Source organism: Pseudomonas serboccidentalis (genome assembly GCF_028830055.1).
Classification (GTDB): domain Bacteria; phylum Pseudomonadota; class Gammaproteobacteria; order Pseudomonadales; family Pseudomonadaceae; genus Aquipseudomonas; species Aquipseudomonas serboccidentalis.
The window spans coordinates 5,193,753-5,279,482 of the sequence record NZ_CP101655.1; the positions used below are offsets into that span (position 1 = coordinate 5,193,753).

An 85,730-nucleotide genomic window follows, 5' to 3' on the forward strand; every position below is an offset into this window, starting at 1 on the left:
GAACCCCGCCATGTCCAAGGCATTCAGCCAACTCGACAGCGTGCGCAAGTACCACGGCATCGGCTGCCAGTGGCCCTTGAACCCGGCGAAGGATTCTTCACGCCAGCCGTCCTGATAATCACCCGCCGCAGCCGCCCACGGGTGCAGGGTCTGGATGATCAATGTGCCGCTGGGGACGAGCAATGCATGCATCGCCGCAAGCAGCGGAATGATGTCCTGATGCAACAGCGAGAAATTCGCGCAGATCAGATCGTAATCGCGGCCGATATCGACCTGGGCGTCAACCAGCGCCTCGTAACTGGCGACGTGCACGTTGGCTGAACCGGCCGCGCGTGCCGCCTCGACCAGCGTCGCATCGCCATCCACGCCCGTCGCCTCGATACCGCGATCGGCCAGTGCCCGCAACAACCAGCCTTCGCCGCAACCCAGGTCGAGCACGCGCTCCGGCTGACGGCCCATGATGGCCAGCAGGATCGCCTGGTCGGTGACCTGCCGGCGGCTTTCGATGGCGCCGCTGCGGATCACCTCGATCCAGGCATCAGCGTTGGTGTGCCAGCTCTGCAGAAGGGTGGATTCGGGGGAGGGCATGTCGGCGTCCGAAACGATGGGTTGGTGCATGCAGTATGGACCCCGCAAAGCAGTGAGGGGCAGCCCCCTCACTGATCGGCCTGGCAGCTACTGCGGCACGCGCAGCTTGTCCAGCAAGCGATTGACCAGCAGTTCGTTCAACATGATCAACTGTTGCAACGCCAGCAGCGGTTTGCGCTCCGGGCCGCCCACCGAGTTGGCGATATTGCCGGCCATGGCATGGGCCGACGACAGCGATTCACAGGCTTCGACGAGCAGGGTTTCGTCATCCAGCGTCGGGTCTACGAAGTAGATGGGGCGGGTTTTGGGCGAGAAGGTGCAAGCCTTCGATGTTTCGGGGTTGAGGTAGAAGTCGAGGGCGCGATCAGTCGCTTCTTTGACCTTTTGTGGGTCAAGGCTTGGGTCGTGGGGGACTGGGGCGGTGGCGGGAGGGTTGGGTGTGATTTTGAACATAGATGAGACTCTGTCTTGAAAGAATGAAGAGCCATCACTCTCGCTACCAAACGAGGGGTGGCGGCCATTTGTGGGTTGGTAGACCGGTCAAGACAGGAAAACCCGGCGCTCACAAAGGAGCCCCACGCATGGCCACCATAAAAGCTGAGTCCCCCAAAGGAGACTTTATAAGGTGGCACCATACGACTGTCATGAAACGGGCTACCAAACCCGATCACTGTTTTTCAGTGACCGGCAAACGATATAGCCCGCCCCATAGCCGTGTAAGCCGGCGGATTCTGGTGTACGCGTAGGTAACGACGCAAGGCGTTGTAGCCTTTATGACGTAACGATTCGTGTAATTTAAACGGGTGTGCGGCATTGCGTTTAGACACTGAAGGCATGAGCAGACAGAGGAGGTACGACATGGATCCATTCACCGGCGGCTGCCTGTGCGGCGACGTGCGTTTCGAGGCTTCAGGCCAGCCTTACCGCGTCGGCCTCTGCCACTGCCTCGATTGCCGCAAACACCACGGCGCGCTGTTTCATGCGTCGGCGATATTCCCCGAGCATGCGCTGAAGGTCACCGGCAAAACCGGCGACTACAACGGCCGGTTTTTCTGTCCGCGCTGCGGCTCTCCGGTCTTCACGCGGTCGGGAGACGAGGTCGAAATCAACGTGGGTTCGCTGGATGAGCCGAACCAGTTCACACCCACTTATGAACTCTGGACTATCCGCCGCGAGACTTGGCTGCCGGCGTTGCCGCTGGCTCACCACTACGAACGTGACCGTGAGAGCACTGGCCGAACAGAAGAGTAATGGCAGCCACAACCCTTTGTGGGATTGATATTCGCTTGTACGCCGCAAACAAATGTGGGAGCGAGCTTGCTCGCGAAAGCGGTGGTTCAGTTGGCCCAATATTGACTGCCTGCTCGCGATTATGGTTTGACATGTAACGTCGATGTGACTGACCGACGTTATCGCGAGCAAGCTTGTTCCATACTTGAATAGTGTGCATATCTACACAAATAAAACCGCTCCCCATAATCTCTTTTCTCGAAAGTAAGTTCATCTCCTTTATGGGGATAGGAGAGTTACCTATTCGGATGGCTTATTGAGCATCGTTTTTTTATCAATTTTTTATATAGCACACACTGGCCCTCCGGTTGTCCAGAGGCCAATAGGCGTTGATCCAATATTGGTACGAGGGGTTGTCGTATCTCATGTAACCACTGACAAATCTTCCTTGGCCGCCCTCTTTAATACGTCCTATGAAAAATAAATAATCCTCACCTGCAAGGGGCGAGAATCTGAACTTTTCCATGTGCGGATAAGGAGGCTCGGGCAGACGTGTGCCGCGAGCTAAGATGTAGCTGTCCGCTTGGCTGTCTAAAACCGGTGTCGTGTCGTGGATGAGTTCCGCTACTCCTGAACATATGACGTTGTACCCGCCAGTACGCCCCAGATGGTCTGTTACGGTTATGCGCGCCGACCCGTTACCGGTGCTTCTAACCCTACCGGTGGAATCGACCGAGGCTATAGTGTCATCGGATGATGAGTATGTGAACGGAGCTATACCACTCTGGGCGGGTCGATCAGCGTATGTATCTCTCGCATCTGTTCCGCTTAATATGAAGTAGGGGGATTCAGTGAACAGGTTAAGCCCGGTTATGGCCAGAGGAGACGGATCGACAATAACCAGCTCGATCACGGTCAATCTATGTGCGGCCGAAACCGGATTCGAGCCATACAGTGCCTCGGCGGTGAAACTGTGGGCACCCACGCTCAGGCCGGTTATGGTAACGGTCCAAATGCCGCTCGTTGGGTCGGCAGTGGCTTCCCCTTTGGGCGTGTCGCCGTCCAGGATCTGGACTTTCTGGCCTTTACTGGCCGCCCCCGTGAGTGTCACGGTGGTGTCGACGGTGAAACCTGCTTCAGGAATCTCAACCCCCTTGGAGTCTTCGGCCAGGGTGATGGTCGGCCTCACGACTTCAAGGGCCCGAATGGTGTAAACCTGATCCGCAAACGCCACCGCATTGGCCAGCTGGTTACTCCGATCCAGCGCCACCCAGAATTTGATCCTCAAGCTGCTGCCATCGCCCAGCGCCGAGAGGTAGCTGTTGGCGACACTGCGCAACCAAAAGCCCTGGCTGAACCAGGTGGTGTTGACGGAGTGGCTGCCCCCTGTCCAAAGCGGCAGGTTATGTGCCATACCATCGGCTTTATGGCCCTCCAGGGTCATCCACACCTGCTGGCCCACCGCGATCAGTGCCCAAATCAGCGCACGAATATTGGCGTCTTTGCCGTCCAGGGCCGCGACATCCAGCACGTGGTTGGCGTCGGCGTCGTCAAACTTCGGTGAATTCAGTGCCGAGTCTGGCAAGGTGCCGACGTTAAGGGTCAATGGCGGCGAAATGATGGGCTTGCCATCCCGGGTCAAGGTGAAAGTCACCGTCACCGTTTTGCCCAGGTTGAACGCCAGCACCGAAACCAAAAGCTCAATGCTCAAACCGCTTTCACTCACCGGCTTCGGATCAGTGGTGTGCGAGCCGCCCGCCGCCGTGCCCGCTGCACCGGTCCAGGTCACGCTCAGCAGGTCATTCGGCCGCACCCCTTCCGATGGAATGACAGCGGTCAACGCATCCACGGCTTTGATCGGCTGCAGGGTGGTGCCGTCGGCCTCGGCCTGCAGGATGGTCGGTGCCACCAGCTCCAGTGCCGCCCCCACGCTAAACACCAACGGATTCGAATAACTGATCCGCTCCGGCGTGGTCTCCGTTGCCGCTCTGAGGATTTCGTACCACGACGTGATCGTCCCGTTCCGATTGGGCTCGATGTGCGCTTTGACAAACGCCTCGTTCAGGGGAAACACAATATCCTTGTCGGCATTGAACGAGGTGATTTCAATCGAGTCCGAGGTTGTGCCCGTCACCGAGCCTACCCAGAAGTAGAACAGTTCATCGCCGCGCTTGGTCGGGTTGCTGGCCCGGGGGGCCGTGAGGCGGCTGATGCCGTTGGGCAGATCCTCGGGTTCCAGCGTGCCGTCCTGCTCGCCGAGGACAATGGGCGCCACCATTTCCAGCAGTGGCTCCCCCACCCGCAGGAGGGCGTGGTGGATGGATTCACGTCGCAGAATGCTGTCGCCGACCTCGGCCAGCAACACGTAAAACAGATCCAGCGTCCCGCCCTTGATGGCGTTGAGGTGGTTGCCTTCGACGATGATGGGGATCGGCTCTTTGGCAGCGATATCGCTGGCTTTGAGGAAGTGCCAGGCGAGTTCGGGGTCGTAGGTGGTCAAGTCCAGCTTGGTGCCGACCCAGCGCAGGACGATGGCCATGCCTTCTTTCATCACCTCGTCAAACGGAATCATGATCGCGGTGAAGGCCAGCTCGGGATCGAGCGTGCCCTGTTCAGCGTCGGTGGCAATCGGCGCCAGCAGGCGCTTGGCTTCGCCAATGATATGGACGAAGCGTCCTTTGGCCTGCAGGTCTGGCGAACCGCTGCGTTCCACACGGTAGCTGAACACCGCCTGGGTCTTGGCCAGCAGCCGCGCGGCGGCGTTGGGCAGTTTCAGTTCGAGGACGCTCGGCAGGTTGGTCAGTTTCTCGCCACGTACTTCGATGGCGACCGGGTCGCCCTCCAGCGTGGTGCCTCTGATGATAGCGACGGGCACGTCGCCGAGTTTGAAATCGACCTCCGTGGCGTAAATCTGCAGGGTCACCGAGTCATCGCCCAGGGTGTCCAGGTTCAGCACATTGTTAATGGCCTCCTTGACGATGGCAGCCCCCAGCCGTGTGTTACCGGTGTCGACCCGGATGAGTATCTCGGCACTCCAGTCTGCGGAGCGGTTGTCGACGATGTCATGCACTTCAAAGACCACGGCCAACCCCTCGGGGCCGGTATCGCCTGCGTTGAGGATGGTGTCCTTGTCGACATGAATGTTGAGGGGGTGTCCTTCCGGGTCATCGATATGTTGCTGGGTGACGGGCTCGGAAAATACAAACCAGCCGCCCCAGCTCAATTTGCAATGGTCCCCCACGGCGATATTGGGGTACAGCGGTTTACTGGGGGTGCCCGGCTTGGCTATGACGATGGTGTCGATGCCGGCCTCGGCAATGTCCTTGTCCACGCCGTCCTGAATGATCGGCGGATCGATGTACAGGTGCAGCTCGGAATGCCCCGGCACGCTGCCGTTTTCATCCGTGCCGGCGGGGAGTTCCAGTTTGACGTAGATTTTGACTGGCGGGTTAGAGAGTTCCGGGGCCTGATTGAGTCGCTTGACGCGGTATTGCAGCTCATAAGAGCCGGTCAGCAGTCGGCCGGGTGCCACATACAAGGTGATGCGCTGGCCGACATCATTGATATCGATGGTGCGTTGATCAACTTGGTTTCCGTTGAGCAGCAGGAAGACCTCATCGCCTTGCCCCATGTTTGCCCATGGCACCAAGTAGACCTTCAAGCCCAGGTCCGGCGTCAGACCCCGCGCGGCGGCAAAGTTGATCCCCCACTCCCCGGAATCGAGGATCGGTTGGGTGCGGTCGGGGATTTCCAGTGGCAGCAAGGCCTTGGGGCTGGGGTCTCGGTGGGGTTGGGTGAGCATGGCGGGCACTCCGGTCCAGAAGCTGAGGAACGACGGAGTGATTGAAGGCTAGAAGCAGATGCACTGGCTACTGTCAGATCTGACAGGTGAAGGGGTGTTTCCGATGAACGGCAGAGTGTCTGCGTAAGAGCGAGCGGTGCGGCGAAGGCGGTGAGTGAGGTCGCTCAATATCGATTGCCAGAGTGCATTCGTCAGCGGGCTCGCTCCCACAGGGGGAGGTGGTTGACGTCAGTGATCTCAACCGCGAATGAAAGCCAACAAATCCGCATTGATCGTCGCCGCCTCTGTCGTCGGCATTCCGTGCGGGAACCCCGGGTACGACTTCAGTGTGCCATTTGGCAGCAGTTTCGCCGACAGAGGCCCCGAGTTCGCGTACGGCACAATCTGATCATCCTCGCCATGCATCACCAGCACCGGTACGGTGACGTTCTTCAGGTCTTCGGTGAAGTCGGTCTGCGAGAAGGCGACGATCCCGTCGTAATGCGCCTTGGCTCCGCCGATCATGCCCTGGCGCCACCAGTTGCCGATGATCCCTTCCGAAGGTTTGGCCCCCGACCGGTTGTAGCCATAGAAAGGACCGCTGGGTAGATCGCGATAGAACTGTGCGCGGTTGGCGGCCAGTTGCGCCTGCAAGTCATCGAACACCGATTTCGGCAAACCTTGAGGATTGCTCTCGGTCTTGACCATCAACGGCGGCACGGCGCTGATCAGCACGCCTTTGGCGACGTTGTCCTGACCGTGGCGGGCGATGTAATGGATGACCTCACCGCCACCGGTGGAGTGGCCGACATGCACGACATTCTTCAAACCCAGATGTTTGACCACCGCCAGCACATCGTCGGCGTAGTGATCCATGTCGTGCCCGTCCCAGACCTGACTCGACCGGCCGTGGCCCCGGCGATCATGGGCGACCACCCGAAAGCCTTGCCCGAGAAAGAACAGCATCTGCGCATCCCAGTCATCCGAGCTCAGCGGCCAGCCGTGGTGAAAGTGGATCACCGGCGCGTTTTTCGGGCCCCAGTCCTTGTAGAAAATCTCGACGCCGTCGTTGGTGGTGACAAATCCCATGTTCGCGACTCCTGACCAATATTAGGGTGACCGCGCTCGTCGCAGGCCGGTCGTGATGGCTCGGGTGAGCGCCGTTATCAGCCAGAGGATTAAAGTCGACATTTTTGCGTTGAGGCATGACCGGTGGTCGCCACGTCTGGCTTGCGGCGCAAATTAGGCTTTGCTGAAAGGGATAAGCCGAGGCGCGCACAGGCTTTGCCGGCCGTAGCGACGCCCCTTCAGAACACCGTGAGTCTGAGGAAAATCCCCGATGCTGACCTTGAATATCAATGGCAAGGATCAGGACCTCGACGTACCGGCAGACATGCCGTTGCTCTGGGTCCTGCGTGATATGGCGCACCTGACCGGTACCAAATTCGGCTGTGGCATGGCCCAGTGCGGCGCCTGCACGGTGCACGTTGACGGCGCGCCACTGCGCGCCTGCATCACGCCTGCCACCGCCGTGGCCAACGGCCAGAAAATCCTCACCATCGAAGGCCTGTCCACCGACGGTTCGCACCCGGTGCAGCGGGCCTGGGCCGAACTCGATGTGGTGCAGTGCGGTTACTGCCAGTCGGGGCAGATCATGTCCGCCGCTGCGCTGCTGGCGAAAATCCCCAAGCCCACCGACAGCGATATCGATCAGGCGCTCTCCGGCAATATCTGTCGCTGCGGCACTTATCCGCGAATCCGTGCGGCTGTGAAGCGTGCGTCCGAAATCGGCTGATTGGGAGATAGACGATGAACAGTCCTGTATCGCGTCGCGGTTTTCTCAAGGGCAGCGCCGTGCTCGGTGGCGGCCTGGTGGTGGCGTTTGTCGTGCCCGGTGCCCATCGGTTTGCGCGGGCGGCGGAGAATGAAGGCAAGGTCTTTGCGCCGAATGCGTTTTTACGGATAGCCGCGGACAACAGCGTGACGGTGTTGCTCGGGCATTCGGAAATGGGCCAGGGCATCTGGACTGGCCTGACCATGCTGATTGCCGAGGAGCTGGACGCCGACTGGTCGACAATCCGCGTCGAACACTCGCCGGCCTCGGCAGCCAATTACGGCATGCCGGCGTTTGGCGGGATGCAGATTACTGGCGGCTCGACCTCGACCTGGATGGAGTTCGACCGTTATCGGCTCGCGGGGGCCACGGCGCGGCAGATGCTGGTGGAAGCGGCAGCCAAGCGCTTCAACGTCGCTGCGTCGACGATTCGCACCGAGTCGGGCGTGGTGATTGCCGGCGATAAACGCGCGACTTACGGTGAGCTGGCGGACGCCGCCGGGCAACTGCCGGTACCGGATCCGAAGTCGATCACCTTCAAGGAGGCCAAGGACTGGAAAGTCATCGGCAAGCCGACCAAGCGTCTCGACACCCCGGAAAAAATCACCGGCCGCGCCAAGTTCGGCATGGACGTGCAGTTCGAGGGCTTGATGACCGCGATGGTTGCGCGGGCGCCGGTGTTCGGCGCCACGGTCAAATCCTTCGAAGGCGCCGAGGCGCTGGCGGTGCCCGGCGTGCACAAAGTGGTGCAGGTGCCAACCGGAGTGGCGGTGATCGCCGAGCATTATTGGGCGGCGAAACTGGGTCGCGATGCGTTGAAAGTCGATTGGGACATGGGGCCGCACGCGGACCTGAGCAGCCAGGGCCTGCTCGACAGTTTCCGCAAACTGGCGGCAACGCCGGGCACGTCGGCCGCTCAGACCGGGGACCCCAAGGCCAACTTCGACAAGGCAGCGAAGAAAATCGACGTCGAGTACAGCGTGCCGTATCTGGCCCACGCGCCGATGGAACCCCTCAACTGCACGGTGAAGATCAGCACCGAGAAGTGCGAGATCTGGACCGGCACGCAATTCCAGACCCTCGACCAGATGATCGCCGGCAAGATCACCGGGCTCAAACCCGAGCAGGTGGAGATTCACACCGAGTTTCTCGGCGGTGGTTTCGGGCGTCGGGCCAATCCGACCTCGGACTTCGTGGCCGAAGCGGTGCAAGTGGCGAAAGCCGCCGGCGCGCCAGTGAAAACCGTATGGTCCCGTGAGGATGATATTCGTGGCGGTTATTACCGCTCGATGTTCCTGCATCAGGCGCGTATTGGCCTGGACGGGCAGGGCATGCCGCTGAGCTGGCAGCATGTGCTGGTCGGCCAATCGATCATGGCCGGCACCCTGCTTGAACAGACCATGGTCAAGAACGGCATCGACGCGACTTCGGTCGAAGGCGTGGCCGACAGCCCGTATCTCAAGGGCCTGGCTCATCAGCAGGTGGCGCTGCATTCACCGCAGACCGGAATCAATGTGTTGTGGCTGCGTTCGGTGGGGCATAGCCACACCGCGTTCGTCATGGAGTCGCTGATCGATGAAATGGCCACGGCGGCGGGCAAGGACCCGGTGGAGTACCGACGCACGCTGCTCAAGGAGCATCCACGGCATCTGGGCGTGCTGAATCTGGCGGTGGAGAAGGCTGACTGGACCGCGCCGCTGCCGGACGGGCATGCCTTGGGCGTGGCGGTGCACGAATCGTTCGGCAGTTATGTGGCGCAGGTGGCGGAAGTCTCGCAGGACAATCTGGCGATCCGCGTGCACCGCGTGGTGTGTGCGGTGGACTGCGGGATTGCGGTCAACCCGCAGAGCATCGCGGCGCAGATGGAATCGTGCATCACCTTTGGCCTGGGCATGGCGCTGCACAGCAAACTGACCGTGAAGAACGGCATGGTCGTGCAATCCAACTATCACGATTATCAGGTGCTGCGGCTCAACGAGATGCCGCGGGTGGAAGTGCACATCGTGCCCAGCAGCGACAAACCCGGGGGCATCGGCGAGGCCGGCGTCCCGCCCACCGCGCCGGCGGTGGCCAATGCGGTGTATGCACTGACCGGGCAACGCCTGCGTGAACTGCCACTGCAACTGTCGGGGGTGTGAGATGAAACGACATCTGCTGTTGGGCACGGTGATTTTGCTGGGGCTGGGTGGCTACGCCTCGGATCTGTTCGCCGATGATCAGGAAGCGCTCAAGGCGTTCGGCACGGTGCAGAAAGTGTTCCAGAGCCCGCGTTGCCAGAACTGTCACATTCCCGGTGATTCGCCGCTGCAATTCGACGCCGGAACCCCGCACGCGATGAACGTGGTGCGCGGCATGGACGGCAAGGGCGCCGCCGGTTTGCCCTGCGCCACCTGCCACGCCGAGAGCAACCCGCCGGCCAGTTACGGCCCGCACGCGCCACCGGGGGCGCCGCACTGGAGCCTGCCGCCAGCGGCGCACAAGATGGCCTGGATCGGCCTGCCGCCCGACAAGTTGTGCGCAATGATCAAGGACCGCTCCAGCAACGGTGACCGTGATTTCGCCGCGCTGATCAAGCACGTCAGCGACGACAAACTGGTGCTGTGGGGCTGGAATCCCGGGGCAGGGCGCACGCCGGTGCCGGTACCGCACGACATCTTTGTGAGCCAGTTCAAGCTCTGGGCGGATGCCGGTGGGCCGTGCCCGGTGGCCGGGAGTTGACGGTGTGAGCCTGCTCGCGATGGCTTCATGTCAGTCAGCATTGATGTCTATGAACCACCGCTATCGCGAGCAGCCTCACTCTTACAGGGAAGGATATGGAGCCAGGACAATCTACTTGGCAAACAACTGCCCAATGTCCTTGAACGCCTTGAACTCCAGCGCATTGCCGCACGGGTCAAACAGAAACATCGTCGCCTGTTCGCCCACCAATCCCTGAAAGCGAATCCCCGGCTCGATCACGAACTGCGTGCCCAGCGATGTCAGGCGTTCGGCCAGTGCCTGCCATTGCGCCATCCCCAGCACCACACCGAAATGCGGCACCGGCACGTCATGCCCGTCCACGGCATTGGTGTGCGCGGCTTCCTGAGAGGCATTTTTCGGTGCCAGATGAATCACCAGTTGGTGGCCGAAGAAGTTGAAGTCGACCCAGTGCGCGCTGGAGCGACCTTCCTCCAGCCCGAAGACTTCGCGGTAAAAGTGGCGTGCGGCGGCCAGGTCATAGACGGGGATGGCCAGATGGAAAGGGCTTAACGGCATGGCGCAATGCTCGATCAGGGAAAGTGGATTGAGTTTAGTGCTGTGAAATGTGATTGAAAGACGATAGTTTTTGCGCCGAGCTCAAATTATTTCGATCAATCGAGGTGCCGCATGCTGCGTGAACTCAAGACCTTTCTCGCCGTCGCACGCCACGGCACGTTTGCCGCCGCGGGGTTGCACATTGGCCTGACGCAGTCGGCGGTCAGTGCGCAGATCCGCAATCTCGAACAGGCCTTGGGCATTCGTCTGTTCGACCGCACCGGCCGCCAGGCAACGCTCAATCCGGCGGGGCAGCGCGCCTTGCCGATGGCCCAGGAAATGCTCGCGATCTTCAGCCGCATGGCGGTGAGCGAGGACGTCAGTGAGTTTCGTGGCGAGCTGAAAATCGGTGCGGTAGCCACCGCGCAAACCGGGCTGCTGCCACAGGCGCTGTTGCGCTTGCGTCAACAGGCACCGGGGCTGGAGCCGAAACTGGTGCCGGGGGTGTCGCTGAACCTGCTGAGTCAGGTCGATGCCGGTGAGGTGGATCTGGCGATCATGATCAAGCCGCCGTTCGAGCTGCCCAAGGAACTGTCGGCGCAGGTGATTCGTCGCGAGCCGTTCGTGCTGATCGTGCCGCTGCAGGTCGAGGGCGACGATCCATTGCGCCTGCTCGCCGAACAGCCGCAGGTGCGCTATGACCGCAATTCATTTGGCGGTCGGCTGGTGACGCGGTTTCTGCGCGAACAGCGGATCGAGGTCAACGTAGCGCTGGAGTTGGATGAACTGGAAGCGATCGTGAAAATGGTCGAGTCGGGGCTGGGTGTTTCGTTGTTGCCCAAGGCCGGGTTGTGGCTGGAGCATCCGCTGCAGGTCAGGGTGATTGAATTGGGTGAGCTGACGTTTTACCGCGAGATGGTCTTGTTGCAGCGGTACAGCCAGCGCAGTCAGCCGATTCAAAAACTGTTTGCCGATTGTTTGCTCTGAAGATCAGAGGATCGCAGCCTTCGGCAGCTCCTACAGGGGAGGTGCATGCGGACTTAATCATGTAGGAGCTGCCGAAGGCTGCGATCTTTTGATGTTGAACCCAATAAAAAACCCGCCATAAGAGACGGGTTTTTTATTGGCTAACCGAAGATTACTCTTCGATGTTGCCCATGGCAGTGGTGTTGAAGCCGCCGTCCACGTACATGATTTCACCGCTGATGCCCGACGCCAGGTCGGAGCACAGGAAGGCGCCGGCGTTGCCGACTTCTTCGATGGTGACGTTGCGGCGCAACGGGGTTTGCGCTTCGTTGGCGGCCAGCATCTTGCGGAAGTTCTTGATGCCCGAGGCGGCCAGGGTGCGGATCGGGCCAGCCGATACGCAGTTGACGCGGGTGCCGTCCGGGCCCAGGGAACCGGCCAGGTAACGCACGCCAGCTTCCAGCGAAGCCTTGGCCATGCCCATTACGTTGTAGTTCGGCATGGTGCGCTCGGCGCCCAGGTACGACAGGGTCAGCAGGCTGCCGTTGCGGCCTTTCATCATTTCGCGGCCAGCCTTGGCCAGGGCCACGAAGCTGTAGGCGCTGATGTCGTGAGCGATGCGGAAACCTTCACGGGTGGTGGCTTCGGTGAAGTCGCCGTCCAGTTGGTCGCCCGGGGCGAAGCCGACGGAGTGCACGATGCAGTCCAGGCCGTCCCACTTCTTGCTCAGTTCTTCGAAGACCTTGGCGATTTCTTCATCGCTGGCCACGTCGCACGGGAAGCACAGCTCAGGGCTCGAACCCCAGCCCTGTGCGAACTCTTCAACGCGACCCTTGAGTTTGTCGTTCTGATAAGTGAAGGCAAGCTCAGCGCCCTCGCGATGCATGGCGGCAGCGATGCCGGATGCGATGGACAGCTTGCTGGCGACACCGACGATCAGTACGCGCTTACCGGCGAGAAAACCCATGTGTTGCTCCTCTTTCAGGTTATTGCGCAGTGGCTGGTGCCAAAAAAGCGGCTTCCAGCAACTGCTGTGTATACGGATGTTTGGGGGCGGCAAAGATCTCTTGCGCCGCTCCCTGTTCGACCACTTGGCCATGCTTGACCACCATCAACTGGTGGCTCAGCGCTTTGACGACAGCCAGGTCATGGCTGATGAACAAATACGTCAGGTTGTACTTGGCTTGCAGTGAACGCAACAGCTCCACCACTTGCCGCTGCACCGTCCGGTCGAGCGCCGACGTCGGCTCGTCCAGCAGGATCAGCGCCGGTTTGAGCACCAAGGCCCGGGCAATGGCGATACGTTGCCGTTGCCCACCGGAAAATTCGTGGGGGTAGCGGTGCCGGGTTTCCGGATCCAGACCTACCTCCTTCAATGCCGCAATAATCGCCGCTTCCTGCTCGGCGGCGGTGCCCATCCTGTGAATCCGCAGGCCTTCGCCAACGATGTCGCTGACGCACATGCGCGGGCTCAGGCTGCCGAACGGGTCCTGAAACACCACCTGCATCTCCCGACGTAACGGGCGAACCTCGTTCTGCGTCAGGCAGTCTAGCTGCTTGCCTTCAAAGCGAATGGCGCCTTTGCTGCCGATCAGCCGCAAAATCGCCAGACCCAGCGTGGATTTGCCGGAACCGCTTTCCCCCACGATCCCCAGGGTCTGACCCTGAGGCAGGCTGAAATTGATGCCGTCCACTGCCTTGACGTAATCCACCGTGCGTTTGAGCAGGCCTTTCTTGATCGGGAACCAGACTTTCAGGTTCTCGACTTCGAGCAGCGGCGCCCCGATTTTATTGGTCGCCGGGCCTCCACTGGGCTCCGCGCCGAGCAACTCCCGAGTGTACGGATGCTGCGGCGAACGGAACAGCTCTTCACACGATGCCTGTTCGACGATGCAACCGCGCTGCATGACACATACGCGATGCGCAATTCTTCGCACCAGGTTCAAATCGTGACTGATCAGTAGCAGCGACATGCCCAATCGAGCCTGAAGTTCCTTGAGCAAATCGAGGATTTTCAGCTGAACGGTCACGTCCAGTGCAGTGGTCGGCTCGTCGGCGATCAGCAGTTCAGGTTCGTTGGCCAGGGCCATGGCGATCATCACGCGCTGGCGCTGGCCGCCGGACAATTCGTGGGGCAGGGCCTTGAGGCGCTTGTGCGGCTCGGGGATGCCGACCATCTCCAGCAGCTCCAGGGTGCGTCGGGTCGCGACTTTGCCGCTCAGGCCCTTGTGGATGCCGAGGATCTCGTTGATCTGCTTCTCGATCGAGTGCAGTGGATTGAGCGAGGTCATCGGCTCCTGAAAGATCATCGCGATGCGGTTGCCGCGAATGTGCCGGATGGTTTTTTCGCTCAGGCCCAGCAGGTTCTGCCCGGCATAGTTGATGCTGCCGGCCGGATGCCGGGCCAGCGGGTAGGGCAGCAGACGCAGGATCGAGTGCGCGGTCACCGACTTGCCCGAGCCGGACTCGCCGACCAGCGCCAGGGTTTCGCCGCGTTTGATGTCGAAGCTCACGCCCTCGACCACCCGGAGCCGCCGCTCGTTGAGGCCGAATTCGACGGCCAGGTCGCGCACTTCGATCAGATTGTCCTGATTCATTTCACTTCCTCGGGTCGAAGGCATCGCGAGCGGACTCGCCGATAAACACCAGCAGGCTCAACATCAATGCCAGCACGGCAAACGCGCTCATGCCCAGCCACGGCGCTTGCAGGTTGGATTTGCCCTGGGCCACCAGTTCACCCAGTGACGGACTGCCGGCCGGCAAGCCGAAGCCGAGGAAATCCAGCGCGGTGAGGGTGCCGATGGCGCCGGTAAGAATGAACGGCATGAAGGTCATGGTCGAGACCATGGCGTTGGGCAGGATGTGGCGGAACATGATCGCGCCGTTCTGCATGCCCAGCGCCCGTGCCGCGCGCACGTATTCGAGGTTACGCCCGCGCAGGAATTCGGCGCGCACCACGTCCACCAGGCTCATCCACGAGAACAGCAGCATGATCCCCAGCAACCACCAGAAATTCGGCTGGACGAAACTGGCGAGAATGATCAGCAGGTACAGCACCGGCAACCCCGACCAGATCTCCAGAAAGCGCTGCCCGGCGAGATCGACCCAGCCGCCATAGAAGCCCTGCAGGGCGCCGGCAATCACACCGATGATCGAGCTGAGCACGGTCAGCGTCAGCGCGAACAGTACGGAAATGCGGAAGCCGTAGATCACCCGCGCCAGCACATCGCGACCCTGATCGTCGGTGCCCAGCAGGTTGTCCGCCGAGGGCGGGGCCGGGGCCGGGACTTTCAGGTCGTAGTTGATGCTCTGGTAGTTGTAGGGGATCGGCGCCCACAACACCCACGCATCCTTGGCCTTGAGCAGTTCGCGGATGTACGGGCTCTTGTAGTTGGCTTCCAGCGGGAATTCGCCGCCGAAGGTGGTCTCCGGGTAGCGCTTGATCGCCGGGAAGTACCAATGGTTGTCGTAATGCACCACCAGCGGCTTATCGTTGGCGATCAGCTCGGCACCCAGGCTCAGCCCGAACAGGATCAGGAACAGCCACAGCGACCACCAGCCACGCTTGTTGGCTTTGAACAGTTCGAACCGGCGGCGGTTGAGAGGGGACAGGTTCATCTCAATGCTCCCGGCTGGCGAAGTCGATGCGCGGATCGACCAGGGTGTAGGTGAGGTCGCCGATCAGTTTCACTACCAGCCCCAGCAGGGTGAAGATGAACAGGGTGCCGAAAACCACCGGGTAATCGCGGTTGATCGCCGCTTCGAAACTCATCAGGCCGAGGCCGTCGAGGGAGAAGATCACTTCCACCAGCAACGAGCCGGTGAAGAAAATGCCGATAAACGCCGACGGGAAACCGGCAATCACCAGCAGCATGGCGTTGCGGAACACGTGGCCGTAGAGCACGCGATTGCGCGTCAGGCCCTTGGCCTTGGCGGTGACCACGTATTGCTTGTTGATCTCGTCGAGGAAGCTGTTTTTGGTCAGCAGGGTCATGGTCGCGAAGTTGCCGATCACCAGCGCCGTCACCGGCAGCGCCAGGTGCCAGAAGTAATCGAGAATCTTGCCGCCCAGGCTCAGCTGATCGAAGTTGTTCGAGGTCAGGCCGCGCAACGGGAACCAGTCCAGATAACTGCCACCGGCAAACACCACGATCAGCAGGATCGCAAACAGGAATGCCGGAATCGCGTAGCCGATGATGATCGCCGAACTGGTCCAGACGTCGAAATGGCTGCCGTGTCGCGTCGCCTTGGCGATCCCCAGCGGGATCGACACCAGGTACATGATCAGCGTGCTCCACAGCCCCAGCGAAATCGACACCGGCATCTTTTCCTTGATCAGATCGATGACCTTGGCATCGCGGAAGAAGCTGTCGCCGAAATCCAGCTGCGCGTAGTTCTTGACCATGATCCACAGGCGTTCCGGGGCCGATTTGTCGAACCCGTACATGTGCTCGATTTCCTTGATCAGCGCCGGGTCCAGGCCTTGCGCGCCGCGATACGACGAACCTGCCACCGAGACCTCGGCACCGCCACCTGCGATGCGGCTGGTGGCGCCCTCGAAGCCTTCGAGCTTGGCGATCATCTGTTCCACCGGGCCGCCGGGCGCGGCCTGGATGATCACGAAATTGATCAGCAGGATGCCGAACAGGGTCGGGATGATCAGCAGCAGTCGCCGAAAAATATACGCCAGCATCTGATTACTCCGTGCCCACAGGGTCGGCTTGCAGTTTGGTTTCGACTTCTATGGCGGGTTTCGCGTCGGGCTTGACCCACCAGGTGTTAATCCCGATGTCGTATTTGGGGGAGACTTTCGGGTGGCCGATGTGGTTCCAGTAGGCCACGCGCCAGGTCTTGATGTGCCAGTTGGGGATCACGTAGTAACCCCATTGCAGCACCCGATCCAGCGCCCGGGCGTGGGCCACCAGGCTGTTGCGCGAATCGGCGTTGATCAGGCTTTCCACCAAGTGATCGACGATCGGATCCTTCAGGCCCATGGTGTTGCGGCTGCTCGGTTTGTCGGCGGCGGCGCTCATCCAGAATTCGCGTTGCTCGTTACCCGGCGAGTTGGATTGCGGGAAGCTGCCGACGATCATGTCGAAGTCCCGCGAACGCACGCGGTTGATGTACTGCGAAACGTCGACGCGGCGGATCACCAGGTCGATGCCGAGGTCGGCGAGGTTACGCTTGAACGGCAACAGCACGCGTTCGAATTCGGTCTGCGCCAGCAGGAACTCGATGACCACCGGTTTGCCGTTGGCGTCGACCATTTTGTCGTCGACGATCTTCCAGCCGGCCTCTTGCAGCAACTGATAGGCCTCGCGTTGCTGGGCGCGGATCATGCCGCTGGCGTCGGTCTTCGGGTTCTCGAAAGCTTCGCTGAACACCTGCGCCGGGAGCTGGCTGCGAAACGGCTCGAGGATCGCCCGTTGCTCGGCGTCCGGCAGGCCGGTGGCGGCCATTTCCGAGTTTTCGAAGTAACTGCGGGTGCGGATGTAGGCGCCGTTGAACAGTTGCTTGTTGGTCCATTCGAAGTCGAGCAGCAGGCTCAGCGCCTGACGCACCCGCACGTCCTGGAACACCGGGCGGCGCAGGTTGTAGACGAAACCCTGCATGCCGGTCGGGTTGCCGTTGGTGATCTGTTCCTTGATCAGCCGGCCTTCGGTGACCGCCGGAATGTTGTAGGCGTTGGCCCAGTTTTTCGCGGTCATTTCCAGCCAGTAATCGAACTGGCCGGCCTTCAGCGCTTCAAGGGCGACGGTGTTGTCGCGGTAGTAATCGGTGGTCATCACGTCGAAGTTGTAGAAGCCGCGATTGACCGGCAGGTCCTTGCCCCAGTAGTCCTTGACCCGCTCATAGCGCACCGAGCGCCCGGCCTTCACTTCGGCGACCTTGTACGGGCCGCTGCCCAACGGAATTTCCAGGTTGCCCTTGGTGAAATCGCGATTGGCCCACCAGTGTTTCGGCAACACCGGCAACTGGCCGAGGATCAGCGGCAACTCGCGATTGTTGGTGTGCTTGAATTTGAACAGCACCTTGAGCGGGTCTTCGGCGATGACTTCGTCGACGTCGCTGTAGTAACCGCGAAACAGCGGCGAGCCGTCCTTGGTCAGGGTCTGGAAGCTGAACACCACGTCTTCTGCGCGCACCGGGTGGCCGTCATGAAAGCGCGCTTCCGGGCGCAGGTAGAAACGCACCCAACTGTTGTCCGGAGCCTTTTCGATCTTGCTGGCGATCAGGCCGTATTCGGTGAACGGCTCGTCGAGGCTGTGCTTGGTCAGGGTGTCGTAGATCTGCCCGACGTCATCGGCCGGCACGCCTTTGCTGATGAACGGGTTGAGGCTGTCGAAACCGCCGAACCCGGCCTGGCGGAAGATTCCGCCCTTGGGCGCGTCGGGGTTCACATAGTCGAACTGCTTGAAATCGGCCGGGTATTTCGGCGGTTCGTTGTACAGGGTCACGGCGTGTTGCGGGGCGGCGCAGGCCAGCCCGGCGAACAGCAGACCGCTGGCCTGCACGAGCAGGGCGCGGATCGGTGTCATTGATCTTTCTCCGAAGATTTCAGCCACCACGCGCTCAGGCCCAGGGTGTAGGGCGGCGTGGTGACGAAGGCCAGCCGGTTGCGGTAGGCCAGTCGGTGATAATTGAGGTACCAGTTGGGAATGCTGTAGTGCTGCCACAGCAGCACGCGGTCGAGCGCCTTGCCGGCGGCGACTTGTTCATCGCGGGTTTGCGCGGCGAGCAATTGTTCGAGCAGGTGATCGACCACCGGGTTGGCGATGCCGGCGTAGTTCTTGCTGCCCTTGACGTTCACCTGGCTGGAGTGGAAGTACTGCCACTGCTCAAGCCCTGGGCTGAGGGTCTGGTTGAGCGTCATCGAGATCATGTCAAAATCAAATTGATCAAGGCGCTGTTTGTACTGCGCCCGATCCACGGTGCGCAGGCGCGCGTCGATGCCGATGCTGTTGAGGTTCTCGATGTACGGCTGGTAAAGGCGCTCCAGGTTCGGATTGACCAATAGCAGCTCAAACCGCAGCGGTTGGCCGTCAGCGTTTTGCAGGCGCTGACCGTTGAGCTTCCAGCCTGCTTCGGCGAGCAATGCCAATGCCTTGCGCATGGTTTCCCGGGGAATGCCGCGCCCGTCGGTTTTCGGCAGGGTGAACGGCTCGGTGAACAGCTTGGCCGGCAGTTGCTCCTTGTACGGCTTGAGCATCAGCCATTCATGCCCGACCGGCAGGCCGGAGGTGGTGAATTCACTGTTGGGGTAGTAACTGGTCGTGCGTTTGTAGGCATCGCTGAACAGCGCGCGATTGGTCCATTCGAAGTCGAACATCAGGCCCAGCGCTTCGCGGACCTTGACGTCGCTGAAGGTCGCGCGCCGGGTGTTCATGAACAGGCCCTGGCTCTGTGTCGGGATCTGGTGCGGGATCTGCGCCTTGATCACCTCGCCACGGCGTACGGCCGGGAAGTTGTAGCCGTTGGCCCAGTTCTTCGCCTGATGTTCGATGTAAATGTCGAATTCACCCGCTTTGAACGCTTCGAAGGCGACGTCGCTGTCGCGGTAGAACTCGACTTCCATGCGATCGAAGTTGTACTTGCCGCGATTGACCGGCAGGTCCTTGCCCCAGTAATCCTTGACCCGCTCGAAGATCAGTTGCCGCCCCGGCGTCACCGAGGTGATGCGGTACGGCCCGCTGCCCAGCGGGGGTTCGAAGGTGGTGGCCTTGAAGTCGCGACCTTTCCAGTAATGCTGCGGCAGCACCGGCAACTCGCCCAGACGCAGGATCAGCAGCGGATTGCCCGAGCGCTTCATCACGAAGCGAATGCGCTGCGGGTTGAGGATGTCGACCCGCGAGACTTCCTGCAGGGCGGTGCGGTACAGCGGATGGCCTTCCTTGAGCAGCAACCGATAGGAGAACGCCACGTCGTAGGCAGTGATCGGCGTGCCATCGTGAAACCGCGCCTCCGGGTGCAGATTGAACACCACCCAGCTGCGATCTTCGCTGTACTCCACCGATTGTGCGATCAGGCCATAGCTCGATGCCGGTTCATCACCGGACGGCGAATACTGACCGGTGCCGACCATCAGCGGCTCGTTCAGCTCGTTGATGCCGTACTGCAGGAAATTCGCTGTAGTGACCGGGCTGGTGCCCTTGAACGTGTACGGATTGACCGTATCGAAGGTGCCGAACGCCATCACCCGCAACGTACCGCCCTTGGGCGCTTGCGGGTTGACCCAGTCGAAGTGGGTAAATCTGGCCGGGTACTTGAGCGTGCCGAACTGCGCATAACCGTGACTTTCGGTAATCGTCGCGCTTGCGGGTGAGCTCAAGGCCAGGCTGATCAGGAGCAGGAGGAGGGGACGCTTCAAGTCAGATCCGATCCAGGCGGCTTGGGCTTTGTGGGCCGTACAGTAACAGCTTGTCTGGACAGGAAAAAGATAGCGGGTTAATGCGCTGTTAATGCGCAAAAAAGATCGCAGCCTCCGGCAGCTCCTACAGGGATCAATGTAGGCGCTGCCGGAGGCTGCGATCTTTTGATTTCAAATCAGTGCGGCGAATAAACCGTGAGCATCTGCCCAGGCTTGAGGGCCTTGCCGGCACCCGGATTCCAGCGCTTGAGATGCTGCATCTCGACGTTGAAACGCTTGGCCACCACGTACAGAGTGTCGCCACGCTTGACCTTGTACTGGGTCTGCTGCTGGCTGTCGGCCTTGCCTTTGCTCTTGCTGTTGGCGGCGATCACCGTGTTGACCCGGCCGGACTTGCGTGCCGGGCTGCGCTTGGTGGTGTCCTGCATGACCAGGGTCTGGCCGACCTTGAGGTTTTTGCCGGTCAGCTTGTTCCAGCGCTGCAGATCCTTCACTTCGACCTTGTTGGCCTTGGCGATGGAGCCGAGGTTGTCACCGCGTTTGACCCGGTAGGCGCGCTTGAGCTGCGCCACTTCGGTCGGGTCGGCGCCGTCGAACACTGGCTTCAGCGAACGCGGGCTGATCAGCTCTTCAGGCCGCATGGTCTGCAGGCTGGCGGTCAGCAGTTGTGCCTTGGACGTCGGCACCAGCAGATGCTGCGGGCCGTCGACGGTGGTGCGCTGCTTGAACGCCGGGTTGAGCTGGAACAACTCGTCTTCGTCGATGTTGGCCACCGCCGCGACCTTGGACAGGTCCATGCGCTGGTTGATTTCGACGACCTGGAAATACGGTTCGTTGGCGATCGGGTTGAGGTTAACCCCGTAGGCTTCCGGGGCCAGCACCACTTGTGACAACGCCAGCAGTTTTGGCACGTACGCCTGGGTTTCCGCCGGCAACGACGACAGGTTCCAGTAGTCGGTCGGCAGGCCGAGCTTTTCGTTGCGCTCGATGGCGCGGCTGACGGTGCCTTCACCGGCGTTGTAGGCCGCCAGGGCCAGCAGCCAGTCCCCGTTGAACATGTCGTGCAGACGGGTCAGGTAATCCATCGCGGCGGTGGTCGAAGCGGTGATGTCGCGACGGCCATCATAAAAGCGGGTCTGGCGCAGGTTGTAGTAGCGGCCGGTGGACGGGATGAACTGCCACAGGCCCGACGCGTCGGACCGGGAATAGGCCATCGGGTTGTAGGCGCTCTCGATCACTGGCAGCAGGGCCAGCTCCAGCGGCATGTTGCGCTCTTCAAGACGCTCGACGATGTAATGAATGTAGAGACTGCCGCGTTCGCCGGCGTTCTCGAGAAAGGACGGGTTGCTGGCAAACCACAGGCGCTGTTGTTCGATGCGCGGGTTCACGCCCAGACCGTCCTGCAACTGGAAACCACCGCGCATGCGCTCCCAGATGTCCTGAGGCACCTGCGGGCTCGGCTTTTCGCTCAGCCAGATCGGCTTCTGCTTGGCTCGCGCAGCAATGTTCGGCGTATGGCTCGCTTCAGACTGCGGAGCATGGCTGGAGCAGCCCGCCAACGTGGCGGACACAGCCACCGCGATGGCTTGGGCCAGGCGGGTCAACGTGTCTGAATTGACGGACTTACGTATGGATGACGACATTGGCTGGAAGTAAGTTCCGGGCAAAAATGTCGGGGGATTCTAGAAAGCGCACCCCTTGCGGTCAACCATTCAGAATTTTTGTACCAAGGGGTGAGTCACTTAGAACGTATCTTTCCAGGCCCGCAGAGCCGCAAAAACCTCACTCGGCGCCCGGTTTTGAGCGCCTGCCCGTTCGTCCACTTTTTGTGTAACTAATGTTTCAGAGGTGCGTAAAAACGGATTTGTGAGCTTTTCCAGGGCCAGGGTCGAGGGCAGGGTCATCACGCCTTTCTCGCGTTTTTCGCTGACCTCTTTCAGACGGGCGGCGATGTCCAGGTTGGACGGCTCGACGGCGGCGGCAAACTTCAGGTTGCTCAGGGTGTATTCATGGGTGCAATACACCAGCGTATCCTCGGGCAGGGCGGCGAGTCGGCTGAGCGAGTGGTGCATCTGCTCCGGGGTGCCTTCGAACAGACGTCCGCACCCGGCGGCGAACAGCGTGTCACCACAAAACAGCAGGCCGTGGTGGTAATAGGCGATGTGGCCCAAGGTGTGACCGGGCACCGCATAGACAGCGAAATCCCAACCGAGGACGCTGACCGTGTCGTTGTCTTTGAGCGCCACGTCGCGCCCCGGAATGTTCTCGTTGGCCGGGCCGTAGACCTTGGCGCCGGTCGCGGCTTTGAGGCGTTCGACGCCGCCGACGTGATCGTGGTGGTGATGGGTGATCAGAATGTCACTCAGCACCCAGTCCGGATGGGCGTCGAGCCACGCTTGCACGGGCGCCGCATCGCCCGGGTCGACCACGGCGCAGCGATGGCTGCGGTGATCCTGTAACAACCAGATGTAGTTGTCGGTGAACGCGGGCAGGGCACTGATCTGTATCATCGGAGGAATTCGCCAAGCGGAAAACATTGGCGCATCTTAGAGCTTCTAGCGGCGTTGGAGAATGACATGACCGATAAAGCATTCGCTCAGGCCGATCCCGACTGGCTGGCGTTGATCGGCGCGGCCCGTGAATGGCTGGCCGGCCCGCTCGGGCAATTTCTGCTGGATGAAGAACGGCGCGTGCTCGAAGACGAGTTGGGCCGCTTCTTCGGTGGCTATCTGGTGCATTACGGGCCATCGGCCCAGCCCCCGCCGTCGGCGCCGCAGGTGCAGCGCAATGTACGCCTCGGTGCGCCGTTGCCGGGGGTCGAGATCGTCTGCGAGGAGCAGGCCTGGCCGCTGAGCGAGCACGCCGCCGACGTGGTGGTGTTGCAGCATGGTCTGGATTTCTGCCTGTCGCCCCACGGTTTGCTGCGTGAAGCGGCGAGCAGCGTGCGCCCCGGCGGGCATCTGCTGATCATCGGTATCAACCCCTGGAGCACCTGGGGCCTGCGTCACGTCTTTGCCCATGACGCCTTGCGCCAGGCGCGCTGCATCTCGCCGTCGCGGGTGGCCGACTGGCTCAACCTGCTGGGCTTTGCGCTGGAGAAACGCCGCTTCGGGTGCTATCGTCCGCCGCTCGCGTCGCCCAAGTGGCAGGCCCGACTGGCCGGCTGGGAACGCAAGGCCGGTGACTGGCAATTGTCGGGTGGTGGCTTCTATTTATTGGTCGCGCGCAAGATCGTGGTCGGCCTGCGTCCGGTGCGCCAGCAGCGCCGCGAGCCGATGGGCAAGCTGATTCCGCTGCCGATGGCCAAGGTCAACCGTCGTCGAATCGAACCGTAAACCTTCTTTTTATAGTGGCCGGACCTGCTCCGGCCGCGGCCATCGTCGATCCGCGATTGACGGGGCCAGGCATTTTTCTGGATAGAGTGGCATGAGCGAAAGCGTCGATAGCGTAGAACTGTTCACCGACGGCGCCTGCAAGGGCAACCCCGGCCCGGGCGGCTGGGGCGCCTTGCTGGTGTGCAAGGGCGTCGAAAAGGAGCTGTGGGGCGGCGAAGCCAACACCACCAACAACCGCATGGAACTGCTCGGTGCGATCCGCGGCCTCGAAGCCTTGAAGCGCCCGTGCGAAGTACTGCTGGTCACCGACTCGCAATACGTGATGAAGGGCATCAACGAGTGGATGGCCAACTGGAAAAAGCGCGGCTGGAAAACCGCAGCGAAAGAGCCGGTGAAAAACGCGGACCTGTGGAAAGAGCTGGACGAGCAGGTCAACCGGCACAAGGTCACCTGGAAGTGGGTGCGCGGGCACATTGGCCATCACGGCAACGAGCGGGCTGACCAGTTGGCTAACCGTGGCGTGGATGAAGTGCGCGGCTACAAACAGAGCTGATTTTGCCGGTACACCGTGGTGCGCCCAATCGCGAGCAGGCTCACTCCTACAATTGGAATGCTCCCGCTGTAGGAGCTGCCGAAGGCTGCGATCTTTTGACTTTGCCTTTTAAAAGCAAGCTCAAAAGATCGCAGCCTGCGGCCGCTCCTACAGGGTTGGAAGTGAGCGTGTTAACATCGCCGCTTTTGCACGATTGACCCCGTTGAGAATTGAACACTGATGGCCACCAGATCCGTTGTACTCGATACCGAAACCACCGGCATGCCGGTGACCGATGGTCACCGGATCATTGAAATCGGCTGTGTCGAACTGATCGGTCGGCGCCTGACGGGCCGGCACTTTCACGTCTACCTGCAACCGGATCGCGAGAGTGACGAGGGCGCGATCGGCGTTCACGGCATCACCAACGAATTCCTCGTCGGCAAGCCACGTTTCGCCGAGGTGGCCGACGAGTTTTTCGAGTTCATCAACGGCGCGCAGCTGATCATCCATAACGCGGCGTTCGACGTTGGCTTCATCAACAACGAATTCGCCCTGATGGGGCAGCACGATCGCGCTGACATCACGCAGCACTGCAGCATCCTCGACACCCTGATGATGGCCCGGGAACGTCACCCGGGGCAGCGCAACAGCCTCGACGCCTTGTGCAAACGTTATGGCGTCGACAACTCCGGCCGTGAACTGCACGGCGCCTTGCTCGACTCGGAAATTCTCGCCGACGTCTACCTGACCATGACCGGTGGCCAGACCAGCCTGTCACTGGCCGGCAATGCCTCCGACGGTAATGGCACGGGAGACGGCGCGGACAACTCCGCCACCGAAATCCGCCGTCTGCCGGCCGATCGTCAGCCTGCGCGGATCATTCGGGCGACGGAAGAGGAACTGGCGGCGCACCTGGTGCGGCTGGAGATCATCGCCAAATCCGCCGGGGGGCCTGCGTTGTGGACGCAGATCGCGGAAGCTGACGCCCAGGCCTGAAGATCAAAAGATCGCAGCCTGCGGCAGCTCCTACAGAAGAATGCGATCCCTGTAGGAGCTGCCGCAGGTTTGGGCCGCGTTCGGACGATCTTTTGTTTTTGGTGGCATGAAGCCAACTGGCCACCCTCGCCACTTTCGCTGCAACCCTCTACCCTGAGTGCATTGGCAGACATTGATCCGCCGCCTCAGGACACTGAGCCTCATGTACAAAGATTTGAAGTTCCCGGTGTTGATCGTCCACCGCGACATCAAGGCCGACACGGTCGCCGGTGACCGGATCCGGGGCATCGCCCGGGAGTTGGAGCAGGAAGGTTTCAATATCGTGTCGGCCATCGACTACGCCGAAGGGCGGTTGGTGGCGTCGACCCATCATGGTCTGGCGTGCATGCTGATCGCTGCCGAAGACGCCAGCACCCACTCGCACTTGCTGCAGAACATGGCCGAACTGATCGGTCTGGCCCGGGTGCGGGCGCCGGATCTGCCGATCTTTGCCCTGGGCGAACAGGTCACCCTGGAAAACGCCCCGGCCGATGCCATGGCCGAGCTTAATCAACTGCGCGGCATTCTTTATCTGTTCGAAGACACCGTGCCGTTCCTGGCCCGGCAAGTGGCGCGAGCGGCGCGCAAGTATCTGGATGGTCTGCTGCCACCGTTTTTCAAGGCACTGGTGCAGCACACCGCCGATTCCAACTATTCCTGGCACACCCCCGGTCATGGCGGTGGCGTGGCGTATCACAAGAGCCCGGTGGGGCAGGCGTTTCATCAGTTTTTCGGCGAAAACACCCTGCGTTCGGATTTGTCGGTATCGGTGCCGGAGCTCGGTTCACTGCTTGATCACACCGGCCCGTTGGCCGAAGCCGAAGAGCGTGCGGCGCGCAATTTCGGCGCCGATCACACCTTCTTCGTGATCAATGGCACCTCGACCGCCAACAAGATCGTCTGGCACTCGATGGTTGGTCGTGATGACCTGGTGCTGGTGGACCGCAACTGCCACAAATCGGTGTTGCACGCGATCATCATGACCGGGGCGATCCCGCTGTACCTGTGCCCGGAGCGCAATGAACTGGGGATCATCGGCCCGATTCCGCTGAGCGAATTCAGCCGCGAATCGATCCAGGCCAAGATCGACGCCAGCCCCCTGACCAAGGGGCGCGCGCCGAAAGTCAAACTGGCGGTGGTCACCAACTCGACTTACGACGGCTTGTGTTACAACGCCGAGCTGATCAAGCAAAGCCTGGGCAACAGCGTCGAAGTGCTGCATTTCGATGAAGCGTGGTATGCCTACGCGGCGTTTCACGAGTTCTTCGCCGGGCGCTATGGCATGGCCACTTCGCGCACGGCAGACAGCCCGCTGGTGTTCACCACCCATTCCACGCACAAGCTGCTCGCCGCGTTCAGCCAGGCCTCGATGATCCATGTACAGGACGGCGGCGCGCGGCAACTGGACCGTGACCGTTTCAATGAAGCGTTCATGATGCACATCTCGACCTCGCCGCAATACAGCATCATCGCCTCGCTGGACGTGGCCTCGGCGATGATGGAAGGCCCGGCCGGACGTTCGCTGTTGCAGGAAACCTTCGATGAAGCCCTGAGTTTTCGTCGTGCGCTGGCCAATCTGCGCCAGCACATCGCTGCGGATGACTGGTGGTTTTCGATCTGGCAGCCACCTGGCGTCGAAGGCATCGACCGCGTACAAACCGAAGACTGGCTGTTGCAGCCGGACGCCGACTGGCACGGCTTCGGCGAGGTCAGCGACGACTACGTGCTGCTCGATCCGATCAAGGTGACCCTGGTCATGCCCGGCTTGAATGCCGGTGGCGCGCTGAGCGAGAAGGGCATCCCGGCGGCGGTGGTCAGCAAGTTCCTCTGGGAGCGCGGGCTGGTGGTGGAGAAAACCGGGCTGTATTCATTTCTGGTGCTGTTCTCGATGGGCATCACCAAGGGCAAGTGGAGCACGCTGCTCACCGAGTTACTCGAATTCAAGCGCAGTTACGACGCCAACGTCAGTCTGGCGAGCTGCCTGCCCTGTGTCGCGCAGCAAGACACCGCACGCTATCGCGGCATGGGCCTGCGGGATTTGTGCGATCAACTGCACGCCTGTTACCGCAGCAATGCCACCGCCAAACACCTCAAGCGCATGTACACGGTGCTGCCGGAAATCGCCATGAAACCGGCGCATGCCTACGATCATCTGGTGCGCGGCGAGGTCGAGGCGGTGCCGATCGATGAGCTGGAGGGGCGGATTGCGGCGGTGATGCTGGTGCCGTATCCGCCGGGCATTCCATTGATCATGCCCGGCGAACGCTTTACCGAGTCGACGCGCTCGATCATCGATTACCTGAAGTTTGCCCGCACGTTCGATAGCAGCTTCCCCGGTTTTGTCGCTGATGTGCATGGACTGCAACATGAAGATGAAGGCAATGGACGGCAGTACACCGTCGATTGCGTCAAGGAATGAGGACTTTTCCGAGTATGCAACCGGTCATGAATCCGAAATACCCAGGACTGTCGGTGCGCGTCGCCGACGATGGTTTTGCGGCTTACATATGGGGCAGTGACTTCAGTTTCGAGGTGGCTGCGTATGGCGCAGCGGTGGTCGGCCAGCCGGTGGCGCAATGGGTGGTGACGCCGATTGTGCCGTATCGCAAATGCTATGGCATCGACCCCGAGGAGTTCAGCAGCTATCGCGACGCCGCCGACAGCGCGATTTTCATGGCTTATCTGGACGACGAACCGGTGGGTCATCTGGTGATCAGCACCAACTGGAACGGCTTCGCGCACATCGATGAACTGGCGGTGCATGCGCCTGCGCGCCGACATGGCGTGGCCAAGGCGTTGCTGGATGTGGCGCAATTCTGGAGTCGCAAGAAGAAGCTGCCGGGGATCATGCTCGAAACCCAGAACAACAACCTCGGCGCCTGTCGTCTGTATGAACGCTGCGGTTACGAGATTGGCGGTGTCGACCATCTGCGTTATCGCGGTATTGACCCGAACACCGCCGAAATCGCGCTGTTCTGGTATCGACTGTTCGATAACCCGCTGGAAAACCCCCTCAGCTCGCCAGCAACGCCTCGGCTTGTTCCGTGACGATCGACAGCAGGGTGTGAATCGCCGCCGGTGTGGCGCTGTGTCGATAGGTCAGTGCATACAGGCTGATCGGCACCGCCGGTGACAACGGGCAGACATCCAGTCCGCCGGCCCGTGCGCCAAGGGCGGTGAACGGGTCGACGATGGCCAGGCCTTCTCCGGCCTCGACCATGCTGCGCATCATCTGATGGGTTTGCACCCGGGTCTGGATGCTGGGTGCCGGGCGCAGTGCCTGGAGCTTGTTGTCCAATGCCGGGCTCAGCGGATCCTGACCTTCGAGGCCGACCATCGCCTGGCCGGCCAGGTCCTGCAGGGAGATATACTTCTGCTTCGGTTGCAGCCAGCCGTGGGGCGCGAGCAATTGCAGCTTGCCGTGGGCCAGCGGCTGGGCGTGGATGTCGGGGTGTTCGGGGTCGTGCAGGCTCAGGCCCAGATCGCTTTCGCGCAGCAGCAGGCTGCGCACCATGTCGCACGTGGCGGCGCTGAGCAGACGACAAGGGGCATCCGGTAAACGCCGACGCAGCAGCGCGATGCTTTGTGGCAGCAGGTGTTGCACCAGCGGCGGGGTGCCGATGATGCGCAGGGGCGGGGCGAGGTATTGCTTGAGGCTGCTGGCCAGACGCTGCACCGGCTCCAGCGCTTCATAGACGTGAGCGATCTCGACTTGCAGCGCCCGCGCTTCAGGCGTCGATTGCAGCCGGCCGCGAACGCTGGCGAACAACATGAACCCCAACTGACTCTCGGCTTCGCGCAATCGCTCTTCGACCTCGGTCACCGGCAACTGCAGCCATTCGGCGGCAGTGCCCAGGTGACCGGTCTGCAAGAGCGCCTGAATCACTTCGATATGACGTAAACGCATGCGTGAAGTCCATGTTCAGCAGGTGGGGTCAGTGGCTGAATCCTACCCCAAGTCTGCGCATATGACTTCTGCTCATAACGCGCGGTTATTGAGCGACGATTGGCTCGGGTTCACGGATCAGGGTGATGTCCGACTGAACCAGCAAAAACTCATTGTCACTGAGCTTTTTGACGCGATCGCCAATCGCCAGTTTGTAGCTGGTAACAGGCTCCATGCCGGTGAGACCGTCTGCCGACGGGGTGGATTCCTGGAACTCATGCACGGAATAAACGCGGCCTTCCGCATCTCTTGCATGGAACTGACCGACGAGTACTGCTGCCATCTGCTTAGAACCTCTGGAGATAAAACGCTTGATTTGCGGCTTGGTAGACCGTCATCAAGCCCTGTAAGTTTTCCTACAGGAAAAAAATAATCAGCGCGGAGGAATTTCCCTCGCTCACTGGTGAAACCGTCATCGAATCATCTATAACTACTGGCTCTTCCCACGGACAGTCGAGAGTCTTCCATGAGCAATGTCTACAACGTCGCTGTAGTCGTCGGCAGCCTGCGCAAAGCATCGATCAACCGCAAAGTCGCACTGGCGCTGGCCGAGCTGGCACCGGCGAACCTCAAGCTGAAGATTGTCGAAATTGGCGATCTGCCACTTTATAACGAAGACATCGACGGCGATTCACCGCCGGCAGCCTACAGCACTTTCCGCCAACAAGTGGGCTCTTCCGACGCGGTGCTGTTTGTCACCCCCGAATATAACCGCTCGGTGCCGGCGCCACTGAAGAATGCGATTGACGTGGGGTCCCGACCTTATGGCAAAAGCGTCTGGGGCGGCAAACCGGGGGCGGTGATCAGCGCGTCGCCGGGGGCCATTGGCGGTTTTGGCGCCAACCAGCATCTGCGCCAGTCGTTCGTGTTTCTCGATGTGCCGTGCATGCAGCAGCCGGAAGCGTATCTGGGGGGCGCGGGTTCGGCGTTTGACGAGGCGGGCAAGCTGAGCGAGTCGGTGAAGCCGTTCCTGCAGAATTTCATCAATGCGTATGGGAAATTTGTCGAACAACACAAAAAATAATCTGGTCAGATCGGCGGTAAAACAGAGATCCTGTGGGAGCGAGCTTGCTCGCGAAAGGGCCATCAGCCACACCTTTGGTGACTGACAGTCCGCTTTCGTGAGCAAGCTCGCTCCCACAGTTTTGTGGTTTGGCTTATTTTCCATTTATTAAGGCTGTCGCGAATGCTCGCTGCGTCACTGATCTTCCTGCTGACCATTACCCTTGTCATCTGGCAACCCAAAGGCCTCGGAGTCGGCTGGAGTGCAACGCTCGGCGCCGTGCTGGCATTGATCTTCGGCGTGGTCCACCTGAGTGACATTGCGCTGGTGTGGCAGATCATCTGGAATGCCACCGGCACCTTCGTGGCGCTGATTATCATCAGTCTGCTGCTCGACGAAGCCGGTTTCTTTGCTTGGGCCGCGCTGCACGTGGCGCGTTGGGGGCGGGGCAGTGGGCGCAAGCTGTTTGCCTACATGGTGCTGCTCGGTGCGCTGGTGTCGGCGCTGTTCGCCAATGACGGCGCGGCGTTGATCCTTACACCGATTGTGATTTCGATGCTGCTGGCATTGCGCTTTTCGCCGGCGGCAACCCTGGCGTTCGTCATGGGCGCCGGCTTCATTGCCGACACCGCGAGCCTGCCGCTGGTGGTGTCGAACCTGGTCAACATCGTCTCGGCGGACTTCTTCCATATCGGCTTCAACCGCTATGCGGCGGTGATGGTGCCCGTCAACTTCGTCAGCGTGGCCGCGACGCTCGGCGTGTTGATGTGGTTCTTCCGTCGCGACATTCCCGAGTCCTACGACCCTGAACAGCTGGAAAACCCGCACACGGCGATCCACGACAAAGCCACGTTCTACGCCGGTTGGGCGGTGCTGGTGATTCTGTTGATCGGTTGCTTCTTCCTCGAACAACTGGGCATTCCGATCAGCGCGATCTCGGCGGTCTGTGCCGCGCTGCTGCTGGCGATTGCCGCTCGGGGCCACAAGATTTCCACGCGCAAGGTGCTGAAAGAAGCGCCGTGGCAGATCGTGATTTTCTCGCTGGGCATGTACCTGGTGGTTTATGGCCTGCGCAATGCCGGGCTGACCGGGTATCTGGCCGGTTGGCTGGATGTGTTCGCCGGGTATGGCGTGTGGGGCGCGGCGCTGGGCACCGGGGTGCTGACGGCGCTGTTGTCGTCGATCATGAACAACCTGCCGACGGTGCTGATCGGGCTGCTGTCGATCGACGCCAGTCAGGCCAGCGGGGTGGTCAAGGAAGCGATGATTTACGCCAACGTGATCGGCAGCGACCTGGGGCCGAAGATCACCCCGATCGGCAGTCTGGCGACCTTGCTCTGGCTGCATGTGCTGGCGCGCAAGGATATCCGGATTGGCTGGGGATATTACTTCAAGGTGGGGATTGTGCTGACGGTGCCGGTGCTGTTGATTACCTTGGCGGCATTGGCTCTGCGGTTATCCATTTAGACCGTGTTAACCCCTATCGCGAGCAGGCTCACTCCTACATTGGAATGCGTTTCTCTGTAGGAGTGAGCCTGCTCGCGATAGGGCCGGTTCAGGCGCCAGAAGCCTTAAGCCTTAAGCCTTAAGCCTTAAGCCTGGCCCGGCACATTCGGCCAAAGATCCGACACCAGAAACAACCGCTCCGCCTCTTCCCATTCGCCCTGTGCATTCTCGATCAGGCGCACCATCAGTTGCGCCGGGGCCAATGGTTCCAGGGCGTCCAGCCACATCTGCAGGTGTTCCGGGTTCCAGGTCTGGTCGGCCGGGTAGTGCGCTGGCGCCAGCCACGCATGCCGGGGCAGGGGTTGCCAGCGTCCGGCCGGGCGCTGGGCGACGAAGGCTGGCCAGTCCTTCTGATGCAGCCAGCTGCCACGCAAGTGCTGCGGATGCGCACCTTTCGGCGGTTCGGCGTGGCCGGGCCACGGATACAACAGGTAACCGCCCAGCCACAACTGCGCACTGAACACTTCGATATCCAGCGTGGCCAGCGCCGCACGGCTTTCCGGGCGCGCCGAGATCGGCAATTGATGCTCGGCCAGATGCGCCAGTTTGCGATCCAGTCGATCATGACAACCCGGCCCCAGCCACTGCGCCGGGTCACGACCGTCGCCATTTTGCGGGCCGAGGTAAAGCTTGATCGCCAGTTCCAGGTGATGCACGCCGTCGCGGTCACGCAACAGCATGTCCAGTTCGCCGAGGGTGTGGCCCTCACGGCGGATCGGCAGGTTGGCGGCGATCAGCTCAATGCCCGGCGCATGCTCCACGGCAAACTGCCACAACCGTTCGTAATACAGGCCCAGCCGCCGGGTGCGGGCCTGGGACAGCCAATGCAGCAAGCCATAACTTTCGCGATCCAGTTGCCGCAGCCAGCGCTCCAGGCGCTGCGGATCGCTCACCCAGTCGCTGCCGGCCAGCGGATGACGCTGTGGCCACGGCGTCGCCGCCAGCATCGGCGGGGCGAGAATCACCCACGCCAGATCACGCACTTCCGGATGGCGTAATTGGTGTGGCAACTGGAGCAGGTCGGGAAACAGGATCATCTTGCGAGCATAGCCTGAAACACGAGCGCACCCTTGAGGCTGAAAGGATTTTGTCTATCGCAGGCTTTCGCCCATAATCGTGTTTTTCGCGTTTTCGATTGTCCGCAGAGGTCCCATGGAGCAATTTCGTAATATCGGCATCATCGGTCGCCTGGGCAGTTCCCAGGTGCTGGATACCGTCCGCCGACTGAAACGCTTTCTGCTCGATCGTCACCTGCACGTGATTCTCGAAGACACCATCGCCGAAGTCCTGCCGGGCCACGGCCTGCAGACCTCGTCGCGCAAGATGCTCGGCGAAGTCTGCGACATGGTCATCGTCGTCGGCGGTGACGGCAGCCTGCTCGGCGCCGCTCGCGCCTTGGCCAAACACAATATTCCGGTACTCGGGATCAACCGTGGCAGCCTCGGCTTTCTGACCGACATTCGTCCCGATGAGCTGGAAGTCGAAGTGGCCAAAGTGCTCGACGGCCATTATCTGGTGGAAAACCGCTTCCTGCTGCAAGCCGAAGTTCGTCGCCATGCCGAGGCCATCGGCCAGGGCGACGCGCTGAACGACGTGGTGCTGCACCCGGGTAAATCGACGCGGATGATCGAGTTCGAGCTGTACATCGACGGCCAGTTCGTCTGCAGCCAGAAGGCCGACGGCCTGATCGTCGCCACCCCGACCGGCTCCACGGCTTACGCGCTGTCCGCCGGCGGGCCGATCATGCATCCCAAGCTCGACGCCATTGTGATTGTGCCGATGTACCCCCATATGTTGTCGAGCCGGCCAATTGTGGTCGATGGCAACAGTGAGCTGAAAATCGTCGTGTCGAAAAACATGCAGATCTACCCGCAGGTCTCCTGCGACGGGCAGAACCACTTCACCTGCGCGCCGGGCGACACCATCACCGTCAGCAAAAAAGCACAGAAGCTGCGGCTGATTCACCCGCTCGACCACAACTACTACGAAGTCTGCCGGACCAAGCTCGGCTGGGGCAGCAAGTTGGGTGGTGGAGGCGACTGATGCTCGATCCCGCGCGCAGTTATGACTTGATTGGTGACGTGCACGGATGCGCCCTGACCCTGGAACACTTGCTTGACCGACTCGGTTATCACAAGCAGGGCGGGGTCTGGCGGCATCCATCGCGCATGGCCGTGTTCGTCGGCGACATCATTGACCGTGGCCCGCGGATCCGCGAGGCGCTGCACATCGTCCACGACATGGTCGAGGCCGGGCAGGCGCTGTGCATCATGGGCAACCACGAATTCAACGCACTGGGCTGGAGCACGCCAGCGCTTCCGGGCAGCGGCAAGCAGTTCGTGCGCGAGCACACGCCGCGCCATGCGCGTCTGCTGCACGAAACCCTGACCCAGTTCGAAGATCACCCCGGCGACTGGCATGACTTCCTCAACTGGTTCTACGAGCTGCCGCTGGTGGTCGATGCCGGACGGTTCCGCGTGGTGCATGCCTGTTGGGATGCCAGCCTGATCGAACCGTTGCGCGGGCTGTTTCCCGATGCGCGTATCGATGAACACTTTCTCCAGGCCTCGGCCGTGCCCGGCAGCTTTGCCTGCACAGTGTTCGATCGCCTGTTGCGCGGCACCGACATGCGCCTGCCGGATGGCCTGACCATGACCAGCGGCGACGGTCTGGTGCGTTCGTTCTTCCGCACCAAATTCTGGGAAGACGACCCGAAAACCTACGGCGACATCGTCTTCCAGCCGGATGCGCTGCCGGAACCGGTGGCTCGGAAACCGCTGACCTCCAGCGAAAAAAACAACCTGTTGCGCTACGGCGTCGACGAGCCATTGCTGTTCGTCGGCCACTACTGGCGCAGCGGCAAACCGGCGCCGATCCGCCCGAACCTGGCGTGTCTCGATTACAGCGCGGTGCTCTACGGCAAACTGGTGGCCTATCGTCTGGATCAGGAAACACGCCTGGATCCGCATAAATTTGTCTGGGTCGATGTCGAGCGGCCGGAGGTGCTGCAATGAGTGCGGTAGCGGTATTGCGTCTGCCGTTGGCGGTGGACCTGAGCGGTTTCGTCAAACTGCTGCAACGGATGCAGGTGCCGCATCGGGTCAGCGAAGAGGCGGGCGAGCAGGTGCTGTGGGCACCGTCGGAAATCAGCGAGGACGTGCGTTCGCTGTACGAGCGTTTCCCGGCCGGTGATCCTGATCAACAGCTGGACATCCCGGTGGCTCCGACGTTCAAGCGTCCGAGCTTCGCCGAACAACTCAAGCACGCCAAGGCTACCGGGTTCATCCTGCTGCTGAGCCTGCTGGTTGGCGGCCTGACGTATCTGGGCGACAACCTTGAGACCGTGCGCTGGCTGACCTTCCTCGACTTCCGCGTGGCGGGTGATTACATCCACTTCACACCACTGGCCGACAGCCTCGCGGCGGGGCAGTGGTGGCGGTTGTTCACGCCGATGCTGCTGCACTTCGGCATCCTGCACCTGGCCATGAACGGCATGTGGTACTGGGAGCTGGGGCGGCGCATCGAGTCGCGTCAGGGCAGCATCAATCTGCTCGGTCTGACGCTGCTGTTCAGCCTGGTGTCGAACTACGCGCAGTTCGCCTGGAGCGGCCCGAGCCTGTTCGGCGGCCTTTCGGGCGTGCTGTACGGGCTGCTCGGCCATTGCTGGATCTTCCAGTTGCTGGCGCCGAACCCGGCTTATCGCCTGCCGCGTGGCGTGCTGGTGATGATGCTGGTGTGGCTGGTGATCTGCATGTCCGGGCTGGTCTCGATGATCGGTTTCGGCCAGATCGCCAACGCCGCCCATGTCAGCGGGTTACTCATCGGATGCTTCACCGGTTTGTTGGGTGGTTTGTATAACCGCCGTAAACTGGCCGCCTAAATTTTCAGTGAATAAAGAGCACGGAGACCCTGATGTCCTCTTTTAACGACATGATCAACAACATTACCCCGGACATCTACGAGAGCCTGAAACTGGCGGTGGAGATCGGCAAGTGGTCCGACGGTGGCAAACTCACTGCCGAACAGCGTGAGCTGTCGCTGCAGGCGATGATCGCCTGGGAAATCCAGAACCTGCCTGAAGATCAGCGCACCGGTTACATGGGCCCGCAAGAATGTGCGTCGAAATCGATCGAAGTGCCGAACATCCTGTTCAAATCGGACGCTATCCATTGATCGAGATTGGCCGCGGTGCAATCAGCAAAATGTCGGCACGCCTGGACGGGCCGAACGTGCAATACGCGTTTCGTCTGGATGACGTCGAGGTGCCGGTCAATCCCATGATCGGCAGCACGCTGCGTCTGGAATACCTGGGGGCGATTCATTGCACCCATTGCGGGCGCAAGACCAAAACCAGTTTCAGCCAGGGTTATTGCTACCCGTGCATGACCAAACTGGCGCAGTGCGACATCTGCATCATGAGCCCGGAGCGCTGCCACTTCGAGGCCGGCACCTGCCGCGAGCCTGAGTGGGGCGAGAAGTTCTGCATGACCGATCATGTGGTGTATCTGGCCAACTCGTCGGGCATCAAGGTCGGTATCACCCGCGCCACGCAGCTGCCGACCCGCTGGCTGGATCAGGGCGCGAGTCAGGCGCTGCCGATCATGCGCGTCGCCACGCGCCAGCAGTCCGGCTTCGTCGAAGACCTGTTCCGCAGCCAGGTGGCGGACAAGACCAACTGGCGCGCGTTGCTCAAGGGCGATGCGGCGCCGGTGGATCTGGCTCAGGTGCGCGATCAACTGTTTGAAAGCTGCGCCGAAGGCTTGCAAGGTCTGCAACAGCGATTCGGCCTACAAGCAATTCAGACGATTGCCGATGTAGAACCTCTCGAAATCCGCTATCCGGTCGAGCAATACCCGGCCAAAATCGTCAGCTTCAACCTGGACAAGAACCCGATTGCCGAAGGCACGCTGCTGGGGATCAAGGGCCAATACCTGATCTTCGACACCGGCGTGATCAACATTCGTAAGTACACGGCCTATCAGCTCGCCGTGCATCAATAAGGATTCCAGCATGCGCACCGAACAACCGAAGATGATTTACCTGAAGGACTATCAGGCGCCCGAGTACCTGATCGACGAGACGCACCTGACCTTCGAATTGTTCGAGGACCACAGCCTGGTCCACGCGCAACTGGTGATGCGCCGCAACCCTGAGCGCGGCCCGGGCTTGCCGCCGCTGGTGCTCGACGGCCAGCAACTGGAGCTGCTGTCGGTGACCATGGCCGACCGGGAACTGGGCGCCGACGACTATCAGCTGACGGAAAACACCCTGACCCTTCAGCCGGCCAGCACCAGCTTCACGGTAGACACCAGCGTCCGGATCCACCCGGAAACCAACACCGCGCTGGAAGGCCTGTACAAGTCCGGCACGATGTTCTGCACCCAGTGCGAGGCCGAAGGCTTCCGCAAAATCACCTATTACCTCGACCGCCCGGACGTGATGAGCAAGTTCACCACCACGGTGGTCGCCGAGCAGCACAGCTATCCGGTGCTGCTGTCCAATGGCAACCCGATCGCCTCGGGTCCGGGCGAAGACGGCCGGCACTGGGCGACCTGGGAAGACCCGTTCATGAAGCCGGCGTACCTGTTCGCGCTGGTGGCCGGTGACCTGTGGTGCGTCGAAGACACGTTCACCACCATGACCCACCGCAACGTTGCGCTGCGCATCTATGTCGAGCCGGAAAACATCGACAAGTGCCAGCACGCGATGAACAGCCTGAAGAAGTCGATGCGCTGGGACGAGGAGGTCTACGGTCGCGAGTACGATCTGGACATCTTCATGATCGTCGCCGTGAACGACTTCAACATGGGCGCGATGGAGAACAAGGGCCTCAACATCTTCAACTCCAGCGCCGTGCTGGCCCGCGCCGAAACCGCTACCGACGCCGCGCACCAGCGGGTCGAGGCAATCGTCGCCCACGAATACTTCCACAACTGGTCGGGCAATCGCGTGACCTGCCGCGACTGGTTCCAGCTGTCGCTGAAAGAAGGCTTCACCGTGTTCCGTGATTCCGGCTTCTCTGCCGACATGAACTCGGCCACGGTCAAGCGCATTCAGGACGTCGCCTATCTGCGTACGCACCAGTTCGCCGAAGACGCCGGCCCGATGGCCCACGCGGTGCGTCCGGACAGCTTCATCGAGATCTCCAACTTCTACACCCTGACCGTGTACGAAAAGGGCTCGGAAGTGGTCGGCATGATCCACACCCTGCTGGGCGCCGACGGCTTCCGCAAGGGCAGTGACCTGTACTTCGAACGCCACGACGGCCAGGCCGTGACCTGCGACGACTTCATCAAGGCCATGGAAGATGCCAACGGTGTCGACCTGACCCAGTTCAAGCGCTGGTACAGCCAGGCCGGCACACCGCGTCTGGCGGTGAGCGAGTCCTACGACGCGGCCGCGAAAACCTACAGCCTGACCTTCCGCCAGAGCTGCCCGGAAACCCCGGACAAGGTGGAAAAACTGCCGTTCGTGATCCCGGTCGAACTGGGCCTGCTCGACCGCCAGGGTAACGAGATTGCCCTGCGTCTGGCCGGAGAAGCGGCGGCGCAAGGCACCAGCCGCGTGATCTCGGTGACCGAAGCCGAGCAGACCTTCACCTTCGTCGACATCGCCGAACACCCGCTGCCATCGCTGCTGCGGGGCTTCTCGGCACCGGTGAAGCTGAGCTTCCCGTACAACCGCGACCAGTTGATGTTCCTGATGCAGCACGACAGCGACGGCTTCAACCGCTGGGATGCCGGTCAGCAATTGTCGGTGCAGGTCCTGCAGGAGCTGATCGCCCAGCAGCAGAAGGGCGAGAGCCTGGCGCTCGATCCGCGGTTGATCTCGGCACTGAAAACCGTGCTGTCCGACGAGTCGCTGGATCAGGCCATGGTCGCCGAAATGCTCTCGCTGCCAAGCGAAGCCTACCTGACCGAAATCAGCGACGTGGCTGACGTCGAGGCGATTCATAACGCTCGCGAATTTGCCCGCAAGCAACTGGCGGACAACCTGTTCGAAGCGCTGTGGCTGCGTTACCAGGCCAACCGCGACCTGTCCAGGCAAACGCCGTACGTGGCCGAGGCCGAGCATTTCGCCCGTCGTGCGTTGCAGAACATTGCGCTGTCGTACCTGATGCTCAGCGGCAAACCAGAAGTGCTGGCCGCCGCCCTTGAGCAATTCGAAACCAGCGACAACATGACCGAGCGCCTGACCGCGCTGGCCGTGCTGGTCAACTCACCGTTCGAAGAGCAGAAAGCCCTGGCGCTGGCGAGCTTCGCCGAGCACTTCAAGGACAACCCGCTGGTCATGGATCAGTGGTTCAGCGTGCAGGCCGGCAGCACCTTGCCGGGCGGTCTGGAGCGCGTGAAAGCCTTGATGCAGCACCAGGCGTTCAACATCAAGAACCCGAACAAGGTGCGCGCACTGGTTGGCGCGTTCGCCGGGCAGAACCTGATCAACTTCCACGCCGCCGACGGTTCGGGCTACCGCTTCCTCGCGGACCTGGTGATCGAACTGAACGGCTTCAACCCGCAGATCGCTTCGCGCCAACTGGCGCCGCTGACCCGCTGGCGCAAATACGACACTGCGCGGCAGGCGTTGATGAAGGCCGAGCTGGAGCGGATTCTGGCTTCGGGGCAGCTGTCGAGTGACGTGTACGAAGTGGTGAGCAAAAGCCTGGCTTAACGCGTAACGAAAGGTGGGAGCCGGTTTGCTCCCACAGTTTTTTGCGTCGTTCACAAATCTCTGTAGGAGCTGCGGCACGCTGCGATCTTTTGATTCTGATCTTGAAAAATCAAAGTCAAAAGATCGCAGCGTGCCGCAGCTCCTACAGGTTTTTGCGTTATTTCAGATCAAACCGATCCAGCTCCATCACTTTGGCCCACGCCGCCACGAAGTCCTTCACGAACTGATCTTTCGCATCAGCACTCGCATACACCTCGGCCAGCGCCCGCAGGATCGCGTTGGAACCAAACACCAGATCGACCCGCGTCGCCGTCCATTTCACGCTGCCGGTTTTGCGGTCGCGTCCTTCGAACTCGTCCGCCGCCGGTGATGTCGGCTTCCACTCCACGCCCATGTCCAGCAGGTTGGTGAAGAAGTCGTTGGTCAGCGCTTCCGTGCGAGAGGTGAACACACCATGACGACTTTGCCCGACGTTGGCCCCCAATACCCGCAGACCACCGAGCAGCACGGTCATTTCCGGCGCGGAGAGGGTCAGCAGTTGGGCTTTGTCGATCAGCAGCGCTTCGGCCGACACCGTGTACTTGCCCTTGCTGTAGTTGCGGAAGCCATCGGCAATCGGTTCGAGGAAACCAAACGACTCGACATCGGTTTGTTCCTGAGTCGCATCGGTACGCCCCGGATTGAACGGCACCGATACCGAGTGCCCGGCGTTTTTCGCCGCTTGCTCGACCCCGGCGTTACCCGCCAGCACGATCAGGTCCGCCAGTGAGACTTTCTTCCCGGATGAGCCGGCATTGAACTCGTTCTGAATGCCCTCGAGGGTTTTCAGCACCTTGTCCAGTTGCTCCGGCTGGTTGGCCTGCCAGAACTTCTGCGGAGCCAGACGCAGACGACCGCCGTTGGCACCGCCACGCTTGTCCGAACCACGGAAGGTGGATGCTGCGGCCCACGCGGTGGAGACCAGTTGCGACACCGTCAGGCCGGACGCCAGCACTTTGCTTTTCAGCGCCGCCGCGTCGTTGCTGTCGATAAGCGGGTGAGTGGCATCGGGAATCGGGTCCTGCCACAGCAGTTCCTCGTTGGGCAATTCCGGGCCGAGGTAGCGCGAGAGCGGGCCCATGTCACGGTGGATCAGTTTGTACCAGGCGCGGGCGAAGGCGTCGGCCAGTTGCTCCGGGTTGGCCAGGAAACGCCGGGCGATCGGCTCGTAGATCGGGTCGAAACGCAGGGCCAGGTCGGAGGTGAGCATGGTGGGCGAGAGTTTCTTGCTCGGGTCGTGCGCATGCGGAACGGTACCGGCGCCGGCACCGTTTTTCGGTTTCCACTGGTGCGCACCGGCCGGGCTCTTGAACAGTTCCCACTCGAAGCCGAAGAGGTTTTCCAGGTAGTTGTTGCTCCATTGGGTCGGGGTGGTGGTCCAGGTCACTTCCAGGCCGCTGGTAATGGTGTCGGCACCCTTGCCGGTGCCGAATGCGTTGCGCCAGCCGAGGCCTTGTTCTTCCAGCCCGGCGGCTTCCGGCTCCGGCCCGACATTGTCGGCAGGGCCGGCACCGTGGGTCTTGCCAAAGGCGTGACCGCCAGCGATCAGCGCCACGGTTTCTTCGTCGTTCATGGCCATGCGGGCGAAGGTTTCGCGGATGTCGCGACCCGAAGCGACCGGATCAGGATTGCCTTCAGGACCTTCCGGGTTGACGTAAATCAGGCCCATCTGCACCGCGGCCAGCGGGTTTTCCAGATTGCGTTCGCCCTGATCGGTGCGGCTTTCCTCTTTGCCATGCAAATCCGGTTCGGCCACCAGCGTACCGTCACCGGGTTCCTGCATGGCGGCCTTGTCTTTGCCGTAACGGCTGTCGCCGCCCAGCCATTCGCGTTCTGAGCCCCAGTACACGTCTTCATCCGGTTCCCAGACATCGGGACGACCACCGGAGAAACCGAAGGTCTTGAAGCCCATCGATTCCAGCGCGACGTTGCCGGTGAGCACGATCAGGTCGGCCCAGGAAATGTTTCGCCCATATTTCTGTTTGATCGGCCACAGCAGGCGCCGCGCCTTATCGAGGCTGACGTTGTCCGGCCAGCTGTTGAGCGGGGCGAAACGCTGCTGCCCGGAACCGGCGCCACCGCGGCCATCGGCGGTGCGGTAGGTGCCGGCGCTGTGCCAGGCCATGCGGATGAACAGCGGGCCGTAGTGGCCGAAGTCGGCGGGCCACCAGTCCTGGGAGTCGGTCATCAGCGCGCGCAGGTCCTGTTTCAGCGCCTGGAAGTCCAGGCTTTTGAAGGCTTTGGCGTAGTCGAAGTCCTTGCCCAGTGGGTCGGACTTGGGCGAGTGCTGGCTGAGGATCTTCAGGTTCAGTTGATTCGGCCACCAGTCACGGTTCGTCGTACCACCACCGGCGGCGTGGTTGAACGGGCATTTCGATTCGTTTGCCATGTTCGGGTCCTTATCAGGTCTTCTGTGGCCGGCTCGTGCCGACTTCGGACTAGTAAGGCTAGACCCGACTCGGGCAGTCAGCTAATAGGCCGACTATTGGGGGCTGATAGCCATAGTCTTTCAGCGTTTTCATGCCGTTGTGCAGGCTGGAAAACCCTCTGAGCGAAGCCGCAGATCCGCGTCCTTGAGCGCTTGCTGCAAGACGAATTGCAAGAATCGGGATGACAGAAAGAAATGTTATTGTATAACATAAAAAAGATTTCATTCTGTTTCTGCCGGCGTCATTAGCAAAACACCGGCAGCGATTCTTATTTTTTCTGCTCACGGAAGTTCTGAAATGCCTGCCCGTTCCCAGCCCCTTCAACGACGCCTGACACCTCTGGCCGCCGCGCTGCTGATTGCCTCGCCGGTGTTCGCTGCCGAGCCGCTCGAGCTACAACCGCAAGTCATCACCGGCAATCCCCTGGGCAGCCAGACCCTGGCATCGCCCTCGACCGTGCTCAGCGGCGACGACCTCACGTTTCAGCAGAAGGGCAGCCTCGGTGAGACCCTGAACAAACAGCCCGGGGTGTCCTCGTCGTACTTCGGCCCGGGCGCGAGTCGGCCGATCATTCGCGGTCAGGACGGTGACCGCATTCGCATCCTGCGCAATGGCGTCGGCGCGTTGGACGCCTCGTCGCTGTCGTACGATCACGCGGTGCCGCTGGACCCGGTCAACGTCGAGCGCATTGAGATCGTCCGTGGCCCGGCGGCTCTGCTGTACGGCGGCAGCGCGATCGGCGGGGTGGTCAACACCTTCGATAACCGCATCCCCACCGAAGCCATCGACGGCATACACGGCGCCGGCGAGTTGCGCTACGGCGGTGCCGACACCACCCGCAGCAGCGCGGGGAAACTGGAGGCCGGCAACGGTCAGTTCGCTTTGCACCTGGATGCCAGCGCTCGTGAGTTCAATGACCTGAAGATTCCCGGTTACGCCAAGACCGGCGCTGCACGCGCCAACGACGACGGCGATTCGCGCAAGCATCGTCTGGCCAACAGCGACGGTCGCCAGGACGGTGGTGCCGTCGGCGGTTCCTACACCTGGGATGACGGTTACGCCGGTTTGTCCTACAGCAATTACGATTCGAACTACGGCTCTCCCGCCGAAGACGACGTGCGCATTCGCATGCAGCAGGAGCACTACGCGTTCGCCTCGGAAATCCGCAACCTCGACGGCCCGTTCAGCTCGATCAAACTCGACGCCGGCTACACCGATTACCAGCACCGGGAAATCGAGGGCGGCGAGGTCGGTACCACGTTCAAGAACAAGGGCTACGAAGCTCGGGTCGAGGCCCGGCATCAGCCACTGGGGCCGTTCAACGGGGTGATCGGCGCCCAGGTCAGCCGCAACGAATTCTCGGCGCTGGGCGAAGAAGCGTTTGTGCCGCACACCGATACCGATGCCGGCGCACTGTTCATTCTGGAAGAGTTACAGGCCACCGAGCGCCTGCTGTTCACCCTCGGCGGGCGACTGGAGCACACCACCGTCGATCCGGATGCCAAAGGCAACGAGCGTTTTGCCAACGCCGACCGCTCCAGCAGTTTCACCGCCGGCAGCCTGTCGTCCGGCGCGGTGTATACGCTGACGCCGATCTGGTCGGTCGCCGCGACATTGGGCTACACCGAGCGCGCGCCGACGTTCTATGAGTTGTACGCCAATGGTGCCCACGTCGCGACTGGCACCTATGAAGTCGGCGACGCCGGGCTGTCGAAAGAAAAAGCCGTGTCCAGCGACCTGGCGTTGCGCTTCGACAACGGCACGCACAAAGGCAGCGTCGGTGTGTTCTATAGCCATTTTTCGAACTACATCGGTCTGCTCGGCACCGGCCGTACACTCAATGATGAAGGGGAGGAGGACGCAGGGGGTATTCCCGAATACACCTACTCGGGCGTGCGCGCACGCTTCAGTGGTATCGAGGCGCAGGATCGCTGGACGCTTGGCGAAAATGCCTACGGCAAGTTTGCTCTGGAGCTGTCAGGCGATTACACCCGCGCCAAGAACCTCGACACCGGCGAAGACCTGCCGCGCATCGCGCCACTGCGCTTGAACAGCGGTTTGCTGTGGGAACTGGATCGCTGGCAGGCGCGGATCGATATCGAACACGCCAGCTCGCAGCATCGTGTGCCGGCCAACGAAAGCAGCACCGATGGCTACACCACGCTGGGCGCCAATGTGGGTTATCACTTTGATGTCGGCCAGAGCAAATGGCTGGCCTTCGTCAACGCCGAGAACCTGACCAACCAGACCGTGCGCTACGCCAGTTCGATCCTGCGCGACATCGCGCCGGCAGAAGGGCGCAGCATTCAGGTGGGCTTGCGCACCACGTTCTGATTAGTTGACCTGTTAACACTCCCCCCTGTAGGAGCTGCCGCAGGCTGCGATCTGTTGATTTTGCTTAAAGATCGCAGCCTGCGGCAGCTCCTACGGGGAGTTTGTGATCAGCTCGATTGCGCAGTGTCGTCCTCCGGCACCGGATCCATCAAATCCTCCTGCCCCGGCAACTCAGTGATCACACTGAAATCCGTGACCTCCACTGCACCCAGCCCATAACCCAGCAAGTGGAACGAGAAGGCCTTGCGCTGTTTCGGGTTGTCGAAACTGAAGTCCATCTCCAATGGCTGATCCGCCGTGGCGACCATCTCCGTCGGCAGGCCCAGTTGCACGTCCTGTTCGAACTCCTTGGCCTTGAGCTGAATGTACGCCGCCTGCTGCGGATCCACCGAACGCACGGTCAGGCGCACGCGAGTGTGCGAGCCTTTGGGCATTTCCAGGTATTGCGCGCCGATCAGGTTGTCGGCCCAGTCATCGTTGATCTGCGCCTGCAGCGGGATGATGTTGTTGCTGCCGAACTGATAGCGCTGATTGAGCGGCGTGCGCAGCAGCGACAGGTCCAGCGCCATGGCGCGGGCGGCAATCTGTCGGGCGTGCTGGCTGCTTTCATTGCCCTTGAAGGTGGCGCTGTCGGCAATGAAACCGGCGCTTTGGTAATAGCGGCAGCGGCGCGGCATGTCGCACTCGGAGAAGATCCCCTGGCCGTTGTGGTAGCGCAGCTTGCCGTTGGTATAGGACATGATTTCGCGCCCGCTGTCGTAGTCGCGAAACAGCGAACGGCCGCTCAACGCCGATGGCACCGGCAAGTCGAAATAGTCGAGGATCGACGCGCTCAGATCGACATGGCCATACACCCCGGCATTCAGTCGCGGCAGTTGTGCCTGTTCCGGCGCCAGCGTCAGGTTGAAGCCCCAGGACGACGCCAGGCGAACGCCATCGATGCCGTGGGATTCGTCCGAGGTGATCACCACCAGTGTGTCTTTCAGCACGCCCTGGCGTTCGAGACCGCTGAGGAACTGCTCCAGCGCATCGTCGAGATAGCCGACGGCGGCCTGCTTCGGCGTGTCGTAACGCTCCAGGTATTCTTCCGGGGCGGAGTAGGGCTGGTGCGTGCCGACAGTCAGCAGGGTGAGCATCCACGGTTGCTTCTGTTTCTTCAGTTGGCCGACGTAATCCAGCGCGCCTTCGAAGAACGCCTTGTCATCCTTGCCCCACGGAAACTCCAGGTAGTTGGCGTTGGTGAACCATTCCAGGCCATGGGTCGCATCGAAACCGATGTGCGGCATGATCTTGTCTTTGGCCATGAAGCGCAGACCGGCGCCTTGCAGGTAATGCGTGCTGAAGCCGTGCTGGCGCAGCTGCGCCGGCAGACACGCCTGATTGCGCTCCTGCTGGGTGAGCATTTCCACGCCTTTGGGCGTGCCGTTGTTGAGTTTGTCGTAATCGCCACAGAGCATGGCGTACAGGCCGCGAATGGTCTGATGGGTATGCAGCACGTAATCCGGGGTGTTCATGCCGCGCTCGGCCCAGCGGCTGAGATTGGGCATCAGGTCTTCCTGATAACGGCTGCCGATGGCCTCGCGGTTGGCGCGGATGTAGGCGCCGGGAATGCCTTCCAGCGCGATGATCAGCACGTTGCGCGCCTGACCCGGTGCGGCCAGCAGCTTGTGTCCGTTGAGGTCCAGATCGGTCAGCCCGGCCATCTGCGGCGCGGGTTCTTCGACGTCACCGTCCAGCCATTCTTCGGCCTGCAACTGCAGATCGGCCACCTGCGAGGCGAGCAAATGATGCGGCAGGTTGTACAGGCGCCACGGGTCATCATCGTTCGGCCACAGGTTCTGCGCGCCCCAGTGCGCGGCGAACAGCAGCGCCGGCGCGGCCCACACCGTGCGGGGCAGGGCAGGCGCGGGTTGGCCGCGATTGGCGAAACGGGTCACCAACCAGAGACTCAGCGCCAACAGCAAGGCAATGCCCAGCGCAGGATGGGCGAGGCCGCCACCGGTGGAGTTTTCCACGAACTGCGGGTCAATCAGGTAATGCAGGTCGGAAGGGTTCGGCAGTCGGCCGACGGCGCTCACCAGCTCGGCCGTCGCCACCGCCAGCAGCCCCCAGAACAGCAGCAACGGCAACGCCAGCCACCACGCACGGCGATGCAGCAACACCACCAGCAGGCTGCCGATCGCCAGGTCGGACAAATAGCCCAACGGCGATGACCAGCCCAACGCCGCGCGCAGGCACACCGGTACGATCAGTACCAGCAGCATCAGGGAAAAGAGGCGGGCGTGCGGCTGCCGCAACCAACGAAAAAGAACGCTCACAAAAAGACCTTCCAGCCATCAAACCGTCATAAAAGTGTGCGCGATGATACCAAGGGTGGGCTGCCTGATCGCCCTTTTAAACACCGGGCTGATCTGCGTCCGCCAGTGCGGCACAAGGCGTGAAACCGCGTCCGGTATACGTGTCAGGCCGATAGCGGCGAATGGACGGGGGTGATACCGACGGCAGATTTATTGTTTCAGACTGTTTAAGGTTTGCCGTCGCAGGCCCTGGCTGGCCGCGTTTCTGGACAGGGTGGTGACCACTCAGTAGCATTCGAGCCCAACGGATTTTCCCTTTGCACGTCGCCCGGCGTGGATCTCTCAAGGAATCGGCATGCGCGACACCCCCAATGTCCAACAACGAACCGTCGTGACCCTGGTCAACGGCGAGATTCACCGTGAAACCCAGGTCAGTTTCAGCTCGGTGTCGGTGGTCAATGGCGAGGTTCGAGTGCATACCACTGACGGCGATCGAATAGACGTTCAGGTGCCCGGGGCGGACTTCTCCCTGCGCTTTGATCTGGACGGGATGCAGCAAATTCCGCTGGCGCAGCAGACGCCGGTTGAAACGGTGCCTGTCGATGACAGCCTGAAGTTGTTCACCGGGAAAACCGTGCTGATCACCGTCGGATTGTGGACGGTGGTCAATTGGGTGACGGGGTGGCTGGGGTTCTTCGCGGCGGTCGGTTATCTCGGCTATCGCTGGCGTCAGGTGCTCAAGCGCAAGCAGCAGTTGGCTGAGGTAAAAACGCAGAAACCCGCACCTGTTTCCCGCTCGGGGATGTCCAGAGAAAGCGTGCGCAATGCATTGGCCCGCAAGCGCCCCTGAACGACGCGAAAAAAAACGGGGCGGCCTGATGATTCAGGCCGCCCCGTTTTTTATTACCGCTCAGTCAGATCAATGCATTTTGCTGTGATCGTGGCCTTGCATATTGGTCAGCGAACGGACTTCGGCTTTCACCTCAACGGTCTCTTTCTCGCCCTTGGCGTTTTCCACGGTCAGGGTCAGCGGCACGCTTTCGCCTTCCTTGAGCTGGCCGTTCAGACCCATCAGCATCACGTGGTAGCCATTCGGGTCGAAGGTGACCGCTTTGCCGGCCGGCAGGTCGACCGACTTGACCGGGCCCATGCTCATCACGTCGTTCTTCATCGACATTTCGTGGATCTGCACATCTTTGGCCACCGGCGAGGCCACGCTCAGCAGTTTGCTGTCGCTGTCGGCGGTGACGGTCATGAATGCGCCGCTGGCCGATTGGGTCGGCACGGTCGCACGCACCCAGGCGTCGTCGACCTGGGTCTGGGCCGAGGCTTGAAACGCCAGGCCCAACAGGGACAGACCGAAAACGGCGCGTTTGATGTTGTTCAGAACGGGGTGCATCAGCAGACCTCCATAACGGTGAGCAAATCTTCCGTGCACTCTTGTGCCGAAAGCGATACAGACAGACCCATGCGCAGCTGGCCGCGCGAGTCGTAGACGTAACTGGTGGACGTGTGGGAGATGGTGTAGGTGTCGCCCGCCGGCACTTTCTCGTAGAACACGTCGAATTCCTTGGCGGTGGCCTTGGTTTCTTCCAGCGTGCCGTACAGCGCGACGAAGCTCGGGTCGAAGGCTTTGACGTAGGCGTCGAGGATTTGCGGCGTGTCGCGTTCCGGGTCCAGGGTGATGAAGATCACCTGTAGACGGTCGCCGTCCTTGCCCATCAGCTTCTTGATTTGCGCCGCGCGGGCGAGGGTGGTCGGGCACACCGCCGGGCATTGGGTGAAGCCGAAGAAGATCATCGGCATCATGCCGCGGAAGCTCGACAGCGTCATGGTTTCGCCGTCGATGTTCTTCAGTTTGAAGGTGCGTCCGAGGATCTTGTCACTCAGGTCCTTGCCGTACTTGTACGACAGTTGGCCACGGGTGTCGCAGCCGGTGAGCAGGCCCAGGCCCAGTACGCCCATTCCCGCAAGCACCTTGCGGCGAGTCAACAAAGCCGTCATCTAATACCGCCTTTTGCAGCCCGTCAGTCGGCAGGACTGGCGGGGGGTTAACCGTAAAAGCGGCGCATGATACCAAACTGAAGGCAACCGCCGGCCGCGGATCGCCGCGCAGCATAGGATCGGGCGACAAAAGGTGTAAGAAAAAGTGACGAGTGCCTACTGGACACTGACCTCATTGGTGCGCGAGCTGTCGATGCTGTTCGCGATCAGGCCCCGGCCATCCAGCGCGCCAGACCATGCCGCCCGCTGACCCCGAGTTTGGCGGTCGCACGCTTGAGGTAGGTCTCGACCGAGCTGCTCTTGACCCGTAGCTTCTCGGCCAGTTGTGGCACGGTGCCGCCGCTCAGCAGCCCGAGGCAGACCTCCTTCTCCCGGACCGACAAGACGATGCCGCCCAGCGCCAGACGTTCATCGAACACCTGCTGCAACGGCGCCTGCTCCAGGTCCGCCAGTGGCAGGCGCGGCTGTTTGGCGATGATCTGCCGACTGAGCTGCGCGTGGCGCTCGATCAGGGGCAGCAGGGTGTCGGACAGGCTTTTGAGAAACGACAGCTCCGGCAGGGAAAACACCCGTTGCGTATGCGGTCGATAGAACGAGATGACACAACGGCGGTTGGAGGTGCGAGACACCAGATTGCACTGGTGCACGCTGTGCTGCGGATGTCGGGGCTGGAGCGACGCTTTGAGTTGAATCAGCAGTGAGTCATTCATCTCGATCATCTTCTGCAACAGCGGATGATCGTCCGGGCGCAGCAACGAATCCGGCGCCGGGAAGGTCTGCGGCAGGCCGGCGCTGCCCAGCGCCTTGATCTCGACCACGCTGGCCTGGCGTTCGTCCAGCGTCCATTCGCTGAGATCGACGCGGTTGACCGGCACCAGCGTGTCGACCAACTGGAACAGGTTGCTGGCGAAATGATCATCGCCAGTGCTGGCAATCAGTTCCCCCAGTTGCCAGTAGAAATGCGGGTTTTCCATGTTGCGAATGCTGCCGGTCAGATTCATATCCTTATCATCCCTGGTTCCGAGTCATCACCGAGTCGTCTGCTTTTTATGTAAAAGCCGCCCACGCAATCGCCTCTCCTTGAAACTGATCCGGGGCGGGATTCAAGCCGATGGTTTTATCCCGCGTCGCAATCTCAGGGACAACGGGTTCAGGCAGCGGAGGTGGCGTGGTGTGGTGGGTGTCGTCGGGTGAATACATCCAGCGCATCAACGAGTGCCGGCCGCTGATCCCGAGTTTGATCGCGGCGCGTTTGAGGTAGCTTTCCACGGTATTGACCTTCAACTGCAACTGCTCGGCCAGCTCCGGCGCAGTGCGCCCGGCGAGCAGGCCGACGCACACCTCTGTCTCGCGATTGGACAGGCTCAGGCCCAACTGCTGCAGGCGTTCGCCGAAGCGCTGGCGCAGGTTGCCCAGGCCCGGTTGTGTGCCGTCGGCGTTGGGCGACTGATCGTGGGCGTTGGCCCGTACCGGTTGCAGGGCATGAATGTGTTTTTCGACCATCGGCAACAGCACCGGAGAAATATCCTCCAACAAGCTTCGCTCCTGGGCCGAGAAGCGCTGCGACTGATCGTTGCGATACACCGAGATCACATAGCGGTAACCGTCCTTGCGCCGGGTCAGGTGCAGTTGCGAGGCTTCGGCGCTGGTCGGGTGTAGGTCAGCCAGCTCGGCGGTGCGCGCGGCACTGTGCTCGGAGAACAACGTTTCGGCCAGCAGGGCCGGGTCTTTGCCGATGTCCGCCTGGCGGCGGTTCGCGGTGTGGCCCATCGGCTCAACGCGCAACTGGCGGATGTGCGTGGCGTCCACCGCGAGTTGAGTCTGGATCAGGTCATGCAACATCCGCGGGAAGTGCCGGCTGCCGGTGCTGGCGATGACTTTACCGATCTGAGGGAACAGGTGTGAGTTCATAAGCGTCATCCATGATTGACAGGTGAAACGATCCATTCCTGACCTTGCATCGACCGTGTTCCCTGGTCGACACAATGTCAGGAATTGGATCCTATCCTAGTACAACGTTTGGAAGACGGTTTAATGCAGGTGTTATTGGCTCATCACCTCATTCGAGCCTTTCCGGCGCCACCACCCACACGCTGCACGGCATTCTGTACAGCAGGTGTTCGACGGTGCTGCCGATCAGGCGGCCCAGGCCCCGATGAGCGACGCGGCCCATGACAATCATGTCGATGTCATACGCGTCGGCGTAGCTGGCGAGGACCTTGGCCGGATCGCCCATGATCATGTGCTGGTTTTCTGCCGGAATGTCGTTGCGCTCGGCCAATTCACGGAAGGCTTCGCCCTGGGCGTCGAACAGCAACTTGGCGGCGTTTGAGGAGAAGAACGCCGAGGCACGGTCGAAGCCGAATTCGGCGGCGCTGATCGAGGACAGGTCATGGGCGTAGATCACGTCGAGTTCAGCGTTGCACGAGCTTGCCAGTTTGCTGGCTTCGTACAGAATCCGGTCGTTGAGGCCTTTGTATTGACCGTCGCGATGGAACGGGTCGACCGCCGCGACAATCCGGCGCGGCAGGGCGTGTTGCACATGGCTGACGAAGTGCAGCGGCACCGGGCATTCACGCAGCAGGTGCACATCCAGCGGGGTGAACATCAGGCGCGACAGCAGCGATTCGTGATCCAGCGCCTTGATCAGCGCCGCCATCGGTTGTTCGCGCAGGTGGATGAGGATTTCCTGCAACGGCCGTTCGACCCAGACCACTTCCGTGGTGACGTGCACGCCAAGCTTGCGCAGCGGCCGGGCCTGATCTTCGAGCCATTGGTGATGGCGCTCGACGTAGCCCAGACGCATCTGCTCCAGCGCCTGTTCGTTGACCAGCCCGGCGGTGGCCAGGCCTTCCAGGTAGTCGAACGCGACGATGTGCAACGCTGCATCGGACGCCTTGGCCAGGGCGGCTGCGCGTTCGAAAGCTGGGCTGTTTTTCATCAGCGGCGACACCACCAGCATGAAACGCGATTGCTCAGACATGACAAATCTCCCGTGGTTGATCGCACACGCGACGCGAAAAGGCGACGCTGTGTTCGGGCCGTGAGCCTTGCGCCCATCGTGGCGCTGGCGCCGGGGGGCGGCTTGATATTTGTCAAAGGGAGGCGTTGCCGCCGCCGGTGACCGGACGCGCGGTCTGTGTTGGCTGGGCTGGCCCCTTCGCGAGCAAGCTCGCTCCTACAGTTTTACTGCGATGAACACACTTCTCGCACCCGCCACAGATCCAATGTAGGAGTGAGCCTGCTCGCGATAGCGGTGGGGCAGCCAGTGCAGATGTTGACTGGACTGGCCCCTTCGCGAGCAAGCTCACTCCTACAGTTTTTACAGTGGTGCACACACTTATCGCACCCGCCACAGATCCAGTGTAGGAGTGAGCCTGCTCGCGATAGCGGTGGGGCAGTCAGTGCAGATGTTGACTGGGCCGGCCTCTTCGCGAGCAGGCTCACTCCTACAGGTTTACTGCGGTGAATGCTCTTCTCACGTCCGCCGCAGATCCAATGTAGGAGCGAGCCTGCTCGCGATAGCGGTGGGGCAGTCAGTGCAGATTTTGGCTGGGCTGGCCTCTTCGCGAGCAGGCTCACTCCTACAGTTTTACTGCGGTGAACACACTTCTCGCGTCCGCCGCAGATCCAATGTAGGAGCGAGCCTGCTCGCGATAGCGGTGGGGCAGTCAGTGCAGATGTTGACTGGGCCGGCCTCTTCGCGAGCAGGCTCACTCCTACAGTTTTACTGCGATGAACACACTTATCGCACCCGCCGCAGATCCAATGTAGGAGTGAGCCTGCTCGCGATAGCGGTGGGGCAGCCAGTGCAGATGTTGACTGGGCTGGCCTCTTCGCGAGCAGGCTCGCTCCTACAGGTTTACTGCGATGAACACACTTCTCGCGTCCGCCGCAGATCCAATGTAGGAGTGAGCCTGCTCGCGATGGCGGTGGGGCAGCCAGTGCAGCTGTTGGCTGGGCTGGCCTCTTCGCGAGCAGGCTCACTCCTACAGTTTTACTGCGATGAACACACTTCTCGCACTCGCCACAGATCCAATGTAGGAGTGAGCCTGCTCGCGATGGCGGTGGGTCAGTCAGTGCAGATGTTGACTGGGCTGGCCTCTTCGCGAGCAGGCTCACTCCTACAGGTTTTACAGTGGTGCACACACTTACAGCACCCGCCACAGATCCCGTGTGGGAGCGAGCTTGCTCGCGAATGCGGTGGCGCAGTCGGTGCAGATGTTGGCTGGAATGCGCTCTTCGCGAGCAGCGCGGCGGGCTGATTCATGGATTGTTGACCATTATCAATTTCGGGACCGTGATGGCGGCGCAGTCTTGATGACGACTCAAGCTGCGACTCGCTCGGAGGAATTGACCATGGCCACCATGAAAGCGGCGATCTTCGTCGAAAAGAACCGCATTGTGCTCGAAGACAAACCTATTCCGGAGGTCGGGCCACTGGATGCGCTGGTCCGTGTCACCACCACGACCATCTGCGGCACTGACATACATATTCTGCGCGGCGAATACCCGGTGGCCAAAGGGCTGACCATCGGTCACGAGCCGGTGGGCGTCATCGAACGGCTGGGTTCGCAAGTGCGTGGCTTCGTTGAAGGACAGCGGGTGATTGCCGGGGCCATCACCCCCAGCGGACAAAGTTACGCGTGCCTGTGCGGCTGTGGCTCGCAGGACGGCCCGGACACCCGCCACGGTTTCAAGGCGATTGGCGGCTGGAAGTTCGGCAACACCATCGACGGCTGCCAGGCCGAATACGTGCTGGTGCCGGACGCCTTGGCGAACCTGTGTCCGATCCCTGATGGCTTGAGCGACGAACAGGTGCTGATGTGCCCGGACATCATGTCCACCGGGTTTTCCGGGGCGGAGCGCGGGGAGATCAACATCGGCGACAGTGTCGCGGTGTTTGCCCTCGGGCCGATTGGCCTGTGTGCCGTGGCCGGTGCGCGGCTCAAGGGCGCGACCACGATCATCGGCGTCGATGCCGTGCCGGAGCGCATGAGCGTCGCACGGCGGCTGGGCGCGACCCACGTGGTCAACTTCAAGGATGGCGACGTGGTCGAGCAGATCATGGCCTTGACCGATGGCCGTGGCGTCGACGTGTCCATTGAAGCGCTGGGTACTCAGGGCACGTTCGAATCGGCATTGCGGGTGCTGCGCCCCGGTGGCCGCTTGTCGAGCCTGGGGGTGTATTCCAGCGACCTGCACATCCCGCTCGGTGCCTTCGCCGCTGGCCTGGGCGATTACAGCATCGTCTCGACCCTGTGTCCCGGCGGCAAGGAGCGCATGCGCCGCTTGATGGCGGTGGTGCAAAGCGGTGCGGTGGATCTGTCGCCGCTGGTAACCCATCGCTTCAAACTCGATGACATCGAGGCGGCGTATGAACTGTTTGCACACCAGCGTGACGGGGTCATGAAAGTGGCGATCACTCCTTGAACAACGGCTCCTTTTCGATTTGACGGAGGCTTTTCGATGAACATCGATATCAGTGCAACGGCGGTGCCGCACGGCTGGGTTGTGTCGCTGGATGATTGTCGTGTGTACTTCAATCAGTTGGAGGACGCTCAAGCATTTGTCAGCCAACTCAAGGCCCGCATCGACGCGCCACACCCCTGGCCGCAAGCAACTGAACGCAAAGTGTTTGCACTGCCGGCACCGGCCGGAGCTGTGGAGGCTGTCGCGGGCTGAATCCGATTGGCGCAGGGACGAGGCAAGGCAAATCGACGATGAATGAATCCCTTGGCATGATGGGGGCGGCGGCTGCCTTGGGCATTGGCATGCTCGTCGGTCTTGAGCGCGAACGTCACAAGGGTTCCGGAGAGCGTCGAGGCAGCGCAGGTTTGCGTACATTCGCGATCACCGCATTGCTGGGCTACACCGCGATGGCGGTGGGGGCGGCGCTGTTGGTCGGGATTGTCGCGATCGGTTTGACGTTGCTGATCACCGTCGCCTATTGGCGCGGGCGCGATGACGATCCCGGCGTGACTAGCGAAGTGGCGCTGATCACCGTGCTCATACTGGGCGCGTTGTGCACCCGCTCTGCCGAACTGGCGGTCGCCATTGGCGTGGTGGTGGCGGGATTGCTGACGTATCGGGAAAAGCTGCATGACTTCGCGATCAGTCAGTTGAGCGAAACCGAAATGCGCGACGGCCTGGTCTTGCTGATTACCGCGCTGGTGGTCTTGCCGTTGACGCCGGACCGTTACATCGGGCCTTACGCCGCGATCAATCTGCGCACCATTTGCACCTTGACGGTGTTACTGATGCTGGTGGGGGCGGCCGGGCACATCGCGGTGCGGACGCTGGGCGTTCGTTACGGCTACGCCATCAGCGCCATCGCCTCCGGTTTCGCGTCCAGCACCGTGACCATTGCGACCATGGGCCATCGGGTCGCCCGAGAACCTTCGAATCTACGGGTTCTCAGCGCGGCGGCGCTGCTGTCCAATCTGGCGACCATGATTCAGACCGGGCTGATTCTCGCCGCAGTCGATCCAGCCTTGTTGCGCAACATGTGGCTGCCGTTAATGGCCGGCAGTATTGCTACGCTGATTTACAGCGCCTGTCTGATGTTTCCCCGGCCGACCCGAGGGGCTGCCGAGACGATGTCGGTGGGCGGCGCATTCAATCCGAAACTTGCCGTGGTCGTTGCCTTGACCATGACGGCGATCACCCTGGTGTCGTCGGCAATGCTCAGTCACTTTGGTCAGGTGGGTGTGATGCTCACCGCCACCTTCAGCGGATTTGCCGATGCCCACGCCTCGACCGCGTCTATCGCCGGGTTGGCCAAGGCCGGTCTGTTACCGGTGGAGGCGATTGTCGGTCCCGCCCTGATCGCGATCAGCAGCAACTCGCTGAGCAAATGCGTGGTGGCCTGGGTCGGCGGTGGCCGGCGTTTCGCCGCTTATGTGATTCCCGGGCAGGTGCTGCTGACCCTGGCGATGTGGGCCGGCAGCTTGTGGTACTGAAACAGCGGCGGCGAGGGTTCGATGTTGGCCTCGGGGCGTGTCATGCAGAGCTGATCAAGATCAACTCGCCGGCGGCAGGAACGCGCAATCTGGAACCCTGTTCACTCGATCCAGATGGCCATCGTGCCGAGGTGCCCCATGTCGCAGACTCCGCGTTTACTGTTGATCGCTCCCCCAGCCATGACCCACACACCGGCGTTCGAACGTGCCGCTGCGCTGGCAGTCGCCATGCAACTGCCGTTGCACATTGTCGCCTTCGACTATTTGCAGGCGCTGGCCGTGGTGGGCCTGTTCGCCCCCGAACAAATCCGCCTGGCCCGAGACGGTTATCTGCGTACCCATCGCCAATGGCTGGCCGAACAGGCCGGCTTGCTCGCGCGCCATGGCATCGAGGTCACCAGCGAGGTGGTCTGGGTGCAACATCCGTATGAAGAAGTTCTGCAGTTCGTCAACGAGATGCCGCTGGCGCTGATCATCAAGGATGCGCAGCAGGAATCGGCATTGAAGCGGGTGTTTTACACGCCGCTGGATTGGCAGTTGCTGCGTGATTGCCCGGCGCCGGTGCATCTGGTCACCGATGACGTCCACCCACGGCCGCGCAGTGTGCTGGCGATTATCGACGTGCTGCGCAGTGAGGATCAGGATCTGGTGTTCAACGATCAGATTGTGAAAGCTGCCACCCGGCTGGCCGAGCAATGTGATGCCCGGCTGGAGTTGCTGCATGTTTACGACTGGACGTCGGTGTACGCCACGGACATGGGTTATGGCGCGCTGCCCCTGGCCACCGGGATCTATGAATCTTTGGGCAGTGCGCAACACGAGGCGTTTGCGGCCCTGGCCGAACGCCATGGTGTGCCGCCGACCCACCGACACTTTGTCGAGGGGCCGCCGGTGTCGAGCATTTGCGAGTTCGCCGCAGAACATCACACCGACGTGATCGTGATGGGCACGGTGCAGCATCATGGTTTGAACAAGTTGTTGGGCACCACCGCCGAACAGATCCTGCACCGCGCGCCTTGCAGTGTGCTGGCGATCAAACCGGGACATACGCTGCAGTCGTGAAGGCAATCGCCCGGTGATGAGTCCTGACGGGCCCATCACCGGGCGATTTTTTACAGTTGAAGACGGTGTATGACCTGCCGGCTGTCGTCAGGATCATGATGGGTTTCGAAGTTCAGCGTCCGGGCCAGTTCACGCATCGGTTCGTTGCTGGCGACGTCGACCGAATACATCTGGTGAAAGCCGTTCTTGCGCGCAGCCTTGATCAGGTGCTCCATCAACAGCGTGCCCAGTCCCAGGTGCTGCCATTCATCGGCAACGGTCACGGCGCATTCACATTCATGCTCGCCGGTGGCGGCATAACGACTGATGCCGATTTCGATCAACTGGCCGTCTTCATGCACCAGCGCGATGAAGGCCGTGCGCTTCTTGTTATCGGTGTCCATCAGTTGGTCGAGCATCGCCGTGCCGGGTTCGCTGATCTGCGCCAGAAAACGCATGTGCCGGGACTCGGGTGACAGGCGCTTGATGAAGGCGTATTCACGCTCACGGTCCTTTTCCGCCAACGGGCGGATCAACACGTGGCGCCCATCCTTGACGGCTTCAATCCAGTATTGCCCGGAGACTGCGGCGTACGCCGCCACGGCCCGATCGTTGTGGTCTTTGACAGTAAGCATGGGGTAATCCTCCATCCGGTTTGAAAGGCTGACACGCGGTGACCAATTGCTCTTTCTTTCCTTTCTACGCCGTTGCCGGTGTCTGGATCTGATCTGGATCAGACACACGCGATGGCGCCACTGATTGGCTTGTGTTTGATGTAAATCAACGTCAGGCAGGGGGCCGCGAGCGCAGGCTGAAACCTTGCCGGCCTGTCAGCGCCGGTGCCGAGCGGAGGTGTGTGATGGGGCAATATCAACGTTTGCTGCTGGTCGCCGACCAGACCCTGCATCAGTCGCCCGCCATGCTGCGCGCAATGGCACTGGCCAAGGCGAGCGGGGCTGCGCTGGATGTGCGGGCCTTTGTCGAACCGGTGCCGGTGGCGCACCTGTGGGAAGACAAGATCGATGAGGTCGACGCGCAACGCTATCTGCGCCGCTACCGACGCTGGATCGCCGATGAGGTCGAACGGCTCAACGGCCATGGCCTGAAGGTCACCGTGGACGTGGTGTTCACCACCCATCCGTTGCTGGAAATCCTCAAGACCGTGCAGACCCTCAAGCCCGATCTGCTGATCAAGGATGTGACGTTGGAGCCGGTGCTCAAACGGGTCTTCGTCACGCCGCTTGATTGCCACTTGCTGCGCGAATGTCCGGTCCCGGTGCACCTGGTCAATCAGATTCGTTACGCCTTACCGCACCGAGTGGTGGCGGCAGTGGACCCGTTCGATCCGGCCACGCAGATCAACGGCTTGAACGACACCATCATCCAGACCGCCAATGCTCTGGCCCTGCAGTGCGATGCGCCGTTGCACCTGCTGTACGCTTACGACTTGTCGGCGGCGTTCAACGGTGATGCGCCGCTGGTCACCGGCGGCTGGAACGGCAACTTCGTCGAAGAGCTGCGCGAGTCCCTGCATCAGGCCTTCGTCACCCTGGCTGATCGCTACGGCGTGCCACCGGAGCGTCGGCATTTTGCCATGGGCTTGCCGGTGCCGGTGATCAGCGAGTTTGTCGAGCAATACCTGGCGGACGTGGTGGTGATGGGCACGGCGCATCGGGTCGGCATGGATCGCTTGATCGGCAGCAACACCGAGCGCGCGTTGTATTCAGTGCCGGGCAGCATTCTGGCGGTCAGACAATGCGGCGACGCTGGCTAGCGCTCGCCGGAGCAGGGATCAGCGAGGCGAGCGGTGGCAGCCGGCAAGCAATTGCTTGAGGCCGTCCATGTTCTGGATCCGGACGTTGCGGCCGCTGATTTCCACCAGCCCCTGATCGCGCAGGTGGGCGATGCCGCGGCAGATGGTTTCCAGGCGCAACCCGAGGTAGGAGCCGATTTCCTCGCGGCGCATTTTCAGCACGAAATCCTTGGAGGAATAGCCGCGGATGCTCAAGCGTTGCGACAGATTGAGCAGAAACGCCGCCAGCCGCTCATCCGAGTTCATGTTGCCCATCAGCATCAACATACTGTGGTCACGCACGATTTCACGGCTCAGCAACCGGTTGAGGTTGTGCTGCAGCGACGGCAGGTTCTGCGCGAGCTTTTCCAGGTGCGCAAAGTGGATCGGGCAGACCTCGCTGTCCTCCAGCGCAAAGGCGTTGCAGGCATGCTCGTCGGCGCTGATGGCGTCCAGCCCAAGCATCTCGCCCGGGATGTGAAACCCGGTGACCTGTTCACGCCCGTCGACTGACAGCATGCTGGTCTTGAACGAACCGATCCGCACGGCGTACAGCGAACGCAGGGGATCGCCGGTGCGGTACAGCGCCGTGCCCTTTTTGACTTTGACCCGCTGCACGATCAGCGTGTCCAGACGCTCGACTTCCGCACCGTTCAAGCCGATCGGCAGACACAACTCCAGCACGCTGCAGTTGGAGCACGCGGCCTTGAGATGCTGCGCGTGGAACGGAAGTACTTCTGACATGGGAGCTATTACGCCTCTGTGGGTGCATTGAGCATAGGTGTTGTGGGTTTCGGGCGCTGAGCTTATTCCGGCATCAGCAGTGGCAGGTGACGAACGGACAAAGCGCACTGGATGCACTGCTGCACATCTGCCATCGCTTGATAAAAATCAGAGTCCTGCAAGGGCATCGCCGGATACTGGCTTGGTCGTCGATATGTAATCGACAGGGATGTCAGGCTGGCCAACGGGCCAGCCTCGTGCTGCCAGGGCGAGGTCTGTGATGCTCAAGCTCAAACGTATGCTGTTGATTGCTCCCACCGAAATGATCCGAACTCCGGCATTCGATCGAGCGCGGGCCCTGGCCGAGGCCACCGGTGCGGCGCTGCACATCGTGGCGTTCGACTATGTGCAGGCGTTGGCGGTGGCCGGCCTGTTCGACCACGACGCGATGGCCCAGGCCCGCGAAGGTTACTTGCAGGTGCATCGACACTGGCTGGAGCAGCAGGCACGGTTTCAGGCAGGCAGTGGCGTGCAGGTCACCAGCGAAGTGGTCTGGGCCCGGGCCACGCCGGCGCACATGCTTGAATACATCAATGACTATCGGGCTGATCTGGTGATCAAGGATGCCCATCATGTCCCGGCGCTGAATCGGGCGTTCCACCGACCGCTGGACTGGCTGCTGCTGCGCGACTGTCCGGCCCCCGTGCATCTGGTTATCGACGCCCGTCATCCGCTGCCGCTGACAATACTCGCGGCGGTTGATCTTTCGCATCTGGAAGACCTGACCCAGGGCCTCAACGAACGCATCCTCGACCTGGCCGCAACGCTGGCAGGCGCATGCGGCGCGACCTTGCACATCCTCAACGTCAGTAACTGGTCGGTATTAGGCGATGCGGCGATGAGCGTGCCGACCCTGAGCCTGGATCACAGCCTGTGCGAGGCGATCAACGACACCCAGCAAGAGGCTTTTGATGCGCTGGCTGAACGCTATGACATTGCGATGCACTGTCGCCACCAATTGACCGGCATTCCGCATCTGGTGATCGAGCAGTTCGCCTCCCGGAGCCAGTGCGACCTGTTGGTGCTCGGCACTGCCTATCAGCGCGGGCTGGACGGCTTCATCGGCGCGACCGTGGAGAGTGTCCTGAACCGGGCACCGTGCAGCCTGATGATCGCCAAACCGTTGCCGGCCCCCGAGTGAGCGGGGGCTTCAAGCGGGGTGGGGCGCCTGTGCCACTCGGCTTGATTGTCTGCTTTGAGTTGACAGTGAAACGCTTTTCAACGGATTTATCCGTTCAGGCTGTGTCCGTAATCTGTGCCCATGTTCAACGCAACCCCAACCACCACAACCAAGAAAAGGGATTCAAACATGAGCACTGCAACCTACAACCGCCTGAACAAAGACGACGCCGTAGTCCTGCTGGTCGACCACCAGACCGGTCTGATTTCTCTGGTTCAGGACTTCACGCCGAACGAATTCAAGAACAACGTACTGGCCCTGGCCGACCTGGCAAAATTCTTCAACTTGCCAACCATCCTCACCACCAGTTTTGAACAAGGCCCGAACGGCCCGCTGGTTCCGGAACTCAAGGAAATGTTCCCCGACGCGCCGTACATCGCCCGCCCAGGCCAGATCAACGCCTGGGACAACGAAGACTTCGTCAAGGCCATCAAGGCCACCGGCCGCAAGCAGATCATCATTGCCGGCGTCGTGACTGATGTCTGCGTAGCATTCCCGACCCTGTCGGCGCTGGCGGAAGGCTTCGACGTGTTCGTCGTCACCGACGCCTCCGGCACCTTCAACACCACCGTCCAGCAAGCCGCCTGGAACCGCATGACCCAGGCTGGTGCCCAGATGATGAACTGGTTCTCGGTGGCCTGTGAACTGCACCGCGACTGGCGCAACGACATCGAAGGGCTGGGCAACCTGCTGTCGCAGCGGATTCCCAACTATCGGAATCTGATGAACAGTTATTCGGCGATCACGGCGGCGCAGAAGTAAGGGGTGTTGCCAGACTAAAAGCCTGCTTTGGAAAGCAGGCTTTTGTTTTTTCGGTCATCAGTCTTCTGCAGGCTGGAGGCACAACTTAGCCTCAAGTAAACGACGGGAGAATACGGCTGAGGGCTCAATGGGCTACGATTTGTAAATTCTGTAGGGCTGCTGTAGCTCACCCTCAAAATCGCCGAAAGGGACGAGCATCATGCGTTTTGCGGATTTTGCGAACGCCTTTTTTCTTCCAGGTAGCGACCTTGAAGGGCCATGAATTCTGACTTATTCAGAACGCCCTTTCTTTTGAGATTGACGAGCAGTTGCCCAACGTCATCCAACTCGATGTCATCGCCCACCAGACGCGTGATGGTGACTGCCATATAGCTCAGACCATCACGTTCAGCAGTAACCTGATGCGCTTTGGCGAGCTTGCGAACTTCAGTTGCGACGTTTTCAGTTGTTGATGCCTTCATGTGGAAAGCCCTCGATCTTCTCCTTTTGATCCTAACACGGCGCCGGGCCTGTCAATTTTCAGCCAATGTTCGGTCTGCAAGAGCCAAGGAGTGCTACCTCACATGCACTCACGCTGATCATCACCAGCGCTAAGCTAATGCAAAAAAGATATTTGTCCGTCGTTTTTAATATCGTTTAGTTTTGGCTCACAGACGAACCAAAGCATCAAACCGATAGACCTCCCGATTGCCATGACGGCACACGCTGAATCGATCACAGGCTCTTCAGGTTTGATTCACACGGGAGTGAATCATGCCGCACGCACCAGTCATCAACACGCTGCCTATTCTTGATCTTTCGCTGCTCGACGGCTCGGCGCAGCAGCGCCGGCAATTTCTCGAAGACCTGCGCCATGCTGCTCGGGATGTCGGGTTCTTTTACCTGACCGGGCATGGCATCGACAGTGGCTTGCTGGCGCAGGTCCAGGATCAGGCGCGGCAGTTCTTTGCCTTGCCGGACGGCGATAAAAGCGCTGTCGGCATGATCAATTCGCCGCACTTTCGCGGTTACAACCGTGCCGCTTCCGAGATCACTCGCGGTCAGCCTGATCTGCGCGAGCAGTTTGATCTGGGGGCCGAGCGCGAGGCGTTGCCGTTGCTGACGGACAGCCCGCTGTGGGCGCAGTTGCAGGGACCCAACCAATGGCCGCAGGCCTTGCCGCCACTCAAGCCGTTGCTGCTCGACTGGCAGCAGGCGATGACGCGTATGTCGTTGCGCCTGTTGCGGGCGTTTGCCGAGGCGCTGTCGTTGCCGGCCGATGCCTTTGACCGGTTGTACGGCGACAAGCCCAACGAGCACATCAAGCTGATGCGCTATCCGGGGCAGTCGAGCGCGGCCAGTCATCAGGGCGTCGGCGCGCACAAGGATTCGGGGTTCCTCAGCTTTCTGCTGCAAGACCAGCAGGCGGGGTTGCAAGTGGAGGTCGAGGAGGGGTGCTGGATCGATGCGCTGCCCCGCGACAACACGCTAGTGGTGAACATTGGCGAACTGCTGGAGCTGGCCACCAACGGCTATTTGCGCGCCACCGTGCATCGCGTGGTGTCGCCGCCCGAAGGCAGCGAGCGGCTGTCCATCGCGTTTTTCCTCGGCGCGCAACTCGACGCCGTGGTGCCGCTGTATCCGTTGCCGACCGTGCTGTTGCGCGAAGCACGTGGCCCGGCGAGTGATCCGCTCAATCCGCTGTTTCGCGATGTCGGCTGGAACTACCTCAAGGGTCGGTTGCGTTCGCACCCCGACGTCGCCCGGCGCTTTTATGCCGACGCGCTGATTCCCGCAGCACCGCTTCGCAAGACCGCCAACGCCTGATTCATCACTCGCTCAAGGACTCCGCACATGTTGAAAAAAGCAGGTTTGACGCTGGCCGTGCTCGGCGCGCTGGTGACTTCGTTCGGCGCTCAGGCACTGGAGCCGTTGCGGGTGGCCGCTGACCCGGTGCCCCACGCGCAGATTCTGGCCTACATTCAGACAATCGATCCGCAACTCAACCTCAAGGTCATCGAGATCCCCAACGGCGTGAACTCCAACGAGCTGCTGGTGCACGGCGATGTCGATGCCAATTACTTCCAGCATCTGCCGTATCTGAAATCCCAGGAGCAAGCGCTCGGGCAAAAACTCGCGGTGGCTGCCACGGTGCATATCGAGCCGCTGGGGATTTATTCGCATCGGCACAAAAGCTTCGCCGAGGTGCCGGAAAAAGGCACTGTCGCCGTGCCGAACAACGTCACCAACCTGAGCCGTGCGCTGTACCTGTTGCAGGACAACGGGCTGATCAAACTCAAGCCCGGTTTCAACGATCCGGCGGCTGATCAGGCCACGCCCAAGGACATCGCCGAGAACCCGAAACAGCTGAAGATCCTCGAAATCGAATCGCCGCAGATTCCCCGGGCGCTGGACGATGTCGACCTCGCTGTGATCAACGGCAATTACGCGCTGGAAGCCGGGCTGGTGCCGGCCAGGGATGCGCTGGGGCTGGAGAAAGCCGAGCACAATCCGTACGCCAACATTCTGGTGACCACGCCGACGTTGCAGAACGATCCACGGATCGCGCAACTGGCCAAGGACCTGACATCGCCGCAAGTGGCGAAATACATCACCGATAACTTCAATGGCTCGGTGATTCCAGTGGTGGATGCCAAGCCATGATCGTCGTCGAGCAGTTGAGCAAAACGTATCCGTCGGCCGCTGCACCGGCGCTCGATCAGGTGTCGCTGAGCATTCCCGATGGCGCGATCTACGGCATTCTCGGGCGTAGCGGTGCGGGCAAATCGACCCTGTTGCGTTGCCTCAACCTGCTCGAACGCCCGGACAGCGGGCGTATCCTGATCGACGGCGTAGACCTGCTGACGCTCTCTGCCAGCGACCTGCGCCGCCAGCGTCAGCGCATCGGCATGATTTTCCAGGGCTTCAACCTGCTGCATTCGCGCACCGTGTTCGACAACATCGCCGTGCCGCTGGAGATCGCCAAGGTCGGCAAACCGTGGCGCCATGTGCGCGTGCGCGAACTGCTGGAGCTGGTCGGTTTGAGTGACAAGGCGCAAGCCTTTCCCTCGCAGTTGTCCGGTGGCCAGAAACAGCGGGTGGGGATTGCCCGCGCCCTGGCAGCCGAGCCGGCGTATCTGCTGTCGGACGAGGCCACCAGCGCGCTGGACCCGGAAACCACGGCGTCGATTCTCGAACTGCTGCGCGACATCAATCGGCAACTGGGCCTGACCATCGTGCTGATCACCCATGAGCTGGACGTGGTCAAGTCGATCTGTGATCACGCCGCGTCCATGGCCGGCGGCCGGTTGGTCGAGGCCGGGCCGGTGCCGCGCCTGCTGGCGGATCCGCAGTCGCGGCTGGGTGCCTCGCTGCGTCCGACTTGCGGTCTGCCACTGGGGCATGCCGCGCCGGGGCTGAGTTTTCTCAAGCAATACGGCGTACGGGCGGCCCAGTCATGAACCGCACGATCAACTGGGATGAAATCCTGCAACTGGTGTTCAACGCCACCGGCGAAACCCTGTACATGGTATTGCTCGCGGGGCTGTTCACGCTGCTGATCGGTTTGCCGCTGGGGGTGTTGCTGTTTGTCAGCCGGCGCGACGGACTGTGGCCGATGCCGCGGCTGAATGCGGCGTTGGGTTCGCTGGTCAATCTGGGGCGCTCGCTGCCGTTCGTGGTGATGCTGATCGCGTTGATTCCACTGACCCGTCTGGTGGTCGGCACGACGCTGGGCAGCACGGCGGCGGTGGTGCCGATCACCATTGGCGCGTTTCCGTTTTTTGCGCGGATCGTCGAGAACGCGCTGGACGAAGTCGACAAGGGCCGGATCGAAGCGATCCTCGCCATGGGCGGCGACATCCGCCACGTGATTTTCAAGGTTTTGCTGCCCGAAGCGCTGCCGGCCTTGCTGGCGGGGATCACCCTGACGCTGGTGATGCTGATCGGTTTTTCCTCTATGGCCGGCGTCATCGGCGGTGGCGGGCTGGGTGATCTGGCGATCCGTTATGGCTATCAGCGTTTCAACAATGAAGTGATGGTCGCCACCGTGGTGGTGCTGGTCATCCTCGTGCAGGGCGTGCAAAGCCTGGGCGACCGGCTGGTGCGTTCGCTGGCCCATCGGCGTTAAGGAACTCTATGAGTGTGGCGGTGGTTTCCAGCTAACGTCTCGCTCAGCGCCCCTCATGCTGCTTGCGATACGCCCCCGGTTGCACCCCCACCGACTTGGCAAACGCCCGGGTAAACGCGGCAATCGACTGATAGCCCACCGCCGCGCATACCTGTTCCACCGTGTGGTTGGCGCGCAGCAACTGGCAGGCGTGGCGGATGCGCAGGGCCAGCAACACTTGCCCCGGCGACTGCCCGGCCAGTTCATTGAAACGCTTGAAAAACGCCGAGCGCGACAGGCCGATGCTCGCCGCCATGCTCTCCAGTGACCACGGCAATTGCGGCTGCTCGATCAACTGATCCAGCAACGGCGCGAACTGCGGATTACGCGCCAGTGCCACGAGGCCGCCGAGGCTTTGGTTGTCGGCCATTTGCTGGCGCAGCACGTAAAGAAACAGCAGATGACTCAAGCGCTCGAGCAGCGCCGAGGAGGGCGCCGGCAGGCGTTCGCATTCTTGCAGGATCAGTTCGAACAAGGCCCGCGCCGCATTGGAGCCCGGGTCGCCGGCGCGCAGGATGATCCAGTCCGGCAGGCCTTCGATGATCAGCGATGACAACCCGGATTTGAAATGAAAGAAGCCGCAAACCAGCCCGACACCGTCCTGCGCCTGACTGTCGAGCGCGGTCATCGCCATGCGTGGCAGCGTCTGGGCGATGGCTGAATTGTCCGTGTTGGAGAGCCGGTAATTCAGGTCCCGCAGCAGGAACACCGCATCGCCGCTATCCAGGCGCAAGGCCGCTGGATGACCTTCGATATGCAGCCAGCAATGGCCCTGCACGATCAGGTGAAAACTTGCGCGCGCCAGCCCGTGCGTGCTGGCGTGCCAGCCACCGCAATAGCGGCCGACGTGGAACAGGTTGGCGTCGAGTTCGAGGCATTCTAATAACCAATCAACCAGTGGGCTGGACGAAATCATCTAATGGAAACACTCAGGAGCAAGTAATCGCTACTTTAGAATATGGATCGGAATTTTTATAACCAACAGACTTGCCGGACACTCATCAGCAGGAGTCTGCACCATGTCGCGAGTCACCTTACACACCCTGCAAAGCGCACCCGAAGCGGCCCGGCCGTTCCTCGAAAATGCGCAGAAAAATTCCGGGTTCATCCCCAACCTGCTGGCCGTGCTGGCCAACGCCCCGGCCGCGCTGGAAACCTACGTTACGGTATCGGCGCTCAATGGCAAAGCCGAACTCAGCCTCGCCGAGCGTGAAGTGGTGCAACTGATTGCCGCCACCCACCATGGTTGCGATTTCTGTGTCGCAGGTCATACCGCCGTCGCGCTGAATAAGGCAAAACTGCCGCCGCAAGTGGTCAGTGCGCTGCGTGAGAAAGCCACCGTGCCCGTGGAAAAACTGGAAACGTTGGCCGCGTTTGCCCGCGAAGTGATTGCCACCCGGGGCAAGGTCAGCGATCAGACCTTCATTGAATTCAAAGCCGCCGGCTACACCGAAGGCAATGCGCTGGAAGTGATCCTTGGTGTCAGCCTGGCGACCCTGTGCAACTTCGCCAACGTGTTCGCCGACACGCCGCTCAACCCCGAGCTGGCGCCGTATCGCGCGTAATCGGCCAGCGCTTCAGGCAGCATCGTCTATGGTTGATGCGGCTGCGTACAAGGAGAGAAACGACATGCTCAATCCGGCATTGATTCAATGGCTGGAACACAACGCCCAGGCCCTGGATGCGGGCGACGGCGATCCGCAGCAGGTGCTGACGCAACTGGCGCGGGCCGAGGTGCTGCGCGTCGGTATCAGCCCGGCACTGGGCGGCAGCGGTGGTCACGTCAGTGATGCCGTGGAAACCCTGGCCGCCGTCGCCAGCCATTCATTGGCCGCAGCGTTTGTGTTCTGGGGCCAGCGCGCCTTTATCGAATACTTGCTGCACAGCCCCAACACTGCGCTGCGAGACAAATTGCTGCCGTCGTTGCTCAGCGGTGAACTGGCCGGGGCCACCGGTTTGTCCAACGCGATGAAGTTTCTGTCCGGCATCGAAGCGCTGCAAGTGCGCGCGGCCAACGCCGCTGACGGCTGGACCTTGAAGGGGCGCCTGCACTGGGTGACCAATCTGCGCCAAAGCGGTTTCGTCGTGGCGGCGGCGATCGAGCACGAGGAGGGCGGTTCGCCGTTCGTGCTGGCGATCCCGGATGACGCTGCCGGCGTGCAACGTTCCGCTGATCTGCAACTGATGGGGCTGCAATCGAGCAACACCGCGGCCATCGATTTCGCGCACGTGGCGGTTGGTCGCGAATGGCTGCTGCATGAGGATGCGCGCAAGTTTCTGCCGGCGGTGCGCCCGGCGTTTCTTGGCTTGCAGTGCGGCATGGCGATCGGTCTGGCGCGCCGTGCGCTGGCAGAGGTCGAAGGGCATTTGCAGGACGGCCGCTCGATCCTGCTGGAGCCGCTGCATGAGCAACGCGAGCAACTGGCGCAGACCGTCAGCGAGCTCAAACAAGGCCTGCACGATGGGCGTTTTCTGACCCAACCGGGCGCCTTGTTTCAGATCCGCATTGCGCTGGCCGAATCCGCCGCCAGTGCCGTGCAATTGGAACTGCAGGCCAGCGGCGGCAGGGCTTATCTGACCGAGCACGGCAGTGGCTTCGCCCGGCGCTGGCGCGAGTCGGCGTTCGTGCCGATTGTCACCCCGAGTCTGGTGCAACTGCGCGCCGAATTGCAGCGGCAGAAACGGGAAGCGACGGCATGACTGCAGCGTTGCTGGAGGCGCACGGCATCAGCCTCGGTTACCCCCGGGAGCAGGGCTGGCACACCGTGCTGGAACACTTCGATCTGCAATTGCAGCCCGGTGAAGTGGTGACGATTCTTGGCCCCAGTGGCGTCGGCAAATCCAGTCTGCTGCGGGTGCTGGCCGGTTTGCAGGCACCGCAGCAGGGCCGGGTGAGTCTGCTCGGCGAACCACTGACCGGCGCGCACCCTCGGGTGGCGGTGGCGTTTCAGGACCCGAGTCTGCTGCCGTGGCTGACCCTGGAAAAGAACGTCGCTTTCGGTCTGGATTTCGCCCGCCAGCCGCACCTGACGGCCGAGCAGCGCAAGGCGCGGATCGACCACGCGATTGCCGCCGTCGGCCTCGAACACGCGCGGTTGCAGCACCCGGCGCAGTTGTCCGGGGGCATGGCCCAGCGCACCGCGTTGGCCCGTTGTCTGGCGCGTCAGCCGCAGGTGCTGTTGCTCGATGAGCCATTCGGCGCGCTGGATGAAATCACCCGCGCCGACATGCAGCAATTGCTCCTGCAACTGATTGCCGAACACCACACCGCAGCCGTGTTGATCACTCATGACATCGACGAAGCCCTGCTGCTCTCCGAGCGGATTCTGCTACTGGGTAACAGCCCGGCGCACATCCTCGGCGAATGACGGCTTGGCGCTGCGTTTTTCCCCGCAAGCGACGCTCGCCAGCCTCGGCGAACTGCTGTTGCGCCCGGAGCTGTACGAACACGTGTTGGTCAGCCTGAAGCGAATTCTGGTCGGCCTGCTGCTGGCGTTGCTGATCGGCGTGCCGCTGGGGCTGATGATCGGCAGCTATCGGCATCTGGAAGCGGCGACCACTCCGGCGTTTCAGTTTTTGCGGATGATCTCGCCGCTGTCGTGGATGCCGGTGGTGGTGATGCTGATGGGCGTTGGCGATCAGCCGATCTACTTTCTGCTGACCTTCGCTGCGGTGTGGCCGATCCTGCTCAACACCGTGGCCGGCGTGCGCCAGCTCGATCCGCGCTGGCTGCAGCTCAGTCGCAGCCTCAGCGCCACCCGCTGGGAAACCCTGCGCAAAGTGATCCTGCCCGGTGTGCTCGGGCATGTGCTGACCGGGGTGCGGCTGTCGATCGGCATACTGTGGATCGTGCTGGTGCCGTGCGAAATGCTCGGAGTCAGCGCAGGGCTGGGTTACTTCATTCTCGATACGCGGGATCGCCTGGCGTATTCGGAACTGATGGCGATGGTCCTGCTGATCGGCGTGCTGGGCTTTGCGCTGGATGCGTTTGCGCGGTGGTTGCACCGGCGCTGGGCGCCGGCCTGAGTCCATTCGCGAGCAGGCTCGCGCCCACATGGAATCAGTGGCAAGCATCCATTCAGTGTTCACCGCAGAACCCTGTAGGAGTGAGCCTGCTCGCGAAGGCGTTGTGTCAGTCGCTAGAGATATTGCCTGTGCCGGTCTCTTCGCGAGCAGGCTCACTCCTACAATGATCTCGGTCAGATTGCCTAATCTGTATTAATCGCAGAACCGTGTGGGAGTGAGCCTGCTCGCGAAGGCGGTGTGTCAGTCGCTAGAGATATTGCCTGTGCCGGCCTCTTCGCGAGCAGGCTCACTCCTACAATGATCTCGGTCAGATTGCCAAATCTGTGTTAATCGCAGAACCCTGTGGGAGCGAGCTTGCTCGCGAAGGCGGTGTGTCAGTCGCTAGAGATATTGCCTGTGCCGGCCTCTTCGCGAGCAAGCTCACTCCTACAATGATCTCGGTCAGATTGCCTAATCTGTATTAATCGCAGAACCCTGTGGGAGCGAGCTTGCTCGCGAAGGCGGTGTGTCAGTCGCTAGAGATATTGCCTGTGCCGGCCTCTTCGCGAGCAGGCTCACTCCCACAGGGCTTAATGGTCTTTCAGGGGGTGGACGCCGGTTTCGCCAACGCAATGCCGGCATCCCCCAAGCGCTTGAGAATCTCGAACAGCAGATCACTCTTGGTCCCGCCAACGATCCGTGGGCTGCCGACGTAGCCCGTGATCGTCAGGGTGATGCCGTCCGGCGAAAGCTTGCTGAAGCGTACGTACGACGCCGGTTTATCGAGGATGTTTTCGTTTTCCCGGTAGGTGTTCAGCAGCAGTTCCTTGATCTGTTCGGGGTCGATGTCCAGCGGGAACATCAGTTCCAGGCTCGCCACCCCCTGGGCACTGCCGCCGAGGGTGACGTTGCGCAGGTTCTGCGAGATCAGCTGCGAGTTGGGCACGATGACGATGGAGCGGTCGCTGAGCTGGATTTCCGTGGCGCGCACGTTGATCCGGCGGATGTCGCCCTCGACGCCGCTGATGCTGATCAGGTCGCCGACCTTCACCGGACGCTCGGTGAGCAGGATCAGCCCGGACACGAAGTTCTTGACGATCTCCTGCAGGCCGAAGCCGATCCCCACCGACAGGGCGCTGACGATCCACGCCAGGTTGGTCCAGCGCACGCCCAGTGACGACAGGGTCAGGAGGATGACTGCGGCATAACCGATGTTGGAAAACAGCGTGCTGAGCGACGCGCACATGCCCGGGTCCATGTCGGTCTTGGGCAGAAACTCGTTGTCGAGCCAGCGGCGCAGGGCGCGGATCAGGTAGATGCCGATCAGCAGCGCCAGCACTGCGTTGATCAGGTGAGCGGGCACGATGTTCAGCTTGCGCAAACCGGCGCCGCCGAGGATGCCCATGATGTTGGTGGTCAACTGGCCGAGCGTGGTGCCGATGCCGCCGACGAACAGCGCGATCACCGCCAGCAACAACAGCCCGGCGCGGCTGGCGCCGGACAGCACTGTCGAGATTTGCTCCAGCCGCCGGTCGCCCATGCCCAGTGTTTGCTTGATGGTCTTGCCGGCCGAATAGCGCGGCGAGAACAGGTATTCGCAGGCGTCCTTGACCACCTGAATCAGCAGATAGAACCCCGACAGCACGATATAAGCCCACACCAGTTCATAGGTAATGAACCGCGCCAGCGACACATAACCGGTGAGCAGGGCCAGCGCCGACACGCACATCGACACCGTGGCCACGCTGTAGATCACCCCGGCAAACGTGCTGCCGGCCTCCGGGTCATTGGCGGTGATCAACGCCTTGCGCACCTTGCCGGTGCGCATCAGCATCGGCACCAGAATCGCGATCACCACGATGGCAATCACCCCGCGCTGGGCGATCACGATCTGGCTGCTCATGCCGGTGGCGTTGCTGACCTGCACCAGCGTCACCAGTACCAACAGGGTGCCGGCGAGAATCCGCGGAAAAGGCCTCAGCGTCAGCGCCACGGCATCGGCAATCGCCGGCAACCGCCACGAGGGATGTTGCGTCGACAGCAGCGCGCGGCTCAGGGCGGTGATCAGGGCGCAGGCGTAAACGGCTTTTTCGAACTCCTCGGAAAAAGTCGACAGCATCGGAGTCAATGGCTCGTGGCGGGTGCAGGCATAGAACAGCAGGTGCAGGGCGATGGCCGTGGTGCCCAGGGTCGCCAGCGCCGAGGCGAACGCCAGTGCGCTACGGCGCAGGCGCCCCTCCGGCATACGATGGATGCACACCCAGGTCAGTCCGCGCTCGGCGAAGCGGCGTCCGAGGGTCCAGAAAACCAGGGCCAACAGCACCAGCACGCAAGTGAAAAAACGCTGCCCGGGGGCCCACACCGTGGCCCATGTGCTGTTCACTTGAGCGATGAAAAAATTCAGCCGCTGTCTGTCGTCGGGGGCCGGCGAAACCAATGGCGACCAGAAGTCCGGACTCAGAATACTGTCGGTGCGCAGCGTCAGTTCGCTTTCGAGCAGCGTGCGCCGGATGCCGGCAATTTGTGTGATCAGGTCGGCGGCGCTTTGTTTGAGCGCGGTGAGACTCTTGAGCGTCGCATCGACTTTGTTCTTTTGCTCACTGAGTGTCGCCCGTTGCGCGGCGATATCGACTTGTTCAGCAGCAATCTGGGTATCCGGCGCCGCGCCGAGTACGCCCAATTGCACCGCCAGTTGCGCCTGCTGCGGCAACAACAACGCCGACAACCGATCGACATCCAGGATGAACGTCTGCACCCGGTCCTGCGGGCCTTCGAGCTGGTTGTAATTGTTGGCGGCGGAAATCTGCTGCTTCAACCCGTCGAGGCGCAATTGCAGGGCTTGCAGATCGCTTTGCGACACCTCCACCAGCGGCGCCGTGGTGGTCACCGACGGCGCCGGCAAATCCGCCGCCCACAGCGCCGAACCGCTCGGAGCGAGCAGGGCCAGCGTCACAAATAACAATGACTTCAAGGCGTTGCGCATGGGCAGGACCGGTTCTCGTTGATCACACAAACTATGAGGTTAGGTGATCGAACCGGCCGACGAGAAAAATTTCAGCCGGGCAGGGCAGGTGCTGTTCACGCCTGCCTGACAATATCGACCGAGATCTCCACCGCCGCAACCGTGCCTCTGTTCTCCAGCCAGTGCGTGGTGTGCCTGTCCTCGGGCCAGCCCACGCCCGGCCCATAGTCCCTGGCGACGCCATCTCGATGATCAGTGATGATGCCTTGCAGTATGTAGACGGTGCCTGGCCGGTCTACATGGTTGTGAATCGGGCCGAAGACGCCGCCAGGTTCGATGGTCACCCTGCGCATCCTGAGTTGGCGCCCGGCCATGCCTTCGATCTCCGGGCCAAGATCAATCGTTGCCAGTAACTCCACCGAAACGCCTTTTGTCTCAGGTGCCATCTGATCGTTGTTCATCGCGCGCACCGCTTTGTAGGTACAGGGCCTAATCAGCAGTAGACACCTTAAATGGTGTGAGGGGCAGAGAGGCGACAAAGGGTCGATTTGCGGCTGTCTGTGGCGGCCAGCGACAGGCCAGAAATGCGCACAGCTCGGTCGTCGATGCTTCGTATGAGGCAATAGGCGAAGCACTTCAGCATGCAGCAACAGGCTCTGGTGCGTGCTCACCACGCACGTCACGCACCAGGCTCGTCTGAATAATTACCACTGGCCGCTTCCGAGACAAGCGACGATTTCCCAACCGCTGTATTCCCACCAGGAATATCGATCATCGGAGCAACTTCTGGCCAGGCTGGCCATCTGGATTGCGCCAGCCGTTCGATGGGTTCCGAACGGCGTGTCGATAGAGGCTGTTACCTGATTGACGGTCTGGGGAGCCTTGAGGGTGGTCGGATGCACGGAAGCATTCGCGATCGTTGCGGTGAAAGCGAGCATCGTGGATACGGCCAGAGCAGTAATGGACTTTTTCATGTTCGAATCCTTTCAGTTATCTGATATGCGGCTTAAGCATTGGCCTGACCTGCCTTAATCGATAATCCGAACAGATCGGGCACTCGCGCAGTTGACGCCATGCAAGCCTACTACCGCGCTGCCTCCCGCACAGTCGCCCGCCTGTACTATTGACAAGTTGTCAAAGGTCTGGATTTTTCATCGACAGAGCGGCCCAAGCGTTCCGGTTTACGGTTCTGCGGCAGACGAACACAGACAGGTAAGCAGCCCATATACCCGCTCAAAGCACCATCCGCTCCAGAAACTTCCTCACCTCCAGCGAGTACGCCCCCGGATGCGAGAACCTGAACATATGACCGGTGCGCAGCATGATGACTTCCTGAGAACCCCGTATGCCTTTGAGCAGGATCCCCGCCGCCTCCTTGCCGATCAGCTTGTCCTCTTCGGGAGTCAGGATCAGCGTCGGCATGTCGATCTTCTTCAGCAAGGGCGTGTAGTCGACTTTCTCGATCGAACGCACGCGGTTGACGTAGGCCTTGTGCGGCGTCTCCTTGATGAAGAAGGCGCGGCTCTTGGCGGTTGACCAGGGGATTTCTCCTTCCTGGTCGAACGACGACGCCAACTGAGCCGCGTGAAAGCGCAAGGTTGTCTGGCGGTAAAACGGCCCGGGGAACAACGGTGCCAACGCGGCCAGGGTCTTGAGCAGGGGTGAAGTGATCGGGCTTTTGGCAAAGCCGCCGGACAGCACCAACCCCTTGAGGCCTTTGGGCTGGCGCGTTGCAACCGCAATCGAGGCGACCGCGCCGTAGGAGTCGCCGACCAGCACATAGCTCTCCAGATCCTGCACCTGATCAACGATGAAGTTGGTCAGTTTTTCCAGGTCGCGCACGTCGTCGGGTAAACGCAGGGTGCGCATGGCGCGATCCTGTAAGTGGACCATCTGTTCTAGCTGCCATGGCGCCCCGGCGAAGCAAGGGATCATGACCAGGGTGGGCTGGGGTTTCATGCGGTACTCCGGAGGGGCTGATGAACGACATCCGCACTCTAGGAGGACCGAGGCTGACGATCCAATGGCATTGGCGCAGCATCTCGATGCACGAGATTGATCGTCAGTTGGTGATCAGCATGTTGGTGAGCCACTCGACGGCCGGTTCGTTGGCGCGGCCCCGCGCCCGGATGACGAGCACCTCCCAGGTGGGCAGTGCCAGCGGCAGTTCGAAGAGGCTCAGTTGCGCGGTTTCCTGCATCTGCAAGGCGACCCGTTCGGCGATCACGGCGATTGATTGCGAAGCGCCGACCAGGAACGGCACCGCCAGAAAGCTAGGGCAGGTGACGCTGATCTGGCGACTGTGGCCGAGCAGCTCCAGCGCATCGTCGACAGCGCCCCGACTATCGCCGCGAGGTGAAACCAGAATGTGCGGCAGACGGGTAAAGTCCTCCAGCGCCATGTGCAGCGTCTTGCCGCGCTTGACCAGCGCCGGATGACCCTTGCGCGCGATGCCGACGAAGCGCTCCTTGTGCGCCAATTGGCAGTCGAAGCGCTGCGGAATCTGGGCAAACGAGCCCGAACCCAGCACAAGGTCGATCTCACCGGCATCCAGCTGGCGCATCGCTGAATCGCCATCCACTGGCCCGATTTTCAGCACCACCTCCGGCGCGGCAGCCTGAATGTTCGCCAGCGCCGGGGCGATGACGGTCAACACCGCATGATCGGTGGCCGCCACCGAGAGCGTCGCCTGCAAGCGTGCCGGATCGAACGGCCCCCGGGGGCTGGCAACCAGCCGCACCGACTCGAGCACCGCCGCGACTCGGGGCATCAACTCGACCGCCAGCGGCGTCGGCGCCATCCCGCGCGGGTTGCGAATGAACAGTTGATCATCAAAAGCCGTGCGCAACCGCGACAAGGCGTGGCTGGTGGCCGACTGCGACAAATGCAGTTTTTGCGCGGCGCGACCGACATGCCTCTCAGCCCAAAGTGCCTCAAGCACCACCAGCAGATTGAGGTCGAAGCGCGTCAGATCCAGAGGCTTCATGGGGTATTGGCCTTTTCATTCAGCAGTCGATGCAGGCAACTTTCCTACAGGCTTTGGCCGAAAGCTACAGTCGTTTTGCGCGCTGTCAGGCCCGACCCACATTCCTTGCAGGAATGCGCCTTATGAAATTAATCCATTTTTCTTATCTCATTCACCGGCGTAGCGTGCTCCAACGATAAGGAGAATCGCCGTGGCCTCATCCTCGACCCACCCTGCAGAAAAATTCGACACCTCTCGCGCCAGCGAATACGGCAAACAAAGCCGCATCGCATTGGCCGGTTACGACGCCTGTCACGATCTGGCGGCGTGCATGTTGGCCGCCACCCTCGGCCCGTCACGTCCGGCCAATGTGCTGGTGGTTGGCGTGGGTGGTACGGCGCAGGAAATCATCGCGATGGCTGCGCTGGAACCGGACTGGCGCTTCACTGCGGTCGACCCTTCGGCACCCATGCTCGAAACCGCGACGGAGCAATTGCAGGCCAATGGATTGCTGCACCGAACGGCATTGCATCTGGGGCATGTCGATGATTTACCGGCCGAACCCGCCTTCGATGCGGCGACCTTGATTGGCGTGCTCCATCACCTCAATGGCGATGAGCCCAAGCGTCACATCCTGCGTTCGATTCAGCAGCGGCTGAAACCGGGGGCGCCGCTGATTGTGGCGGGTAATCATTACGCCTATGCCAGCCAACCGTTATTGCTGCAGGCGTGGGGGCAGAGATGGCGGCAGCAGGGCGCGAGTGCTGACGAGGTGGCGGCCAAGCTGGGGAAAATCCTGCAGGGCGCGGATCCGCCGCAGTCCGAGGCGGCGGTTCAGGCGTTATTGGATGAAGCGGGATTTGGCGAGGCGACGCGTTTTTTCAGCAGTCTCTTCTGGGGCGCCTGGCTGGCCAGTCGACGGCCTGTCGATGTCGGCTAGTCGGCTAGTCGGCTAAGAATGTAGTCATGACAATTTTTTGATTGTATTGATTGGCCGATTTTACGATGAGCCACCGGCAACCTGGCACGAGGCTCATCATGCACATCGCCATCCTGACTTTTGAAGGTTTCAACGAACTGGATTCGCTCATCGCGTACGGCATTCTCAACCGGGTTAAACAGCCCGGTTGGCGAGTGTCGATCGCTGGCCCCACGGACAAGCTGCGGTCCATGAACGGCCTGGTGATCGAGGCACAGATGTCTTTGGAGCAGGCCTGCGCCGCGGACGCGGTATTGGTGGGTAGCGGGAGCATGACCCGGGACATCGTGGCGAATGCCCAACTGATGTCGCGTCTGCAGTTCGATCCGGCGCGGCAACTGTTGGGCGCCCAGTGCTCGGGCGCGCTGATTCTGGCAAAACTCGGCTTGTTGAACGAGGTTCCGGCGTGTACGGATCTGACTACCAAACCCTGGGTGGAGGAGGCCGGCGTGGCGGTGCTCAATCAACCGTTCGTAGCCAAGGGCAATGTCGCTACCGCCGGCGGCTGCCTGGCTTCGCAGTATCTGGCGACCTGGTTCATCGCCCGTCTTGCCGGTGAAGAGGCGGCACGCAACGCGCTGCACTACGTGGCGCCGGTTGGCGAGAAAGACCTCTACACCACACGGGCAATGGCCAACATTTCGCCGTTTTTATAACGCACGCGGAGCGGGATCAGCCCTCGGTGGTTTCGACCGGTTCCGACGCCGCCTCTGCGGCCATCTTCAGACGGTCAGCCTTGCTGATGTACTTGGGCTTTTTCGGCGCCAGTTTGGCACTGGCCTTTTTGGCCTTTTCCTTGAACAACTGCTGCAGTTTCTTTTGACGGTTCATGTTTCTACTCGGTGAAAGGGAGCGGGGCGCGTGCCCACCAAGCGGGCATTAGAACCGGGTCGAAGCGATTTGGCGAGTCTGTTGAGGTGGCGCAGGATCAGAAGAAGCAGCTCGCGGTCGATCATGGCTTCGGCGACGCCAGAAAATCGCTGATCAGCGCAACCACTTGCTGCTGTATCACCTCACGCGGGCGCGCCTTGTCGCCGTCGCGGCAAATGATGCCATCGCCCGGTGCATCTTCCTCGAGCATCTCGATTGCCCCCGGTTTGCAGATCGACATGAAGCTGAAGTGGGTGGCGTCGCTGATCTCGACATACCGCGTGGTGGCCGGTGGCAGGCGTTTGGCCAGATCTGCGGATTCCAGGTGCGCAGGCAGATCTTCGGAAGGGGCGCCGGCGGCGATCACCAGCGTTGGCACGGGCAGCGCCGCGAGGCTTGCGTCGGTCATGCCGCGTGACAGGCCCAGATCCAGCGAGACGATGGCGGTGACCGCTGTGTAACGCCTGTCGGCAGCCAGGTCGGCCTTCGCTTGCGGCGTGCTGGCGGGATTCATTTGTTGGTAGACGCTGCAACTGGCCAGCTGCGCATGGGCCTTGCAGTCCTCGGCAAAACGCTCGGGATCGAAACGGGCGCCGCCGATTTCCAGGGCCGTCCAGCCACCGAGCGAGTGGCCGACGACGGCAATGCGCTGCGGCGCGACGGCGCCAAATTGCTCCGGTCGCGCCAGCACCGCGTCGATTGCTCGCCGCAGATCAATCGGCCGCTGCCACAACTGCGCCGCTGCTTGCGGGCTGCGGTCGTGGGTGGTGCTGCCGGGGTGGTTGACCGCCGCGACGATGTAACCCTGATCGGCCAGGGCACTGGCGAGCCACATCTGGTTGCTCCAGTTGCCCCGATAACCGTGGGACAACACCACCAACGGATGCTCGCCGGCGGTCGGCGGTTCATCGCGTACGGCAGACGCACTGACAAATACCGGGCTGTCTTCGATCAATTGCGCTGGCGCGGTGGTGGTCGTGGGGTACCAGACGACCATTTCCAGCGGCCGCTGTGAGTCCGGCAGGGTTGTCGTGCGAAAGCCGATGGGGTGAGTGTCAGCCAGTGTGATGGCGGACAGGCTGAGCAGCAGGGCACCGAGAGCTGTTTTCAATGTTGATTCTTCCTTGATTGCATTGGTTGTTATCAGGTGGCACTTCGAGCCAGCCGGGGAGAGCTGAACGCAGATTATTAGAGCGGTCGCGCAGAAGATAGCCATGCCTCTGCTTACCGGGATTTGAAATGCCAGCCGCACCCCGCTAGAGTCGCGGCCCTTGTCCGGCCTGCAGCGCCGGCTATGGCTGGAAAAGGGGCGGCAGTTGAACGAACACACTTTGTCCATGCGCCTGGAGCGTGTGGCGGCGCACGTGCCGGTGGGCGCGCGGTTGGCGGATATCGGCTCGGATCACGGTTATTTGCCGGTGGCCCTGATGCGCCGCGGCGCCATTGCGGCGGCGGTGGCCGGTGAGGTGGCGTTGACGCCGTTCCACGCGGCCGTGCGCACGGTGCGCGAGAACGATCTGCAGCCGCGCATCGCCGTGCGGCTGGCCAGCGGTCTGGCGGCGATCGAGCCGGGTGACGGGATCACCGCGATCAGCCTGTGCGGCATGGGCGGCGAGACCATTCGCGACATCCTCGACAGCGGCAAATCGCGTCTGAGCGGGCAGGAGCGGCTGATCCTGCAGCCCAACGGCGGCGAGCAACCGCTGCGCCAGTGGCTGATGGACAACGGCTACCGCATCCTCGTCGAGGAATTGCTGCAGGAAAACCGATTCTTTTACGAAATCATTGTCGCCGAGCGCTCCGGCCCGGTGGCCTACACCGCTGAACAGTTGTATTTCGGCCCGTTGCAGATGCAGGCGCGCAGTCCCGCATTCATCGCCAAATGGCAGCGCTTGCTGCGCCAGAAACAGAAAACCCTGAACAGCTTGAACCAGGCGCGCCAGGCTGTGCCTGAAGAAAAGCGGCAAGAGATGGCGCAGCAGATTCAGTGGATTACCGAGTTGCTGGCGTGAGCTGAGCGCAACGATCCACGGCGGGTTCCTGCGCGGCAATCCGAAGATTGATCCACGCGCGGCTGTGAGCCAGAACGCTGTCGGCCATGGCCGTCGGGAAATGGATAAACCCATGAGCGGAAACGGGCAGCAGGTGCACCTCAACCGCTGCCGACTTTGCCCAGCGTGCGGCCAGCTCAAGGGTGTCGTCGCGCAGCGGGTCCAGCTCGCCGGCATACATCAGCGCAGGTGGCATGCCGGCGAAGTCGCCGTACAGCGGTGACAGCGGAGGTTGTTGGCGTTGCGCGTCGCTCAGGCCTGGGGTCAGCAGGCGTAGCGCCTCAACCATGCCGGGGCCGTCCAGCACCAGAGTGTCGGCAGTCGCAGTGCGGACGCTGGCGGTTCCGCTCAGGTCGTAGACGCCGTAATACAGCAATGCACCGTGGATACGCTTGAGCAATTCGGGCGATGATTGCAGCCCCAACAACGTCGCCGCCGCCAGATGCCCGCCCGCCGACTCCCCGACGACGATCACCGGCAGGTCAGCGAATTCGTTGCAGCCAAGCAGCCAGCGAGCGGCCCCCAGACAATCCTCCAGCAGCCCCTCGACCGGTGTGTCGACCGCCAGTCGATAATCCACCGAAACCACCGCCACGCTGCACGCATTGACCATGCCTGCGTTGAGCTTATCGTTCATCTGCGGGTTGCCGATGACCCAGCCCCCGCCATGAAAATCCAGCACCACGCCTCGGGCTTTGCCTTTGGGCCTGATAATCCGTAGCGGCACTGCGACGCCGTTCGAGTCAATCACGATGTCCTCGGCCTTGAGACCATGTTTACGCAGCTTGTCTGTGCCGGCCTTTTGACTGACGCGCAGCAAAGCCTGCACCAGTCGCGGCAGGACGCGATTGCGGATGCGAAACCGTGGCAGCCAGGCGAGGATCTTGTTGAAGCGCTGCATTTGCGCGATTTCATCTGCGCCAAATTCGAGTTTTCCGGTGTCCATGCTGGTCCTCTATGACATTCGCTGCGGCAGCCGACACCGCTGAGCACTTGTGCAATCCGACTGATTGCCGGCAAGCACGTTCACTCCAGGCAGATCGCGGACTTGACGGTCAATCCATCGACAAATGCAGCAACCTGCCGCTTGCCTCGCAGGTGCACCACGGGAACATCCGGGTCGACGGCCTGGCGTACTTTATCTGTCTACGGTCGGTAGGCGTGTAGATTCCGTGAAAGTAAGCAACGGTGCGCTGGTCGTCGGCTGCGATAAACCGACCTCTGTGCCGATTGGCCGCCCAATCAGTTCAGGTTAAAGTCAGTTTCAAGCGGTTTTGTTTGCACCGACCGGGCCATTGCAAGAGATCAGCATGAGCAGCGGATGGACTGAAACCTATTTACGGGTCGCTGGCAAGTTTGACGAAAACAAGACGTTGTTGTGGTGAGTCCGCATTAGCTTAAGCGAGTGGATAGTCCGGGTTTTGCCCGACTGCCGGGCGCGCCTTCGGGCTTGTTCATCTGAGTCATCGCCAGGCGCTCGTAGATCGTTAGAATGCTTTGCACATAAGAAACTTCAGCATGGATGTGCAAGCGCTCGTCCAAAGGAGAACCCCATGACAACAGGGCAGTGTCTGTGCACCGCGGTACGCTTTTCCCTCGCCGTTGAACCGCGCTTTTTTTACCGCTGCCACTGCTCCCTGTGCCGCAAGCAAACGGGTGTCGGCCACAACCTCGCCACGCTGGTCAACGCGCGTGACTTTCGCTGGGACGCAGGGCAGGCGTCGATCAGCAGTTGGGTCAAACCCGGGGGGTACAGGAACGACTTCTGCGCGCAATGCGGCTCGACTGTGCCCAACCCGCTTCGCGGGTCGACTTACGTGTGGATTCCACTCGGTTTGCTCGATGAAGATCTGAGCGTGCAGTGCGCTGGCGACTTCTGCGTTGACGATGCCATGTCGTGGGATACGCAACGCTCGGCCAGCAGTCATCACGGTTCCGTGGAGTCATTGGGGGATCTTGTGCAGGAACTCCGGGTCAACGGTGATTGAAACCTTAGCCTGACCCGCAATTATTTTCGCAGAGACGCGAACATGTGCTGCAGGGGATGGCATCGATCTGCGTCGTATCGCTACTTGCCACCGAGACTTCCTCCGCCATCGACGCTGATCACTTGGCCCGTCACGAAGGATGCTTGTGCACTCAACAGGAAAGTAATCAGAGAGGCAACTTCTGATGGCATGCCCAGTCTTTGCATCGGAATCGTGGACAGTATTTGACGCTCACCCTCACTTCCCACAGGTCTGGTTTTGCGCAAAAGCTCGGTTTCTATAGGGCCAGGTGCGACTGCATTGACCGTAATTCCAATGGGCGCCAACTCAAGCGCCCACGTACGAGTGATACCCACCAAAGCGCTTTTTGCGGCAGCGTAGGCTGTTCTGTCCCGGGCTCCAAAAATGGCACGGCTGCACACATTCACTATGCGTCCAGCAGAAGATCGCTTAAGCGACGGCAGGCAAGCTTGAGTAACTTGCACCGAGGCTCTGACATTCAGGTCAAAAACTTTTTGAAGCGTTTCAAGATCAAGAGTTTCAAGGCTTTGCGGAGCCGCGATGCCAGCGTTATTGACGACAGCATCAATAGACGTGCGCTCTAGCAGTTTCTCAAGCATCTCGCCCGTCTTCTGAGTGTCGGCTAAATCACAGAGCAACAGCTTTCCGGGAAAATAGTCGATCGAGTGCCTGGCGATGCCGACCACATTCCACCCTGATTGACTCAGTTGGGTACTGAGCGCGAAACCAATCCCTTTGGTTGCACCTGTCACCAGTGCAGTTCGGCTGTGGTTCATGGTTGCCTTCTCACCATCTGACTCAAAGCCCTATTGATAGCACAGCTCCGTCCGCTATTGGCGGTGGATTCAACCGGTCGGTGCAACACAACTGAATTCTGTATAAGCAGAAGGCCTGTTGCGGGGAGCCTGACTCAGGCCCGGACATCCATCGGATACTCGGGTGTTATAGCGGGTGATCATCAGGGCTGTGACTGGAATCGTTCTGGACGACAGGGCGCTAATGCAGCCGCAGGCGCGGCATCGACGATTTCCTCGGCAACCAGTCGCCCCACGACCGCCGCCAGCGTTACACCCGGGTGCATCGCGCACACGTATGCGCCGCCGATGTTCGACAGATAGCCAATGATCGGAATGCCATCGGCCGGCATTGGGCGCAGACCCACGCACGCCACTTCGGGCGCGATGGAAATCACCCCGTGAAGTTCGTTTTGGATGGCTTTGGCTGTTTTCAGCGCGATGGCGTGCGCGCTGTTGTGCGGCGCGTCATCTATGTAGTCCTCCGCCGCCAGCAACGTGCCGTCGGCGTCCTGCCGGATTTCCATCTCGGGGCTGGAGATGATCGTGTTTACCCGATGAGGCTGGGTTTTGTAGCGGATGAACAGGGCGGGTGAAGCGTCGATGGGCAGGGTGACGTTCAACTGATCTGCCAGTTGCGGGATCGCGGTGCCTGCCGCCAGCACGACAATATCGGCATCGAGGTTGCCCGTCGCAGTGATGATGCCAGTGACCGAGCCGTTCAATGTCTGAAAGCCGAGTGCCGGAGTCTGCGTTAACAGCGTCGCGCCATGGGCTTGAGCGCCCGCGATCAAGATGTGTGTTGCCTGCACGGCATCCAGCGCGCCTTCATCGGCGGCAAAGAATGCACGTTCTGGAGGGTGTTTGAGGTTGGGCTCAAGGTCGAGAATCTGCGCGCTATATATAGAGGGCGCATGAAACACGCCCTCACCGTAAGACAGCGCACCAGTCCATCGAACGTTCAGATCCGGCAACTCGGATTGAAGTCGGCGATATTCTGCGATGGCCGCCGCGCGTAATGGCGCAACAGGATCTGCCCCGCCGTGTGACGTGTTGATCCAGGCGAAGGAACGTCCCGTCACGCCGGACGCAACCTCATTCGCCTCGACCACGACGACTTGCGCACCTTTTACGGCGAGGTGGTACGCCAGTGACGCGCCGACGATTCCAGCCCCGATCACGATAACTCGTTTACTCACATCAACCTCCGTTGTCGATGCCCAGACGTTACTCCATTCTCGCCCATGGCGGCAGACTTGCCTGGCCCGGTGATATCGGGGAAGCTGCGCCGAGCCCGATGGTGGGCCGGTTTTTCAATCGTTCAGGGAAGCGTTGATGGCACTCAGGGTGTTGGTGGTTGGCGGGTATGGAAACTTTGGCAGTATCGTTTGTCGGCATTTGATCGACATGCCGGACGTCGAACTCGCGATCTCGGGGCGCGATCCTCAGAAGCTGGCGCGCAAGGTCGCTGAACTGGGCCCGGCCTGCGAGAGCTGGTGCGGTGATGCCATGGGCGCCGGTTTCGCCTCCGCCTTGCGCGCGATGAACATTCAACTGGTGGTTCACACCGGTGGCCCGTTTCAGGGGCAATCCTATGCGGTGGCCGAGCGCTGCATCGAAGCGCACGTCAACTATTGCGATCTGGCGGACTGCCGGACGTTCGTCAATGGCATCGGCGTCCTCGATGCCCGAGCCCGGCAGGCGGGTGTCGCGATCCTCAGTGGTTGCAGCTCGGTGCCGACGCTTTCGTCAGCGATCATCGATGAACAGCGCTATCGCTTCAAACGCATCGACTCGATCGAACACGGTATTTCCTCATCGGCCAAGATGCCGGGGTTATCGACGGTCGAAGGCGTGCTCGCATACGCCGGCAAGCCGATCCGTCAGTTAAGGAATGGTCAGGTGCATGAGGTGATGGGGTGGGAGGACCTGACCCTGCGCAAGCTGCAGGGGCTGGGCACTCGTGCATTGGCTAATGTCGATGTGCCGGACATGGACATTTTTGCCAGCCGCTATGGTGCGCACACTCTGAGCTTCAAGGCGGGTGCCGGCCTCAAACTCGGCGGTGTGGCGAATTATCTGTTTGCTCTGGCGATGAGGAAGGGCCTGGTGCGTGACCATGCACCCTGGGCCGCGAGGTTGCATCGCTGGGGGACGTGGTTCGAACGTTTCGGCGATGGCAAAAGTGCGATGTATATAGATGTGCGGGGTGTCGGTCTGGATGACCAGACGTTGTCGATGTCGGCGCAACTCACTGCGTTGAATGACAAAGGGCCGGAGATCCCGAGTTGTGCTGCCGTCGCACTGGCTGCGAAGATCGCCCGAGGTTATTTGCCCGAACCCGGCGCCCGTCCTTGCGTGGGCGAAATCAGCGTCGACGAGTACATGGCCGCGATCAACGATCCGCAGAACCTGAGTCTGTCCGTGCATTTCTCTGACGGGCAGCGCTGAGCATGCTGTATCTGGGCCTGAAGTACGTGCATGTCATTGCCGCGATTTTCCTGTTCGGTTTCGGCATGGGGTCCTATCTCTACCTGATCGCTGCCAGTCGCGCGGCCAACCCGCAGGTGATTGCGCATGTGGCGAGAATGGTCGTGCGCTACGACGCCTGGATCACCACACCGGCGGGCTTCATTCAGATCCTGACGGGCTATATGTTGACGAGACTCAGTGGACTGCCGCTGACTACAGAGTGGGTACTGGTCTCGCTGATCCTCTTCTTTATAGTGGGCTCGCTCTGGTTACCGGTGCTGGTGTTGCAAAAGCGCTTGCAGGGGATGGCGGTGAGCGCGGTCGAACGTGGGGCGGGGCTTGATGCCGATTACCAGGCTGTTTACCGCCAGTGGTTCTGGATGGGCGTTTTCGGCTTTCTGGGGATGTTCGTGATTGTCTTGATGATGGTGACGAAGATGACGCCGGCACAGTGGCTCGGACTGCTGATGTAGCAGGGGATTCACACCGGCGCCTTTAAGAAGCGTCGTTCGTGATCGGGATCGGGCAACAGGCAGGTGTCGTACTTGCCGAAGATCCGGTAGCGATTCAGCGCCACACAGTCGTAGGTCCAGTCCCGAAGTGCCCGTGGGACAATGCGCAGCAGTCGGGCCGGCCACCAACGGGCAGGCAGTTGCGCGACGATTTCGAAGAACGCATCCGAGCGCACCCAGTAATGCCGGTCGCGAATCACCGCCATGGTGTCAAACTGGTCCACCGGCAGACCGGCCCATGCCAGCAATGCCTGGCCTTCGGGCGATTGCACTGCGGCCAGGCGCACCCGGTGCTGGTGGTCATGGCGAATCAGGAACCTTGCCCAGCCGTTACACAGCTTGCAGACTCCGTCGAACAGAACCACGGTCTCGCCCGGATTGAGCAAGGGCGCGGGGGTTGGGCGAATCCGGGAGTCGGGCATAAGGTAGGTCCGAGGTGTTGGTTGGGGCTGATCATACCCTGTGCATCATCGATGAAGTCTGCTGCAGACGATGGTCGTCGGTGATGGCTCCATTAATAGCAGTCACATTGGATCTTTCCTTGCTGAGCTGTCGCCCTAGACTGGCTCCATTCCCATGACTCATCTGGAAAGGAGCCTGATCTTGTGAGCGACTTCGATAGGCAACCTGTTTTGTGCGGGAGCACGCTGAGGCTCAGGCCACTGGCCGACAGTGATTTTGAAGGGCTGTATCTGGCAGCCAGCGATCCTTTCATCTGGGTCGACCATCCTGCCTGCGACCGTCATGAGCGGCAGGTGTTTGCAGCTTACTTCGCCGCTCGCCTGGCCACCGGCCAAGCGCTTGCAGTCATCGACATCGAGTCGGGGCAGATCGTCGGGACGTCCAGCTTCTATATACCGCCTGACTTACCGGAGAGCATCGCCATCGGGTACACCTTTTTAATCCGGGCGAAATGGGGAGGGGAGGCCAATCGCGAACTGAAGCGTCTGATGGTGGAGCATGCCTTCGAGACGTACGACACTGTCTATTTGCACATCGCACCTTCGAACATCCGCTCGCAGAAAGCCGCCCTGAAGATCGGCGCGGTGCATTTATATGACGCCGAGCTGAGACTGTCGGCAACGCCCGCCCTGTGCAAGTGTTACGGGCTGACCAGGGCACAATGGGCGTTGTCGCATCGAAATAACCTGAAACAGGGGGCTTGAGGTCTGTCTTCGATCTGATGCTGACGGCGGCATCAGTTGTCGTGGCGTGTTTAGTCCATTGTTTTGAAAAGAATTTCTCGAAGGGGGTTGACCAGTAAATTCAGTCCTGTATTATTCGCCTCCCGCTGACGAGAGATCTGAAGCGT

General features: G+C 61.1%; 78 protein-coding genes and 2 pseudogenes (1 of these 80 only partly in view). 42 read left to right on the forward strand and 38 right to left on the reverse strand.

Annotated elements, in window-relative coordinates; translation table 11 throughout:
• Nucleotides 1-588: the 5' portion of a class I SAM-dependent methyltransferase gene (locus NN484_RS23710; RefSeq protein WP_274659332.1), read on the reverse strand. 81 nt of this gene lie to the left of the window's left edge; only the first 588 of its 669 coding nucleotides appear in the window; it begins with the start codon at nt 586-588; its stop codon lies off the left edge, out of view.
• 87 nt (nt 589-675) lie between these two features.
• Nucleotides 676-1,041: a DUF6124 family protein gene (locus tag NN484_RS23715; RefSeq protein ID WP_274658049.1), complete on the reverse strand. Its 366-nt coding sequence runs from the start codon at nt 1,039-1,041 to the stop codon at nt 676-678.
• A gap of 405 nt (nt 1,042-1,446) precedes the next feature.
• On the opposite strand from NN484_RS23715, the gene NN484_RS23720 reads away from it, so the two are divergent.
• Nucleotides 1,447-1,839 carry a GFA family protein gene (locus NN484_RS23720; RefSeq protein ID WP_274658050.1) on the forward strand — a complete coding sequence of 131 codons (393 nt, stop codon included), beginning with the start codon at nt 1,447-1,449 and terminating at the stop codon, nt 1,837-1,839.
• Between the two features lie 313 nt (nt 1,840-2,152).
• Here the strand turns inward: NN484_RS23720 and NN484_RS23725 are convergent, their stop codons facing one another.
• Together NN484_RS23725 and NN484_RS23730 are read right to left on the reverse strand one after the other, a co-directional pair.
• Nucleotides 2,153-5,620 (reverse strand): Ig-like domain-containing protein, encoded by a 3,468-nt coding sequence (locus NN484_RS23725; RefSeq protein ID WP_274658051.1) that lies wholly within the window; start codon nt 5,618-5,620, stop codon nt 2,153-2,155.
• Nucleotides 5,621-5,857: 237 nt separating this feature from the next.
• Entirely contained in the window at nt 5,858-6,688 is an 831-nt protein-coding gene (locus NN484_RS23730) for an alpha/beta fold hydrolase (RefSeq protein WP_274658052.1), read from the reverse strand.
• 250 nt (nt 6,689-6,938) lie between these two features.
• On the opposite strand from NN484_RS23730, the gene NN484_RS23735 reads away from it, so the two are divergent.
• From NN484_RS23735 to NN484_RS23745, 3 genes are read left to right on the forward strand one after another with little or no spacing between them, the layout of a single operon-like run.
• The gene (locus NN484_RS23735) at nt 6,939-7,394 is read left to right on the forward strand and encodes a (2Fe-2S)-binding protein (RefSeq protein WP_274658053.1); all 456 of its coding nucleotides are present in this window, start codon (nt 6,939-6,941) and stop codon (nt 7,392-7,394) included.
• Between the two features lie 14 nt (nt 7,395-7,408).
• Entirely contained in the window at nt 7,409-9,571 is a 2,163-nt protein-coding gene (locus NN484_RS23740) for a xanthine dehydrogenase family protein molybdopterin-binding subunit (RefSeq protein WP_274658054.1), read from the forward strand.
• Between the two features lies 1 nt (nt 9,572).
• Nucleotides 9,573-10,151, forward strand: a complete 579-nt coding sequence (locus tag NN484_RS23745; RefSeq protein WP_127651847.1) for a hypothetical protein — start codon at nt 9,573-9,575, stop codon at nt 10,149-10,151.
• Between the two features lie 111 nt (nt 10,152-10,262).
• On the opposite strand, the gene NN484_RS23750 is transcribed toward NN484_RS23745, so the two are convergent.
• On the reverse strand, nt 10,263-10,688 hold the full coding sequence (locus tag NN484_RS23750) for a VOC family protein (RefSeq protein ID WP_127651848.1): 426 nt from the start codon (nt 10,686-10,688) through the stop codon (nt 10,263-10,265).
• 111 nt (nt 10,689-10,799) lie between these two features.
• On the opposite strand from NN484_RS23750, the gene NN484_RS23755 reads away from it, so the two are divergent.
• Entirely contained in the window at nt 10,800-11,654 is an 855-nt protein-coding gene (locus tag NN484_RS23755) for a LysR family transcriptional regulator (RefSeq protein ID WP_274658055.1), read from the forward strand.
• Between the two features lie 151 nt (nt 11,655-11,805).
• Here the strand turns inward: NN484_RS23755 and fabI are convergent, their stop codons facing one another.
• The 8 genes from fabI to gloB form a co-directional block, all read right to left on the reverse strand.
• Nucleotides 11,806-12,600: an enoyl-ACP reductase FabI gene (gene fabI, locus NN484_RS23760; protein WP_003202751.1), complete on the reverse strand. Its 795-nt coding sequence runs from the start codon at nt 12,598-12,600 to the stop codon at nt 11,806-11,808.
• Between the two features lie 19 nt (nt 12,601-12,619).
• The gene (locus tag NN484_RS23765) at nt 12,620-14,230 is read right to left on the reverse strand and encodes an ABC transporter ATP-binding protein (protein ID WP_127651850.1); all 1,611 of its coding nucleotides are present in this window, start codon (nt 14,228-14,230) and stop codon (nt 12,620-12,622) included.
• A 1-nt stretch (nt 14,231) separates the two neighbouring features.
• Nucleotides 14,232-15,251, reverse strand: coding sequence for an ABC transporter permease (locus NN484_RS23770; protein WP_127651851.1), 1,020 nt, complete (start codon nt 15,249-15,251; stop codon nt 14,232-14,234).
• A gap of 1 nt (nt 15,252) precedes the next feature.
• Nucleotides 15,253-16,326 carry a microcin C ABC transporter permease YejB gene (locus NN484_RS23775; protein ID WP_274658056.1) on the reverse strand — a complete coding sequence of 358 codons (1,074 nt, stop codon included), beginning with the start codon at nt 16,324-16,326 and terminating at the stop codon, nt 15,253-15,255.
• Nucleotides 16,327-16,330: 4 nt separating this feature from the next.
• Nucleotides 16,331-18,172: an extracellular solute-binding protein gene (locus NN484_RS23780; RefSeq protein WP_127651853.1), complete on the reverse strand. Its 1,842-nt coding sequence runs from the start codon at nt 18,170-18,172 to the stop codon at nt 16,331-16,333.
• Complete coding sequence (locus NN484_RS23785) at nt 18,169-20,001, reverse strand: extracellular solute-binding protein (RefSeq protein ID WP_274658057.1); 1,833 nt, start codon at nt 19,999-20,001, stop codon at nt 18,169-18,171. Before NN484_RS23785 ends, NN484_RS23780 begins: the two co-directional genes overlap by 4 nt.
• 176 nt (nt 20,002-20,177) lie before the next feature.
• Nucleotides 20,178-21,644 carry a LysM peptidoglycan-binding domain-containing protein gene (locus NN484_RS23790; RefSeq protein ID WP_127651855.1) on the reverse strand — a complete coding sequence of 489 codons (1,467 nt, stop codon included), beginning with the start codon at nt 21,642-21,644 and terminating at the stop codon, nt 20,178-20,180.
• Nucleotides 21,645-21,743: 99 nt separating this feature from the next.
• Nucleotides 21,744-22,511 (reverse strand): hydroxyacylglutathione hydrolase, encoded by a 768-nt coding sequence (gene gloB, locus NN484_RS23795; RefSeq protein WP_274658058.1) that lies wholly within the window; start codon nt 22,509-22,511, stop codon nt 21,744-21,746.
• Nucleotides 22,512-22,577: 66 nt separating this feature from the next.
• On the opposite strand from gloB, the gene NN484_RS23800 reads away from it, so the two are divergent.
• From NN484_RS23800 to NN484_RS23820, 5 genes are all read left to right on the forward strand, one after another.
• A complete protein-coding gene (locus NN484_RS23800; RefSeq protein WP_274658059.1) occupies nt 22,578-23,336 on the forward strand; it encodes a methyltransferase domain-containing protein in 759 nt (252 codons plus the stop codon).
• 91 nt (nt 23,337-23,427) lie between these two features.
• Nucleotides 23,428-23,889 (forward strand): ribonuclease HI, encoded by a 462-nt coding sequence (gene rnhA, locus NN484_RS23805; protein ID WP_003224162.1) that lies wholly within the window; start codon nt 23,428-23,430, stop codon nt 23,887-23,889.
• Nucleotides 23,890-24,108: 219 nt separating this feature from the next.
• Nucleotides 24,109-24,867, forward strand: coding sequence for a DNA polymerase III subunit epsilon (dnaQ, locus tag NN484_RS23810; RefSeq protein ID WP_274658060.1), 759 nt, complete (start codon nt 24,109-24,111; stop codon nt 24,865-24,867).
• A gap of 202 nt (nt 24,868-25,069) precedes the next feature.
• Nucleotides 25,070-27,325, forward strand: coding sequence for an Orn/Lys/Arg family decarboxylase (locus tag NN484_RS23815; protein WP_274658061.1), 2,256 nt, complete (start codon nt 25,070-25,072; stop codon nt 27,323-27,325).
• A gap of 14 nt (nt 27,326-27,339) precedes the next feature.
• Nucleotides 27,340-27,954: a GNAT family N-acetyltransferase gene (locus tag NN484_RS23820; protein ID WP_274658062.1), complete on the forward strand. Its 615-nt coding sequence runs from the start codon at nt 27,340-27,342 to the stop codon at nt 27,952-27,954.
• Here NN484_RS23820 and NN484_RS23825 read toward each other — a convergent pair.
• Together NN484_RS23825 and NN484_RS23830 are read right to left on the reverse strand one after the other, a co-directional pair.
• Nucleotides 27,920-28,813, reverse strand: a complete 894-nt coding sequence (locus NN484_RS23825; protein WP_274658063.1) for a LysR substrate-binding domain-containing protein — start codon at nt 28,811-28,813, stop codon at nt 27,920-27,922. The two genes, NN484_RS23820 and NN484_RS23825, sit on opposite strands and share 35 nt — an antisense overlap.
• Nucleotides 28,814-28,898: 85 nt before the next feature.
• On the reverse strand, nt 28,899-29,135 hold the full coding sequence (locus tag NN484_RS23830; protein ID WP_274658064.1) for a hypothetical protein: 237 nt from the start codon (nt 29,133-29,135) through the stop codon (nt 28,899-28,901).
• 183 nt (nt 29,136-29,318) lie between these two features.
• On the opposite strand from NN484_RS23830, the gene NN484_RS23835 reads away from it, so the two are divergent.
• Together NN484_RS23835 and NN484_RS23840 are read left to right on the forward strand one after the other, a co-directional pair.
• The gene (locus tag NN484_RS23835) at nt 29,319-29,876 is read left to right on the forward strand and encodes an NADPH-dependent FMN reductase (RefSeq protein WP_127651863.1); all 558 of its coding nucleotides are present in this window, start codon (nt 29,319-29,321) and stop codon (nt 29,874-29,876) included.
• Between the two features lie 162 nt (nt 29,877-30,038).
• Nucleotides 30,039-31,322, forward strand: coding sequence for an arsenic transporter (locus tag NN484_RS23840; protein WP_215500817.1), 1,284 nt, complete (start codon nt 30,039-30,041; stop codon nt 31,320-31,322).
• Nucleotides 31,323-31,447: 125 nt separating this feature from the next.
• On the opposite strand, the gene NN484_RS23845 is transcribed toward NN484_RS23840, so the two are convergent.
• On the reverse strand, nt 31,448-32,398 hold the full coding sequence (locus tag NN484_RS23845) for a DUF1853 family protein (protein ID WP_274658065.1): 951 nt from the start codon (nt 32,396-32,398) through the stop codon (nt 31,448-31,450).
• Between the two features lie 115 nt (nt 32,399-32,513).
• Here NN484_RS23845 and NN484_RS23850 point away from each other — a divergent pair, with 115 nt between their 5' ends.
• From NN484_RS23850 to pepN, 6 genes are read left to right on the forward strand one after another with little or no spacing between them, the layout of a single operon-like run.
• The gene (locus tag NN484_RS23850; RefSeq protein ID WP_003224174.1) at nt 32,514-33,404 is read left to right on the forward strand and encodes an NAD(+) kinase; all 891 of its coding nucleotides are present in this window, start codon (nt 32,514-32,516) and stop codon (nt 33,402-33,404) included.
• The gene (locus NN484_RS23855) at nt 33,401-34,375 is read left to right on the forward strand and encodes a metallophosphoesterase (RefSeq protein ID WP_414891757.1); all 975 of its coding nucleotides are present in this window, start codon (nt 33,401-33,403) and stop codon (nt 34,373-34,375) included. Before NN484_RS23850 ends, NN484_RS23855 begins: the two co-directional genes overlap by 4 nt.
• Complete coding sequence (locus NN484_RS23860) at nt 34,372-35,241, forward strand: rhomboid family intramembrane serine protease (RefSeq protein ID WP_127651867.1); 870 nt, start codon at nt 34,372-34,374, stop codon at nt 35,239-35,241. The genes NN484_RS23855 and NN484_RS23860 overlap by 4 nt, the downstream gene beginning before the upstream one ends.
• A 32-nt stretch (nt 35,242-35,273) precedes the next feature.
• Nucleotides 35,274-35,534: a YeaC family protein gene (locus NN484_RS23865; protein WP_007919229.1), complete on the forward strand. Its 261-nt coding sequence runs from the start codon at nt 35,274-35,276 to the stop codon at nt 35,532-35,534.
• Nucleotides 35,531-36,361: a DUF2797 domain-containing protein gene (locus tag NN484_RS23870; protein ID WP_215500815.1), complete on the forward strand. Its 831-nt coding sequence runs from the start codon at nt 35,531-35,533 to the stop codon at nt 36,359-36,361. The genes NN484_RS23865 and NN484_RS23870 overlap by 4 nt, the downstream gene beginning before the upstream one ends.
• Before the next feature lie 10 nt (nt 36,362-36,371).
• Nucleotides 36,372-39,029, forward strand: a complete 2,658-nt coding sequence (gene pepN / locus NN484_RS23875; RefSeq protein WP_274658066.1) for an aminopeptidase N — start codon at nt 36,372-36,374, stop codon at nt 39,027-39,029.
• Between the two features lie 157 nt (nt 39,030-39,186).
• On the opposite strand, the gene katG is transcribed toward pepN, so the two are convergent.
• Complete coding sequence (katG, locus tag NN484_RS23880) at nt 39,187-41,457, reverse strand: catalase/peroxidase HPI (RefSeq protein WP_274658067.1); 2,271 nt, start codon at nt 41,455-41,457, stop codon at nt 39,187-39,189.
• 337 nt (nt 41,458-41,794) lie between these two features.
• On the opposite strand from katG, the gene NN484_RS23885 reads away from it, so the two are divergent.
• Nucleotides 41,795-43,831, forward strand: a complete 2,037-nt coding sequence (locus tag NN484_RS23885) for a TonB-dependent receptor (RefSeq protein WP_274658068.1) — start codon at nt 41,795-41,797, stop codon at nt 43,829-43,831.
• A 107-nt stretch (nt 43,832-43,938) separates the two neighbouring features.
• Here the strand turns inward: NN484_RS23885 and NN484_RS23890 are convergent, their stop codons facing one another.
• A complete protein-coding gene (locus NN484_RS23890; protein ID WP_274658069.1) occupies nt 43,939-46,149 on the reverse strand; it encodes an LTA synthase family protein in 2,211 nt (736 codons plus the stop codon).
• Nucleotides 46,150-46,483: 334 nt separating this feature from the next.
• Between NN484_RS23890 and NN484_RS23895 the strand changes: the two genes are divergently transcribed.
• Nucleotides 46,484-46,978: a hypothetical protein gene (locus NN484_RS23895; RefSeq protein ID WP_127651874.1), complete on the forward strand. Its 495-nt coding sequence runs from the start codon at nt 46,484-46,486 to the stop codon at nt 46,976-46,978.
• Nucleotides 46,979-47,047: 69 nt separating this feature from the next.
• Here NN484_RS23895 and NN484_RS23900 read toward each other — a convergent pair whose 3' ends face one another.
• The 5 genes from NN484_RS23900 to NN484_RS23920 all read right to left on the reverse strand — a co-directional run bounded on the left by NN484_RS23900 (nt 47,048) and on the right by NN484_RS23920 (nt 51,115).
• Entirely contained in the window at nt 47,048-47,527 is a 480-nt protein-coding gene (locus tag NN484_RS23900) for a copper chaperone PCu(A)C (protein ID WP_127651875.1), read from the reverse strand.
• Entirely contained in the window at nt 47,527-48,132 is a 606-nt protein-coding gene (locus NN484_RS23905; RefSeq protein WP_274658070.1) for an SCO family protein, read from the reverse strand. The genes NN484_RS23900 and NN484_RS23905 overlap by 1 nt, the downstream gene beginning before the upstream one ends.
• A gap of 206 nt (nt 48,133-48,338) precedes the next feature.
• The gene (locus tag NN484_RS23910; protein ID WP_215500806.1) at nt 48,339-49,133 is read right to left on the reverse strand and encodes a helix-turn-helix transcriptional regulator; all 795 of its coding nucleotides are present in this window, start codon (nt 49,131-49,133) and stop codon (nt 48,339-48,341) included.
• Between the two features lie 46 nt (nt 49,134-49,179).
• A complete protein-coding gene (locus NN484_RS23915; protein WP_274658071.1) occupies nt 49,180-50,043 on the reverse strand; it encodes a helix-turn-helix transcriptional regulator in 864 nt (287 codons plus the stop codon).
• A 148-nt stretch (nt 50,044-50,191) separates the two neighbouring features.
• Entirely contained in the window at nt 50,192-51,115 is a 924-nt protein-coding gene (locus tag NN484_RS23920; RefSeq protein WP_215500804.1) for a universal stress protein, read from the reverse strand.
• A gap of 1,376 nt (nt 51,116-52,491) precedes the next feature.
• On the opposite strand from NN484_RS23920, the gene NN484_RS23925 reads away from it, so the two are divergent.
• The 4 genes from NN484_RS23925 to NN484_RS23940 all read left to right on the forward strand — a co-directional run bounded on the left by NN484_RS23925 (nt 52,492) and on the right by NN484_RS23940 (nt 56,156).
• Entirely contained in the window at nt 52,492-53,565 is a 1,074-nt protein-coding gene (locus NN484_RS23925) for an NAD(P)-dependent alcohol dehydrogenase (protein ID WP_127651880.1), read from the forward strand.
• A gap of 36 nt (nt 53,566-53,601) precedes the next feature.
• Nucleotides 53,602-53,817, forward strand: a complete 216-nt coding sequence (locus tag NN484_RS23930) for a hypothetical protein (protein WP_127651881.1) — start codon at nt 53,602-53,604, stop codon at nt 53,815-53,817.
• Nucleotides 53,818-53,855: 38 nt separating this feature from the next.
• The gene (locus NN484_RS23935) at nt 53,856-55,094 is read left to right on the forward strand and encodes an MgtC/SapB family protein (protein WP_274658072.1); all 1,239 of its coding nucleotides are present in this window, start codon (nt 53,856-53,858) and stop codon (nt 55,092-55,094) included.
• Between the two features lie 138 nt (nt 55,095-55,232).
• The gene (locus NN484_RS23940) at nt 55,233-56,156 is read left to right on the forward strand and encodes a universal stress protein (protein ID WP_127651883.1); all 924 of its coding nucleotides are present in this window, start codon (nt 55,233-55,235) and stop codon (nt 56,154-56,156) included.
• Nucleotides 56,157-56,206: 50 nt separating this feature from the next.
• On the opposite strand, the gene NN484_RS23945 is transcribed toward NN484_RS23940, so the two are convergent.
• Entirely contained in the window at nt 56,207-56,770 is a 564-nt protein-coding gene (locus tag NN484_RS23945) for a GNAT family N-acetyltransferase (RefSeq protein ID WP_127651884.1), read from the reverse strand.
• Nucleotides 56,771-56,994: 224 nt separating this feature from the next.
• Between NN484_RS23945 and NN484_RS23950 the strand changes: the two genes are divergently transcribed.
• Complete coding sequence (locus NN484_RS23950; protein ID WP_127651885.1) at nt 56,995-57,909, forward strand: universal stress protein; 915 nt, start codon at nt 56,995-56,997, stop codon at nt 57,907-57,909.
• An 18-nt stretch (nt 57,910-57,927) separates the two neighbouring features.
• Here NN484_RS23950 and fnr read toward each other — a convergent pair whose 3' ends face one another.
• Complete coding sequence (gene fnr, locus NN484_RS23955) at nt 57,928-58,671, reverse strand: fumarate/nitrate reduction transcriptional regulator Fnr (protein ID WP_215500799.1); 744 nt, start codon at nt 58,669-58,671, stop codon at nt 57,928-57,930.
• A gap of 259 nt (nt 58,672-58,930) precedes the next feature.
• Between fnr and NN484_RS23960 the strand changes: the two genes are divergently transcribed.
• A complete protein-coding gene (locus NN484_RS23960) occupies nt 58,931-59,851 on the forward strand; it encodes a universal stress protein (RefSeq protein ID WP_127651887.1) in 921 nt (306 codons plus the stop codon).
• 168 nt (nt 59,852-60,019) lie between these two features.
• On the forward strand, nt 60,020-60,652 hold the full coding sequence (gene ycaC, locus NN484_RS23965) for an isochorismate family cysteine hydrolase YcaC (protein WP_215500797.1): 633 nt from the start codon (nt 60,020-60,022) through the stop codon (nt 60,650-60,652).
• Between the two features lie 197 nt (nt 60,653-60,849).
• On the opposite strand, the gene NN484_RS23970 is transcribed toward ycaC, so the two are convergent.
• On the reverse strand, nt 60,850-61,113 hold the full coding sequence (locus NN484_RS23970) for a hypothetical protein (protein ID WP_274658073.1): 264 nt from the start codon (nt 61,111-61,113) through the stop codon (nt 60,850-60,852).
• Nucleotides 61,114-61,405: 292 nt separating this feature from the next.
• Between NN484_RS23970 and NN484_RS23975 the strand changes: the two genes are divergently transcribed.
• Genes NN484_RS23975 through NN484_RS23990 form a run of 4 tightly spaced genes read left to right on the forward strand, consistent with a single transcriptional unit; the run spans nt 61,406 to nt 64,760 of the window.
• The gene (locus tag NN484_RS23975; protein WP_274658074.1) at nt 61,406-62,458 is read left to right on the forward strand and encodes an isopenicillin N synthase family dioxygenase; all 1,053 of its coding nucleotides are present in this window, start codon (nt 61,406-61,408) and stop codon (nt 62,456-62,458) included.
• Nucleotides 62,459-62,485: 27 nt separating this feature from the next.
• A complete protein-coding gene (locus NN484_RS23980) occupies nt 62,486-63,295 on the forward strand; it encodes a MetQ/NlpA family ABC transporter substrate-binding protein (protein WP_274658075.1) in 810 nt (269 codons plus the stop codon).
• On the forward strand, nt 63,292-64,092 hold the full coding sequence (locus NN484_RS23985) for a methionine ABC transporter ATP-binding protein (RefSeq protein WP_274658076.1): 801 nt from the start codon (nt 63,292-63,294) through the stop codon (nt 64,090-64,092). The genes NN484_RS23980 and NN484_RS23985 overlap by 4 nt, the downstream gene beginning before the upstream one ends.
• Nucleotides 64,089-64,760 carry a methionine ABC transporter permease gene (locus tag NN484_RS23990; RefSeq protein WP_343228788.1) on the forward strand — a complete coding sequence of 224 codons (672 nt, stop codon included), beginning with the start codon at nt 64,089-64,091 and terminating at the stop codon, nt 64,758-64,760. Before NN484_RS23985 ends, NN484_RS23990 begins: the two co-directional genes overlap by 4 nt.
• 43 nt (nt 64,761-64,803) lie before the next feature.
• Here NN484_RS23990 and NN484_RS23995 read toward each other — a convergent pair whose 3' ends face one another.
• Complete coding sequence (locus tag NN484_RS23995) at nt 64,804-65,715, reverse strand: AraC family transcriptional regulator (protein ID WP_274658077.1); 912 nt, start codon at nt 65,713-65,715, stop codon at nt 64,804-64,806.
• Between the two features lie 103 nt (nt 65,716-65,818).
• Here NN484_RS23995 and NN484_RS24000 point away from each other — a divergent pair, with 103 nt between their 5' ends.
• The 4 genes and pseudogenes from NN484_RS24000 to NN484_RS24015 form a co-directional block, all read left to right on the forward strand.
• A complete protein-coding gene (locus tag NN484_RS24000; RefSeq protein WP_274658078.1) occupies nt 65,819-66,364 on the forward strand; it encodes a carboxymuconolactone decarboxylase family protein in 546 nt (181 codons plus the stop codon).
• 64 nt (nt 66,365-66,428) lie between these two features.
• The gene (locus NN484_RS24005) at nt 66,429-67,499 is read left to right on the forward strand and encodes an acyl-CoA dehydrogenase family protein (protein ID WP_274658079.1); all 1,071 of its coding nucleotides are present in this window, start codon (nt 66,429-66,431) and stop codon (nt 67,497-67,499) included.
• Nucleotides 67,496-68,164 (forward strand): annotated as a pseudogene (locus NN484_RS24010) (ABC transporter ATP-binding protein); the annotation flags it as partial. The gene NN484_RS24005 and the pseudogene NN484_RS24010, both read left to right, overlap by 4 nt.
• Nucleotides 68,160-68,825 (forward strand): annotated as a pseudogene (locus tag NN484_RS24015) (ABC transporter permease); the annotation flags it as partial. The pseudogenes NN484_RS24010 and NN484_RS24015, both read left to right, overlap by 5 nt.
• Nucleotides 68,826-69,405: 580 nt before the next feature.
• Here NN484_RS24015 and NN484_RS24020 read toward each other — a convergent pair.
• From NN484_RS24020 to NN484_RS24040, 5 genes are all read right to left on the reverse strand, one after another.
• Nucleotides 69,406-71,787 (reverse strand): DUF3772 domain-containing protein, encoded by a 2,382-nt coding sequence (locus tag NN484_RS24020; protein ID WP_274658080.1) that lies wholly within the window; start codon nt 71,785-71,787, stop codon nt 69,406-69,408.
• A 95-nt stretch (nt 71,788-71,882) separates the two neighbouring features.
• On the reverse strand, nt 71,883-72,227 hold the full coding sequence (locus tag NN484_RS24025; protein ID WP_127651901.1) for a cupin domain-containing protein: 345 nt from the start codon (nt 72,225-72,227) through the stop codon (nt 71,883-71,885).
• A gap of 243 nt (nt 72,228-72,470) precedes the next feature.
• Complete coding sequence (locus tag NN484_RS24030) at nt 72,471-72,740, reverse strand: hypothetical protein (protein ID WP_127651902.1); 270 nt, start codon at nt 72,738-72,740, stop codon at nt 72,471-72,473.
• 259 nt (nt 72,741-72,999) lie between these two features.
• Nucleotides 73,000-73,725, reverse strand: coding sequence for an alpha/beta fold hydrolase (locus NN484_RS24035; RefSeq protein ID WP_274658081.1), 726 nt, complete (start codon nt 73,723-73,725; stop codon nt 73,000-73,002).
• Nucleotides 73,726-73,828: 103 nt separating this feature from the next.
• Nucleotides 73,829-74,752 carry a LysR family transcriptional regulator gene (locus NN484_RS24040; protein WP_274658082.1) on the reverse strand — a complete coding sequence of 308 codons (924 nt, stop codon included), beginning with the start codon at nt 74,750-74,752 and terminating at the stop codon, nt 73,829-73,831.
• 190 nt (nt 74,753-74,942) lie between these two features.
• On the opposite strand from NN484_RS24040, the gene NN484_RS24045 reads away from it, so the two are divergent.
• Nucleotides 74,943-75,671 (forward strand): class I SAM-dependent methyltransferase, encoded by a 729-nt coding sequence (locus tag NN484_RS24045; RefSeq protein ID WP_274658083.1) that lies wholly within the window; start codon nt 74,943-74,945, stop codon nt 75,669-75,671.
• Nucleotides 75,672-75,769: 98 nt separating this feature from the next.
• Nucleotides 75,770-76,366 carry a DJ-1/PfpI family protein gene (locus tag NN484_RS24050; protein WP_274658084.1) on the forward strand — a complete coding sequence of 199 codons (597 nt, stop codon included), beginning with the start codon at nt 75,770-75,772 and terminating at the stop codon, nt 76,364-76,366.
• A 16-nt stretch (nt 76,367-76,382) separates the two neighbouring features.
• Here NN484_RS24050 and NN484_RS24055 read toward each other — a convergent pair whose 3' ends face one another.
• On the reverse strand, nt 76,383-76,541 hold the full coding sequence (locus tag NN484_RS24055; protein ID WP_127651907.1) for a DUF2986 domain-containing protein: 159 nt from the start codon (nt 76,539-76,541) through the stop codon (nt 76,383-76,385).
• A 121-nt stretch (nt 76,542-76,662) separates the two neighbouring features.
• The gene (locus tag NN484_RS24060; protein ID WP_274658085.1) at nt 76,663-77,691 is read right to left on the reverse strand and encodes an alpha/beta hydrolase family protein; all 1,029 of its coding nucleotides are present in this window, start codon (nt 77,689-77,691) and stop codon (nt 76,663-76,665) included.
• A gap of 205 nt (nt 77,692-77,896) precedes the next feature.
• Between NN484_RS24060 and NN484_RS24065 the strand changes: the two genes are divergently transcribed.
• Complete coding sequence (locus tag NN484_RS24065) at nt 77,897-78,592, forward strand: tRNA (adenine(22)-N(1))-methyltransferase (RefSeq protein WP_281430557.1); 696 nt, start codon at nt 77,897-77,899, stop codon at nt 78,590-78,592.
• Here the strand turns inward: NN484_RS24065 and NN484_RS24070 are convergent.
• Nucleotides 78,573-79,577: an alpha/beta hydrolase gene (locus tag NN484_RS24070; RefSeq protein WP_274658086.1), complete on the reverse strand. Its 1,005-nt coding sequence runs from the start codon at nt 79,575-79,577 to the stop codon at nt 78,573-78,575. The genes NN484_RS24065 and NN484_RS24070 overlap by 20 nt on opposite strands.
• Nucleotides 79,578-80,184: 607 nt before the next feature.
• Between NN484_RS24070 and NN484_RS24075 the strand changes: the two genes are divergently transcribed.
• Nucleotides 80,185-80,619 (forward strand): GFA family protein, encoded by a 435-nt coding sequence (locus NN484_RS24075; RefSeq protein WP_274658087.1) that lies wholly within the window; start codon nt 80,185-80,187, stop codon nt 80,617-80,619.
• An 80-nt stretch (nt 80,620-80,699) separates the two neighbouring features.
• Here NN484_RS24075 and NN484_RS24080 read toward each other — a convergent pair whose 3' ends face one another.
• Together NN484_RS24080 and NN484_RS24085 are read right to left on the reverse strand one after the other, a co-directional pair.
• Nucleotides 80,700-81,416, reverse strand: coding sequence for an SDR family oxidoreductase (locus tag NN484_RS24080; RefSeq protein ID WP_274658088.1), 717 nt, complete (start codon nt 81,414-81,416; stop codon nt 80,700-80,702).
• 182 nt (nt 81,417-81,598) lie between these two features.
• Nucleotides 81,599-82,633: an NAD(P)/FAD-dependent oxidoreductase gene (locus NN484_RS24085; protein WP_274658089.1), complete on the reverse strand. Its 1,035-nt coding sequence runs from the start codon at nt 82,631-82,633 to the stop codon at nt 81,599-81,601.
• Nucleotides 82,634-82,769: 136 nt separating this feature from the next.
• Between NN484_RS24085 and NN484_RS24090 the strand changes: the two genes are divergently transcribed.
• Together NN484_RS24090 and NN484_RS24095 are read left to right on the forward strand one after the other, a co-directional pair.
• The gene (locus NN484_RS24090) at nt 82,770-83,885 is read left to right on the forward strand and encodes a saccharopine dehydrogenase family protein (protein ID WP_274658090.1); all 1,116 of its coding nucleotides are present in this window, start codon (nt 82,770-82,772) and stop codon (nt 83,883-83,885) included.
• Nucleotides 83,886-83,887: 2 nt separating this feature from the next.
• Nucleotides 83,888-84,379 carry a DUF2269 family protein gene (locus NN484_RS24095; protein ID WP_215500779.1) on the forward strand — a complete coding sequence of 164 codons (492 nt, stop codon included), beginning with the start codon at nt 83,888-83,890 and terminating at the stop codon, nt 84,377-84,379.
• Nucleotides 84,380-84,387: 8 nt separating this feature from the next.
• Here the strand turns inward: NN484_RS24095 and NN484_RS24100 are convergent, their stop codons facing one another.
• Nucleotides 84,388-84,840, reverse strand: coding sequence for a thiol-disulfide oxidoreductase DCC family protein (locus tag NN484_RS24100; protein WP_215500778.1), 453 nt, complete (start codon nt 84,838-84,840; stop codon nt 84,388-84,390).
• Between the two features lie 183 nt (nt 84,841-85,023).
• Between NN484_RS24100 and NN484_RS24105 the strand changes: the two genes are divergently transcribed.
• Complete coding sequence (locus NN484_RS24105; RefSeq protein ID WP_274658091.1) at nt 85,024-85,584, forward strand: GNAT family N-acetyltransferase; 561 nt, start codon at nt 85,024-85,026, stop codon at nt 85,582-85,584.
• Nucleotides 85,585-85,730: the final 146 nt, after the last annotated feature.

What these genes read in the sequence shown, in the direction of transcription:
- NN484_RS23715 (WP_274658049.1), bottom strand. Translation starts at nt 1,041, where the DNA reads ATGTTCAAAATCACACCCAACCCTCCCGCCACCGCCCCAGTCCCCCAC.
- NN484_RS23720 (WP_274658050.1), top strand. Translation starts at nt 1,447, where the DNA reads ATGGATCCATTCACCGGCGGCTGCCTGTGCGGCGACGTGCGTTTCGAG.
- NN484_RS23725 (WP_274658051.1), bottom strand. Translation starts at nt 5,620, where the DNA reads ATGCTCACCCAACCCCACCGAGACCCCAGCCCCAAGGCCTTGCTGCCA.
- NN484_RS23730 (WP_274658052.1), bottom strand. Translation starts at nt 6,688, where the DNA reads ATGGGATTTGTCACCACCAACGACGGCGTCGAGATTTTCTACAAGGAC.
- NN484_RS23735 (WP_274658053.1), top strand. Translation starts at nt 6,939, where the DNA reads ATGCTGACCTTGAATATCAATGGCAAGGATCAGGACCTCGACGTACCG.
- NN484_RS23740 (WP_274658054.1), top strand. Translation starts at nt 7,409, where the DNA reads ATGAACAGTCCTGTATCGCGTCGCGGTTTTCTCAAGGGCAGCGCCGTG.
- NN484_RS23745 (WP_127651847.1), top strand. Translation starts at nt 9,573, where the DNA reads ATGAAACGACATCTGCTGTTGGGCACGGTGATTTTGCTGGGGCTGGGT.
- NN484_RS23750 (WP_127651848.1), bottom strand. Translation starts at nt 10,688, where the DNA reads ATGCCGTTAAGCCCTTTCCATCTGGCCATCCCCGTCTATGACCTGGCC.
- NN484_RS23755 (WP_274658055.1), top strand. Translation starts at nt 10,800, where the DNA reads ATGCTGCGTGAACTCAAGACCTTTCTCGCCGTCGCACGCCACGGCACG.
- fabI (WP_003202751.1), bottom strand. Translation starts at nt 12,600, where the DNA reads ATGGGTTTTCTCGCCGGTAAGCGCGTACTGATCGTCGGTGTCGCCAGC.
- NN484_RS23765 (WP_127651850.1), bottom strand. Translation starts at nt 14,230, where the DNA reads ATGAATCAGGACAATCTGATCGAAGTGCGCGACCTGGCCGTCGAATTC.
- NN484_RS23770 (WP_127651851.1), bottom strand. Translation starts at nt 15,251, where the DNA reads ATGAACCTGTCCCCTCTCAACCGCCGCCGGTTCGAACTGTTCAAAGCC.
- NN484_RS23775 (WP_274658056.1), bottom strand. Translation starts at nt 16,326, where the DNA reads ATGCTGGCGTATATTTTTCGGCGACTGCTGCTGATCATCCCGACCCTG.
- NN484_RS23780 (WP_127651853.1), bottom strand. Translation starts at nt 18,172, where the DNA reads ATGACACCGATCCGCGCCCTGCTCGTGCAGGCCAGCGGTCTGCTGTTC.
- NN484_RS23790 (WP_127651855.1), bottom strand. Translation starts at nt 21,644, where the DNA reads ATGTCGTCATCCATACGTAAGTCCGTCAATTCAGACACGTTGACCCGC.
- gloB (WP_274658058.1), bottom strand. Translation starts at nt 22,511, where the DNA reads ATGATACAGATCAGTGCCCTGCCCGCGTTCACCGACAACTACATCTGG.
- NN484_RS23800 (WP_274658059.1), top strand. Translation starts at nt 22,578, where the DNA reads ATGACCGATAAAGCATTCGCTCAGGCCGATCCCGACTGGCTGGCGTTG.
- rnhA (WP_003224162.1), top strand. Translation starts at nt 23,428, where the DNA reads ATGAGCGAAAGCGTCGATAGCGTAGAACTGTTCACCGACGGCGCCTGC.
- dnaQ (WP_274658060.1), top strand. Translation starts at nt 24,109, where the DNA reads ATGGCCACCAGATCCGTTGTACTCGATACCGAAACCACCGGCATGCCG.
- NN484_RS23815 (WP_274658061.1), top strand. Translation starts at nt 25,070, where the DNA reads ATGTACAAAGATTTGAAGTTCCCGGTGTTGATCGTCCACCGCGACATC.
- NN484_RS23820 (WP_274658062.1), top strand. Translation starts at nt 27,340, where the DNA reads ATGCAACCGGTCATGAATCCGAAATACCCAGGACTGTCGGTGCGCGTC.
- NN484_RS23825 (WP_274658063.1), bottom strand. Translation starts at nt 28,813, where the DNA reads ATGCGTTTACGTCATATCGAAGTGATTCAGGCGCTCTTGCAGACCGGT.
- NN484_RS23830 (WP_274658064.1), bottom strand. Translation starts at nt 29,135, where the DNA reads ATGGCAGCAGTACTCGTCGGTCAGTTCCATGCAAGAGATGCGGAAGGC.
- NN484_RS23835 (WP_127651863.1), top strand. Translation starts at nt 29,319, where the DNA reads ATGAGCAATGTCTACAACGTCGCTGTAGTCGTCGGCAGCCTGCGCAAA.
- NN484_RS23840 (WP_215500817.1), top strand. Translation starts at nt 30,039, where the DNA reads ATGCTCGCTGCGTCACTGATCTTCCTGCTGACCATTACCCTTGTCATC.
- NN484_RS23845 (WP_274658065.1), bottom strand. Translation starts at nt 32,398, where the DNA reads ATGATCCTGTTTCCCGACCTGCTCCAGTTGCCACACCAATTACGCCAT.
- NN484_RS23850 (WP_003224174.1), top strand. Translation starts at nt 32,514, where the DNA reads ATGGAGCAATTTCGTAATATCGGCATCATCGGTCGCCTGGGCAGTTCC.
- NN484_RS23860 (WP_127651867.1), top strand. Translation starts at nt 34,372, where the DNA reads ATGAGTGCGGTAGCGGTATTGCGTCTGCCGTTGGCGGTGGACCTGAGC.
- NN484_RS23865 (WP_007919229.1), top strand. Translation starts at nt 35,274, where the DNA reads ATGTCCTCTTTTAACGACATGATCAACAACATTACCCCGGACATCTAC.
- pepN (WP_274658066.1), top strand. Translation starts at nt 36,372, where the DNA reads ATGCGCACCGAACAACCGAAGATGATTTACCTGAAGGACTATCAGGCG.
- katG (WP_274658067.1), bottom strand. Translation starts at nt 41,457, where the DNA reads ATGGCAAACGAATCGAAATGCCCGTTCAACCACGCCGCCGGTGGTGGT.
- NN484_RS23885 (WP_274658068.1), top strand. Translation starts at nt 41,795, where the DNA reads ATGCCTGCCCGTTCCCAGCCCCTTCAACGACGCCTGACACCTCTGGCC.
- NN484_RS23895 (WP_127651874.1), top strand. Translation starts at nt 46,484, where the DNA reads ATGCGCGACACCCCCAATGTCCAACAACGAACCGTCGTGACCCTGGTC.
- NN484_RS23900 (WP_127651875.1), bottom strand. Translation starts at nt 47,527, where the DNA reads ATGCACCCCGTTCTGAACAACATCAAACGCGCCGTTTTCGGTCTGTCC.
- NN484_RS23905 (WP_274658070.1), bottom strand. Translation starts at nt 48,132, where the DNA reads ATGACGGCTTTGTTGACTCGCCGCAAGGTGCTTGCGGGAATGGGCGTA.
- NN484_RS23910 (WP_215500806.1), bottom strand. Translation starts at nt 49,133, where the DNA reads ATGAATCTGACCGGCAGCATTCGCAACATGGAAAACCCGCATTTCTAC.
- NN484_RS23915 (WP_274658071.1), bottom strand. Translation starts at nt 50,043, where the DNA reads ATGAACTCACACCTGTTCCCTCAGATCGGTAAAGTCATCGCCAGCACC.
- NN484_RS23920 (WP_215500804.1), bottom strand. Translation starts at nt 51,115, where the DNA reads ATGTCTGAGCAATCGCGTTTCATGCTGGTGGTGTCGCCGCTGATGAAA.
- NN484_RS23925 (WP_127651880.1), top strand. Translation starts at nt 52,492, where the DNA reads ATGGCCACCATGAAAGCGGCGATCTTCGTCGAAAAGAACCGCATTGTG.
- NN484_RS23930 (WP_127651881.1), top strand. Translation starts at nt 53,602, where the DNA reads ATGAACATCGATATCAGTGCAACGGCGGTGCCGCACGGCTGGGTTGTG.
- NN484_RS23935 (WP_274658072.1), top strand. Translation starts at nt 53,856, where the DNA reads ATGAATGAATCCCTTGGCATGATGGGGGCGGCGGCTGCCTTGGGCATT.
- NN484_RS23940 (WP_127651883.1), top strand. Translation starts at nt 55,233, where the DNA reads ATGTCGCAGACTCCGCGTTTACTGTTGATCGCTCCCCCAGCCATGACC.
- NN484_RS23945 (WP_127651884.1), bottom strand. Translation starts at nt 56,770, where the DNA reads ATGCTTACTGTCAAAGACCACAACGATCGGGCCGTGGCGGCGTACGCC.
- NN484_RS23950 (WP_127651885.1), top strand. Translation starts at nt 56,995, where the DNA reads ATGGGGCAATATCAACGTTTGCTGCTGGTCGCCGACCAGACCCTGCAT.
- fnr (WP_215500799.1), bottom strand. Translation starts at nt 58,671, where the DNA reads ATGTCAGAAGTACTTCCGTTCCACGCGCAGCATCTCAAGGCCGCGTGC.
- NN484_RS23960 (WP_127651887.1), top strand. Translation starts at nt 58,931, where the DNA reads ATGCTCAAGCTCAAACGTATGCTGTTGATTGCTCCCACCGAAATGATC.
- ycaC (WP_215500797.1), top strand. Translation starts at nt 60,020, where the DNA reads ATGAGCACTGCAACCTACAACCGCCTGAACAAAGACGACGCCGTAGTC.
- NN484_RS23970 (WP_274658073.1), bottom strand. Translation starts at nt 61,113, where the DNA reads ATGAAGGCATCAACAACTGAAAACGTCGCAACTGAAGTTCGCAAGCTC.
- NN484_RS23975 (WP_274658074.1), top strand. Translation starts at nt 61,406, where the DNA reads ATGCCGCACGCACCAGTCATCAACACGCTGCCTATTCTTGATCTTTCG.
- NN484_RS23980 (WP_274658075.1), top strand. Translation starts at nt 62,486, where the DNA reads ATGTTGAAAAAAGCAGGTTTGACGCTGGCCGTGCTCGGCGCGCTGGTG.
- NN484_RS23985 (WP_274658076.1), top strand. Translation starts at nt 63,292, where the DNA reads ATGATCGTCGTCGAGCAGTTGAGCAAAACGTATCCGTCGGCCGCTGCA.
- NN484_RS23990 (WP_343228788.1), top strand. Translation starts at nt 64,089, where the DNA reads ATGAACCGCACGATCAACTGGGATGAAATCCTGCAACTGGTGTTCAAC.
- NN484_RS23995 (WP_274658077.1), bottom strand. Translation starts at nt 65,715, where the DNA reads ATGATTTCGTCCAGCCCACTGGTTGATTGGTTATTAGAATGCCTCGAA.
- NN484_RS24000 (WP_274658078.1), top strand. Translation starts at nt 65,819, where the DNA reads ATGTCGCGAGTCACCTTACACACCCTGCAAAGCGCACCCGAAGCGGCC.
- NN484_RS24005 (WP_274658079.1), top strand. Translation starts at nt 66,429, where the DNA reads ATGCTCAATCCGGCATTGATTCAATGGCTGGAACACAACGCCCAGGCC.
- NN484_RS24020 (WP_274658080.1), bottom strand. Translation starts at nt 71,787, where the DNA reads ATGCGCAACGCCTTGAAGTCATTGTTATTTGTGACGCTGGCCCTGCTC.
- NN484_RS24025 (WP_127651901.1), bottom strand. Translation starts at nt 72,227, where the DNA reads ATGAACAACGATCAGATGGCACCTGAGACAAAAGGCGTTTCGGTGGAG.
- NN484_RS24030 (WP_127651902.1), bottom strand. Translation starts at nt 72,740, where the DNA reads ATGAAAAAGTCCATTACTGCTCTGGCCGTATCCACGATGCTCGCTTTC.
- NN484_RS24035 (WP_274658081.1), bottom strand. Translation starts at nt 73,725, where the DNA reads ATGAAACCCCAGCCCACCCTGGTCATGATCCCTTGCTTCGCCGGGGCG.
- NN484_RS24040 (WP_274658082.1), bottom strand. Translation starts at nt 74,752, where the DNA reads ATGAAGCCTCTGGATCTGACGCGCTTCGACCTCAATCTGCTGGTGGTG.
- NN484_RS24050 (WP_274658084.1), top strand. Translation starts at nt 75,770, where the DNA reads ATGCACATCGCCATCCTGACTTTTGAAGGTTTCAACGAACTGGATTCG.
- NN484_RS24055 (WP_127651907.1), bottom strand. Translation starts at nt 76,541, where the DNA reads ATGAACCGTCAAAAGAAACTGCAGCAGTTGTTCAAGGAAAAGGCCAAA.
- NN484_RS24070 (WP_274658086.1), bottom strand. Translation starts at nt 79,577, where the DNA reads ATGGACACCGGAAAACTCGAATTTGGCGCAGATGAAATCGCGCAAATG.
- NN484_RS24075 (WP_274658087.1), top strand. Translation starts at nt 80,185, where the DNA reads ATGACAACAGGGCAGTGTCTGTGCACCGCGGTACGCTTTTCCCTCGCC.
- NN484_RS24080 (WP_274658088.1), bottom strand. Translation starts at nt 81,416, where the DNA reads ATGAACCACAGCCGAACTGCACTGGTGACAGGTGCAACCAAAGGGATT.
- NN484_RS24090 (WP_274658090.1), top strand. Translation starts at nt 82,770, where the DNA reads ATGGCACTCAGGGTGTTGGTGGTTGGCGGGTATGGAAACTTTGGCAGT.
- NN484_RS24095 (WP_215500779.1), top strand. Translation starts at nt 83,888, where the DNA reads ATGCTGTATCTGGGCCTGAAGTACGTGCATGTCATTGCCGCGATTTTC.
- NN484_RS24100 (WP_215500778.1), bottom strand. Translation starts at nt 84,840, where the DNA reads ATGCCCGACTCCCGGATTCGCCCAACCCCCGCGCCCTTGCTCAATCCG.